This is a genomic window from Arthrobacter sp. P4_F10 (assembly GCF_056401435.1).
This window is the reverse complement of the sequence record NZ_JBFUJJ010000011.1, coordinates 1-109,383: the sequence shown is the minus strand read 5'-3', so window position 1 is coordinate 109,383 and position 109,383 is coordinate 1. Positions and strand designations below refer to the sequence as shown.

The following is a 109,383-nucleotide window of genomic DNA, read 5'->3' as shown; positions in this document are numbered from 1 at the left end:
GCCGTAACCCCAGTCTGGTGGCCGTACCTGGGATTGTCACGACCCTTGTCACTCAGCGGGTGTGGTCAGCGGGTGTGGTGCGTGGGCTGCAACTCGAAGACCGGCGTCGGCAGTTTTTCCATCCTTGCTTGGAGCTGCAGCGCCAGATAGTTGGAGTAGTGGCGGCTCTGGTGCAGGTTGCCGCCGTGGATCCAAAGGTTCTCCACGTTTGTGGGCTTCCACATGTTGCGCAGTTCCCCCTCCCACGGCCCCGGATCCTTGGGCGTGCCCGATCCGAACCCCCAGCACTTGCCAACGGCGTCGGCCACCTCGGGCGAGACCAAATCAGCCAACCAGCCGTTCATCGACCCATAGCCGGTGGCGTAAATGATGACGTCGGCATCCAGTTCCGTGCCGTTGGCCATCACGACGGAGTTGCCGGTGATCTTGCTGACCTCGCCATTGGCCAGCTTGACGCGGCCGTCGATGATCAGCTGGGAGGCACCGACGTCGATGTAGTAGCCGGAACCGCGCCTCAGGTACTTCAGGAACAGGCCGGAGCCGTCAACGCCGAAGTCCAGGTCAAAGCCGGCAGCCTCGAGCTGGGAGTAGAAATCCGCGTCCCGCCGGGCCATCTCCGCATAAACAGGGATCTGGGCCTCGGGCAGAATCCGGTACGGCAGCGAGGCGAACAGCAGATCGGCTTTCTCCGTGGTGACGCCGTTGGCCAGCGCTTTTTCGGAGTACAGATCGCCGAGGGCCAAGTCCATGAGGGATTCGCTGCGGGCAATATGGGTCGAGGACCGCTGGACCATGGTGACGTCAGCCCCGTGTTCCCAGAGGTCGGCACAGATATCGTGGGCGGAATTGTTGGAGCCGATGACCACGGCCTTCTTGCCGGTCCAGTCTCCGCCGCCCGGGTGCTTGGACGAGTGGTACTGCTCCCCCAGGAAGGACTCGGCGCCGTCGAACGTGGGGACGCTGGGGTACCCCGAAACGCCCAGGGCGAAGACGAGCTGCTTCGGGCGCAGGGTGACCGGTGCGCCGTCGCGCGTCACCTCCACCACCCACTCCGCCGAGGATTCATCGAAGCGGGCGTTGGTGCACTCGGTCTTGGACCAGTAGTTCAGCTCCATGATCCGCGTGTAGTTTTCCAGCCAGTCGCCGATCTTGTCCTTGGCAGCGAAAACCGGCCAGTCGTCCGGGAACTTCATGTAGGGCAGATGGTCGTACCAGACCGGATCGTGCAGGTGGAGGGACTTGTAGCGGTTGCGCCATGAGTCTCCCGGGCGCTCGTTCTTCTCGATGATGATGGTGGGCACGCCGAGCCTGCGCAGCCGCGCCCCCAGCCCGATCCCGCCCTGGCCGCCGCCGATGATGACCGTGTAGGGCTGGTCTTCGTACCCGAGGCGCGCCTCTTGCTCTTCCTTCAGTTCCAGCCAGGATTTGCGGCCCTTGGTGATTTCATGGGCGACGCCCTTCGACCGGTTGAGTCCCCTCTTTTCCTCGTATCCCTTGAGCTCCTGCATGGTGGTGAGCAGGGTCCAACATTTGCCGTTCCGGAGGCGCAGATGCGCGTAGCCGCGGGCCTGGGCGGTCTCGAAGTTCACCCAGGCCTCGGCGTTGGCGGCGTCCCCGGTGGCGTCTTCGGCGAGGGTCCAGTTGCGTGGCTGCACGTCATCCAGGGTCGCGTCGAGCATGCGCCGGATGTCTTCCTTGCCCTCAAGGGTCTTGAGGTTCCAGGTGAAGGAGACGAAGTCGCGCCAGTACGAGTCGTCGTCGAAAAGTTCAAGTGCGGCGTCCGTGTTGTGGCCGCGCAGTGCCTCATCGAACTGCGCCAACCACGCCCCGACGACGCCGTTTGGTGTCTCAGGCATGATTCCTCTTTCCGTTGCTGACAGTGGGCCGCTTCCGTTGCGTGACGCCTAGACCACGCAGTGACCCGCATCACAAGTAAAGTTGGCAGGGGGTTACAATCGGGTTACACGGAGCTCTCAAGCTGTCGGCCGGCGCGCACGGTGACCGACGGCGGCAGGGAACCAGCCGGGTGCGACGGTTCGAGGGCGAGTTGGGAGAATGAGGATGCGGCAGGGCAACGGCTCCATCACGCATCCCTCAGACCTCAGGTTTTCAGCGCCGGCGGAGTACGCCCGAATACTCCGCGCGGCGCACGAGACCACCATGTCCGGCACTCCGGATTCCCACCTGTCGCCGTCGCTCATCAAGTCCTGGCAGCGTTCCCTCGCGTTGGGCATCAATCCGGACCAGCACCGTCCGCTGCACCGGCACGAAGTCTCCGAGGCACGATCCCTCAGTGCCGGCCATCGGCTGGCTGCGGTCATGCCCGCCCTGTCACAGTTGCTGGCCGATGAGACCGTGACCGGGCGCCATTTGCTCATTGTGACTGACCACGAAGGTGAAGTGCTGTGGCGCGTTGGTAGCAAACAGGCGCTGCGGCTTGCGGACTCCCTGGAGTTCGTGGAGGGTGCCGACTGGTCCGAGTCAGGGGTGGGCACCAACGCCATTAGCGAAGCCTTGGTGACCGGCGCCCCGGCGCAGCTCTTCTCGGCCGAGCACCTCGTGCGGACCCACCATGACTGGGCCTGCACGGCCTCTCCGATTCGCGACCCTTTGACCGGCCAAATCGTTGGCGTCCTCGATGTCTCCGGCCCGTTCGAGTCGGTCACGCCGGACAGCCTGCGGCTGGTGCGTTGTGGAGTGCGGCTTGCGGAGGAGCTCCTGAAATCGGCTCCGGTTCCCGACGGCGGCGTCGGGCGTTCAGGGCAGCTGACACGACGTCATGAGGGGACAGTGCGCGACGGCGGCACCCGGGCACAGCTCATGCTGCGGCTTTTGGGGGACGAGCCGTCCGCGGCGGTCGATGGCGGCAGCAGTCGCCCGCTGACACTGCGCCGTGCCGAGATCCTGGCCCTGCTGGCCTCGCGCGACCAGGGCTGGAGTGCCGATGAACTGGCTTGCGAGATCCATGGCGACGCGGGCACCGGCGCGGCGATCCGGACCGAGATGCACCGGATACGCAGCATGCTGGGCGATGTCCTGGAGGCGAACCCCTACCGATTCTCGTCAACTGTCAACGTCGTGACGGACGCCTCGGTTGTGGCGGCCCATCTTCGGGACGGCCGGGTTGCCGAGGCATTCGCGGCCTACCCGGCAAGGCTTCTCACGCGTTCGGTCAATCTGGCGATCGGGTTCATGCGCGACGAGCTCAACACGGCCGTGGGAGCGTCCGTACGCTCCAGCGGTGATGCCAGGCTGATGCTGCAGTGGTGCACGAGCGACATGGGGTCCTTCGATACCGCAACTGCTGCTGCCGCGGTGGCACTGATCGGACCGGACGATCCCCGTTGCCAGCTCGTGAGCGCCCGGATGGCGCGGGTGGACCGCGAGCTGCGAGCCTAGCCCCGAACTGCGGATTAGCGATTAGGGCGGAGGCGGGGCGACGCCGGGGCAGCCCTGGCCCTGGGGGTTCTGCAGGCAGGTATCTGCATAATTCCTGGTGATCGACCGCCAGACACTGACGGTCTGCGGCGGCGAGCTGAAGGAGCCTTGGCCCGGGATGGGAAGGGGTGGGCCTCCATTGACGGAGTATGTGCCTTGGAAATGCGTTGTCAGAACCACCGGGAAGTCGCCGGTCTGGGCGTAGACGTGGCTCGTCAAGGTCCTCTCGCCCCAGCGGTCCTGCGGCAGCGGTCCACCGGCCGCCGTTTGCGGCCCAAGCGAAGTGCCGTCGCCATAGCTCCAGCTGTACTGCACGGGCCTGGCAACGATGGCGACATCTTGGCCCAACATGTCCACGCTGAAAGTCTGCTCGGCGGCTTCCGCATAGAAATTTGTCTCAGCGCCTCTGAGAGTGTGCGGACTCGGCTGCGTAACACTGCTTCCCGAGTTGATGGGAAGTTGCTGAAATTTGGTCTGAATCTGGGCGGCAATCTGGCCCAGCACGTCCACGGGTTTCTCAAGGTAGACGCAGCGGTCCGGACGAACCGCTGACCATATGGGCGGGTCAAAAACTCGCAGTGACGTGTACCAACGAACGGGCCGCCCGTCGCGCCCTTGATCACACCGAGCGGCTGCTGCCAGGCAGGGCACGTCGAAGTTGTTGTTGTTATTTATCAGGCAAAGATATTCGAATCTGTAGATGTTGGGGTCTTCCGCTATCCCGCCCGGCGCATCCACCCATACGCCGGTGTTCGCGTCGTAGCGCCACACGGACACGGTGACGCCGGTCTGGTTCCAGCCCCCTTTCACGGGAGATTCCGAAGAGTCGACTCTCGCGAATACCGGTGGCCCGGAAAGAAGAACGAGTATTGCAATGAATGAAGGAAGTCTGCTGACGATGGAACTCACCGACTCTTGGCCAAGTGCTCGACCGTAACGGCCCTCCAAGCTCCGCCTGTATACGATGCGACCATGATGTCGCCGTTCGCGGGGCCTCGCTCGGTCTTTTCGTCCAGTGTCTTGTCCGCTCGATAGTAGGACAGTGTGTCCTGATACACCTGAATCAGGACTTGGTACTCAGCTGGGCTTGACTCAATGAATTTGGTTTGCACACCCTCCACAACCATTTTTCCTCCGGCCAGCCACCTACCCTCGGAATTCCAACCTTGGACAACTTCTTTCACCCGTCCACAAGAGACGCATGTCGGACTCGACACCAATTCCAGCGGTTCGATATCTCCGGTCTCGTATGCGTAGGAGAGGGTCGTATACCAGTACCGGGCAAACGCCTCAAGTCCTTCCTTCGTCTCCGCCTTTGCAGCTTCCGGCAGCTCGGGAACCGGGACGTTCTGCGCTCTGCCGGTCGCGTCGGCCGGTTTGTAGCTGGCGGTGGGCGTCGGAGCTGCACTCGGAGTGGACGATGCTGACGGACTTTGCGAATTAGCAGGTGGAGACCCGGGCGGTGGCGTTCCGCCCCCGTTGCAAGCTGTGACCGACATCAGCGAGATCGACACCAAAGCGACCGCACAGGCTCGCCAGGGACCGGAAGACGAAGTGCGAGATGTCATGGTCAGCTACTCCCCCGATAGAAAATCAAGACGCGCGAGTCCAAACAATGCTTAAGAGTAACCGACGTCACATTTTAGACGTCAAAGTTATCCACAGCAGTGCCCAGTCTCGGAGGAAGCCCGATAGAGACCGGCAGTCTGCCCGCCATGAGTCCTTTAGCCCCTAGCCATCTCCCCATCGAGGCCAGAACAATAGGCCCATGATGTTTGAACACGCAGACGGCGATCCCATCCTCAAGCTGGACGACGAGCAATCCTGGAAGCTGATTGACAGTACAAAACACGGTAGGCTCGTGGTCACTGTCGCCGGAGAGCCCGACATCTTCCCGGTGAACTACGTGGCCAGCGGCCGGAAATTGTTCCTACGCACCGCCCCCGGCAACAAGCTCGCCGAGCTCACCATCAACTCCAAAGTGCTATTCGAAACTGATGGAATCCTGTCCGAGGAAGCGTGGTCAGTGGTCCTGCGCGGCACCGCGCGGGTACTCGATCAGTCGGCGGATATAGCTGACGCCGAGGCCCTCGGACTCAAACCGTGGGTTCCGACGTTGAAGGACTTCTACGTGGAAATTACGCCGACCTCGGTCAGCGGACGCCACTTCCAGTTCGGCGAACACCCGGAGCGGGAGATCTAACGCCCGACGGCGCCCGACGGCTGCCAACACTTGGCACCGGCCTAGACTTAAACAATGGCGGACAGGCTGACCCCGGAGCGGCGCAGCTGGAACATGTCCCGGATCCGGGGTAAGAACACGAAACCGGAAATGCTGGTCCGCAGGCTGCTGCACGCGAAGGGATACCGCTATCGCCTGCACGGCACCGCGGGTGGCGGCAAACTCCCGGGCAACCCCGATATTGTCTTCGCCGGCCGCCACAAGGTCATCTTCGTCAACGGCTGCTTCTGGCATTTCCACGACTGCCGGGTGGGACAGCACGCACCCCAAGCAAATGCCGAGTTCTGGGAAACCAAGCGCACACGGACCCGGAACCGCGACGCCGACCAGCGGATTCAGCTCGAACGCGACGGCTGGGATGTGCTCACGGTGTGGGAGTGCGAGCTGAAGGATCGATCGGCGTTGGAGCTCCGGCTGGACGCATTCCTTCGGGGCCTGCCAACGGACGAACCCACTGAGGACGCCCGATGACCAGCAGAAATCCCGCGTGTCGCAGTGCCCGCTTCCGATGCAGTCTGAACTGCCTCAGCTAATATTCGACTCCGGGGGCCTTAGGCATTATTCGGTCAGTACCACTGCGTACTGCAAACACGGGAGAGCGCACATGCCCCACTTGCTGATGTCCAGCGATGAGCCCGACATGGCTGCTACGCCAGCCGATTCCAGTCCCACGGTTCTTGAGTTCCCCCGCTTCGGCCACACCAGAAACCGGGCCGTTCGGGTCCGCCAGTTCCGCGGAGCGGACCCTGATTTGGAGCCGCTGCGCCGGCAGGCAACCTCGATCATTGACGAGGTCCTCGCGGACACCAACCCGGAAGATGCGCCCGTGCGGGAGAAACTTCGGTGGCATGTCGCGAACAACCCGGGCCAGCCGGAAAAGGCGCTCCTGGATCATCTGCGGACAGTGGCCGACCAGCAAGCATCCGCCTAGCTGGCTGAGCGGTTTAGCTGGCTGAACGATTTAGCTGGCTGACCTGTCGATACTGGCCTGCCGGAGCACTTCGCCCCAGGACTGCTGGGCAAGATCTGCCACGGAGGCCAGGATTTCCGACGGCGGCAGGGACAGATCCAGCGGGAACTCGACAATGTCGATGTCGGTATTGAGAATCCGGCGCAGCTTGATTTCCCCTGCACCCGGGTAAATAATCCACGCCGTCGGCACCCGCAAGGATGTGCAGTAGGCGAGCATCCGGTAGTGGTCGCCCGAGATGGACGCGCCGGTGTCAGCGGCGGCCTTGTACTTGGCGTCGTACACCATCACGGGCCGGCCGCCGAGGAAGTGGACGGCGTCCGGCTGGACCACAATCCGGTCCGAGTCGCGGACGGCCTCATTCAGCAGTGTGTTGTAGCGCAACCGCATTTCCCCTGGGTAGGCGGCCATGGCTTCGCGCAGCGCCGTCCCCACGAAGTCCTCGAACACCTTTGCCATGTCCACTACGAACGACGCCGACTGTTGCTTGCCGTCGCCGGCCTCCGCCGAGGCGTTCCGCAGGATCAGTTCGGCGAGCCGGAGGGCCGCGTGGTAGCGGGTGTTCATCCGGCTGGGCCGCCACTGTGGCAGCGGCGCGCCGGACTGCAGGCGCGTCACGGCGTCGAGCTTTCCCTTCAGCTGGCGCAACCGGCTAAGGACTTCGGGCCGAACGCGCGGCACTTGGGACATCCGTTCCAGCGCGGCGCGCAGAATCCGGTTCTCTGCGATGTCCTCGGTGAACTCGTCGTAGGAGACTTCCAGTGGGACCAGCATCCCCGGCCGGCGGGAAATCTGGTCCGACATCCGGATCCGGCCCTTAACGGTCCGGAGGGATTCTTCCACCATGAGGTACCCCTGCAGCACGCCGCGGCTCAGTGCCCGGTCCGCAAGCTGCGCCAGGGATTCGGCCAGGGCGCTCCAAAGGTCGGTATGCTCCACCGCGGCGACCGAATCGTCSCGGAACCCCTGGTCCCCCGCGTAGCCGAGGAGGAACAGCAGCCGGTTCAGCCCGAGCCGTCCCTTCGGCCGCACCTCCAGCTGCACGGTGGGGGTCCGCACCGAGCCCACGCTGCCCACGGGTTCGATCCGGTACAGTCCCATGCCCATCGGCGAGGCTTTCGCCAGGCCGCTGGCGTTGACGTAGGCCGCAGTATCCGGATCAAGCCGCTCCACGACGCCTGCGGAGAGCTCGTCGAGGACAATGTGCCGGCAGGGGTCCGCCGCGCCGCCACGCCCGGACAAACCGCGCCCGGACAAACCACGCCCGGACAAACCAGATCCGGATAGGCCACGCCCGGCCGAACCGCGGTCCGATGCATTGCGGTCCAGCGCGGCCCGGTCGGCGCCACGGTCCGACGATCTGCGCTCGAGCGCTACGGCATCCCCGGCCAGCCTAGGCATTCGCCAGGCGGCCCATGAGTTGTTCCAGCCCGAACCGTTCCTCGAGCTGGGCACGGTTGAGCTGGCCGTGATAGTGCTCCTCCAGCAGCGGCATGAGCTCGTACTTCCAGATTCTGCGGAGGCCCTTGGGCGTCTGCGCAGACTTCTTCATGAAGTAAGAGGGCCCGATCATGAGGTCGCGGTCCCATTCGTCGATCGCGTTGTTCAACGCGTCAAGCAGCAGGGCCGGCGTCGTGTCCAGGTCGCGGGCCTGGAGGAAACGTAGCAGGGAGCCCTTCACGGGTTCCGTCTTCGGGTGCAGCTCGATGAAGGAGAACCGCCGCCGGATGGCCGCGTCCATCATCGCGATGGAGCGGTCGGCCGTGTTCATGGTGCCGATGATGTAGAGGTTGTCCGGCAGGGTGAACGGTTCGTTGGGGCTGTACTGGAGGTAGATGCGGTCATCGCGGTATTCGAGCAGGAAGTACAGCTCGCCGAACACCTTGGCCAGGTTCGCCCGGTTCATCTCGTCGATGATCAGGAAGTACGGTTTGCTCTCGTTGCCGGGCTTGGCAGCTTCCTCGGCGAGCCGGCGCAGCGGACCTGCCACGAGCTTGAAGGACACCTGGCCCTCGTCCGTCTTGTCCGGCCGGAAGCCCTCGAAGAAGTCCTCATAGGCGTACGACGGGTGGAACTGGACCAGCTTGACCCGCTCGTCCGTGGTGTCGCCGGCGAGCTCGGCGGCGAGGTGCTTGGCAAGGTACGTCTTGCCCGTTCCCGGCGGACCGTAGAGCACCAGCTGCCGGTTCTCCTCGAGGAGCTCGGCGATTTCCTGCAGCGGGTCCAGGTCCATGTGCAAGGACGCGGCGAACTCCGGTGTCAGCGGCCGGAAACCGTCATAGGCAGGTTCGACGGCGGCATCCGGCTCGGCGCCGTCGCCGTCCTCGGCTTCCGCCTCTGCCGGCAGGAGCGTCTCGAGCGCCTGGATCACGCGGGTGATGTCCACGATGTTGCCGGATGTGGTCAGCTGGCGCTGCACGTGGCGGGGCAGTCCGGTGACGTCGTGTTCCTCATCGAACCAGCGAACCTTGCGGCGGAGCTGGCGGTTGTCCTTGCCATGCTCCGGTTCGCCCAGGACCACGCCGATCCGGACCTTGCCCGAGCTCTGGAAGAGCGCGAGGTCTCCCGGCTTCATCACGGTCAGGAAGGCGAAGACGGCGGTCTTGGTGTCCTCACGCTCCACGTAGCCGAGGTGCTTGTAGTCCTCGTCCACTGCGTTCTGGACCAGCCCGGCGGTAACGCCGGGGTCCAGCAGGCGGAGGTGTTCGACGTCGAGCGTCACCGCTTCCTCGTCCCGCCACTCCCCCAGCCGCTCGGCGTTGTCGTGGTGGGTGCGCAAAAGCCAGGCGCGGCGGCCGGGGTCGCCGACCTTCCGCCACTGGCTCACCAGCTGGCGGGAGTACCAGTCGATCCGCTGCCCGGCCTGCTGGTCCAGGTGCAGGCGGATCCTGTGGATGTCGGCGGAAATGTCCTCGTCGCTGTCCCCCTTGGCCCCGCCCACCAGGGAAGCGAAGGCGTCTCGGATCTCCTGCCGTTCAACATCGGCCACAACGGGTTCGAAGTAGCTCGGCCAGACCAGGAACTCAATGCTGCGGCGGATGGCCGGCTGGTCATCCGGGGTGCCGGCGACCAGCCGGTGGAAGGCCAGCGGATCCTTCACCGCAGCCTGGACGACGTGGGCCGGCCGCTGTGCGACGTGCTGCACGAAGCGGCAGAGCCATTTCAGGTGGTCCCAGATGGTCCAGTTGAATTCCGCGGTGCGGTCCCGGATCACGCCGTGGTCCGTCATTCCCGCGTAGAGCTCGTCCGGGAGTTCCAGAGCAGGCTCCAGCCAGGACGCCGCCTCGGCGACGCGCGCCCGCTTGACCTTCAGCGACTTGACCTCGTGGGCCAGCGGCAGCGACTGGAGGAAGAGCAGCTCCACGGCCAGTTGCTTCGCCCCGCGGGTGGCACCTTCCAGGTTCTGACGCAGGTTGGTCATCATCGGCGCTTTGGGGTCGGGAACGCCACGTTCGAGGCGTTCCAGCAACTCCGCGGCAGCCTGGACCGACCAGGTTTTGGTGCGGCCGTCCAGGGCGGACGCCTTGCCCAGCAACCCCGGGCCCAGCACAAACCACGCGGCGTCTTCTATCTCCTTGGAGATACCGAGGGCACGGTGCAGGGCAGGCTTCTTGGCTGGGGTCATACGTTCAATTTACAGGCTTAAACTGAACGCGCGCATTTAACGCCGCCCGAAAGCTACCGTCGAGTAAATCTCGCGCGGGCAGCCTGCGGGGCCGATTTCGTGTCGGGACGGCGCTTCACACCGACGGTGAAATACGTGGCCGGGCCGATGAAGTTCACGAAGGTGGCAACCCGCCACAGTGCCTTGCTGCCCCGGATCTCCCCGGCCGGCCGCCGCGAGAGATCCCGCTGGGCAGCGATGAGCAGCGTCAGCTGAACGGTGGCCGTGACAATGGTTCCGAACCGTGCCATCGGCGAGAGTTCGCTCCACTTCTTCTTGCGTGTGTGCCTCGTGTGCATGTTCCCGTGCACGTTCTTGCCCATGTTCACAGCGACCACTGCTCCTTAAGCGTCGGGAATGAAGCGTCGGGATTGTTCATTCTAGGAGCCCCACCGGCACCGGGGTAGAGGCTATGGGACCGGGTGGGCGCGGGTGTACGGGGCCAGCCTCTCCTTCTGTTCCGGCGTCAGCCGCAGCACCCGGCCGGTTGCCTCATTGACGAAGGCCAGATGGCTCGTGGCCCGGACGCAGTCCTCCCGCGTGACGGGATCCTGGACCAGATAGTGGATGTCGAAGCTGGCGCCCTTGACCGCCCCGATCCACAGCTGGACGACGGCGGGCACGTTGCGGTATTCCAGCGTCTTGACGTACCTGATCTTGTGCTCGACCACGAGCGCCAGCGTCCCTTCCGGGATTTCGTTGAAGAGCGACACCAGGGGTTCGGTTCCCGGTAGCCCTGGACCCTGGGGCGGGCCGAACGCCGCGATCCGCGCTTCCTCCAGGATCCGGACAATCTGGACGTTGTTGATGTGCCCATAGGCATCCATGTCGCTCCAGCGCATCGGCACCTCCACCTCGAGGCGCCGAGGCTCCATGCCTGCACTCTCCCCGGGGGTGCCCGCCCCCGCTGTGCCCTCCCCAGCTGTGCCTTCCCCAGCAGCGGGCCCGGCGGCGCTCAGCTGTGCACCGCCGTCGCGTCCTCCGCGGAATCCAGCAAGGCGTCGTCCGCGTCCTCGCCGGCGAACTGGGACATGTACAGCCGGTAGTACGCGGCCTGCATGGCCAGCAGCTGGGCGTGCCGGCCCTGTTCGACGATCTGCCCGTCCTCCATGACCAGGATAGTGTCCGCGTCCCGGATGGTGGAGAGCCGGTGGGCGATGACGAAGCTGGTGCGCTCGGTGCGCAACGCGGCCATGGCCTTCTGGACCAGGGCCTCGGTGCGGGTGTCCACGGAACTCGTGGCCTCGTCCAGGATCAGCAGCGACGGGTTCGCCACGAAGGCCCGGGCAATGGTGATCAGCTGCTTTTCGCCGGCACTGACGTTGTTGCCTTCTTCGTCAATGACCGTGTTGTAGCCGTCCGGCAGCGCGCGGACGAAGCGGTCCACGAACGTGGCCTTGGCCGCCGCCATGATCTGGTCCTCGGTGGCGTCCAGCTTGCCGTAGCGGATGTTCTCGTAGATGGTTCCGCCGAACAGCCAGGCGTCCTGCAGCACCATGCCCACCTTGGCGCGCAGCTCCGAACGGCTCAGCCGGGTGATGTCCACGCCGTCCAGGGTGATGCTGCCGGCGTTCAGTTCGTAGAAGCGCATCACGAGGTTGACCAGGGTGGTCTTGCCCGCCCCGGTCGGTCCCACGATGGCCACTGTGTGTCCGGGCTCGGCCGTGAAGGACAGGTCCTCGATCAGCGGCCTGTCCGGCGTGTAGCTGAAGGTGACGTGCTGGAACTCGACGTGTCCATCGGTCTTGGCCGGGAGGTGCTCGGTGGCGGTCTCGGCGTCCTGTTCGTCGGCGTCGAGGAATTCGAAGACCCGCTCGGCGGAGGCGACGCCGGACTGCAGCATGTTGGCCATGCCGGCCATCTGGCCCAGCGGCTGGGTGAACTCGCGCGAGTACTGGATGAACGCCGTGGCGTCGCCCAGGCTCATGGCGCCCGAGGCTACGCGCAGCCCGCCGACGACGGCGATCCCGACGTAGCTGAGGTAGGAGACAAACTGCATGACCGGCATGATCATGCCGGAGACGAACTGGGCACCGAAGCTGGCCTTGTAGAGTTCCTCGTTGCGCTCGTCGAAGCGGGCCAGCATGTCGGCGTCGCGGCCGAACACGCGGACGAGGTCGTGGCCGGAGAAGGATTCCTCGATCTGGCCGTTGAGCTCGCCGGTGTTCTTCCACTGGGCGGCGAAGAGCTTCTGGCTGCGGGCGCCGATGATGCCGGCGGCCACGCCGGAGAGCGGCAGGGCGACGAGTGCGATCAGGGCCAGCTGCCAGGACACGATGAACATCATGATCACGATCCCGATGACCGTGAGGGCCGAGTTCACGAGCTGCGCGAAGGCCTGCTGGAGCGCCTGCTGGATGTTGTCGACGTCGTTCGTAACGCGGGAGAGGATGTCGCCGCGCTGGCGGGTGTCGAAGTAGTTCAGCGGGAGCTTGTTCAGTTTCTTCTCGGTGTCATCGCGCAGGGTGCGGACCACGCGCATGACAAGCACGTTGAGGACATACCCCTGGAGCCACAGGAAGATGTTGGCGACGAAGTACATCACCAGCACCACGCTGATGAGGAACGCGAGCTTCTGGAAATCGATGCCCGCGCCCGGCACTACGTCCATCTTGGCCAGCATGTCGGCGAAGTTGTCCTGGCCCTGGGCGCGCAGTCCTTCGATGAACTGCTCCTTGGTGGCACCGGCCGGGAGCTGCTTGCCTACTACTCCGGCGAAGATCACGTCCATCGCCTGGCCCAGGATCCTCGGGGCAATGACGTTGAGGACGACGGCGACCGTCACCATGGCGAGCACAGCGATGATGCCGGTGCGCTCGGGCTTCAGCAGCCCCATGAGCCGCTTGGCCGAGGGCCAGAAGTGCTGGGCTTTCTTGGCCGGCACGGCGCCGAACATGCCGCCGTCGGCTTCGCCGGGCGTGTACTCCTCCTCGATGAAGTCGTCGTCCGTCACATCAACGGCGGCTGTTGTGGCCGCGGTCGTGTCGGCTGCGGTCGTGTCGGCTGCGGCCGAAGTGGTGGAGACTTTCTCGTTGGTGCTCATGCCACTGCCTCCGCGCTCAGCTGGGATTCGACGATTTCCTGGTAGGTGCTGGAGCTTTCCAACAGTTCCTCATGTGTTCCGCGGTCCACGATCCTGCCGTTGTCCAGCACGAGGATCTGGTCCACATCGGCGATGGTGGACACGCGCTGGCCGACGATGATCACCGTGGCATCGGCCGTCTTGGCCTTGAGCGCCCGGCGGAGCCTGGCATCGGTGGCGACGTCAAGGGCCGAGAACGAGTCGTCGAAGAGGAAGACCTTGGGCTCGGTGACGAGGGCGCGGGCGATGCACAGCCGCTGCCGCTGGCCGCCGGAGACGTTGGTGCCGCCCTGGGCGATCCGTGAAGCGAGGCCGCCCTTCTTTTCGCGCACGAAGTCCGCGGCCTGGGCGACGGCCAGGGCCTCCCACAGGTCCGTGTCCGTGGCCTCGGGCTTGCCGAAGCGCAGGTTGTGCTCAATGGTTCCGGAGAACAGGTACGGCCGTTGCGGCACCATGGCCACGCGCTGCGTGATCTCGGCCCGGTCCAACTGGGTGACGGGGACGCCGTCGAGCAGGACCTCGCCCGATTCGGCGTCGTAGAGCCGCGGCAGCAGGGCCAGCAGGCTCGACTTGCCGGCCCCGGTGGAGCCGATGATCGCCACCGTCTGTCCGGGCTCTGCCGTGAAGCTGATGTTGCTCAGCACCGGCGCCTCGGCACCCGGGTAGGCGAAGGTCACGTTGCGGAATTCAACGCGGCCGGCCCTCGCGGCCGGCGCCACCGGGGTGAGCGCTTCGTGGATGGTCGGTTCGACGTCGAGCACTTCACCGATCCGGTCGGCGCAGACCGAGGCGCGGGGAATCATCATGGCCATGAAGGTGCCCATCATGACGGCCATGAGGATCTGCAAGAGGTACTGGAGGAAGGCCGTCAGCGAGCCGACCTGCATTTCGCCGGCATCGACGCGCTGGCCACCGAACCACAGCACGGCGGCCGTGGAGACGTGCAGGATCATGCCGATGGCGGGGAACATCAGCACGAACAGCGAACCGATCTTCAGTGAGACGTCGGTGAGGTCCTTGTTGGCCGCGCCGAAGCGCTCGGCCTCGTGGGGTTCGCGCACGAAGGCCCGGACCACGCGGATGCCGATGATCTGCTCACGGAGGACACCGTTGAGCCGGTCGATCTTCTCCTGCATGGAACGGAAGAGCGGCATGAGCCGGACCACAAGGTAGCCCACCACAACTACGAGCAGGGGCACAGAAACCCAGACGAGCCAGGACAGGTTGAGGTCCTCGCGCAGGGCCATGAAGATTCCGCCGATGCACATGATGGGCGTGGCCACCATGAAGTTCAGCGCCATGAGCATGAGCATCTGGACCTGCTGCACATCGTTGGTGCCACGCGTGATCAGGGTGGGCGCGCCGAAGACGTTGACGTCCCGGGCCGAGAAGCTGCTGACCTTGCGGAAGACGCCGCGGCGCAGGTCACGGCCGAACGCCATCGCGGCCTTCGAACCGAAGTAGACGCCGGCGATCGCGGTGGCCACCTGGATCAGGGAGACGCCGAGCATGACGCCGCCGGTGCGCCAGATGTAGTCCGTGTCGCCGCGGGAAACGCCCTCGTCGATGATCTGGGCATTGAGGCTGGGGAGGTACAGCGCCGCGATGGTCGAAGCCAGTTGAAAGATGACCACAGCCGCGATGTATGGCAGATACGGCTTGGAATAGCGCCGCATGAGGGTGACGAGCATGCCCACGAGTCCTTTGGGAAGACCGGACGATACGAAGACCGGATAATGAAGTGAGTTGAAAAGCTGATTGAAGACTATCCGTTGGGGCCGACAGCCTTAGCCACCCAACCCTACGAAATCCCCCGCCCGCGTGGAACACGGAACGCTGAATATCATCCAAACGGAGTACTTTCACGCCTGCCTGCAGCCGGCCGCGGCCTTGCCGCGCTAACGGAGGCCGCGCAGAGACCCCGCGGCCGCCGTTGGGGCGGCCGCGGGGCCTCTGGGATCCGATCCGGCAGACGGACCTTGGGAGACGGGCCCCTGGGATCCGGCACCGGCGGTGCGCAGTCCGGCGGTGCCGGCGCGGGCACAGTCGGACCCTACTCGGTGCGGTGCCGGCCGTGGGTAGCGATGTAGTCGGCAGCCGCGCGCTGCATCTTGCGCTGTTTGGCAAGCTGCCGGCGCAGGACCGTGAGCTCTTCGGCAACCCGGGCCTGTTCCGCGGCGACCGCTCGCTGCTCTGCGGCGTGCTCGTGCACGGCGCGCAGCGCGTCCGCCAGTTGCAGTTGCTGCTCCGCCAGCAACTGCTGGGTCCGCAGCATCACGGGTACGACGTCGGCGGCCTCGGTCCGGTCGTCGGCCACCAAGGTACGGGCCCGCTGGCGGACACCCTCCCTCTCGGCTGCCCGCTCCGCACCGAAGTCCGCCGCTCCGGACCCCGCCGGACCGGAATCGCGGCCGGAGCCACCGCCGGTCCTGAAGCCAAGGTCGGCTTCCCGGCGGGCGGCATCAGGGAAGCGGGATTCGGCGCGCTCCCGGCTGAGCACCTCGATGAATTCCCGGTCCAGGTCCACGATGCCGGTGCCGTTGGCGGAGGAAGCTGTCTTGACGGCGTCGTTCGGGTTGTTCCCCCAAGCAGTTGCGGCGGTGGCGCCACCGGCGGCGGCCGCAGCAGCGCCGGTGGCGGCGTCCCCTGCGTGCTCTGCGGACTCCGGACGGATATCGACGGTGCGCCGCAGCGGGCGTTCCTTGATGAACAAGATGGCGACCAGCGCAACGAGGCCGATGATTGCAGAGATCAGGAAGACCTCGGCGATCGCGTCACCGTAGGCGGCCCGCATGATGTCGCGGATCGGTGCCGGCATGTCCTTGAGGTCCATGCTTGCACCCGTCGATCCGGCCGGAACCTGGATTCCGGCGGAGGCGAGTCCCTCCACGGCGAGCTCCTTGACCCGGTTGCCCAGCACGGCGCCGAGGACCGAGACGCCGATTGCTCCGCCGACGGACCGGAAGAAGGCGACCGAGGCGCTGGCCGTGCCGATGTCCTTGGCCTGGACCGTGTTCTGGACGGCGAGGACGAGGTTCTGCATCAGCAGGCCCAGACCCACGCCGAGGATGGCCGTATAGATTCCGGTCAGAAACAGGTCAGTGGTGTGATCCATGCTGCCGGCCAGGCCGAGGCCGCCGATCAGCAGGATGGCGCCGGCCACCAGGTAGCGCTTCCACTTGCCGGTGCGGCTGATGAGCATGCCCGAGGCGACCGAACCGATCAGGTTGCCCGCGATCATGGGCAATGTAAGGAGACCGGCTTCGGTGGGGGTGGCACCGCGTGCCACCTGGAAGTACTGGCCAAGGAACGTCGAGGAACCGAACATGCCCACGCCGACGGCCACCGAGGCGAGGATCGCGAGGGCGGTGGTCCGCTCCGAGATGATCTTGAGCGGGATGATGGGCTGGGCCACCCGGGATTCCACCAGCACCAGCAGGCCCAGGAGCAGGACGCCGCCGCCCACCATGGCCACGGACTGCCACGACCACCAGTCGTAGTAGTCAGGGTTGCCGGCGAAGGAAACCCAGATGAGCAGCAGGCTGACGCCGGAGGTCAACAGGATGGAGCCGAGCCAGTCGATCTTGGCGGGGCGCTTGACGTGCTGGATCTTCAGGGTGATCTGCAGCAGGATCAGCGCAACCACCGCGAGCGGGACGCAGACGAAGAACGTCCAGCGCCAGCCCAGCGGGCTGTCGACGATGAAGCCGCCGAGCAGCGGGCCGCCGGCCGTGCCCACGGCCATGACGCCGCCCATGTAGCCGGAGTACTTTCCGCGGTCGCGCGGCGGGATCATGGAGCCGATGATGGCCTGGGCCAGGGCGGTGAGGCCGCCCATGGCGATGCCCTGGATGACACGGGCGGTCAGCAGCAGCGGGATGGTCTCGGACAGGCCGGCCATGACGGAGCCGGCCACGAAGATCACGATGCTCAGCTGGACGAGGACCTTCTTGTTGAAGAGGTCCGCCAGCTTGCCCCAGATCGGAGTGGTGGCCGCGTTGGCCAGGAGCGCGGCTGTGATCACCCAGGCGAAGTCCGTCTGGGTGCCCTTGAGCTCGGACATGATGGTGGGCAGCGCGTTGGCAACGATCGTGCTGCTCAGGATGGCGGTGAAGAACGCCGCCAGCAGTCCGGTGAGCGCTTCCATGATCTGGCGGTGGGTCATCGCGGCAGGTTCTGCGGCGGGCTGGGATGCGCGGGGCGCCCTCTGCGGAAGGTCCGACGGGGCCGGGGACGGTCCCGTGGCGGCGGCGTGGCTAGCCATATATCTACTCCTCAACAATTTCGGTCGTATTCGTGGGTCCGGCCGTCGTTGCCCGGGCTGAGGTCCTCAGGGACTCAGCAAGTTTTTCGAGGGTGCGCGCCGTCAGTTCGACGTCGTCCTGGCTCCAGTCCTGCAGCAAGCCCTGGAGGGTGGCCGTCCGCTGGTCCTCGATGATGCGCAGTTTCTCCGCGCCGGTGGCGGAGAGGGCGATCAGTTGCGCGCGGCCGTCTTCGGGGTCCGGGCGGCGGACCACGTAACCGTGCTCTTCGAGATCGGCGATGTGCCGGCTAAGGACAGGTGCGCTGACGCCGAGCCGCTCCGCAAGATGCGTGGCCCGGGATTCGCCCTCCCCCACAAAGCGAAGAACGCCCTGAAGTGCCACTCCGGTGTCCTGGCCGCGCAGGCTGGCGGCGGCAACGCAGCGGACCGCGCGCTGGAGGTCGAAGATCTGGTAGACGAGTTTGGCTGCAGCGTTGGGTTCGACTGACATGTTGGACACCCCTCTTTTGTTTGCCCCAGGCAACTATATACTAAATTGGTTACTTCGGGAAACTAACTCTCTCGTGGGAGGTGCCGCACGGCCCCGAAAGGGCACTTAAAGTCAAAAACGGACCGGCCGGGCCTGCCCATCAAGGTGAGGGGCAGACCCGGCCGGTCCGCTGTTGCAGTGCGGTGCTGTGCTGTGTTGTTTAGGGTGGTGTCGCCCGGGCCGACTACGTGGCCAGGTGGGTGGGGCCGAACATCTTGAGCAGGGTTTCGACGACGACGACGTTGGGGCCGTCCGCGGCGAAGCCGGCCTTCAGGGCGTCCCCGACATCCTCGGGGGCCACCCGCACGGCCGGCACACCGAAGGCTTCGGCCAGCTTGACGAAGTCGGGCCGGGCGAGCTCGGTGGCCGTGGCCTTGCCGAACGCGCCCACCATGTATTCGCGCAGGATGCCGTAGCCGCCGTCGTCCACGATCAGCCAGGTGACCGGGACGTTGTGCTGCTTGGCAGTGGCGAGTTCGGAGATGGAGTACATGGCCGAGCCGTCGCCGGAGACGGCCAGCACTCTGGCGTGTCCGGCAGATGCGCCGCCGGGCGTGCCGGTGGTTTCGAGCCCGACGGCGCCGCCGATCGCCGCGGGGAAGCCGAAGCCCAGCCCGCCGGCGCCCTGCGCGGAGTGGAACTGGCCCTCACGGGCATCCCAGCAGCTCCAGCCCCAGTAGGCGGAGATGGTCATGTCCCAGAACGTCTGCATGCCCGCGGGAACGGCCTCGCGGATATCGGCCATGAACTTCAGTTCCTTGCCGAGGTCCTGGGACTCGAGCCGGGCCGTGACCTTCGCCAGGGTGTCCTTGACGAGCGTCTCGGGAGCTGTGCCGTGCCAGTCGGCGCGTTCGCCGTGCGGTTCGATCAGGGCGGCGTCGAGGGCGGCGAGGGCCTGGCCGGCGTCGGCACGGATACCCAGCCCGGGGCGGTTGGACTCCAGGACCCGGGGTTCGGCGTCGATCTGGATGATCCGGCCGCGCGGTTCAAAGGTGAAGTAGTTGGACGTGACCTCGCCCAGGGAGGAGCCGATGACGATCAGCACGTCGGCGTCCTCGAGCACCTCCGTCATGTACTGGTCCTCGATCCAGGACTGCAGCGAGAGCTCATGGTTCCAGGGGAACGCGCCGTTGCCCCCCGGCGTGCAGATCACCGGCGCGCGCAGCTTCTCAGCAATCGAAAGCAGCGACTGCTCGGCGCGGCCACGGCGGGTGCCGCCGCCGGCGATGATGGCGGGACGTTCCGCCGTCGAGAGCCATTTCACGGCTTCGCGGACCAGCTCCACCCGGGGCGGGTTGTCAGCCGCTTCGGCGAGGGCGTCCTCCACCGGAGGCACCATGATGGGGTCCAGCAGAACGTTCTGCGGGATTTCCAGCCAGACCGGGCCCTGCGGCGAGGAGATCGCCTCGGTCCAGGCATCCTGGATGGCGGAGGGAATGCCGGAGGCGTGCTGGATCAGGCGCTGGGACTTGGTGACGTTCGCGGCCGAGGCCTTCTGGTCATCGAGCTGGTGCAACATGCCTTTGCGGCGCGCGCCGAGGCCCTCGAGCGGGATCTGGCTCGCCACAACCACCATGGGCACGCCCGTGGCGTAGGCCTCCTGCAGCCCGGCCAGGGACGTCAGCGCGCCCGGGCCGGTGGACAGGAACAGCACGCCGACCTCGCCGGTGGCGCGGGAGTACCCGTCCGCGGCGAACGCCGAGTTGTTCTCGACCCGGGAGGAGACGAAGTGCAGGTTCCCGCGGCCCATCGCGTCGAACAGGCCCAGGGCGTGCTGGCCCGGGATACCGAAGACCGTCTTGGCGCCGAGCGCCTCAAGGGTCTCGACGACGAGGTCTCCGCCGTTGCGCACGCCGGTCATCGTGAAGCCACCGGGGAAGCCACAGGGGTGCCGAAGCCGGCGGGGCGGCGGGATTCCTGGCCGAGGGCCTGGGCCGAGTAGCCGTTCGGGGCGCCGAAGCGGTCCCCTTCAACGGCGCGGTCCGCCATCAGGGTCACGAGTTCGTAGGCGACATGGCTTGCCGCCACGCCGGTAATCTCGGCGTGGTCGTACGCCGGGGCAACCTCGACGACGTCGGCCCCGACGAGGTTCATGCCCCGGAAACCGCGGATGATTTCCAGCAGTTCGCGGCTGGTGATGCCGCCGGCTTCCGGCGTGCCGGTGCCCGGCGCGTGCGCGGGGTCAAGGACGTCGATGTCCACCGAAATGTAGAGAGGGCGGTTCCCGATCCGGTCCCGGACCTTGGCCACCGTCTCCAGGACACCCTGGTAGTAGACGTCGGCGGAGGTGACGATGCCGAAGCCGAAGCGGTGGTCGTCGTCGAGGTCCTTCTTGCCGTAGAGCGGACCGCGGGTGCCGATGTGGCTGATGGCCTCGGTGTCCAGGATGCCTTCCTCGACGGCGCGGCGGAAGGGTGTGCCGTGGGTGTACTCGGCGCCGAAGTAGGTGTCCCAGGTGTCCAGGTGCGCATCGAAGTGCAGCATGGCAATGGGCCCGCCGGCGCGCTCGGCGGCGGCGCGCAATAGCGGCAGGGCGATGGTGTGGTCGCCGCCGAGGGTCAGCAGCTTGCTGCCGGACGCCGTCAGGTCCAGGGCGTTCTGCTGGATGGTTTCGATGGCGTCGTTGATGTTGAACGGGTTGACGGCCATGTCGCCGGCGTCGGCCACCTGGATGTTCTCGAAGGGGCTGACGTCCCATGCCGGGTTGTACGGCCGCAGCAGGCGGCTGGCCTCGCGGATGTGGTTGGCCCCGAAGCGGGCGCCGGGGCGGTAGGAGACGCCGGAGTCGAACGGCACGCCGACCACCGTGACATCTGCCTTGGCCACTTGGTCCAGGCGCGGCAGGCGGGCATATGTGGCAGCCCCGGCGTAGCGTGGGACGCGGGATGAATCGATGGGGCCAAGGTTGCCATTGGCCTCGATGCGCAGCTCTTCCAAAAGAAGCCTCTCCTTCGAGGATTAACCGACGGTTGTGACAACCATCATACACTCGAAGTTTCGCATTGCGCATCATTTGTTTACCAAAGGCCTCATAGTGGCAGGCCTCCCACGATGGCCAGCCTCACGCGATGGCCGAGGCGCCCCGCTCCCCCGTCCGGACGCGAACGGCGTCGCGCACATCCATAATCCAGATCTTGCCGTCGCCGAAACGGCCGGTGCGGCCGCCCTCTTCGATGGCGGCCATGACGGCGCCGAGGGCGTCCTCGTTGACCAGGACTTCCAGCCGCACTTTGGGCAAGAGGTCCGAGCTGTACTCGGCACCCCGGTACACCTCGATGTGGCCCCGCTGCCGGCCATAACCGCTAGCTTGGCTCACGGTCAGGCCGTTGACTCCGGACCGCTCCAGGGCCGCGCTGACGGCGTCGACCCGCTCAGGCCGCACAATGGCCGTGACGAGCTTCATGACGACACCCTGCCGCGGGCGGCCTCACCTTCGGCGCGGGCGGCCCCACCCTCAGCCTCGCCGTGGGCATCGGCCTGGGCGTGGGCAGCATCAGCCCTGGCATGGGGGTCACCGGGGTGGAAGCTGCCGCCAACCATGAGGAGTTCGTACGCCGTTTCGGCGTGCTCCGTCACGTCGATGCCGGAGAGCTCGTCGGCCTCGGAAACGCGCATGCCGATGCTCTTGTGGATCGCGAAGCCAATCAGCGTGGTCATGGCGGCGCTCCATGCCGTGACAATGAGCGCGGTGAGGATCTGAGGCCAGAACTGCGCCAGGCCGCCGCCGTAGAAGAGGCCGCCGCCGGTCTTGGCGGACGGAAGTGCGAAGAATCCGAGAGCCAGGGTCCCCCAGAGGCCGCCAACGAAGTGCACGGCCACGACGTCCAGGGAGTCGTCGAGCCCGATCTTGAACTTCAGCCCGACGGCGAGCGCGCAGACGGCTCCGGCGATCGCGCCGATCAGGATGGCCCCGACAGGGTCGATGAACCCACAGGCCGGGGTGACTGCCACGAGTCCCGCGACGGCACCCGAGGCGGCTCCGAGCGAGGTGGCGTGCCCGTCGCGCAGCCGCTCCACGAGCAGCCAGCCCAGCAGGGCGGCGCTGGTGGCAAGCAGGGTGTTGGTCCAGGCCAGGGCGGCCGTGGCGTCGGCGGCGAGTTCCGAGCCGGCGTTGAAGCCGAACCAGCCGAACCAGAGCAGCCCTGCGCCGAGCATGACGAACGGCAGGTTGTGCGGGCGGATGTTGGGGTCTTTCATGAAACCGAGCCGCTTGCCCAGAACCACTGCCAGCATGAGTCCGGCTATGCCGGCGTTCATGTGGACCACTGTGCCGCCGGCGAAGTCGAGGGCCGAGATCTTGCTGCCAATGAGGCCGGTGGGCCCAAACAGTCCGCCGCCCCAGACCCAGTGCGCGATCGGCGCGTAGACGAGTGTGACCCAGAGGGCGGCAAAGAGCAGCCAGGGTCCAAACCTGACGCGCTCGGCCACCGCCCCGCTGATCAGCGCAACGGTGATGATGGCGAACGTGGCCTGGAAGCCGACGAAGATCATGTCCGGCAGGCCCGCCGCCTTGGTGCCGATGCTGGTGGTCAGCCCGTTCAGGCCGAAATTAGTGAAGGGATCCCCGACGAATCCGCCCAACGCATCCGGGCCGAACGCCAGTCCGTAGCCCCACAGGGCCCAGACGACGCCCACCACGCCCATGGCGCCGAAGCTCATCATCATGATGTTGAGGACGGACTTCATCCTGACGAGCCCGCCGTAGAAGAACGCAAGCCCGGGGGTCATCAGGAGGACGAGGGCGGACGCCGTGAGCATCCACGCGGTCGATCCGGGGTCAAGGACCTGCGGATCTGCTGCCATTCCTACTGCAAGCACAGAGAACTTCATAGCGGGAGCCTTCCTCGAGTGCCGGCGCTCCGAGGGCGCCGATTCGGCGAGACCATGTGACGTTCGGGACGGTTGTACGTCCCCCCGCAGATGACGCTACCCACGGCGTGTTTCTGGAAGGCTTTCCGATTCTTGCTGGCACGTTACGCGACGGCCCCCGGGCATTAATTTGCCGTTTCCGGCAGATTGCCGGAATGTGACGCAAGTCTCACCCAGGCCAAGCTCGCCGCCCAGGAACGGGGGGTCAGCTGTACTTGAGGCTGAGCAGCAGGCGCTTGAGCTGGCTGTACTGCTCCGTGGTCATCCAGACTTTGGCGGCGTCGACGGAGGCGAACGCAGGGCTGCCGAAGAGCACTTTGGCCTCGGCCCCGCCGTTGGCAAAGCTGACGTAGGCGGAGCCAGAGTCAGAGACCGGCGGCGTAAAGTCGCGCTGCTTGCGCACGCTCATGTGGAAGTCGGACTGATCGGCGAAGGAATCAAACGCGAAGCCGAAGGCCAGCTGTTCACCGTCCATATCTTTCAGCCCCGGCACCGGAGCGGCGTCCAGCACGGTGCGGGCAACCGGGCCCGAAGCGTTGCTGGCGCTGGTGCTGCTGACGATGGAAGCCAGTTCGTTGCCCGTGGCGTCGGCGATGACCGCTTGCACGCCCTGCAACTTGCCGGCGTTCTTGGCTGAGCCCACTGTCCGGATGGACCAGTCACTCGGATACGAAAAGGACAGATGCCCGTCCGGGAAAGTAAAGGTTTTCCCGCCGGCCACCGCGCTGGCCGTCGGCGTGGCCGGGACGGGAGTGCCGGAGGTGGGTCCGGGCGTGGCTGCAGCGGTGGAGGACGCGGCTGATGCCGCCGGGCCGGATTCCTGTTGCGCCGGGGCGGTCGTTGCGGCGCTGGCAGGGCCGGTTCCGGTCTCGCCGGCACGCTGGCCGGCCGCGGCGCACGAGCTGAGGCCAAGGGCGGCCGCGAGCACGGCGGCCAGCGACAGGGACAGAAAGATGTTCTTGCGGTTCATGGAATCCCCCAGTTGAAACTGACGCGAGCGGCATCCGCTCGTTCTGTACATTTCCGGATTGCGCGGAGTGGATACATTGGCGTGGTTACGTTTGCGGTGGTTGCTTTGCGGTGCTGCCCTCAGCGGCTGGCGGCAGGCACCAGCACCCACAGCACCTCGACGGCGTCGTCCGTGGGATTGACCCAGGTGTGGGGTTCCCGGCCGGGGAACGTCACGGTGTCCCCGGTGCTGAGCTCGAATTCCTCGTTGGTCAGGATCAGCCGGATGCTGCCCTTGACCACATGCAGGACGTCGACATCGCAGTCCACGGCGTAGAGTTCGGACTCGCCGCGCCCGCGCGGCTCGATCACCGCCTGGATGATCTGGACGCGGCGCTCGGAGCGCGCGGTCAGCAGCCGCTCGACGATCCCCTCGCCGCCGAGGGAGATCCGGGGGCCTTCGTTCTGCTTCGTGAGGTGCGTTTCGGGGGCGGCAAAGAGGTCGCCGATCGAGATGGACAGGACCTGGCACAGCGTCACCAGGGAGGCTACCGAGGGCGAGGTGAGGTCCCGCTCGACCCGGCTGAGGAATCCCTTGGTGAGCCCGGTGGCATCGGCGACCTGTTCAATGGTGAGCCGCTGGGACTGCCTGGCGGCGCGGATCCGTGAACCGATGGCAACAGGAACATTGCTCGGTTCAACTGGTAGAGCCTTCATCTAGGAACCTTTCACGGCCGGCCGCTTGGCCCCATCATTGGAGCAATCCTAGCGGGAGCAGGCCTTCGTGACGCGGATGCGGCGGCGGCACGTACTGCGCCTTGACTGTTACCGGGGTCACAACATACTCTTTTGGGCAACATGTGTTGCCTATTAGGCAATACCGGAGGTTCCGACGGACATCCTCCTCCAACCACTTCACGCAGCAGCAGCCTTGCCGAACACACTGTTGAGGCCCGGCAATGCCCGCATCCCGCTGCCAACCAGCTCCAAGGAGCCCCTAATGGACGCAAGTTTCGTCAACATCGCAATCGTGGTGGTGTACCTGGCCGCCATGCTGGCGTTCGGATGGTGGGGCAAGTCCCGCACCAAGAACAATAGCGACTTCCTCGTCGCCGGCCGGCGCCTCGGCCCGTTCCTCTACACCGGCACCATGGCCGCCGTCGTCCTGGGCGGCGCCTCCACCGTCGGCGGTGTGGGCCTTGGCTACAAGTTCGGCATCTCCGGCATGTGGCTCGTGGTCGCAATCGGCGCCGGCGTGCTGCTGCTGAGCCTGCTCTTCGCCCCCACCATCCAGAAGCTCAAGATCTACACGGTTTCGCAGATGCTGACCCTGCGTTATGGCAGCAAGTCCACGCAGACTTCCGGCATCGTCATGCTCGCCTACACGCTGATGCTGTGCGCCACCTCCACCAGCGCGTACGCCACCATCTTCGTGGTGCTCTTCGGCTGGGACCGCGCCCTCGCCATCGCCGTCGGTGGCTCGATCGTGCTGATCTACTCGACCATCGGCGGCATGTGGTCCATCACCTTGGCGGACCAGGTCCAGTTCGTCATCAAGACGGTCGGTATCTTCGTCCTGATGCTGCCCTTCACGCTCAACGCCGCCGGCGGACTCGACGGCATCCGTGCCCGTGTCGACGCCAGTTTCTTCCAGATTGACGGCATCGGCGTCCAGACGATCATCACCTATTTCGTCGTCTACACTCTGGGCCTGCTGATCGGCCAGGACATCTGGCAGCGCGTCTTCACCGCCAAGACCCCGACAGTTGCCCGCTGGGGCGGCGCCACGGCCGGCGTCTACTGCATTCTCTACGGTGCGGCCGGCGCCCTGATCGGCCTCGGCGCCCGCGTCGCGCTGCCGGACATCGACGTCGCCAACCTCGGCAAGGACGTTGTCTACGCCGAGGTCGCCACGCAGATCCTGCCGATCGGCATCGGCGGCCTGGTGCTCGCCGCGGCCGTCGCCGCCATGATGTCCACTGCCTCCGGCGCACTGATCGCTGCCGCCACCGTGGCCCGCGCCGATGTGCTGCCGTTCGTCGCCAGCTGGTTCGGCAAGAACATCAACACCGACGACACGGACAACCCGGAGCACGACGTCAAAGCCAACCGCATGTGGGTCCTGGGGCTCGGCATCGTGGCGATCATCATCGCCGTAATCACCAAGGATGTAGTCGCGGCGCTTACCATCGCCTACGACATCTTGGTCGGCGGCCTCCTTGTGGCCATTCTCGGCGGCCTGGTCTGGAAGCGCGGCACCGGTCACGCAGCAGCGGCTTCCATGGCCGTGGGTTCAGTCATTACCCTCGGCACCATGATCGTCCTGGAGATCAACGCCGAGGTTCCGCTGGACGGCATCTACGCCAACGAGCCGATCTACTTCGGCCTGGCGGCCTCCGCGATCGTCTACATCGCCGTGTCGCTGCTGACCAAGCCGACAGATCCCGCGGTCATGAAGAACTGGAAGCGGCGGGTTGCCGGCGAGGCATCCGAGGACGAATCGATTACCGTTCCGGCGCACTAGGTTCCGCTGGTTTACTTTCCGCGGGTCAATGACGGCGGTGCCTCCCCTCGCAGGGGGAGGCACCGCTGTCGGACTTTAAAGCCTTTGGCGAATCATTCATTCTCCTCCGGCTCAAGGAATTCTTCCCCTTCCAGGGGCACCACCGGCTTCTCGTCGCCCAGGAAGTCCTCCGCGTCCAGGGGAACGAGCCGATCGGCCTCTTCGAGAAGCTCCTCGTCCTCGGTCTCCGCGGCATCGCTGACGGGCGCGTCCTCGGCGTAGTCGTAGGCGGGATCGGACTCGAGTGACTCCCGGGCCGGCTGGATGGGATGTGATGCGGTGCTATCCATGGTGCAACCTCCGTGCGGCTTCGGTGGCGGCAGAGGCCCGGGGACCCCGCCCTGGGTTTCATTCGAACACCGCGGACACGGACGGTCAAGGGCCCACAATTGCTGCCGGAAAGCAGCCGCGGACGGCTCCGCCGCGGCAGGGCAGTTACGGCCTCCCTAAACTTTCCGCTGAGGATGGCCAGCCGGAAAAGCGCGGAATTACGCGGTACTCTGGAGTCGCAATGGGGCCGGACCACGCCCGACCAAACCCAGGAGTTTTTCGTGTCTCAGCACACCGAATCGGACTGCAACGATTCCTCGCAGCAACACCCGACACCAGCCTCTTCGGACCGCACGGATCCGCGTCCCGCCCCGCCACACGCCGCCACTGCCCCCGCCGCAACTCCCAGCACAGCACCAACCTCGGCTCCCAATTCAGAATCGAGTTCAGAACCGAGTTCAGAACCGAGCGCCGCGGACGTCAAGCGCTGGCGCCAGTATCTCGCCGATGAGCGTGCCGAGGCGGCCGTCTACCGGGACCTGGCGCAGAACCGCTCCGGCGAGGAGCGCGCCATCCTGCTGGCGCTGGCCGAGGCCGAGGGGCGCCATGAGGCACACTGGCTCCAACTGCTGGGCGAGCACGCCGGCAAGGACCGGCATGCCTCACTGCGGAGCCGCCTCCTGGGCTTCCTGGCCCGGCACTTCGGCTCGGTCTTCGTCCTGGCCCTGGCCCAGCGGGCGGAGAGCCGCTCCCCGTACGCCACTGAATCGTTCGCCACACCGGCCATGGTCGCCGACGAGCAGATCCATGAAGAAGTGGTCCGCGGACTGGCCACCCGGGGCCGCAACCGGCTGGCGGGAACGTTCCGGGCCGCCGTCTTCGGCGCCAACGACGGGCTGGTCAGCAACCTGTCCCTCGTCATGGGCATGGCTGCCTCGGGCGTGGGAAGCCAGGTGGTGCTGCTCAGCGGCGTCGCCGGGCTGCTGGCCGGTGCACTGTCCATGGGGGCCGGCGAGTTCATCTCCGTGCGGTCCCAGCGGGAGCTTCTCGCCGCGACCCGTCCCACCCAGATCACGTTGGCGGCGGCGCCGCTGCTGGACATCGAGCACAACGAACTCCTGCTCGTCTACCTGGCCCGCGGCATGTCCCGGGAGGCCGCAGAGCACCGCGTCGCGGAGCGGATGGGCCTGCTGGACTGCGACTGCGATCCGAGCCTGTCCCTGCGGCCGGAACTGCCCGAGAGCGGGGACCAGCACGAGGCAGTCGGCACCGCGTGGGGCGCGGCGGCGTCGAGCTTCTGCTTCTTCGCCTCCGGTGCGATCGTGCCCATCATTCCCTTCCTGCTCGGCATGACAGGACTCGCCGCACTGGTGGTTTCCGCGGGCCTCGTCGGCTTGGCACTGCTGCTCACTGGTGGTGTCGTGGGCCTGCTCTCGGGCACCTCGCCCGCCACCCGCGGCCTGCGGCAACTGGCCATCGGCATGGGCGCCGCCGGCGTGACGTACTTGCTGGGCATGGCCTTTGGCGCTGTGGTTGGCTAGTGGACGATCCTGTTTTTCGGGACCGCGGGCCACGGCACAGCCGGGGCACCACGGCGCTGCGGGTTGTCAGAAACCTTGCCGCCGCCGCAGTAATCGCCGGCGGGGCCTTCCTCACGGCCGGACTCGTCTACGGCGACCCCCGGTTCACGGGCCTCTTCGAGGTCAACCGCGGAGCGCACAACGCAGGCCGTGACCTGCCGGTGGCGCCGCGGTCCGGCCAGGAGTCCGGCCAGCCCGCCGTGCCGGCCGGAGGGGACCGGACGGACACTCCCCCGCCCGGGCTCGAGGAGCAGGACCAACCCCTCGGCACGCCCCGGAAACCGGAGGCGGCCAGCGCCTCCTATAAGTTCCTCGCGACGAACGACGACGGCGCCCCGGTGGGTTACTCGCCGTGCCGGCCGCTGCACTACGTCATCAACGCCGCCCTGGCCCCGCAGGGCGCCGAGCGGCTCGTGGAAGACTCCATCCGGACGATCTCGGAGGCTACCGGGATCACGTTCATCAATGACGGCCCCACGTTTGAGTCGCCCTCGCCAACCCGCGCGCCCTACCAGAAGGATCTCTACGGGGACCGGTGGGCGCCGCTGCTGATCGCCTGGACCACGCCGGAGCAGGCCCCGCAGCTCAAAGGTCCGGTGATCGGCACCGGCGGCAGCACCCACTTCAGTTTCGGCGACGGTCCCAAAAGCTTCGTCACCGGCAGCCTGGAACTGGATGCCCCGCAAATCGCGGAAGACCTGGACCGGTCCGAGGGTGCGGCCTATGCCACGGCCGTGATCCTGCACGAACTCGGCCATGTGATGGGCCTGGAGCATGTCGATGACCCGGCCCAGCTGATGTACCCGGAGATCGGAGCCCCGGACGGGCTAGCCGACGGCGACCTGAACGGGCTCTACGAGCTCGGCCACGCCCAGTGCCGCAAGGACCTCTGACACCGGTTGCGCTATCACTTTTGGTGGCCATTCCGGGGTTTTAAGGCCTGGAAGTGATAGCGCAACGGGGTGGGGGAAGGTCGGTCAGGAGACCTGGAGGCCGCCGTTGATGTCGTACGTGGCCGCGGTGATGTAACCGGCGTCCGGGCCGAGCAGGAAGGCGATGAGGGCCGCCACTTCCTCGCGGCTGCCGACCCGTCCCATCATGATGCCCTCGGACATCTGCGCCTTGCGGTCCTCGCTCAGCGTTCCGCCCATGATGTCGGTGTCGATGGGGCCGGGGGCGATGGCGTTGACGGTGACGCCGAATTCGCCCACTTCGCGGGCCAGGGCGCGGGTGAAACCGATGATCCCGGCCTTGGACGCGCTGTACGCGACCTTGGAGTAGGTGCCGCCGCCCCGCTGGGCAGAAATCGAGGAGATGCTCACGATCCGCCCGAGCTTGCGCTCGATCATGCCCTTGAGCACCCGCTGGGAGACGATGAAGGATCCGCGCATGTTGATGGCGAAGACCTTGTCCCATTCTTCGACAGTGGTTTCCATGAACGTCGTCGGGGAACTGATACCGGCCAGGTTGGCCAGGGCCACGATCGGGGGCAGCGAGCCCTCGATTTCCGTGATGGCCCGGTCTACCGACGCGGCGTCGGAGACGTCCGCGCCGACGCCGATGGCCTTGACGGCACGGTTGGAACCGATTTCGGCGGCAGCCGCGGCAGCATCCTCGGCGTTGATGTCCAGGATTGCGATGGACCAGCCCTCGCTGGCCAGGCGGTCGGCGGCGGCGCGGCCGATGCCGCGGGCTGACGCGGCGCCGGTCAGGACCACGGTGCGTTCAGTGGGGAAGGGGGTAATTGATGTCATGACGAAGGTTCCTTCAGGGAGTTCGGGATCAGGGTACTTTGGCCGTGTCGACGGCGGCGGCCGCTGCGACCGCGGGGTCCAGGGCGGCGTCGCCTTCGGGGCGCTTACGGGCGTAGAGGTAGGTGGCCACGGCGGTGAGGCACAGGCAGAGGGAGAGGAACAGCAGCCCGCTTTGGTTGCTGCCGGTAGCGTCCTTGAGGAGCCCGACGGCGTACGGGGAGACGAATCCGCCGAGGTTTCCGAGGGAGTTCACCAGGGCGAGGCCGGAAGCGGCGGCCGCACCGGTGAGCGCCGCGGAGGGCATCGAGAGGAACGGGGCAATGGCACCGTAGATCCCCATGGCCGAGAGCGTCAGGCCGACCATCGCGAGGAACGGGTTGACCGGCAGCAGGTAGCCGGCGGCGAGGAGTCCAACGCCCGCGAGCACCATGCTGACCGCTGAGTGCCAGGCACGCTTGCCGGTCCGGTCCGCGCGCTTGCTCCAGAAGTAGACGAATACTGCGGCCACGGCATAGGGGATGAAGACGATGAAGCCGACTTCAGCCGTGGAGAACTTGCCGAGGGCTGCGACGATGGTGGGCATCCACAGGCCCAGACCGTAGATCCCGCACACCAGGCCGAAGTACAGGGCGGAGTAGACCAGGGTGCGCTTGTCCTTGAGCCCGGCCATGAAGTTGTGCTTCCCGGACTGGGACTTGGCCGCCAGTTCGGCGTCCATGGTGGCGGTGAGCCAGTTGCGCTCGTCGACGTTGAGCCATTTGGCGTCCCGCGGGCGGTCCGTCATGAGGATGGGCGTCAGCAGCCCCAGGGCGATCGCCGGGATGCCTTCGATGATGTAGAGCCACTGCCAGCCCTGGAGGCCCATGATGCCGTCCATCTGCAGCAGGAGCCCGGAGACCGGGGCGCCCAGCGCATTGGATACGGGCTGGGCGAGGATGAAGATGCCCAGCACGGTGACGCGCTGCGCGGCGGGGAACCACAGCGTCAGGTAGAACAGGATCGCCGGGAAGAATCCGGCCTCGGCGGCACCGAGCAGGAACCGGATGATGTAGTAGGTGGTTTCACCGTTGACCAGGCACATCGCGGTGGCGAAGATGCCCCATGTGATCAGGATGCGGGCCAGCCACTTGCGAGCGCCGAACCGGTACATGCCGGCGTTGCTGGGAACCTCGAGGAGGGCGTAGCCGAGGAAGAAGATGCCGGCGCCAAGGCCGTAGGCAGCGGCGTTCAGGCCAATGTCCTCGCTCATGGTGAGCTTGGCGAATCCGACGTTGTTGCGGTCCAGGTAGGCAACGAAGTAGAGCAGGACAATCAGGGGCATGACGCGGCGGCGGACCTTACGGAGCGTGCGGTCGCCCAGTTCGCCGAGTCCGGAAGACTTGGGGGCTAATGAAGTCATCATCGACCTTCTTACGTGGTTTCCTGCCCTGCGGCTGTGCCGGGCCAGGAAATCGGTGGATTGGGGTAGGTCATCCTGCCCGCTTGGAAGCGCGTGCTGCAGGAATCTTGTTGAGTCAGATGTCAGACATCTGATTCAAGAACTAGGCACGATGCTAGAATGTGATTCGGGTTACGTCAAGAGCCCGGGGGCGGACGTCAGGACTTGGCGCCCCGCACGTAGCGTTCGTAGTCAGCATTTGTCTGGTCCATGTGCTCGTCCATCGCCTGCCGCGAGCGCTCGGCGTCGCCGCTGAGGATGCTGTCCATGACCCGTTGGTGGTAATCGATGGCGTGCTGCTGGATCACGCCGACGGCCGACGTTTCGCGTCGGGTGATGTACAGCAGCTGGCCCAGCTGGCCAAACAGGGCACGGACGAACGGGTTGCCGGAAGCCCTCAGGACGGCGTCGTGGAAGCCAATGTCCGCTTCGACGAAGCGGTCCAGGTCGCCGGACTCGTGGAAGCGCTTCATGTCCTCAATGCACTCGCGCATCCGCTCGGCGTGCTCCGGGGTGTAGCGTTTGGCGGCAAGCGCGGCTGCCCCGGTCTCCACCATGCGGCGCATCTCGATCAGTCCCACCGAGACCTGTTCGGCCGCGTTGCCGTGCGAGGCCGCCTTGAAGATCGCGTCCAGGCCGGTCCAGTTGTCCGTGGGGTTGACGAAGGTTCCCCTGCCGGCCTTCACGTAGAGGATGTTTTGTGCGCGGAGCGCCTTGAGGGCTTCGCGCACGGTCAGCCGGCTGACGCCGTAGGCCTTGGCGATGTCTGCTTCCGGCGGAATCGTGCTGTGGGGTTGGAGCTTTCCGTCAAGGATTTCGTTTAGCAGGCCGTCGACGAGATCGTCGACCAGTGTCCTGCGGCCCATCCCAGTTCCCACCTTCAGTCGCCTTTCGTGCTGCCATCCACATTACCCAAGTCCGGGTGCGCGGCCATGTATGCGTCGAGCAAGGCCAGTGTCTGTTCCAGGTTGGCCGGATGGCGGCGCAGGTAGCCGGCCAGCCGGAGCAGGCTCTTGCCGCGGACCGGCCGCGCGTCCCATTGTTCGGTGACCAAGGTGCCGGCGGTGCCGTCAGGGCCAGTGGATGGTTCGAGCAGGTAGCGCCACACGTGGCCGTAGAAGTGCCGCCACGCGATCCGGCGGCCTTCGTCGAACTCGCAGACCCTATTGAGGATCTTGTAGTTCACCCGCATGTTCATTTGCATGCCGAACCTGGCGCCGAGGTACAGCCGCCGGGGCCCGCGCGGCTGGGCGCCCTTGACGGTGCCCGAGCCGTCAATCACGCTGTGAAGGGCGGGCGTGGCGAGCACGTCGAAGATGGCACTGGGGGCAGCGGCGATGTACCGGCTGCGGGACACGAGATAGCGGGCGTTCATCTGGCAATCCTAGTCCGGGATCATGTTGCAGAATGAGGCATGCAGACTTCCCGCAACCTCCTTGGCGGCCGGCCGCGCATCGGCGTTCCCGTCCGCCTGACCAGCTCCTCCGATCCGGACCCGCGCGTGGCGAAAGCCAACGGATTGTTCGGATACATCGTGGAGTTGCTGCGTGAGGGCGGCGCCGAACCGGTGCCGCTCACCGCTGCCGGAATGCACGACGGCGGTCCCGCGGCAAAGCTGGCGTCTCTCGACGGCGTGGTGCTTCCCGGCGGCGGCGACCTCGCCCCCGGCCTCTACGGCGAGACACAATCCGATCTCTGCTACGACGTCAGCCATGCCCAGGACGAGCTGGACCTCGCGGTGGCGCGGCACGCGATCGATGCCGGGGTGCCGGTACTGGGCATCTGCCGTGGGCATCAGCTGCTCAACGTGCTCTACGGCGGGACCCTGGTCCAGGACATGGAGCCGGGAATGGTGGCGCACCTCGTTCCCGCACCGGCGCACGGGTCCGGTCCGTGGGCCTGGCACGAGGTGACGGTTGGGGCCGGTTCCAAGGTGGCCGCCCTGTACGGGAGCGGATCCGGTGCCGTAAGCGTGAAGATCGCCTCGGGTCACCATCAGGCTGTGGCCCGGGTGGCCGGTGGGTTGCAGGTGACGGCCGTGGCGGAGGACGGGACGGTCGAGGCGCTGGAGGATCCGGAGCGCTGGGTGGCCTCGGTCCAGTGGCACCCCGAAGCCTTGGAACTCCCCGCCGGGGAGCGGCTCGCGCCGTTCCGGGCCTTCGTGGAGGTGTGCCGGACCCGGCCCTGAGATCAGACCGGAAACCCCGGAGCCCTGGGCTCCGGGGTTTCCGTTTCACTGCATTCGATCCGGGCCGGTGGCCTCGCCCGAGGCCGCGCTCACCCGGCGACGCTCAGCAGACGACGCTCAGCAGGCGGTGCTCGCCCGGCGACGCTCACCCGGCCACGCTCACCTGGCGACGCTCAGGGCCACGCGGACCGGCACGCCGGTGGCCAGCGATTCCTGCGCGGCATCGGCCACCCGGGACGCCGCCACGGCGTCTTCGGGGGTGCAGGGGTTCTCCCGGCGGCCAAGGATCAGTTCCACGAAGGCAGCCATCTCGGAGCGGTAGGCCTGGTCGAACCGCTCGGCAAACGTCAGGTGCGGTTTCCCGGCGGGGAACGTGATCCCGGCTTCGGCGGAGGCCAGCGCCGCCTTGTTGTCCAGACCCACCATCAGCGAACTCCGGGAGCCCTGGATTTCCAGCCGGACGTCGTGGCCGGCCCCGTTGTAGCGGGTGGCGGAAACCGTTCCCACGGTGCCGTCGTCGAACGTCACCAGCGCCAGGGCCGTATCCACATCACCGGCCTCGCCAATGGCCGGATCCCCGTTGTTGGAGCCCTTGGCGTACACCTCGACGATTTCGCGGCCCGTGAGCCAGCGCAGGATGTCGAAATCGTGGACCGAGCAGTCCCGGAACAACCCGCCCGAGCCGGCCAGGAACTCGACCGGCGGCGGCGTCATGTCGCAGGTGACTGCGCGCAGGGAATGGATCCAGCCCAGCTCGCCGGCCTGGTAGGCGCGGCGGGCTTCCAGGTAGCCGGCGTCGAACCGGCGCTGATGCCCGATCTGGACCACGCCTTGCCGGTCCCGGATGTAGTCGAGCACCGGCAGGGCATCGGTCACGTTCAGGGCTACGGGCTTCTCGCAAAAGACCGGGATCCCGGCGTCCACACCCGCCTTGATGAGTTCGGGGTGGGTTCCCGTTCCGGTGGCGATGACCAGGCCGTCGAGCCCGGAGCCAAGCAACGCCTGCACCGACGGCAGGAATTCCGCGCCGAGACCGGAGGCCACCGTCCGGGCATGCTCGTCGGCGACGTCCGTGAGCCGGAGCCGGACGTTGATGCCCTGCGGATTCATGACCTCGTTGAGGGCGGCGATGTTGTTGGCATGCATGACGCCGATCCGCCCCACCCCGACGAGTCCGAGAACGACGTCCTTCATGCGGCTGCCTTGGCGGTCACGGTGAACGCTGAACGGAAGGCCTCCAGGGCCGCGTAACTGTCTCCACTGGCCCAGGCTTCCATGCCCACTGTCCCTTCGTAGCCTTCCTCCGCGAGCGCCCTGGCGACGGCCGCATAGTTGATTTCCCCGGTTCCGGGTTCACAGCGGCCGGGAACGTCCGCCACCTGGATTTCGCCGATGTACGGCAGGGCACTGCGGACGAGCTCGATCAGGTTCCCCTCCCCCATTTGGGCGTGGTACAGATCCAGCATGAGCCTGGCGTTCGGGTGCCCGGCGGCCTGCACGAGCGCCAGCGTGTCCTTGGCCCGGGCCAGCGGGATACCGGGGTGATCCAGGATCGTGTTGAGGTTCTCGAGGCAGAACGTCACCCCGTACTTCTCACCGAGCTGCCCGAGCCGTTCCAGGGTCCGGGCGCCGGTGGCCCACATGTGGCCGCTGGACCGGTAGACCGGCCTGGCGGCGTGGCCGTCGACGAGTTCCGCCGGGTGGACCACCAGCCGGCTGACGCCAAGCTCCAGGGCAGTAGGGATCAGGGACTCGGCGGTCCGCACGACGTCGTCCGCGGTGTCGGGATCCACGAGGCTGCCGGAGATGTATCCGGTCATGGACGAAAACACCGCCCCGGTGGCCTTGAGCGCGCCGATGTCTTTGGACCGCGAGTCCCAGAGCTCGACGTCGAAGCCGGCTTCGTGGAGCCGGCGCACCCGCTCCGTGAACGGCAGGTCCGTGAAGACCATCTCAGCGCAGACGGCGAGCCGCATCAGAGGACCGCCCTCTCGTTGACGGCCACCGGCGTGCCCTGCTTGACCGACTCGATGCAGGCCAGCGCCATGGCCAGTGCGCGCCGGGCGTCATTGGCTCCCGGCGTGAGCGTGAACGGCTTCGACGCCGGCGCTGTATCGTCACTGCGGCCGTCGCGCCGGGCGCGCACGGCGTCGGCGAAGTCCACGAGCTCGTCCGTGTAGGCCTGCCGGAAGAGCTCGACGTTCAGCCGTGGGGTGTCGGCGGACATCCCCTCGGCGGTGTACCGGCGGGCGGCGGTTTCGGTGGCGCGGCCGGCCTGGACCATGCCGCGCGAGCCGAAGACCTCCCCACGGATGTCGTAGCCGTACAGTGCGCTGAAGTTCGCCTCTGCGACGGCGATTGCGCCGTTGCTGTACCGGATGGTCACGACGGCGGTGTCCAGGAAGCCCTGGTCCCGCAGGCCCGGTTCCACGAGCGCGTCGGCGACGGCGTAGACCTCCACCGGTTCGGCGCCTTCGTTGAACCAGTTCAGGGTGTCGAAGTCGTGGATCAGGGTTTCGAGGAAGATGGTCCACGCCGGGATCCTTGCGGCGTGGCCAATGCTTCCGCTGCCCGGGTCCCGGGTCAGCGAACGCAGCAGTTGCGGCTCCCCCGCGATTCCGGCGGCGAGATCCTTCTTGGCTGCCTGGAAGTCCGCGGCGTACCGGCGGTTGAAGCCGATCTGGAAGTGCACCCCGGCGGCTTCGACGGCGGCCAGGGCCGCGTCGAGCTCCTCGAGCCCCAGGCCCGCGGGCTTCTCACAGAAGACGTGCTTTCCGGCGGCTGCGGCCTGGCTGATCAGGGCGGAGTGGAAGCGTGCGGGGCTGGCGATGACGACCGCGTCAATCTCCGGGTCGGCCAGGAGGTCGGCGGCGTCGGCGGTCACCTTCGTGGTGCCCAGCGCGCCGGCCAGCGCTTCGGCGGATTCAAGGTTCGGATCCGCGATGGCGGCAAGGACGGCACCGGGGACGCGGCGGGCGATGCTCTCGGCGTGGAAGGCGCCCATCCAGCCCGAGCCGATGAGCCCGATCCGCACGGGCAGGGCGACGTCGGACGGGTTGCGGTTGAGGTAAGCCAAAGGCTTGTCCTTTCAGGAATTGGGACGGCAGTTACTCGTAGGTCTTGCCGGTGGTCTGGGACACGTCGGCGACTTCGCTCTGGACTTCCTTGACCACGTCGCCGTGGCCTCCGAGTTGTTCAAGTTCGTGGGCGAGTTCGGCGAGTTCGGCGCCGCCGGCCATTTGGGCCGTGAGTTCGTCGAGGGTGATGTCCTTCTTGTCGTAGTAGCCGATCGATTTGCCGCGTTTGAGCAACAGGAAGCGGTCCCCGACCGGGAAGGCGTGGTGCGGGTTGTGGGTGATGAAGATGACGCCGAGGCCGCGGTCGCGGGCCTGCAGGATGTAGCGGAGCACCACGCCGGACTGCTTTACGCCCAGGGCCGCGGTGGGCTCATCCAGGATCAGGACCTTCGCGCCGAAGTACACGGCACGGGCGATCGCGACACACTGGCGTTCACCGCCGGAGAGCTGGCCGATGGGCTGCTCCACGTCGCGCAGGTCGATGCCCATCGCGGCGAGTTCCTTGAGCGTGATCTCCTTCATCTTTTCGACGTCCATGCTCTTGAACGGGCCGAATCCAGAGGTCAGTTCCGAGCCGAGGAAGAAGTTCCGCCAGATCGGCATCAGCGGCACCACCGCGAGGTCCTGGTAGACGGTGGCGATGCCCACATCGAGGGCGTCACGGGGCGAGCTGAACTTCCGCTCCTCCCCCATGACCTTCAGGATCCCGGCGTCGTGCTGGTGCAGGCCGGCGATGATCTTGATCAGCGTGGACTTGCCCGCGCCGTTATCGCCCAGCACGCAGGTGACGCGGCCGTTGTCCACTGCCATGGTGACATCGGACAGGGCGATGATGTTCCCGTAGTGCTTGGCGACCCCGTCGAGGGAGAGCAGGTGCACGGGGGTGTGGGTGAGTGGGTCTTTTTCGTTCTGGAGCAACGTTTGCTGGTCGATCTCTTTGGCATTCATTTTTCCGGGCCCCTTTACTTCAGTTCCGCGCGGCGCTTGACGATGAGGTTGACGATGGTGGCCAGCAGCAGCATCAGGCCCAGGAAGAACTTGAACCAGTCCGGGTTCCACTGGGCGTAGACGATGCCCTTGTTGGCCATGCCGAAGATGAACGCCCCGATCGCGCCGCCGATCGCCGAGCCGTAGCCGCCGGTGAGGAGGCAGCCGCCGATCACCGCGGCGATGATGTAGAGGAACTCGTTGCCCACGCCCTCACCGGACTGCACGGTGTCGAAGGCGAAGAGGTTGTGCATGCCCAGGACCCAGGCGCAGAAGCCCACGGCCATGAACAGGCCGATCTTGGTGGCCTTGACCGGCACACCCACGGCGCGGGCCGCGTTCGCGTCGCCGCCGACGGCGAAGATCCAGTTCCCGACCCGGGTCCGCATCAGCACCCAGGTGGCCACCGCGACCAGCGCAAACCAGTAGAACACGGTGATTTTGATGTCGACGCCGCCGATGTTCACCGAGGAGGCGAAGACCGCCCGGGCGGAGGCGAAGCCGTCCATGTTGGAGATCGAGGGTGAGGACACGGAGCCGCCGATCAGGCGCGTCAGGCCCAGGTTCAGGCCGGTCAGCATCAGGAACGTGGCCAGGGTGACGATGAAGGACGGCAGCTTGGTCTTGATCAGGATCCACCCGTTGATGAACCCGATGGACAAGGAGACCACCAGGGCCAGGGCGACGCCGACCCAGACGTTCGTGGTGAAGTACCAGCTAAACAGCGACGCCGTCAGCGCCGAGGTGATCACCGCGACACCGGTGGAGAGGTCGAACTCCCCGCCGATCATGAGCAAGGACACCCCCACCGCCATGATCCCGATCGTGGAACTGCCGTACAGGATGGTTGCCAGGGCACCGGGCTGGGTAAAGGTCGGGGACACCAACGCGAAGAAGATGAAGAGGACGATCGCGCCTACCAGGGCACCGACCTCGGGACGTCCGAGCAGTTTCTGGAACGGACTGCGCTTGGCGACGCGCTCATCGGGCGCCGGCGACTTTGTCTTTGTCTGGGTGATGGTCATGATGATTCTCCTTGCTGCCGGGCCGGCGCGAACCGGCCCGGCCAGCGGGCTGTTAGCGGACGCCCTGCTGGGCGAAGGTCAGGACATCGGCCGCATTTGATTTGTCGATGACCGCCGGGCCCGTCAGCACAGGCTGGCCGCCGCCGATCTTGAAGCCGCCGCGCTTGTTCTGCCAGATGGCGTCGACGGCTCCGTAGCCCTGCAGCCACGGCTGCTGGTCCACGGTGAACAGAACTGCACCATCCGCGATCTTCTGGGCGAGATCCGCGTTCAGGTCGAAACTTGCAACCTTGGCAGAGCTGCCGGCGTCGGTGACCGACTTGAGGAGAGTCAGCGTGATGGGGGCGCCGAGGCCGATGATGACGTCGGCGTCCTTGGAAGCCTGGAGCTTGGCCGTCGCGGTGGACTGAACGGAGGTCATATCCTTGCCATCGACGTAAAGGATCTCCGTTCCAGGCACCTTCGCCTTGACGCCCGCGCAGCGTGCTTCAAGTCCCACGTGGCCCTGTTCCTGAATCACGCAGACCGGGTGCTTGAAGTTCTCTGCCGCGAGCCGGGTGCCGACTGCCTCACCGGCGAGCTGCTCGTTGGAGCCGAAGTGGGTGAAGGCTCCGAGCGCCTGGGAGACCCCTTCGCCGGCGTTGAGGCTCACAATGGGGATGCCGGCGTCCGTGGCCTTCTTCAGGACGTCTTTGAGGGCTTCAGGCTTGGCGAGCGTGACCGCGATGCCGTCGACCTTCTGGTCGATAGCCTGCTGGATGAGTTGGGCCTGGCGCCCGGCTTCGGGATCCGACGTGTAGAGGAGCTCAACGTTGTCCTTCGCCGATGCTTCCTCGGCGCCCTTGCGAACAATGTCCCAGAAGGTGTCACCTGCTGCTGCATGGGTGATCAGGGCGATCTTGATCCGGTCTGTAGTGGCAACTTGGCCTCCGCCAGCCGCATTGCCTGAGTCTGCGGGCTTCCCGCCGGTGCTGGAACACGCGCTCAGGGCCAGCATGGGTACAACGGCCGCCACGAGGGTCGCCTTCCGCCACGAGAACTTGGTCACGATCAATCTCCTTTGATTCCGGGCCACGCCGGCCGCTTCATCGCGTCGGTCCATGAGCCATCTACAACCGATCATGGTGACTCCAATCACAGTTGTCAATAGTTTGTCCTGACATTAGGATGTTTTGACGTAACACAATGCCGAAGAGTCGACAAATTTTCGGACCTGACCATGCCGAACGCGTCCGCCCGGCCCCTACACCCCCGGCCCCTCAGGGTGGCCCTTGGCTGCCCGTGGCGGCCCTGCTACTATCAGAAAAAGGCAGTATGTCCTATCAAGCGAACATAGCCTGACATGCGCGGATAGGCCGGCACTTCGGCCGCCGCGGAGCACAAGGGAGCACGCCCAGTGACGAATCAACTTAATCTGCGGATCGACCGCTCTTCCCCAGTGCCGCTGTACCACCAAGTGGTGCAGGGCATCGAGGCCGCGATACACACGGGGCTGCTGGAACCCGGCAGCCGGCTGGAAAATGAGATCGACCTGGCCGCCCAGCTGAACCTTTCCCGGCCCACCATGCGCAAAGCCATGGATGAGCTGGTCCGCTCCGGCCTGCTGGTCCGCAAGCGCGGCGTCGGCACCCAGGTGGTCTCCAGCCAGGTCCGCCGCCCGCTGGAACTGTCCAGCCTCTACGACGACCTCAGCAACAACGGCAGCAAGCCCACCACCGACGTGCTCAGCTTCTCGCACGAGGAGGCGGACGCCGTGACCCGGACAGCACTGCACCTTCCGGCCGGCGCCAAGGTCTACCACTTCACCAGGCTCCGGAAAGTGGGCGGCAAGCCGCTGGCCCTGATGGAGAACTGGGTGCGGGACGACATCACGGCCATCGACGAGGCGAGCCTGGGTTCGCAGGGCCTCTACGCCATCCTGCGCAACGGCGGCGTGAACTTCCGCCTCGCCTCGCAGCGGATCGGCGCCATGATCGCCAACGACTACCAGGCGCCGCTGCTCGAGACCACGCCCGGCTCCGCCCTGGTCACCATGGAGCGGACCGCCGTGGACGACACCGGACGCAATGTGGAAACCGGCCACCACGTCTACCGGGCGGATTCCTACAGCTTCGAAATGACACTGGTTCAAAGATAAGAGTTCAGCGACGGGCGCCACCGGCTCCACCCCCGCACAACACACGCGCCTTCCTCCGGCGCGACAACGAAAGGGCAGCTTCCATGGCCAACTGGGTCTATCCGCTCGGCACCGCCGCCGAAGGCAAGTGGGACATTTCCATCGGGACGTCAGATTCGGGACTGGAGGTGGACGGCTGGGCGCACACCGGGCTGAAGGTCGCCACACTGGCGGCCGGCGGCGCCGTCGCGCTGGACGCCGCGGCGGAGGAACGCATCGTGATCCCGCTCAACGGCTCCTTTGTGGCGACCGTGGACGGGCAGGACTATCCCCTGGCCGGTCGGGACAGCGTCTTCAGCGGCCCCAGCGATGTGCTCTACACCGGAGCCGCCAAGGCAGTGACCATCACCTCGGCCGACGGCGGACGCGTGGCGGTAGCCACCGCCCCGGCCAAAGCCTCCTACCCGACCCGCCTCATCACCGCCGCCGAGACGCCGGTGGAACTGCGTGGAGCAGGCAACTGCTCCCGCCAGGTGCACAATTTTGGCACCCCCGCCGCGCTGGAGGCGGACCGTTTCATCGTCTGCGAGGTCCTCACCCCGGCCGGAAACTGGTCCTCCTATCCCCCGCACAAGCACGATGAGGAAAAGGACGGCGAGACCAGCCTCGAGGAGATCTACTACTTCGAAACCCGCGTGACGCCCGGAGCGCCGCAGCGGCCCGGCGCCGACGACGCGATCGGCTACCAGCGGGTCTACGCCTCCGACGACCGGCCCATCGACGTTGCGGCCGAGGTTCGGACCGGCGACGTCGTCCTGGTGCCCTACGGCTGGCACGGACCCGCCATGGCCGCCCCCGGCTACGACATGTATTACCTCAACGTCATGGCCGGCCCGGGCCCGGTCCGCGACTGGCTGATCAGCGATGACCCGCACCACAGCTGGATCCGCCAGACCTGGGAGGGCCAGGACCTGGACCCGCGGCTGCCGTTCGGCCGCCAGTCCGGCGGCTGGGCCGGCAGTTAGGCCGCTAGGCCGCACAGGCCCGGACGGTTAGCCGTTAAACGTGGCCGGGTGTGGTCCGGTGCGTCCGTTTCGCTCCAGGGAATTCACGGCTTCCAGTTCGCCCATGGCAAGATCAAAGCCGAAAACCTCCAGGTTCTCCCGGATCCTGGCCGGCGTCACTGACTTCGGGATGACGATCCTTCCCTGCTGCAGGTGCCAGCGCAGAATGATCTGCGCCGGGGTTCTGCCGTGCCGGGCGGCGATCTCCCGGAGGGCCGGATCTGCCAGCAGGGCACACTGGGCCAGCGGGCTCCAGGCCTCCGTCGCAATGCCCTGCGCCGCGTTGAACACCGTCACCGCGTGCTGCTGCAGGGCCGGGTGCAGCTCCACCTGGTTGACGGCCGGCACCGTTCCGCCGAGGTCGATGAGCCGCTGCAGGTGTCCCGGCTCGAAATTGGAGACGCCGATGGCCCTGACCCGGCCGTCGGCAAGGAGTTTCTCAAGTGCCAGCCAGGAGTCGGCGTACTGGTCCGATGCCGGCGCGGGCCAGTGGATCAGGTAAAGATCCAGGTAGTCGAGACCCAGTTTGTCCAGGCTGGCGTCAAAAGCAGCCAGGGCCGGCTCGTAGCCGAGGTCGTCGATCCAGAGCTTGGACGTGATGAACAGGTCCTCCCGGCCGATCCCGGATTCGGCGAGCGCGCGGCCAGTTCCGGTCTCGTTTCCGTAGATGGCGGCCGTGTCGATGCTCCGGTAGCCGGCCGCGAGCGCCGCTGCTACCGCCTCGGTGGTCTCGGCGTCGGGAATTTGAAAGACGCCGAAGCCCAGCTGTGGCATGCGTACCCCGTTGTTGAGGACGATATTGGGGATCGAGTTCATGGTGTCTCCTGTTGTTGTGGTCGGGCGGTCAGCGGGCAACGGCTGCAGCCTCGGTGGCCGGAAGGTCGGTGCTGGATTCCGCCGCTGCTGCGGCGGGAACGGTGGACTCGCCGGCCGCCGGCAGGTCGGCGTCGGGCTTCTTGGCGTGAGCCGCAGCGAACGCCATCACCGCCAGGCCCAGCAGGGTAATTCCGGCGCCGGCCCAGATGGGCGAGGTGTAGCCGAGGCCGGCGGTGATGGTGACGCCGCCCATCCAGGCGCCCAAGGCATTGCCGACGTTGAAGGCGCCGATGTTCGCGCCGGAGGCCAGGGTGGGAGCACTGCTGGCGTACTTCATGACGCGCATTTGCAGGCCCGGAACCGTGGCGAAGCCGAAGCCGCCCAGCAACACCATGGAGGCGATGGTCACCGGCTGGTTGCCGGCGGTCAGGGCGAAGACCACGAGCACCACCACCAGGACGGCGAGCACGACGAGCAGCGTGTGGTCCACATTCTTGTCGGCCGCCTTGCCGCCGACGGTGTTGCCGATGAAGAGCCCGACGCCGAAGAGGATCAGCAACCACGGGACCGTGGTGGCGGAGAAGCCGGTGACCTCGGTGAGGGTGAAGGCAATGTAGGTGAAGGCGCCGAACATGCCGCCGTAGCCGAGGATGGTGACGAGGATGGAGAGCCAGACCTGTCCGGACCGGAAGGCGCGGAGTTCCCCGCGAAGGCTGCCAGCGGCGTCGCCGGAGCCGGTCTTCGGCACCAGGGCCAGAATGCCGGCCAGGGCGAGGACGCCAATGACCGTGATCGCCCAGAACGTGGAGCGCCAGCCGGCGGCCTGTCCCAGCATGGTGCCGAACGGGACACCGAGCACATTCGCCGCCGTCAGGCCGGTGAACATGATCGCAATCGCCCCGGCCTTCTTGGTGGGCGCCACCATACTGGCGGCCACCACCGCGCCGATGCCGAAGAACGCGCCGTGCGAGAGCGCGGCGATGATGCGGCCGGCCATCATCATCGAATAGTCGGGCGCGAGCGCCGAGACGAGGTTGCCCGCGATGAAGAGCACCATCAGCACGGCCAGCACAGGCTTGCGTTCGAACCGCGTCACGGCCGCAGTGAGGCCAAGCGCCCCGACCACGACGGCGAGCGCGTAGCCGGAGATGAGCCAGCCGGCAGTGGCCTCGGTGACGCGGAAGTCTGCGGCCACTTGCGGCAGCAGGCCCATGATGACGAACTCGGTGAGTCCGATGCCGAACCCGCCGAGGGCGAGGGCTATCAGGCCAACAGGCATGGAGGTGCTCCTTACAAAGCTGTACGGGATGGGGTATGGCGCGTAAGCTAGTAGTTGCAGACGCGTTATTTATTGTTGCACAAGCAGATACAGCGCGCAAGCAACTATTATTTGATGTGCCCGGCAGCACCCCGCCGGGCACACGAGCTGAAGGGAAACACCTGATGGGCATCAAGGACGACGCCGTCGAGGTCCGGGCGCAAGGCTGGCGGACCCTGGCGGCCCTGCACGGGCTGATCGAGGCCGAGCTGGAGCGTTCCCTGCAGGCCGAGGCGCAGCTCTCCGTGGTGGAATACACCGTGCTGGACGCGCTGAGCCGGCAGGACGGCTGGCATATGCGGATGCAGCAGCTGGCCCGCGCCACCGCGTTGAGCGCGAGCGCCACCACGCGCCTGGTCAACAGGCTCGAAGACCGCGGGCTGCTGACCCGGATCCTATGCGCGGATGACCGCCGCGGGATCTACACCGAGCTCACTCCCAGCGGCATCACGTTGCTCGAGCAGAGCAGGCCGGTCCACGACGCCACGCTGGAGCGGGCACTGGCCGAGGCCCAGGAGGTGCCGGAACTGGCGCCGCTGGTCGACGCCCTCCCCCGCCTGCACGCCGCGCTCTAGCTCTGCACCCCCGCGCGGGAACGCAGACAGCACGCAGAAAGCCCCGCCCCGGAACGAACCCGGGCGGGGCTTGCTGCGTTGGAGCTAGGCGGTGGCGGGTTCCCTGGCGGCCGCCTGTTTGAAGAAGTGTTCCAGGTCTTCCAGGCTCTGGTCCTTGGTCTCCGGGACCACGCGCTTGACCCAGACGATGGCTGCCAGCTGGAGCCCGACGAAGATGAAGAACGTCGCGGAGACGCCAATCCAGGACACCATCTGCGGGAAGAAGAACCCGATCAGGAAGTTGATCATCCACAGTACGAAGACACAGATGCCCATGGCAATGCCGCGGACATGCAGCGGGAAGATTTCGGCCATGGTCAGCCACGTCACGGTGCCGATGCACGACTGCATCGAGGCGAGGAACGTCACCATGAACAGCAGCACCAGATAGCCGCGGAGGGTGCCTTCCGGGATGAGCATGGAGATGATGCCGATGGCCAGCAAGGATCCTGCCGTGCCGGTCAGGCCAGCGATCAGCATGGACTTCCGGGGCAAGCGCGACATGAGGGACATCCCGACGACGACGGCGGCCACCGAGGTCACGCCGTTGACGACGTTGGCAAGGCCGAGAAGGGTGCGGGAGGCGACGAGCAGTTCGGTGCTGGGCGAGAGCGAGCAGGCGATGGTGGCCACCGCAAAGATTATCGCGAGCCCCATGATGGTCCTGCGCCGGCCGAAGCGGTCCGACAGCCTGCCCGCCGAGATGGCGCCGAAGGCCGCGCCGAACAGCAGGGTGGAGGTCACCAGCCCCTCGGTCAGCGGGGTGAGGCCGAGGTCCCGCTGCATGAACGGCAGGGCACCGTTGATGACGCCGGTGTCGTAACCGAAGAGGAGGCCGCCAAACGTGGAAAAGAGCGCCACGCGTCGCATGTACCTCTTGGGATTCGAGGCGCCACCGGCAGTCCGGGCCGCCTTTGCCTGGCCCGCAGAATCAGATGCTGCCGCGGGCGGAACTGAGTTTGGCGCCGTTCTGTCGGACTCTGTGATGTCGTACGACGTTCTGTCGGGCGCCGTCATAGGCTGACCTTCTGGATCTGCTGCTTCATGGTCTCCAGCTGGTACCGGGAGACGTCAGCGGCGTTGTCGTCCTCGGCGAAAACGCTGGACACCATCACCGTGTCGTCACGGTCGAGGAAGCCGATCTCCTGCAGGCCGCCGAAGAACTCGTCCCAGTTGACGTCGCCGTCGCCGATTTTCAGGTGCTGGTGCACCCGGACGGGGTTGCCGGGCGGGTTGGTGATGTAGCGCAGTCCGTGCGAGGCGTGGTGGTCCATTGTGTCGGCGACGTGGACCAGGCGCAGCTTGTCGCCGGCGGCCCGCATGATCTCCAGCGGTGCGTTCTTCATGTGGAAGCTGTGCGAGGCCACGTAGACCAGGCCCACATTCTTCGAGTTCAGCCCGCGGATCACCCGGATCGCGGCCAGGCCCTCCTCGACGAAGTCGTCCGGGTGGGGATCGATCAGCAGGTCGATCCCCTCCCGTTCGATGATGGGGAGCAGCTCCTCCATGGAGCGGTAGAAGGCCCGCTCAGACTCTTCGGCCTTCTCCGGCCGGCCGCTGAACTCCGTGTTCATGGTGCTCACACCGAGGTCCACGGTGATCTGGATGGCGCGCTTCCAGTAGCGGACGGCGGCCTCGCGGGCGTCCTCGTCCGGCCCGGACCAGCGCAGCACGGGCAGCACCGACGCGATTTCGATTCCCGCGTCCTTGCAGGCCGCCTTCAGCTTGCCCACGAGCTCGTCGTCGGCCTTCGGGTGGTTGAAGAAGGGGATGAAATCGGCGTGCGGGGTCATCTGCATGTACTTGTAGCCGAGGTCGGCCACCACGCGCGGGAACTCGAGTAGTCCGTGGCTGTGGTGGAACGGGGTGGGGTCAAGGGCGATTTTCACGGTGAACACTCCATTGTGGATCTGGCGGACGCGCGGCCGGCCGGCGCCGTCTTAGCAGTAGAGGGCGCCGGCCGGCAGGGTTCCTAGCGGTAAAGGGCGGGCTTGGCGTTGAGCTTCACGGCGACCTTTTCGCCGTTCTTCTGCGCCTCGACGCCGGCCTCGCAGCAGGCGGCCGTGGCGTAGCCGTCCCAGGCGGTGGGGCCGCCGATCTCATCGCGCAGGGCCGCGTCCACCCAGGACTGGATTTCGACGTCGTACGCTGCACCGAAGCGTTCCTCGAAGCCGGGGGTGACCTCGCCGCCCCAGCGGCCGCTGCTGCGGGTGTACGGGCCCTTGTCCCCGCCGATGCTGACGATGCCGTCCTCGAAGGAAGCCTGGGTGGCCACCTCGTAGCCGAACTTCGCGTTGACGTAGATCTCGACGTCGGCCAGGACGCCGGACTCGGTCTCAATCAGTACGTGCTGCGGGTCGTGCTGCCCGGCCGGCGCGTTCCTCGTGGCCTTGCCGAGGCGGACCTGGACGGACGTGATTTCCTCGCCGGTGAAGTAGCGGATGGCGTCGAATTCGTGCACCACGGAGTCGTTGATCAGCATCTCGTTGGTGAAGCCCGCCGGGGTGGTGGGGTTCCGGTGCTGGTGGTGCAGCATGAGCAGCTCACCGAGTTCGGAGTCGCGGATGATCTTGCCAAGCGCGGCGTATTCGGCGTCGAAGCGGCGCATGAAGCCGACCTGGATGCGTTTGCGGCCCAGCTTCTGCTCGGCCTCGACAATCTTCCAAGAGGACCCGGCGTCCGGGGTGAGCGGCTTCTCGCAGAGGATCGGGATGTCCTTGGCGATCGCCTTGAGCAGGATGTCCTCGTGCAGGAAGCCGGGGGTGGCGATCAGCACGGCGTTGACGTCGCCGTTGTTGAGGGCTTCCTCGGCGTCGGCCAGGGCGACGGCGCCCGGGATGCCCTCGATGGCGGCCTGCGCCCGGGCGAGGTCGACGTCTACGACGGCGGCGACTTCCGCGCCGTGGATGCGGGTGTTGAGCCGCTGGATGTGGTCTGCGCCCATACGGCCGGCGCCGATGACGGCCACGCGGAGGATCTTTGTCATGGTGGGTTCCTTCGGGTTCTAGTTGACGGCGGTGCGGGAGCCGCAGGAGAGCAGGTAGTTGCGGGTGCGCTTGGCGATCGGCATCGGGACGTCGAAGGCCACGGGGTACATGTCCTGTTCCACAATGCCAAAGATCGGCCGGTTCAGGGCCTCCACGGCTTCGATGACGGCGCGCAGGTCCGGCAGGCCGTTCGGCGGTTCGGTCATGACGCCGGCCAGGTTGGCGGCGGCCCAAGTCATGTTTTCGGCGTTGACCTTTTTGAGGATGTCCGGGTTGATCTGCTTCAGGTGCAGGTAGCCGATCCGGTCCGGGTAGTTCTTGATCAGCTCAAGGCTGGAGGCTCCGCAGTATTCGGCGTGGCCGGTGTCCAGGCAGAGGTTGAGGTACTTGGCGTCCGTTGCGGCGAGCAGGGTTTCGATGTCCTCCTGCGCGCCGACGTGGGAGTCGGCATGCGAGTGGAACTGCTGCTTCAGGCCGAAATCCTCCAGCAGCGTCTTGCCGAGGCGGTTGTGGCCTGTGAAGAGGTCGCTCCACGCCTTTTCGGTGAGTTCGCCGCTCTCCACGGCTTCCCCGGTGACGTCGTCGCGCCACATGGCCGGGATGACCACGATGTGTTCCCCGCCCATCGCTGCCGTGAGTTCGGCGACCTTGCGGGCCGGTTCCCACGCGGTGTCCCACTGGTCCAGGCCGCGGTGGAAGGCCGTGAACACGGTGCCGGCCGAGATCTTCAGGTCACGCTGTTTGAGCTCTTCGGCGAGGCGGGCCGGATCGGTGGGGAGGTAGCCGTAAGGGCCCAGCTCGATCCACTTGTAGCCGGATTCGGCGACCTCGTCGAGGAAGCGTTCCCACGGGGTCTGCTTGGGGTCATCCGGGAACCAGACGCCCCAGGAGTCCGGCGCGGTGCCAATGATCAGCTTGTTGTCAGTCATTCCGATTCCTTCTCATCGATTGCTCCGCAAGTGCCCTTTTGGACGTTCAAAACGGCGGCTACGGAGCAGTCGATCGTGGTTGTTGGGTGGGCCCACGCCGCCAGGGTTCCCTGGCCGTGGGGCCCTACCGGCGAGGGCCCCTACCTGAGCTTGCGAAGGCTGGGAGCCGGTGGGGACTTGCGAGGCCAGGGTGGCGGTGGGGAGTCAGTTGGAGGGGAAGTTGTAGGAGGCGCCGGAGGCGTGGGTGGGTTCGGGCCACCGGGAGGTGACCACCTTGCCGCGGGTGTAGAAGGACACGCCCTCGGGGCCGTAGATGTGCTTGTCGCCGAAGAGCGAGGCCTTCCAGCCGCCGAAGGAGTGGTATGCCACGGGCACGGGCAGCGGGACGTTGATGCCGATCATGCCCACGGTGACGGAGCGCTGGAACTTCCGCGCCGCGGCGCCGGAGGAGGTGAAGATCGCGGTGCCGTTGCCGTAGGGGTTGGCGTTGATCAGGGCGATGCCGGCGTCGAGGTCCTCCACGCGGACCACCACGAGGACGGGTCCGAAGATTTCCTCGGTGTAGGCGGTCATTTCGGTCTTGACGTGGTCCAGGACGGTGGGGCCGACCCAGAAGCCGTCTTCGTGGCCGGGGACCACGAGGTCGCGGCCGTCCACCACCATGGCGGCGCCGGCCGTTTCGGCTTCGGTGACGATCTTCACGATCCGTTCCTTGGACGCCGGCGTGATGACCGGTCCCATGTCCGCGCCCGGCGCGGTGCCGTTGTTGACCTTGACGGCCAGGGCACGCTCTTCGACCTTCTTGACCAGCAGGTCGGCTGCTTCACCGACGGCGACGGCGACCGAGATGGCCATGCAGCGCTCGCCGGCGGAGCCGAAGGCCGCGGCGGCGAGGTGGTCGGCGGCGTTGTCGAGGTCGGCGTCGGGCAGGATGATCGCGTGGTTCTTGGCGCCGCCGAGGGCCTGGACGCGCTTGCCGTGGGCGGTGGCGGTCTCGTGGACGTACCGGGCGATCGGGGTGGAGCCGACGAAGGAGATGCCGTCCACGTCCGGGTGGGTCAGCAGGCCGTCGACCGTTTCCTTGTCGCCGTGCAGGACCTGGAAGACGCCGTCGGGCAGGCCCGCGTCCTTCCACAGCTTGGCGAGCAGCATGGAGGCGGAGGGGTCGCGCTCGGAGGGCTTGAGGATGAAGGCGTTGCCGGTGGCGATCGCCATCGGGGCCATCCACAGCGGCACCATGACGGGGAAGTTGAACGGGGTGATGCCGGCGACGACGCCGAGGGGCTCGCGGAAGGAGAAGACGTCGATGCCGGTGGAGACCTGGTCCGAGTAGTCGCCCTTGAGCAGCTGCGGGATGCCGCAGGCGAATTCGATGACCTCCAGGCCGCGGCCGATCTCGCCCTTGGCGTCGGAGAGGACCTTGCCGTGCTCGGCGGTGATCAGCTCGGCGAGCTCGTCCACGTGGGCTGCGACGAGTTCGCGGAACTTGAACAGCACGGCGGTGCGCTTGGCCAGAGAGATGTCGCCCCAGGAATCGGCAGCTTTGCGGGCCGCGGCGACGGTGGCGTCGAGATCTTCCCGGTTGGCCAGCCGCAGCTCGCCCGAGACGGCGCCGGTGGCGGGGTTGTAGACGGGCTGGGTGCGGGTGCCCACGCCTGCGGTTTCGGCGCCGTTGATGAAGTGGTGGATGGTTTTGGTGCTCTGGTCAGTGGTGCTCTGGTGCGTGGTGGTAGTCATGGGACTCTTCCTTGAGTGGTTGAAGTTCGAGGGGGATCAGCCGAGCAGCTTGCGCTGGCGGCCCTTGTGGTCGGTGTAGGTCTGGAAGGCCTGCTTCGTGGAGTCGAGCTCGGAGACCTGGGAGACCGGAACGTCCCACCACGATTCGGAGCTGGGCGCGTCCAGCAGCGGGTCGGATTCGACGTGGATGACGATCGGGCCGCCGCGTTCGGGGGCGGCCTTGGCGTCGCGGATGGCCTGTTCGAGCTCCGCGATGACCTTCTCCCCCGGTTCGATCCGGATCACCTTTACGCCGAGGCTTTCGGCGTTCAGGGCCAGGTCCACCGGGAGCCGGTCGCCGTCGTCGAAGCTGTGCTGCTCCTCGTCCAGGGCGCGGTACTGGGTGCCGAAGCGCTGGGAGCCGAGGGACTCGGAGAGCGAGCCGATCGAGGCGTAGCCGTGGTTCTGGATGAGGACCACGATCAGCTTGATCCGCTCGGCGACGGCGGTCACGAGTTCGGTGTGCATCATCAGGTAGGAACCGTCCCCCACCATGACGACGACGTCGCGCTGCGCCCCGCCTTTCGCGGCTTCGGCGAGGGTTGCGCGCTTGACGCCGAGGCCGCCCGGGATTTCGTAGCCCATGCAGGAGTAGGCATATTCGACGTGGTAGCCGAACGGGTCCCGGACGCGCCACATCTTGTGCAGGTCACCGGGGAGCGAGCCCGCGGCGCAGATGACGACGTCCTGGGCGTCCATGGCGCGGTTGGTGGCGCCGATGATCTCGTTCTGCGCCGGCAAAGGGGTGAAGCGGGTGTCGAACGCCTCGTCCACGGTGGCGTCCCAGCGCTTCTTCTCCGCCGCGATCTGCTGCTCGAGGTCCGCGCCGATCCGGTAGCCGCCGAKGGCCTGGTTCAGCTTCACGAGGGCCCTGCGGGCGTCCGCGACGATCGGGAGCGAGGTGCCGTGCTTGTAGGCGTCGATCGCGGCGACGTTGATGTTGATGAACTTAACGTCCGGGTTCTGGAACGCCGTCCGGGACGCGGTGGTGAAGTCCTCGTAGCGGGTGCCGACGCCGATGATGAGGTCCGCTTCGGCGGCGATGGCGTTCGCCGCCGTCGTGCCCGTGGAGCCGATCGCGCCGAGGGAGAACTTGTGGTCCCAGGGCAGGACGCCGACGCCGGCCTGGGTGTTGCCCACCGGGATGCCGGTCAGCTCGGCCAACCTGGCGAGTTCCTCGTTGGCGTAGGCGTAGAGCACCCCGCCGCCGGCGATGATCAGCGGGCGCTTGGCGGCACGGATGGCCTCGGCGGCGCGGCGGATGTCCTCGTCGTCGGCGTCCGGACGGCGGATCCGCCATTCGCGTTCGGCAAGGAACTCCTCGGGCACGTCGAAGGCTTCGGCCTGGACGTCCTGGGGCAGCGAGATCGTGACCGCGCCGGTCTCGGCCGGGTCGGTGAGGACGCGGAGGCCGTGGTGGAACGCGGAGAACAGCTGCTCGGGCCGGGAGACGCGGTCAAAGAACTTGGACAGCGGACGGAAGGCATCGTTGACGGTGATGTCGTAGGCGTAGGGCTGTTCGAGCTGCTGCAACACGGGGTCTGCGGCGCGGGTGGCGAACGTGTCACTCGGCAGCAGCAGGACGGGCAGCCGGTTGGTGGTGGCCAGCGCCGCGCCGGTGAGCAGGTTCGAGGAACCCGGGCCGATCGAGGTGCTGATCGCGAAGGTCTGGCGGCGCCGGGTGTGGCGGGCGAAGCCGACGGCCTGGTGGGACTGGGCCTGTTCGTTGCGGCCCTGGTAGTAAGGCATGATCGTCGGATCGAGCTGCTGGTACTGCTTGAGGGCCTGGCCGACGCCGGCAACGTTGCCGTGGCCAAAGATGCCGAACGTGCCCGGAATCAGGCGTTCCCGGAAGTCCTGGCCGCCGACCGAATCGACGGTGTACTGCTTGGACAGGTATTCGACGACGGCCTGGGCGACCGTCATCCTGCGTGTTCCTGGTGCAGTGCTGATTCCCATGGGAAGTTACTCCGATACTTCTTCGGTGCGGGTGGATTCGGTGTGGCCTGGCTTCGTGCGCGTGGATTCGGTGTGGTGCAGCAGCGAGGCAGCGGTTGCCACGGCTCCGGCGACGTCACCGTCCTGCGGGTAGAGCAGCGTCCGGCCCACGGTCAGGCCCTGGACGCCGGGCAAGGCGAGGGCGGCCTGCCAGCTGGAGAACACGTCGTCCTGGCTGCCCTCCGGGTCTCCGCCCAGGAGCACGGTGGGCATGGTGGTGGACGCCATGACGCGTTCCATCTCGGCCACCACGGGGAGCTTCATCCAGGTGTAGGCGCTGCTCGCGCCGAGGCCTTCGGCGATGGCGACTGACTTGATGACGGCGTTGGTGGAGAGGTCATTGCGGACCTTGCCGTTCTCGCGGACGGAGAGGAACGGCTCCACCATGGCGATCAGCTTGCGCTCTGCGAGGGAGTCGATCGCCCTCGCGGTCGCTTCGAGGGTGGCTACCGTGTCCGGATCGCCGAGGCAGATGCGGGTGAGCATCTTGCCGCCGTCGGCGCCCAGGGCCTGGAGCGCGGCCGCGGTGTGGCCGGTAAAGCGGTCATCGAATTCGTTCACCAGGCCTGAGAGGCCGCCGCGGTTCATCGAGCCGAAGAGCAGCTTGCCTTCGAGCGCGCCGAGCAGGAGCAGATCGTCCATGATGTCCGGCGAGGCCAGGACACCGTCCACGTCCGGGTTGGCCAGGGCAATCTGCAGGCGGTCCAGGAGTTGGCGGCGGTCGGCCATGGCCACGGGATCATTGCCGACCGCGAGGGCCCCGCGGGCGGGGTGGTCGGCCGCGACGATGAAGTTCTGCCGATGGGCCCTGACGCCGGGGTGGCGGCGGCGTGCCTTGGCGGCGCGCGCAATCGCTTCCGGGTCTTCGAGCCGGATGATGCTCAGGTGCTCGTAGCGGCGGGGATCATCGTTCACCGCGAGGGCGGCGGAGGCGGTGTGGACACTCACAGTATTGCTCCTTCGGTGGCGTAGGTGCCCGGCACGAGGCGGCCGCGTTCGGCGAGCAGGCCGGTGACTTCCTCGGGCGTCGGCATCGCGTCGGCGCAGGACAGGCGGGAGGCGACGAGGGCGCCGGCGGCGTTGGCGAAGTCGAGCACCTGGGCGAGCGGCCAGCCGGAGAGGAGCCCGTGGCAGAAGGCCCCGCCGAAGGAGTCCCCGGCTCCCAGGCCGTTGACGGTTTCCACCGGCACGGGGGCGGAAACCACGCGCTCGGTGCGGGTCTTGGCCATGACCCCTTCCGGGCCCAGCTTCACGACGGCGATTTCGACGCCGGCGGCGAGCAGGCGGTCCGCCTGTTCGTCCGGGGTGCCCTCGCCGACGGCGACGGCGCATTCCTTGTCGTTGCCGATCGCGACTGTGACGTGCGGCAGAATCTTGGCGACCTGCTCCCGGGCTTCTTCCTCGGAGGCCCAGAACATCGGGCGGTAATCGAGGTCCAGGATGGTGAACTGTCCGGGCTTCAAACCGGTGCGGGGCCGCGCCTCGTGGGCCGTGAGATGKGCGGTCCGGCTGGGCTCCTGGCAGAGGCCGGTGACAGTGGACCAGAAGATTCCGGTATCCCTGATGGCGTCCAGGTCCAGCTCCTCGGCCTTGATCTGCAGGTCCGGCGCCGTGGGAAAGCGTCCGTAGAAGTAGAGCGGGAAGTCTTCCGGCGGCTTGATTGCGCAGAACGTGACCGCGGTGGGCCATTCCTTGACCGCCGTGACGAAGGAGTCGTCCACGTTGAACTTGTGCAGTTCGCGGTGCAGGTATTTGCCGAAGGCGTCGTCGCCGGTGCGGGTGATGACGGCGGTGCGGCGGCCATGGCGGGCAGCGGCGACCGCCACGTTGGACGGGGATCCGCCAAGGTACTTTCCGAAGGACATGACATCCTCCAGATCCACCCCGATGTCGTTCGGGTAGATATCAACACTGATGCGCCCGATCGTGAGCAGTTCGTGGGTCACGGTGATCGTGGACCTTTCTGGTGTGAACTCGGTACCTTTGCGCAGCCGGAGCTTCGGTGATTAGGGGCCGGCGTGAGCCGGGCCACAACCACTACTTTGCCTTAGAATCCATGTACTGTCAAAGGTTTGTACTGACATATTTACAACATGACACAGAGGGCTGGAATTGCTCCGTCGCGCCGGTGTCATTGCGGCCGGGGAAGCGCCCTGCGGCTACCTGCCGGGGACTCCAAGTTCGCCGGTGACATACTGGGCCTGCCCGAAGCCGAACGACCAGTCGCCCGCGGTGTTCTCGACATATCCGATGAATACGTCCTCGCCGGCGACCCCCACAGCGGCCAGCCTGTCCGCAATGGCGGCATACAGGGACTGCTTGGTTGGCTGGCTGCGCCCGGCCTGGGTGAATATCTGGATCATCACCACATCCGGCGTCCGCTCGAAGCCGAGCCCGRCATCCTGGGCGACAATCTGCCCGGCGGGGTGTTCCGTCAGCACGTGGAAGTAGTCCCGCTCCGGAATGCCAAATTCGGCCACGATGGCGGCATGGATTCCCTGGCTGAGGCCGCGAAGCTGCTCCGCAGTGCGGCCCTGGTTGACGTCGATTCGCACGAGAGGCACTCGCATCTCCTTCGGTAGTTTGTCCTGACATACTAAGAAAGTAATTCGGAGCTGCGCAAGGATTCCGGAGCAGCACACAGCCACGCGGGTCACGCAGCGCCCGTTCCACCAGCCTGGACAGGAGCTAAGGATCCCCGCATTGGGGTATTGCGCAGAGGTGAAGCCGGGCGTAGCGTTAACAACCTAAAGGTTGATCAATGAATTCGTTGATTACCGCCCTACGTTGATTACCGCCCTATTCGGCAGACACCGAGGAGGTGGGGACACCAAGTGGATTCCAGCGACGACGGCGAGCTCGACGCGGCGTTCCTGGCCCTCGCCGATCCGGTCCGACGCCGCATCATTGCCCGGCTCAGCCGGGGTCCGGCCACCGTCAATGAACTGGCGGAGCCCTTCGCGATCACCAAGCAGGCGGTCTCGAAACACATCCAGGTCCTCGAGCAGGCGCAGCTTGTCACGCGCACCCGTGACGCCCAGCGCCGGCCTGTGCACCTGAACCCCGCACGGCTGGAAGCGCTCACCGCGTGGATCGATCAGTACCGGCTGGTCCGCGAGCGGCAGTTCCGCAGCCTTGACGCCGTGCTTGAAAATCGCGCCGCCCGAGGCGGCACACAGGCAAAGGATGCATCATGAGCAACGCACTGAAACTGACCATCCCCGAGGGGCTGCCCTTCATTGACTTCGAGCGCGAGTTCGACTTTCCCGTGGCCGAGGTCTTCCGGGCACACAAGGACCCCGAGCTCGTTGCCCAGTGGCTCGGGCCGCGGCAGATGACCATGAGCGTTAGCCATTACGACTTCAGGACAGGCGGCGGCTACCGCTACACCCACACCGCGCCGGACGGCAGCGCGTATGTTTTCAGCGGCGTCTTCCACACCGTCCGCGAGAACGACTTCGCCGTCCAGACCTTCGAGTTCGACGGCTACCCAGATGTGGTGAGCATTGAGTTCCTGACTTTCGAGGACCTCGGCGGTGGCCGTTCGCGGCTCAGCGCCCGCGCGGTCTACCCCAGCATGGAGGCGCGCGATGGCATGGCGCAGTCCGGGATGGAGGGCGGCATGTCCGAAGGCTACGAACGGCTTGAAGAACTCCTCACCGGGGCAAAGGTCTAGGACCGCAGGGGCTGGACCCAAAATCTCAAAAAGTTCGACGGCGGCAGGCGCCTTCGCCGGGAAGGTGGCCTGCCGCCGTCGTATTTAAAGCCGTAGTACTTAAAGAGGCAACGCGGGGTCACTTCGCTGCCCATCCCACCGAGTGGAATGAACCGCAAGTGACCCCGCGTTGCTGTGGTGCTGTGGTGCTTCGGACCTAGAGGGTCGCGAAGACTTCGCGCAGGAGCTTGGCGGTCTCGGACGGCGTCTTGCCGACCTTGACGCCGGCAGCCTCGAGGGCTTCCTTCTTGGCCTGGGCGGTGCCCGCGGAACCCGAGACGATGGCGCCTGCGTGGCCCATGGTCTTGCCTTCCGGAGCGGTGAAGCCGGCCACGTAGCCAACAACGGGCTTCGTGACGTGTGCCTTGATGTAGTCCGCGGCACGCTCTTCGGCGTCGCCACCGATTTCGCCGATCATGACGATCGCCTTGGTCTCCGGGTCGGCCTCGAACGCTTCGAGGGCGTCGATGTGGGTGGTGCCGATGACCGGGTCGCCGCCGATGCCGATGGCGGTGGAGAAGCCGAGGTCGCGCAGTTCGTACATCATCTGGTAGGTCAGGGTGCCCGACTTGGAGACGAGGCCGATGGGGCCCTTGCCCGTGATGTTCGCCGGGGTGATGCCGACGAGCGCCTCACCCGGGGTGATGATGCCGGGGCAGTTCGGTCCGATGATGCGGGTGACCTGCTTGCCGTTGGCATCGACCTTGGACTGGGCCAGTGCCCAGAACTCGGCGGAGTCCTGGACCGGCACGCCTTCGGTGATGACCACGACGAGGCCGATGCCGGCTTCGATGGCTTCAACCACGGCGTCCTTGGTGAATGCCGGCGGCACGAAGACGATGGAAACGTCAGCGCCGGTTTCCGCCATGGCTTCCTTAACGGTGCCGAAAACGGTGATCTCGGTGTCACCGTGCAGGACCGTGGTGCCGGCCTTACGGGCGTTGACGCCGCCAACAACGTTGGTGCCGGCCTTGAGCATCAGGGCGGTGTGCTTGGTGCCTTCGCCGCCAGTGATGCCCTGGACGATGACCTTGGAGTCCTTGTTCAGATAAATAGACATAGTCGAGTCCCTCTACTTCGCTGCGTTGGCGAGCTCGGCAGCCTTGTCGGCGCCCTCGTCCATGGTGGCGGCCAGAGTAACCAGCGGGTGGTTGGCTTCGGCCAGGATGCGGCGGCCTTCCTCAACGTTGTTGCCGTCAAGGCGGACTACCAGCGGCTTGTTCGCGGAGTGGCCCAGCTCGGCCAGTGCACCGACGATGCCCTTGGCGACGGCGTCACAGGCGGTGATGCCGCCGAAGACGTTGACGAAGACGGACTTGACCTGCGGGTCGCCCAGGATGACGTCGAGGCCTGCTGCCATGACCTCGGCAGAAGCTCCACCGCCGATGTCCAGGAAGTTGGCGGGCTTGACGTTGCCGTGGTTCTCGCCGGCGTAGGCAACGACGTCGAGGGTGGACATGACCAGGCCGGCACCGTTACCGATGATGCCGACTTCGCCGTCCAGCTTGACGTAGTTGAGGTCCTGAGCCTTGGCCTTGGCCTCGAGGGGGTCAGCAGCGTCCTTGTCTTCAAGGTGAGCGTGCTTGGGGTGGCGGAAGTCGGCGTTCTCGTCGAGGGAGACCTTGCCGTCGAGGGCAACGATGTCACCGGCACCGGTCAGGACCAGCGGGTTGACCTCCACGAGGGTGGCGTCTTCCTTCTTGAAAACGTCCCAGAGCTTCAGGATTACGCTGGCGACCTTGCCGCGCAGTTCCTCAGCGAAGCCTGCGGCGGCGACGATTTCGTCGGCCTTGGCCTGGTCGATGCCTACGGCCGGGTCGATCGAGATCTTGGCCAGGGCGTCGGGGCGCTCAACGGCGAGCTGCTCGATTTCCATGCCGCCTTCAACCGAGCACATGGCCAGGTAGTTGCGGTTGGCCCGGTCCAGAAGGACGGAGAAGTAGTATTCCTCAGCGATGTCTGCGCCCTGGGCGATCATCACGCGGTGAACGGTGTGGCCCTTGATGTCCATCCCGAGGATGTTGGTGGAGTGTTCAAACGCTTCGTCAGCGGTCTTCGCGACCTTGACGCCGCCGGCCTTGCCGCGGCCTCCGGCCTTGACCTGCGCCTTTACGACAGTTACGCCGCCGATTTTCTCGGCAGCTGCCTTTGCTTCTTCAGGGGTGTGCGCCACGATGCCAGCAAGCACGGGTACACCGTGCGCCTCGAACATATCGCGCGCCTGATATTCAAACAGGTCCACGGTTTAGTGTCCTTCTACGTCGAAGTAGTTTCTGTACAGCCGGACCCCACGTACTCGCGGTTACCGGGCTGCGGAATAAACGCACCCTGCGACAAGCTTGGAAACGAGCCACACGGCGCAATGCTCCTTTGGGAACTCTAGTCCTTCGATCGGACCAGCCCGTTCCAGAGTACCGGTTATGTGAGTAAGGACACTATTCTATGGAGCGTAGAAAAACCGCTAGATTACGGGGTTTTTGGGGTGTCCGACGGCGTGCCGAAGGCCTGCGCGGCCGTGGCAGATGCGCGTTCGTAACCTCGGCGGGAAGAGGGCGGCGGCGGCCAGAACCGGCTTCCGGGTGCCGGCGCGGACCGGCCTCCCCGGCTCCGCCGTGCGCGTTCAGCTAGGCGTCCAGCTGTGCGTCCAGCGCTGCCTTCAGCTAGGCGTCCAGCTTGGTCAGCGGTGCGTAGCGCAGCAGCAGCCGCTTCTCGCCGACGTCGAACTTCACCTTGGCGACCGTCTTGTCCCCGGCGCCCTCCACCGCCAGGACGGTGCCGTTGCCGAAACTGGTGTGGTTGACCTTGTCCCCCACGCTGACGGCGACGACTTCCTTCTGCGGCTGGACCCGGTTCTTGGCCACCGCGGCGGGAACATCGGCGTTGAAGCCCGCGGACGGGCTGGCACCGGCGCCGCGGGCGGTCCCGGCGCCCCAGAACGATCCGCCGTAGCGGCTGGAACCGATCCCGGCACCGCTACCCCATCCTCCGCTCTGGCGGCTGGCGCCTTCCCGCTTCCATTCGACGAGCTCGGCCGGGATCTCCTCGATGAACTGGCTCGCGGGGTTGTACTGGCTCTGGCCCCACATGCTGCGCACCTCGGAGCGGGTCAGGTACAGCCGTTTCCGGGCCCGGGTCAGGCCCACGTAGGCCAGCCGGCGTTCCTCGGCCAGTTCCTTGGGATCCGTGGCGGAGCGCTGGTGCGGGAACAGCCCGTGCTCCATGCCGGTCAGGAACACGACCGGGAATTCCAGGCCCTTGGCGGTGTGCAGGGTCATCAGGGTGACGACTCCGAGCCGCTTGGCTTCGGCGACGGCGGCGTCGATATCGGCCCCGGGGGCGTCCGGGATCTGGTCGGCGTCGGCCACGAGGGAGACCTGCTCCAGGAAGGCTCCGAGGGAGCCTTCGGGGTTGTCGCGTTCATATTCGCGGACGACGGCGACCAGCTCGGCGAGGTTTTCCACMCGTGATTCGTCCTGCGGGTCGGTGCTGGAGCGCAGCCCGGCGAGGTAGCCGGTCTGTTCCAGCACGGCTTCCAGCGCCGCGGCCGCGCCGGAGCCGGAGGCCACCTCGGCGAGGTCGTCGAGGAGCTTCACGAAGCCCAGCACGGCGTTGACCGAACGGGTCGCCATGCCCGGGGCCTCCTCGGCGCGCCGCGCGGCGGCCATGAAGGAGGTGCGCTCACGCTCGGCCAGGGCCGCCACGGCACCCTCGGCGCGGTCGCCGATCCCGCGCTTGGGTTCGTTGAGGATGCGGCGGAGGTTGACGTCGTCGTCCGGGTTGACCAGAACCCGCAGGTAGGCGAGGGCGTCCTTGATCTCCTTGCGCTCGTAGAAGCGGGTGCCGCCGACCACCTTGTAGGGCAGGCCCACCCTGACAAGGACGTCCTCGATCGAGCGGGACTGGGCGTTGGTGCGGTAGAAAATGGCGACGTCGCCGGGACGCAGGTTGCCCTCGTCCTGGAGCCGGTCGATTTCCTTCGCGATGAACTGGGCCTCGTCGTGTTCGTTCTCGCCGACATAGCCGACGATCTTTTCGCCGTCGCCCTCAGCCGTCCAGAGCCGTTTCTCCGGCCGGTTGGGGTTGCGGGAGATCACCGAGTTGGCGGCGCTGAGGATGGTCTGGGTGGAGCGGTAGTTCTGCTCGAGCTTGATGGTGCGGGCGTCCGGGTAGTCCTTCTCGAACTCCACGATGTTGCGGATGTCCGCGCCGCGGAAGGCGTAGATGGACTGGTCTGAATCGCCGACGACCGTAAGCTCGGCGGCGTCGGGGCCCTCGCCGACGATCTCGCGCACCAGGGCGTACTGGGCGTGGTTGGTGTCCTGGTATTCGTCCACGAGGACGTGCCGGAAGCGGCGACGGTAGGAGTCGGCGAGCGCCGGGAAGGCCCGGAACATGTAGACGGTCTCGGCAATCAGGTCATCGAAGTCCATCGCGTTGGCCTGGCGCAGGCGCTGGGTGTATCCCTTGAAGACCTCGGCGACGGCCTGCTCGAAGGGATCGTTGTAGTTGGCGCTGGAGGAGTAGCTGTCGGCGTCGATCAGCTCGTTCTTGAGCGCGGAAATCTTGTGCTGGATGGCCTTGGGCGCGAAGCGCTTGGGGTCAAGGTCCAGGTTCTTGGCGACCAGCGTGATCAGGCGCAGCGAGTCCGCGGAGTCGTAGATCGAGAAGTTGGAGTTGAGCCCGACGTTCTTGGCCTCGCGGCGCAGGATCCGGACACAGGAGGAGTGGAAGGTGGAGATCCACATGGTCTTGGCCCGGCCGCCGACCAGCGCCTCGATCCGTTCCCGCATTTCGGCCGCGGCCTTGTTGGTGAAGGTGATGGCCAGGATCTCGCCGTGGTGCGCCCGCCGGGTCGCGATCAGGTAGGCGATCCGGTTGCTGAGCACGCGGGTCTTGCCCGACCCGGCGCCGGCCACAATCAGCAGGGCGCTGCCGGCGTGCTTGACCGCTTCTTCCTGCTGGGGGTTCAGCCCCTCGAGGAGTTCGCCGGCGTTCGGGAGCCGCGGGGCGTCCCGGTCCCTCTCGTGGCCGCCCTCGGCGCTGTTTGGGCCCCAGCCGGGAGCGGAACCCACCGCTGCCGCGCCCGTTCCGAGGGACGATTTTGTGGCTGCCGCCGTCCTGGAGGCAGCTTGGAAGGGTCCGTCGGCGTAAGGGTCAAACAACATATCCATGGTGTTAACAAGTCTAGGCGGTGCCACTGACAGCGGCGTCCGCCCCTCGGGACATGCCCTCCCCTGCCCCCGCCCGGTGGACATAATCCCCTTATGCCCAGCCCTTACCGCGAAGAATGAGCATGCCTCTGCGCCCGTGCCCAGTGGACATTATCCCCCTATGCCCAGTCCTAACCGCGAAGAATGAGCATGCCCCACGGAGGCTGTCCTGAAGAATGGGCATGCCCCACGGATACACCACCGCGGAACGAGCATGCCCTCCGCCGCCCGTGCCCAGTGGACATAATCCCCCTATGCCCAGTCCTGGTCGCGAAGAATGAGCATGTCCCCCGGACCCGCACCGCGGCACGGGCATGTCCTCCGGCCAGGTCCTGCCGGCGGGAAGCCTAGCCGACGGCGCCGGAGCTGAGCGCGGCGCGCAGCTGCCGCACCGCCGTCGCACCTCCCGCGATGAACCAGTTCAGTCCGTTGACGCGCACGACGTCGGTCGCCCCGCCCGCCGCTTCTACGATGGCCTTCCCGGGCAGCCAGTCCCATTCAGGGCAACTGTGCTGGAACCAGCAGCCGAGCTGCCCGTCCGCCACCCGGCCGAGGTCGCAGGAGCCGGACCCGAACATCCGAAGTGCGGCCGCCGACGTCGCTGCTGCGTGCCAGGGCATGGCACACATTGGATCGGCAAGCCACGTCGGGTGGATGTACGTTGCCGCGCCGAGTTCAGACACCGGGGTGTCAGAACGCCCCGTGCCGCCGGACGCGCTGGGGAGGAATGTGACCAGTTTTTCGCCGTTGAGCGTGGCCGGCCGGGACGTCCCGCCCAGCCAGAGTTTGTCCTCCTCCGGCTGGAAGATGGCGCCGAGCCCTGCACCGGAGGAATCCTTCAGGGCAATGGCCGAGCACCAGTACGTGGATCCGTGCAGGAAGTTGAATGTCCCGTCGACGGGATCAATGACCCAGGTCCGGCCGCTGCTGCCCGTCACGGAGGCGCCCTCTTCGCCCAAAACAGAGTCGTTGGGCCGGCAGCGCCGAAGCTGTTCCAGCACGTAGGACTCGGCGGCGTGGTCGGCCGCGGTGACCACGTCCGAGACCGACGTCTTCTGCCTGCCCTCAAGCCCCGCCTGCCGCATCAACAGCGCCAGCGTGCCGGCCTCGCGGACCAGGGCCTCGGCCAGTTGGTAGTCGTCCAGTGACGGGTCGAGATCTGCGGTGCTGTGCCGGCCAAGCCGGTGTTTTCCTAGTTCGGTCACGCGTTCCAGACTAACGGCGCCCGCTGGCACTGAACAGCCGGCGCGGGATGCTGTGCAGGACGGGCGATAATGGAGCCATGGCCAAGACACCCGCGCAGCGGATCAAAAAGCACGGCGCTAACGCGGCGGTCCCCCAGCACCATCTCCCGCCGGTGATCAATCCGACCACCAACCGGACACCGCAGAAGGCACAGAGCAACAGCACTCTGATTGTGATCGCCGGCGTCGTGGCCAGCCTCTTCCTGTTCTGGTATCTGCACCTCCTCACCCTCAACCAGCTCACGCAATTGTCGGACGGCCTGGCAATGCCGGACTCGTTGATCGGCGGTTTTGACCAGGGGTTCGTGGAGCAATTGCGCGCGGCCATGGACGCCGACGCCGTGGGCCAGCTGAGCTACGTCCACAAAACGGCCGGGACGCTCTTCCCGCTGATCTTTGGCTTCACCTGGCTGCTGCTGATCGGAACCAACGTGGCCCGGAAATCCCTGCGCTGGGCGCTGTGGTCACTGCCGCTGCTCTTTGCGGCGGTCAGGCTGTGGGGCAACACCGTGATCGATGCAATGATGTCGGCCGGAAACCTCGACGGCGGTCAGGTGGCCCTGGCGTCCATGCTGACCGTCGCCGGCTGGGTACTCCTGGCGCTGAGCCTCGTCGCCGGCGGTGCGGCCGTATTCCTCGGCCGCAAGGCCTCCGCTGCTTCCCCTGCCGCGGGACATGCCCAGCCTTAGCCGCGGCGGCTGGAGTCTTCCCTTGCACCTGACCCAGGGCGCGGGACATGCCCAGCCTTAAGCCCGGCCGGTGGACACCTTGCCATTATGTCCAGTGCTCACGTCCAGCGGAGGGCATGTCCACCTCAGCGCAGGGTCAGGGCACGTCGTTCAGGAATTCAAGGGCCTGCTCCGCACGTTGCGGGGCTCCTGATTTCTCAAAGTGGTCGGCGGCTTCCATCAAGTACTTCCGGGCCTCGGCCCGGTTTCCCAAGGCGGCGTGGGACCGGCCCAGCAACAGAAATACCTCGCCCAGAATTTGCGGTGATGTTTTCTCGGGGACCGGGAAGATGCTCTCGAGGGTGTCGACCGCCGCTTTTTGGTCCCCGGCAAGGAAATTCCAGTGTCCGCGGTTTAGTTTGAGCAGTACGTGATCTTCCTCAGTGCCGCCAATGACGTCGGTGGCCAGCTCAGCGCGTTCGATGCAGCGCAGGGTGTCCGCGTCCGCAACATCGGCTGCGAGCCGCATGGCCGCGGACGCCTTGTTGAATTTTGCCCAGACAGTGAGGTTTCGGGCCGGTGAAAAGGTGGCAGCGGCGAGCTCGTGATAGTGGAGCCCCTCGGCGACTTTGCTGCAAAGGAATGCGACGTTTCCAATGACCCAGTACGCCTTACCTACGATTTGGTCATCAACTTCGCCCGAAATGATGTCGGCCATGACGAGGCTTTCCGCCCACGCTTCGTCAAGCCTCCCGCTGTCGGCGAGAGCCGCAATGAGGGCCTGCCGGGCCTTGACCGCGATTTCTACGTCGTCCTCGTCGTCCATGAGGTCCGCAGCGATCCTGGCCTCGTCGGCGGCCTCTTCGAGCAGACCCATGCCCCGGCGGGTCAGGGCCAGGAGGATATGTACCTGGGCCTGGAGCTGCAGGTTCCCGTCCCGGGGTTCAGCAATCAATGTGGCGGCAAGTTCCGCGCAAGCTTCAATTTCTCCGGCGGCAATGAGGCTCTCGGCCCGGAACAACGTCATGTGCCACCACGAAGACGAATCACCTTCGGCACTGGCAATGTCTGCCGCCGCCTGCGCGGCATTCGCGGCCTCGCGGAAGTCGTGGCTGGACCGGAACTCGCGCGCCTGCAGCTCTGCAGCGGCGTACGAGGGTGAAACGGAGCTTTGTTGCATGTCCCAATTATCCGTTGCCGCGGGAGCGGAAACGAACAAACCGCGCAAGCAAGACCTGCGCAGTATTGACTCAGGACTTCCGCAGCTTCGCGCGAATATCACGAATCCGCTCGCAGCGGAACGAATCGTTACCCAACGGCGTGTCGTTTGGCCCTATACTAAATCTGCACCACAAGTCACACGCGTCACATCAGCCTCTTACGTATCAGGAGTCCTTATGAAGAAGACCCTCGCAACACTCCTCGTCGCCGGTGCGCTGGCAGCCGCGGGCATGTCCGCCTCCGCAGCGATTTCTGCTGCAGCCGACACCTCCGGCCAGAGCTCCGTCGCCGCTATCGGTTGGTGGCCGGACTCCATCAAGAAGTAACGGAGACTGCTTTGACAGGCGGCGGGTGCTGGAAGTGATTCCGGCACCCGCCGCTGCTTAACTTCCGAAAATAACCATCAAGACCGGCGCTAAGAACCGAATTTACCCCGGTTGATCAGCGCCATAATCTCCTCCGCCGGTGCCGGCCGGCCGAAATAGTAGCCCTGGCCGCTGCCGCAGCCCATCTCCCGGAGCACATCGGCTTGCTCCGCCGTCTCGATGCCCTCGGCCAACGCTTTGAGGCCGCAGGCGTGAATGAGGTGCAGCACCGCGGCCACAAAGTCCCGCTGTTGCTCGTCGGCACCGAGGCCGCTGATCAGGCTTCGATCGATCTTGACCACGTTCACCGGCAGCTTGCGCAGGTAGCTAATGGAGGAATAGCCGGTCCCGAAGTCATCGATTTCAAGCTGCACGCCGAGGCGCCGCAGGCCGTTGAGCGAATACTGGTCGACGTCCCCGCCGTTGACGGCCATAGACTCCGTCAGCTCCACGATCAGGTTTGATGCGTCGACGCCGGTTTCCCTGAGGATGTCGCGCACGTGTTCGATCAGTTCGAGATTCTGAAGTTCGGTGGTGGAAATGTTGACGCGGACGTTGAACGCGCTGTCCACCTGCAGATCCTGCTGCCATTTGCGCAATTGACGCACGGAATTGCGCAGTACCCAGTGGCCCAGGTCCACAATCATGCCGGTTTCCTCGGCCAGGGGAATGAACTGGTCCGGCATGAGGAGACCACGCTCCGGGTGATTCCACCGGACCAGCGCCTCGACGCCCTCGATCCGGCCCGAGGCGAGGTCCACCACCGGCTGGTAGTGCAGGGTCAGCTGGTCCTGCCGGATCGCTTCGCGCATTTCCGTGACCATGACGCTCTGCAACCGGCGGGCGTACAGCAGGGCCGGTTCGAACACTTTGATGCTGCCGTGCGGCTGGGCCTTGGCCGCGTACATGGCGGTGTCGGCCTCCATGACCAGGTCGTCCACGGACTGGCCAGGTTCCGCGATCCGCAGGCCGATGCTCGTTCCGCACGTGATTTTCAGGTCCCCGACGGCGAGGCTCTCGCTGAGCGCCGTGAGGATCCTGTTCGCCACCCTGCGTGCCCTGACCAGATTTGACTTCGGCAGCATGACGGCGAATTCGTCGCCGCCGAGGCGCGCCACAGTATCCGTTTCGCGGACGGCGTCCTGGAGCCGGCGTGCGATGACCCGCAGCACGTCGTCGCCGGCGCTGTGCCCGAGCGTGTCGTTGATGCCTTTGAAGGAATCGAGATCGAGAATCAGCAGTGCCGGGGGCATCTCGCCGCGCGAGGACTCCGCCAGGGCATGGCTCAGGGCCGAGTTCAGTGCCGTCCGGTTGGCCAGTTGGGTCAGGGGGTCGGTGAGCGCCATGCGTTCGAGTTCCACCTGCGCCGCTCGCAGCATGGCCGTACGGCTTTCGACCCGCTCCTCCAGCTCCTGGTATATGGTCTGCAGGTCATCGGCCATCAGGTTGATTCCGGCAATGACGGCGGCGACGTCGTCGCGGGCTCCGGAATGCGGGATCCTGGTGCTCAGATCGCCTCCGGCGATCCGCACGATGCCTTCTACGAGGGCATGCAGCCTGGGGTCCGGCGCCTCATTCTTCACGGGTGTACTGCCTTAACCATTCGACGGCCGCGGATTCTGAGGTGAAGAACTGCGCGGGGATCGTCTCGCTTCTGGACCGCAGGAGATAGTGGGCAATAACCCGGTCCACGGGGCTCTCGCCCACCAGGGCGAACGCTGTCGCCGCTATGGAACCGCTGTAGACCTGCCGCGCCTCAATACTGACACCGACGACGCCGGTGATCACCAGGAGCACCGGCATCCGCCGTCCCGCGGCGAGCGTACGGACGGTGTCACCGGCGATGCGCGCCTCCGGACCCTCGATCTCCTCGTTGGCGGGCAGCAGGACCTCGATGATTCCGCCGTCGATCATCCGTACGCCAATGGCACGGGCCGCGGCGCCGTCAACACCACCGTCCACATCACGGTCCGCGAAGGCCCCGTCGATCGCCCGGGGCGCGGCCACAGCCGCCACTCCCAGGCCAGCGCCGGCTGCGGCACCGGCTGCCTTGTCCGGCAGCTGTCCGTCCGGCAGCTGTCCGTCCGGCAGCTGTCCGTCCGGCAGCCGCCCCTCGGGCCCGGCCAGGGCCTCGAGCGTCATCGCACCGCAATTCGACGGCGGCGGCCGGTGGAGCCCCGGAGGTCACGGTTCAGCCGTCGGTCGCCGTGGTAAGGAATCGTTTCCCCGTCGACTTCCTCGGTTGTCTTGGCAATCACGGGGTGCTCCTTCACTTTCTTGGGCCGGGAACTGACATACACGGAACGCCCCTCGGCCCCCCATTGCAGGCGCCGGACCGCAACCTTCTGTTCGGTTGTCACGCTCTCCGCATCCAAGCGCGGCAAGACAAGCTGCTCTGGCATTCGTCCCCATAAGACTGCAAAGTCGGCATACTGGCGTGCGCCGACGGCAAATCCCGCACGCCCGCACCGGAATGTTCCGGTGAGTGCCCTCATGATAATGCAAGCTCAGACGGTTGCCAGTCATCAGACACACAGAAAATGCCTCAGCGGGCCTGGGCCCGGGCCAGCTTGCGCACTGTGCGTTCGTGCTGGACCCGCTGGGCGATGACCAGTCCGGCCGCGGCGATGCCAAGCGTTATGGGGTAGCCCATGAGTCGCTCCAGGGCGCCGGGTTCAGGCACGTGCATGCCCGTCAGGCCGCCCGCAATGAGCGCCGCCAGGGACACGGCGCCGCAGGCAAGAATGAACCACCCGAGCGGCGTCTGCCGCAGCCAAAGCCAACCGAGGACCAGGAGCGCCAGGGCACCGGCCGCGAAGTACATCAGGGCGCCGGCCACGTGCCAGGCTGATCCCGTGTCTTCAGGCACCAGCCCCACGATGACCGTTCCGGCCCCGGCGGTGCCGGTCAGCAACCGTGCGGCGCCTGCTGCCACCGCTCCCGCGCCCCAGCCCGCCCGGCCGTGCGCCCGGGCAGCCATCCGGCCCGGCATCCGGCCGCGCCTGAGGGGCACGCCGGGCCGCGCGGCACAGCACAGAAGCGCAGAGCCGAGCAGGAGCGCACCGACCACCATGCCAAGGCCCTGGACCACAAAGGACGCGTTCATCAGCAGATGCGCCGGCGAGCAAACGTCCCGGCCGTCGAAATCCCCGCACTCCAAAGCACCGAGGTCGCTGATGTAGCCCGTGCGGCGGCTGTATTGTTCCGCTCCCGCCCAGGCGCCGATCACAGCCGCCTCCGCCACGAAATACTGCAGCACGCTCAGCTTCGCCAGGGCCCCGACGTAAAACCGGGTCGCGGCCACATCCGGGTAGTAGAGGGCTCCGGCGGAAAGCTCGGTGGTTCCTGCAGTCATGCCAAGAGCGTAGTACGCGCGCTCACCTTGTATGCTTATATCCGTGTCCGACCGGACCGGCCCCCTGGCCGCCCGCACGCGGATGCCCGCCCTCGTAGCTCAGTGGATAGAGCACGGCTCTCCTAAAGCCGGTGTCGTTGGTTCGATTCCAATCGAGGGCACTTGAACATTCCTGCCCCGGACGAAACCCCGGACACGGGTCCGGACTTTGACCTCCGCGCCTACCTGCGCGGCTCCTGGTCCGTCGACCGCACCCTGCTGGACCGCAGCACCGGGACCAGCGGAACCTTCACCGGCGTCGTACGCTTCACGGCCAACGACGACGGCGGCCTGTTGTGGCGTGAAGAAGGCACCGCACGCTGGACATCCGTGGGCGGCGCGCCGTTCACCGGGCCGGCGAGCCGGGAATATCTGTTGCAGCCGGCGGACACGCCCGATGTTTTGGACGTGTACTTCCCGGACGGCCGCCCGTTCCACCGCATGGGCTTTGCCGGGGAGGCCAACCAGGACGTGCACTGGTGCGACCCTGACACCTACCGCGTGACGTACAGGTTTCTCGGGCCGGACGAATGCGGCTACCGCTGGGACGTCACCGGGCCCGCCAAAGACCAGTTGCTGGAGTCCGTCCTGCACCGGCTGGAAGCAGAACCAGACGAAGCACCCGACGCAGCAGGCGACGCAGCACCTTACGCCGCTCCGGACGCAAGGCGGGCTGAGTGAACCCGCGCATTATCGTCTCAGCCGTCTGCGTCTTCGATCGCTCCGGACGCCTCCTGACCGTCCGGAAACGGGGCACCGACAAGTTCATGCATCCCGGCGGCAAACCCGAGCCCGGCGAAACGGCGGCCCAGGCAGCGGCGCGTGAGCTCCAGGAAGAGGTGGGGATCGTGCTGGCCCCGGACCGGCTGGACCTGCTGGGCTGCTGGCTGGCGGATGCCGCCAACGAGGCAGCCACCCAGATTGAGGCCACCGTCTTCACGGCTCCGGGGGTGTGGAGCGCCCGGCCGTCGGCGGAAATCGCCGAGATCCGCTGGCTGGACCTCGCCGCCGAGCTGCCGGGCGATCTCGCCCCGCTGCTGACGGACCATGTGCTGCCGGCCCTGTCCGCCAAACCGTCAGCGGGCTAGGACCCGTCCCGCACTGGCCCCAAACACCCGCCCCCAAACACGCTGCCAAACACCGCCCCAAACACCCCGGCTCATTACCCGGGCACAGCCTCCTGGGCCACCGCGCTGGCCTCGGAGAACTGCGTCCGGTACAGCTCCGCATAGCGGCCCTCGGCGGCGAGGAGCTCCTTGTGGGTACCGCGCTCCACGATCGAGCCGTCCTCCACCACGAGGATCGCGTCCGCTGCGCGGATCGTCGAGAGCCGGTGGGCGATCACGACGGCGGTGCGGCCTTCCAGCGCGGCGCCCAGTGCCTCCTGGACGGCGGCCTCGTTGGTGGAGTCCAGCGCGGCGGTGGCCTCGTCGAGGATGACCACCCGCGGCTGCGCGATGAGCAGCCGGGCGATCGTCAGGCGTTGCCGCTCGCCGCCGGAGAGCCGGTAGCCGCGCTCCCCCACCACGGTATCCAGGCCATCGGGCAGGGACATGATCATGTCTTCGAGCCGGGCACGCCGCAGCGCATCCCACATCTGCTCGTCGGTGGCCTCCGGGCGGGCCAGGCGCAGGTTGGAGGCGATGCTCTCGTGGAACAGGTGACCGTCCTGCGTCACCATGCCGAGGGTTGCCCGCATCGAGTCGAACGTGAGGTCGCGGACGTCCACGTCCGTGCCGGGCGCGGTGCCGCCGAAGCGGATGGCGCCCGAGTCGACGTCGTACAGGCGCGACAGGAGCTGCGCGATAGTGGACTTGCCCGCTCCCGAGGAGCCGACGAGCGCAACTGTCTGCCCTGGCTCCACCCGGAAGCTGATGCCGTGCAGCACTTCCTCGCCGCCGCGGGTGTCCAGGGTCCGCACGTCCTCCAGGGAGGCCAGCGAGACTTTCTCCGCCGAGGGGTAGGCGAACCGGACGTTGTCGAACTCCACCGAGAGCGGACCCGGCGGGGATGCCACCGCGTCCGGCTTCTGCTGGATGAGCGGCTTGAGGTCCAGGATCTCAAAGACGCGTTCGAAGCTGACCAGGGCGCTCATAATCTCCACCCGCGCGTTCGAAAGTGCCGTGAGCGGCGCGTACAGGCGGGTGAGCAGCAGCGCGAGCACCACGACGTCGCCCGCGGCCAGCTGCCCGGCGAGGGCGAGCCAGCCGCCCAGACCGTAGACCAGCGCAAGGGCCAGCGCCGAGACCAGCGTCAGCGCCGTGACGAAGGTGAACTGCAGCATGGCGGTGCGGACGCCGATGTCCCGGACCCGGCCGGCCCGGAGGGCGAACTCGCGGGACTCCTCGTCGGGGCGGCCGAAGAGCTTGACGAGAGTGGCGCCGGGTGCGGAGAAGCGCTCGGTCATCTGGGTGCCCATGGTGGCGTTGTGTTCGGCGGCTTCGCGCCGCAGATCGGCCAGTTTGGAGCCCATTCGGCGCGCGGGGATCAGGAAGATCGGCAACAGGATCATCGCGAGCACCGTCACAAGCCACGATTTGTTCAGCATCACCGCAAGGGTCAGCGCCAGGGCCACGACATTGCTGACCACGCCGGAGAGCGTGCCGGCGAAGGCCGACTGCGCGCCAATGACATCGTTGTTCAGCCGGCTGACCAGGGCCCCGGTCCGGGTCCTGGTGAAGAAGGCGATCGGCATCTTCTGGACGTGGTCGAAGACCTTCGTGCGCAGGTCCACGATGACGCCTTCACCGATGGTGGAGGACAGCCAGCGGGTCACAAGGCCCAGCCCGGCCTCGGCAACCGCGACGATGGCGATCAGGACGGCCAGCCAGAGAACCGTTCCGACATCCGCATGGGCGATGATCTCGTCGACCACCTGCCCGGCGAGGACCGGGGTGGCAACGGCCAGGACGGCCATCACAATGGACAGCAGCACGAAGGCGATCAGCCGGCTGCGGTGGGGGCGGGCAAAACTGAAGACACGCTTCAGCGTTTCCTTCGAGAACGGCTTGGACCCGCTGGAGGCGCGGGTGATGTTGTAGAGGGAGCTCCAGGCAACCCGGTCCATGCTCATTTGGTGTTGCCTTTCGGGGCATCGGCGTGCAGCTCGGTGACGACGCCGTTCTCGACGTTCCAGCGCGCGTCAAGGCGGACGTTTTCCAGCAGCCGGCGGTCGTGGGTGACCAGCAGCAGCGCGCCATCATAGCTGTCGAGGGCTTCCTCGAGCTGTTCAATGGCGGGAAGGTCGAGGTGGTTGGTGGGTTCGTCCAGCACCAGCAGGTTGACGCCGCGGGCCTGCAGCAGCGCCAGGGCGGCCCGGGTCCGTTCCCCCGGGGAGAGGGAGTCGACGGACCGGTTGGTGTGATCGGCTTTAAGGCCGAACTTGGCCAGCAGGGTGCGCACCTCCGCCGGGGTCTGATCGGTCAGTACGGCTTCGACGGCGTCTGCGAGCAACAGCTCGCCGGCCAGCAGGCCGCGCGCCTGGTCGATCTCGCCGACGGCCACGGACGCACCCATGGAGGCGTCACCGGAGTCGGGCTGCTGGACGCCAAGCAGGAGCCGGAGCAGGGTGGATTTGCCGGCGCCGTTGGGGCCGGTGATCCCGATCCGCTCCCCCGCGTTCAGCTGCAGGTTCACCGGGCCCAGGGTGAAGTCGCCCTGCTGCGCGACGGCGTCGCGCAGGGTGGCCACGACGGCGCTGGAGCGGGGGGCCGCCCCGATGCTGAACTGCAGCTGCCATTCCTTGCGCGGCTCTTCAACTTCTTCGAGCCGGGCGATGCGGGACTCCATCTGCCGGACCTTCTGGCCCTGTTTCTCGGAGGACTCGGTGCTGGCGGCACGCCGGATCTTGTCATTGTCCGGGTTTTTCTTCATGGCGTTCCGGACGCCCTGGGAGCTCCATTCGCGCTGTGTGCGCGCCCGGGAAACGAGGTCGGCCTTGGTGTTGGCGTACTCCTCGAAGCGTTCCCGGGCGTGCCGGCGGGCGACGGCGCGTTCCTCCAGGTAGGCCTCGTAGCCGCCGTCGTACACCGCCACGGAGTTCTGCGCGAGGTCCAGTTCCACGATGGTGGTGACGCAGCGCGCCAGGAACTCGCGGTCATGCGAGACCAGGACGGCGCCGCCGCGCAGGCCCTGCACGAAGGCCTCGAGCTTGGCCAGCCCGTTGAGGTCCAGGTCATTGGTGGGTTCGTCCAGGAGCACGATGTCGAACCGGCTCAGCAGCAGGGCGGCGAGCGCCACGCGGGCCGCCTGGCCGCCGGACAGGCCGGTCATTCCGGCGTCCGGCCCCACCTCGAGGCCAAGGTCCGCCAGGACGGGCGGGATGCGGTCCTCCAGGTCGGCGGCGCCGGAGGCCATCCACCGGTCGAAGGCCAGGGAGTAGGCGTCATCGGAGCCGGGAGCGCCGGAGCCCAGCGCCTCGGCGGTGGACTCCATCTCCATGGTCGCCTGCGCGCAGCCTGTGCGCCGGGCGATGTAGCCTGCAACCGTTTCGCCGGCAATTCGTTCGTGTTCCTGCGGCAGCCAGCCCACAAAGGCGTCGGCGGGGGCCAGGCTCACTGTGCCTTCCTGCGGATTGTCGACGCCGGCCAGCAGCCGCAGCAGGGTGGATTTGCCGGCACCGTTGGCGCCGACGACGCCAACGACGTCGCCGGGCGCTACGGTCAGGGACAGCTTCGAGAAGAGTGTGCGGTGATCGTGACCACCGGAAAGGTCCTTGGCAACAAGGGTTGCAGTCATTAGTTCATCCTCTCACTGCGGCCCAAACGGGCCGTCCCGACTGGGAGAAACCGCCCGTCGCGGCTGGCCGAAAACCAGCCGGGCATAGAAGAACCCGCCGGTCCGGACTTGGGGGGTGTACGGACCAGCGGGTTCGACCATTTAGCATAGTTGAATTAGGACCTCACGTAAAATCCCAGCCCACACCTCCACACCGCTTCCATCCCCCGCCCCAATCGCCGCTGCCCCACCGCATGACAGTAGCCATACTGCCCGTCGACTCCGCAGGAAGCCCTAGATGCCACTACCCGCAAAGGCGTTCCAACTCTGGCTTCACCGGGTTGCCCCGTCGGCGAGCACAGCCGATATCTGCAGGATCTCCGGGATCAAGCGCACCACCCTGGCCCAGCAGCTGGTGCGCGGGAAAGTGGCCGAAACCACCCTGGTCAGCATCAGCCGGGCCCTGGACTTGAGTCCGCTGACGGAACTGGCTTCCTTCGACCACTATGCGGAACTGGCCGCCCCGCCGCAGCCGCCGACCCCCGCCGAGCTTGTCAGCCAGGTTGCCACCATGGACCTGTTGCGCGCGGTCATTTCCCGTTCGTCCCCGGCCTACGGCGGCTACGGTGACCATGGCAGCTCCATGACTCCGCCGCTGAGCCCCGCCCCGCACGCCACTTCTGTCCGGAACTGGGTGGACGCGATTGACGACGGTGAGTTGCGCCACCGGGTTTCGGCTGCCACCGGCGTGGCACCCCAGAACTATTCGGCCCAGCTCACGGCCAACAGGCTGTCCCCCGAGCTGGCGGTCGCGACTGCCCGCGCGGCGGGCGTAGGATTCACGGGCGGGCTCGTCGCCACGGGCTTGATAACCGAGGATGAGGCCGGCTGGACGCCAGGGGCGAAGCAGGCCGCGCTCGATGCCCTCTCCGCCGGAGACCTTAGCGCCCTGGCCGGGGAGCGGCTTCAGGCGCTCGGAAAATCGCTGCGGCGCCATGAGCAGGAGCAGGCACAGACAGAAAAAATTTGGGAGAACCTCGGATGATCGCGATCCTGCAGTGGACCACGCTGGCGGTGTGCGGCGTCGTCACGCTCGCCCGCGTGCCCAGCGTCCTCCGCGGTGTGAACCGGTCCCTGTTCGCCATCTTTGCGCTGATGACCCTGGCGATCCTGCTCAGCATCGATGCCCCGTACCTGGCCGTGGACCAGATCCTGGGCGGCATGAACATCGCCAACGTGGTGCTGCGCTTCGTCATTTTCGCCGCCATCTTCTTTCTTGGAGTCCGGGTGGCCCGGGGCTTCAGCGCGGACGACGCCCTGCGGCTCATCACCGGTCCTGTTGGAATTGCGGTAGCCGCAGCCGCCTCGGCGGTGGTGGTGCTGGTCTTCCTCACAATGGACACCGCCGGCTCCTCGGCGGGGCTGGTCGCCCTGTCCGCCAAGGATGACCGTAATGCCGCCTTGGTGGAGTACTACGGGGCCGCCGGGCGCCTCTACCCGGCGTTCATCACCGTGGCCCTGTTTCCGGCCATGGTGCGGACCCTGCGCAGCGGCCTCCCCGTCCTGGTGCGGTCCAGCGCGGCGTTGCTCGCGCTGGGCACCGTGGCCATCTCCCTGAGCCTGCTCTCCCCGGTCATTCCTCCGTCCCTCGGATTCATGCGGTTCGTCTTCAACTACTCGGCCGTTCTGTGCCTGGTCCTGGGACTGTCCCTGATCTGGTTGGCCAAGACGCTTGCGAAGCGGGCGCCGAAGAAGCAAGCTGGCATGACCTGACCATCTCGGGGCTGAGCAGGCAAGTGACGTGGGAGAACCCGGAATGATTGCAACCCTCCAGTGGGGCACGCTGATCATCTGTTCCGTGGTGCTTCTCCTCCGCGTTCCGGATGCGATCCAGGGGCGGAACAGGACCGTTTTCTGGATCCTGGTTCTCGCGACCCTGTGCAGCCTGCTCTCGGTGCCCGGCCCCTACGAGGCGATCGACGCGGTGCTCGGCGGTTGGAACCTCACCCACCTGATCCTGCGCTGCCTCGTGTTCGCGGCGGTCCTGCTGGTCGGTCTGCGCGTCGCGACCGGGCTGGCCGACCCCCGCGGCTACCGCCTCATCGCGGGCCCGGCCGGGCGCTGGGCCCTGGCCATCAGCGCTGCCGCCGTGGCGGTGACCTTCTTTCTCATGGACACCCGCGGGTCCTCGGCCGGCATGCTGGACATCACGGACAACGGCGGACCCAATGCCGTCCTGGCGCCGTTCTACGCCGCGGCAGGACGTACCTATCCTGCCTTCGTCTCCCTCGCCCTGCTGCCGGCTTTGCTGGCCACCACCAGGAGCCAATTGCCGCGGCTGGTGCGTGCCGCGGCCCTCCTGACATGCCTCGGCGCCCTCGCCACCGCCTGCAGCGTCCCAGCCTCCTTCGCACCTGGCCCCTGGTTCCTTGCGCAGCAGACGGTCAACTATTTGGCCGTCCTGGGCTACGTCCTAGGCCTGGGACTGTTCTGGGCTTCCGGGCTCGCCGCCAAGGAATCGCGTAACGCTCGCGCAACATTCCGCAAGAACAAAGGGTAAGGCATTCACAAAATCATTAGACCGTGAAAGAATCATGAATGTGTGAAAGCGGCATTCGCTTCGTGTACGGAAGTCAGCCGTGCGAAGCAGAGGCAGCCGTCCAAGCGCCATTGGGGGGATGAGTGGTAGCGGTCCGCAAGGACCGCTCCCACTCAGCCTGTTTAAGGGGTTTTCCGGTGTTGTCCCTGCTGTTTTGTCCCTGCTGTTTTGTCCCTGATGGGGGCTGGGACCGACGGCCCTGCCTGTCAGCGCACAAACCTCAGCGTGACCAGCTGGAACGGCCGCAACGTGAGCTCCGCGGAATCGAGGCCTGCCCTCACGCCCGGGGCGTCGACGGGCCGTTCCAACAAATCCACGGCGTGCAGCCCGCGGACCGGGAAGTTGGCCTTCAGGAGGCCTGCGGACCGTTCCCCCAGCGATTCGTACAGCCGGACTATTACGTCGCCGGAGCCGTCTTCAGCGAGTTTGACCGCTTCAATGACGAGGGCCGGATTGAACACGGTGACCAGCGGCTCCACCCCGTGGGCCCCTTGCACCACGCGCGGGGCCAGATTGGTGCGGTAGCCCTCCTCGACCGCGTCCGCGATGGTGGCGCCCGGCCGGATCGTGACGTGCAGCTCGTGCCTGCCCTGGTCCGCGTACGGATCCGGAAACTTCGGCGCCCGCAGGAGCGAGACCCGCACCGTGGTGGTGGTGCCGCCGTCGGCGCCCCGGACGTTGCGGGTGACATCGTGGCCGTAACTGGAGGCGTTGGAGATGGCCACCCCGTAGCCCGGCTCGGCGACATGGATCCAGCGGTGGGCGCAGATTTCGAACTTCGCGGCCTCCCAGGACGTGTTGACGTGGGTGGGGCGGAACACGTGCCCAAACTGCGTCTCGGCCGCCGAGCGGTCTGCCCTGACGTCCAGGGCGAAGCCCAGCTTGAGCAGTTTTTCGCTCTCCTGCCAGTCCACGAGGGTGGTGATCGCGAGCGAGTCAGCGCCCGCGGCGAGCGCTATCCGCTGGGTCACGGGCGAGGAGCCGGCCATGCGCTCCACCACCACGACGACGCTCGGGCTTTCCCCTTGGGGGCCGGGCTCCAGACTCACCGAACGCGCCTCGACCAGTCGGACAACGTTCCTGCGGTAGAAGGCGTCGATGTCCCACGCGTCCCATTCATTCGGCGTGTCCCGGTGCAGCTCCAGGAGGTTGCCGAATTCTCCGGGAGCAATCGCGTCGCGTCCGGTGCCACGGTCTGTGAGCGAGGCCAGCAGTCCGTTGGCGTCCACGACGGCCCGGATGATGCCGTTGTCCAGGATGTAGCCGCCGTCTGCTTCGATGACCTCGACCGGCTGCCCGGGCCGGACCGGCTCGGCAGCGGCCAGGGCAGGCACGCCCTGGCGCTCCTGCGGGGCAGCGTTGAGGAGGAATTCCCGGCTGCCGGTGCCGAGGGCCGCGGCCGCGGCGTCCGTGATGATCGCCTCCAGCCCCCGTTCGACGGCGGCATAGTTCCGTTCGGCGTCCTGGTGGACCCACGCGATGGAGCTCCCCGGCAGGATGTCATGAAACTGCTGCAGCAACACCAGCCGCCAGAGGCGCTTGAGCTCCGCGGCAGGGTAGCTGTGCCCGGAACGCACGGCAGCGGTGGCACTCCAGAGTTCGGCCTCCCGGAGAAGGTGCTCGCTGCGCCGGTTTCCCAGCTTGGTCCTGGCCTGGCTGGTGTAGGTGCCGCGGTGCAGTTCCAGGTACATCTCCCCCACCCAGACCGGCAGGGGCTCATACTCGGCCTGGGCCTGGCCAAAGAAGCTGGCTGCCGAGCCGATCCGCACTTTCGGGGATCCTTCCAGGTCGGCCGTGCGCTGCGCCGAGGCCAGCATCTCGCGTGTTGGCCCGCCGCCGCCGTCGCCATATCCGAACGGAACCAGCGAGGAGCCTCCGCGTCCGTGGTCCCGGTAGTTCCGCTCTGCGTGCGCCAGGTCCCGGGCACTGAGATCGGAGTTGTAGCTGTCCACCGGCGGGAAATGGGTGAACACCCGGGTGCCGTCGATTCCCTCCCAGTTGAAGGTGTGGTGGGGCATCCTGTTGACCTGGTTCCACGAGATCTTCTGGGTGAGGAACCAGCGGCTGCCTGCGGCCTTGATGATCTGCGGCAGGGCCGCGGAATACCCGAACGTGTCCGGGAGCCACGCTTCCTCGCATTCCACGCCGAATTCGGCCAGGAAAAAGCTCTTGCCCTCGAGGAACTGCCGTGCCATGGCCTCGCCGCCGGGCATGTTGGAGTCCGATTCGACCCACATCCCGCCGACGGGAACGAACCGGCCGCCGCGGACTTTGTCCCGGATGCGCCCGAAGAGCTCCGGATAATACTCTTTCATCCACGCGAGCTGCTGGGCCGAGGAACACGAAAAGGTGAAATCGGGATACTCGTCCATCAGCGCGACGACGTTGGAGAACGTCCGGGCGCACTTGCGGATGGTTTCCCGTACCGGCCACAACCAGGCCGAATCGATATGGGCGTGGCCTGTGGCCACGAGCTGGTGCGCCGAGGCGTAGGCCGGCCGGGCCAGGACGTCGGCGAGGGCGGCCCGTCCGGCCTCCGCGGTACCGCCAACGTCGTCGGGGTCCATGATGTCCAGCATGCGTTCGAGCGCCCGCAGGATTTCGTGGCGGCGGGGCAGGTCCATGGGCAACTCGTGCATGAGCCCGGCAAGGGTGAGGATGTCCTGCTGCAGTTCCCATACCGTCTGGTTGCGTTCAGCGATGGCGATCATGCCGAGGCGGTACTTCGGTTCGCTGCCCGCCGTCGCCTTGTCGCCGTAGGGAGTGGCGGCGAATGTCCAGTTCTGGGACAAGTCGGGGTTGGCCGCGGCTTCGACGTAGAAGTCGACAGCCATGCCGGTGCCCAGGAGTTTGAGCGGAATGTGCTGGTTCCGAGGCGAAATCGCCTTGATAATGGTCCCGTCGGACCGCCAGGCAATGCCTTCGCACTGGAAGCCCGGGAGCTCGCCGCTGAATCCCAGGTCCACGAGGATTTCCACCGACGTGGCCGCCGCGGTTCCCCAGGTGTCCGGCACTTCACCCCGGAGCCGGAGCCACTTGGTGCTCCACGGGCGGCCCCAGGCCACGCCGTGTTCCTGCGGTGTGAACTCGTGCCGCAGGGCCTCCAGCACCGGCACGGGTTCGTCCGGCGCGTCCCAGCTGCTCAGTGTCAGCGGGACGCTGCGCGGGTAGACCGCGGGGGCGACGCGGTCACGCAGAAAGCGGTCCAGCCGGACTTCCGTAAGACGGCGGTCATCGTGCAATGTGTTCCTCTTCAGCGCTGGCGGTCCGATTGGCTCCAATCGATGGATAAAACTTACGCCGCGGGGAACCTGTTGGCCAAGTGTTGCCCCTAGCCGGCCGCGGGTGCCGGGACCGCGACGCGCTGCTGGCCCGCATACACGTTCAGGCTGGTCCGGCGGCTGAACCCGGCCAGGGTCATCCCGCTGGCCTCGGCCAGCTCGACGGCCAGGCTGGAGGGGGCACTGACAGCGGCAAGGACCGGGATCCCGGCGAGAGCTGCCTTTTGGACGAGCTCGAACGATGCCCTGCCGGACACCTGCAGCACGGTGCCCCGGAGCGGCAGCAGGCCTTCGCGAAGCGCCCAGCCCACCACCTTGTCCACCGCGTTGTGCCTTCCGACGTCTTCGCGGAGGCACAGCAACTCCGCCGAGCCGTCGTCGGCGATTCTGAAGAGTCCGGCGGCGTGCACGCCGCCGGTGGCGTCAAAGACCTCCTGGGCGGACCGGAGGGTGTCCGGGAGGCCCGCGAGCGTTTCCACGGGAACGGTCAGCGGATCCTGTGCCGGGCTGTAGTGCGAGGACTTGCGCACGGCATCGATCGAGTCCGTCCCGCAGATGCCGCAGGAGCTGGAGGTGAAGACGTTTCGTCCGGTCTCGGGCCGGACGACGTCGGGCCGGAGTTGAGCCTCCACGACGTTGAACGTTTGGATGCCGTCGGCGTCTTCGCCGGCGCAGAACCTGAGCGAGACCAGCTGTTCGGGAGCCCAGATGATCCCCTCTGAGACGAGGAACCCTGCGACGAGGTCGAAGTCATTGCCCGGCGTTCGCATGGTGACGGAAAAGGACATGTCTCCGAGCCGGATTTCCAGCGGTTCCTCGACGGCAAGGACGTCCTCCCGGTGCCGGACAGGGAATTCGAGGGCCTGAGGGGACCCATCCAGGACGATCTTGTGCACTTTGCGGCGTTGCGTGACACGGCCCATCCGGTGCTCCTAAGCAACATGTTGTGCGGTTGTCGTGATTCTTTGGCTGGTTCCATCATTGTAAGTGCCTGATCCTGAAGCCAGCGCAGGGGGCCAGGGCTCAGCCCAGGAGGGCACTCCAGTCCACCGGCCCGTCGCTGGCCGCGGCTTTCCTGGCGGTCCGCTTCGCGGCCGGCTTCTGCGCGGCGGAGGCTGCCGCCGGGTCCGGTAGCGGCGTCCCCCAAGGGAGTGCGAAGGCGGGGACCAGTTCCCCCAGCTGCACGCCATGGGGCGGGACCACCAGCACGCCGTCGGCGGCTGCCAGGCCCCGCATCATTCCCGGGCCGGTGTGCTGCGCCGGCGACGCCATGCCATAGAGCAGCCGGAAGGGCATGAGCCGCGTCCGGCCGGGATCGGCGTCAATCGTCGAGCCGCAGGGCACCTCGCCGAGCGGGGGAATTGGTCCGTGCCCCAGGGCCGCCAGGAGCGGGGCCCCGATCGTGGACAGTGCCATCATGGCCGCGAGCGGGTTCCCTGGCAGGCCGAGGATGTACCTGCCGTCCGGCAGCTCGGCCAGCACGGCGGGATGGCCCGGGCGCATGGCGACGCCGTCGATCAGCAGGCGGCCGCCGAGTTCGGTGACCGATCGGCGGAGGTGGTCCGTTCCGGAGCGACCCGTGCCGCCGGTGGTGATGACGACGTCGGCAGGCAGGTTTTCGGCGGCAGGATCGGTGTCCTCGAGCGCGGCGAGCCATTCGGCGTAGGTATCCCCGATTTTCACTTCTTCGGTGCAGATCCCGCCGAGCATTCCCACCACGGCTGCCAGTTGGGGTCCGAAGGTGTCCCGGACCTGCCCGGGTGCCGGCACCCCGGACGTCACCACCTCCGAGCCGGTGAAGACGAGCCGCACCAAGGCCTTGCCGAGCACCGGAAGGGTGTCGCTTCCGGCCAGCGCGGCGAGGGCCAGGTGGGCGGGGTTCAGGACGGTGCCGCCCTTGATCAGGACGTCTCCGGCGGCGGCTTCCTCCCCCGCTTTCCTGATGTGGTCCCCGTTCCGCGGGTCCCCCGGTTTCGCGTTGCCGCCCAGTTTCAGGACAGGCAGGCCGTCCTCGTCGGCGCCGATGATGCCGCTCTCGCTGCGCAGCACCGCCTTGGCCCCGGCCGGAATGAGGCCTCCGGTGGCAATCGGACTTGCCTGATGCGGTGCCAGCAGCTGGTTGGGTTCGGCCAGGATCCACGGACCGCTGCCGTTGACGGCCCAGCCGTCCATGGCAGAGGAAGCGTAATGGGGCATGTCCCGCAGGGCAACGACGTCCGCTGCGAGGGTCCGGCCCAGCGCCTGCCGGAGCGGGACGGGGGCAGCCGGGATGGGAACGGCGCAGTCGAACGCGAGTTGGCGGGCCTCCTGCCACGTGTGGGCCAGGTGCCGGTGCGGCTCCCCCGCCGTGTCCTGGCCGGCAGTGTCCTCGTCCGTTGAATCTTCGTCCGTTGAATCCGGGTCCGTCGGGTCCGGGCCCGCCGGGTCCTGGCCCGCCGGGATGGGAGGGTCTGCGGGGCCCTCCGTGAAGCCCTCTCTGAGGCCGTCTTTACCGCCGTCGCTGCCTGGGACAGTGGGTCCGCTGCCGTCCGGGGCCGCCGCCGTCATGCCCCGGGGGCTTCGGCGGCTGCGTAGTCCTTGGCGAGCCGGCGCGCCACGGCCATCGCGGACTCCATGGACACGGAGTCCGTGGCCTGCCCGGAGCCGGAGGCCAGACCCGCGGCAAAGCCGGCAATGAACGTCGTCAGCGGCGCCGCCGGGCGCACCACGGAGTGGGCAGCCACCCCGGCCAGGGCGAGGACCTCGTTCACGTCAATCTCAACGTCTTCCAGCTCCAGGGCCTGGAGCAGGGCACGGCACCAGTCTTCCAGCGTTTCATCCTGGCTTTTCACCGTTTGCCTCCATGGTCGAGTTCAGCTGCGGAGTTCCGGACCGGCGCCCGGACCGCGGTCTGGAAGCCTACCGGAAACGCCTAATGCGGACGCGTCATCCCAGGTGTCGACATCATCCGTGGAACCGGGGGGAACGCGAACTTCCCGCACGTCCAGCCTAGCAAGAAGGGCGAAGACCGACGCGTTTTCCAGGCTGCCCCTGGCCGCGGCGTCCGCAACACAACGTTGTAGCGCAGCTGTGCCATAAAACCCCGCGAGTGGTTGCTTCCGGCCTTCGGCCGAGACGGCCATGACGCCGTCGCCCCCGTCCCGTTCCGGCGCAACTGCAACAGACGCGGCCAGCGATTCGGCCAGGGCGCGGACTGCCTCGGCCGAGCGCGGCATGTCACAGGCAAGGACCAGGGTAAACGGCGCCGCCGCGGCTGCCCCGTGCCGGCCGGGGTGGTCCGCGTCCAGCGCGGCCAGTCCCGCGGCGATGGCTGCGGCCGGCCCCGCGAAAGGCGGGTCTTCCCTGCAGCTCAGCACGCCCCCGGGCAGGTCCCCGGGGTCAGGACCGACGACGACGGTGCGCCCTGCCCCGCCCGCGGCGCGCAGTGAGCGCTCAAGGAGGGTGGCGCCGTCGTAGATCAGCCCGGATTTGGGCACGCCGCCCAGGCGGGAGGACCGTCCCCCGGCGAGAATAATGGCATCGAACTCCACCGGTTCAGCCTAGCGCGGCGCCGGCTGCCGCCGAATCAGCCATGAACTGCCCGGCAGCAGTTCAGGCAGCAGTCCAGGCAGCAGTTCAGGCCGCTGACTCAGGCAACAGGAACGGGTCCCAAGCCGGCGTCGGCTTCTCGAGCTCCTTGATTTGCCAGATGGCGCCCTTTGGCGGGCCCGGAACAAAACCGATCTTCCAGCCCATCTCCGCCGGGGTGTGGTCGCTCTTGGCGTTGTTGCACCGCAGGCACGCCGCCACCAGGTTCTCCCAGGAATCGGCCCCGCCCCGGGATTTTGGCTGGACGTGGTCGATGGTGTGGGCAGCCTTGCCGCAGTAGGCGCAGCGGTGGGCATCGCGGCGGAGCACGCCGCGGCGGCTCACCGCTGTCATGGTGTTGTACCTCGGCCGGATGTAGCGGTTCAGCAGGATCACGGACGGGCGGCCCAGAATATCCTGGGGGCCGACAACGGGGTCGTCCCCTTCGGCCACCACGCTGGCCTTTCCGGTTAGGACAAGGACGAGCGCCCGGCGGAAGGTGATGACCGCCAGGGGTTCATATCCAGCATTCAGAACGAGAGTGCGCATCCGCATACCTCTTCACGGCCGCACCCGCCAGCGGCACGAGGGCCGGCTGCCCTCTGCATGGTCGGGCTATGGATCGACAACACAAGAGTAAACACTCAGGTGCCGGATCACCGAATATTTTTTCACGGGCGCAGTCTTCAGCGCGGAAAGTTCACGGCGCGGCAACGCAAAAGACCCCCGCCAAGAGGCGGGGGTCTTTCGAAGGTGCTGGGGGTCTTGCTTAGGCGCCGACGCGGATGAAGACCGGGCCGGAGCCGACGTTTACGCTGTACAGCGCGGTGGTTCCGCCGTTCCAGCCGCCGTGGACTGCCATGCCGTTGCCGACGTAGACCGCGATGTGAGCCATGCCCACGCCGCCGTTCTGGTAGTAGGCGAGGTCGCCCGGGCGTGCCTCGGCGGCGCTCACGGTGCGGCCCAGGGACAGGTAACCTGCCGGCCAGCCGTGGTAGTGGATGCCGGCCGCGGCCAGCGCGTTGGTGGCGAGGGCGGTGCAGTCCTGCGCCACGCCGATCTGTGCGTAGGCAGCGGCGGCGATGGTTGCGCCGGAGCCGCTTCCGATGCCGGCGGGAGCCTGGGCAGCGACGCCGCCGCTGACACCAAGCTCGGTGCCACCGGCGCGGGAGGCGTTGGAATCCTGGACCTGCACGACGGGAGCCGGCGACGTGGTCACAGCGGGCTTCTCGTAGGAGATCGCGATGGTGGAAGCGGCCGAGATTGTGGCCGGAGCGGCGGACTGGACTTCCAGGGCCGAAGCGGAGGTGGATTCGCGCTGAACATTGGTCTCAGCAGCGTTGGCTGCGATTCCACTGGTCAGAACCAGACCGGAAGCTGCGGCGATGACCGCGGCCTGACGGCCCACGCCGCCGGCGTTGTCGCCGACAGCCTTGGCAATAACAGCCAGCGAGTTGGTCTTGGTGACCTCGGCGCGGTGCCGTGCAACAGTTGCACGAGTAGTCATTAAGTTCTCTCTTTCGTGATCCTTGGACCGCGCGCTTTCGGGCACGGACTGAGGACGCTCCGGCATCTTGGGGGTACGCCGGATCGCCCCGAAATGGGTTACTTAGCGAAGGGTGTACTGCGAAGACGCGCCAAAAGCGGAAACTGCATGCTGTCCGGGCTCGGTAGAGAATGAGCCTGCGGAACGTGATCCAATCCGGGCGCCGGCAAGGGCGGCACGTGATGTGGATTCCAGCGGGCTCAAAAGAGCCTCGCCGGTGCGCATGCGCGCAGAATTGTGGCGTGAAGACACGAAAGTAGCCTCTCCCAATGCCTACGAGGTGAGCTGTCGGATTCGGATGGGAGTCACCCGGCCGCGCTGCTTCCTGGGAAGCTTTGCGACTTAACCCCAAGGCCTTCTTTCGAAGGCCAAAATTGGTTCCCCCGCCCCTGCCAGACGATGTAATGCGAACGGACCTTGAGCGGTGGCAGAGCTAGGCAATCCACTCAAGAGCGCCAACTTCGGAAAAGTTGGCGTGCTTCAAACCCTACAGGAGTCCGGACCCAATGTCACATTCAGATCACGGCGTGTCACAAGAATCTGAGAGTGGTCCATCGTCTTTGTTAGAGCCAGCCGAGGGGGTCAACGACGTCGCCGTTGACCATCACTTCAAAGTGGAGGTGGCAGCCCGTGGAGGCGCCGGTGGTTCCGCTCATGGCGACGACGTCACCGCGCGATACCTTCTGGCCGACCTCGACCGAGGCAGAGGACAGGTGGTTGTACGTGGTCTCCAGGCCGTTACCGTGGTCGATGACCACCCGGTTTCCACCGCCGAAGGGATGCCATCCATTGAAGGTCACGGTGCCGCTGGCGGCTGCATGGACCGCCGTGCCGCACTGGGCAGCGAAATCCTGGCCGCGGTGGAACTCCCCCGCGCCTCCGGTAATGGGGCTGACGCGGTAGCCGTAGGGCGAGGCCGTGACCAGCTGATCCAGCGGCCCGCCAAGTGTGCCCGCCGATGCGGCGCGGGTGATGCTGCCCACAGACTGGGCGCTCAGCAGCTGCTTGAGCTTCCCGTCCGGATCGCCCTTCGTGGTGACGGCAGTGCGGCTGAAGTCGACCTTTGCCGCGGCAGCGGCGGTGACATCCGGCTGAACGGCGGCCGAGAGAGCGCCGGATCCGCCGGGATTGGAGGCCATCACGGGGCTCGTGACGGGGACCGTCACGGTGAGAACCAGACCAGTTGCGGCCAGGGCGATCCCGGCTTTCTGCCCGACTCCGCTGGCCGAGGCAAACTCCGTTACCTGACGGAACGGACTGCGCCGGCGACGCCGTTCATCGCGGTGCGCGTCGCGCGGGCGTTCGGCCATATGCGCGACGACGGGACGCGGCTCCGGAGCGGGACCGGTCGCGCGGCGACGGCCCCTGGCGGTCTGGGTGGTCAAGAACGGTTCCTCTCTGGAGAGCCTGCGAAGTTAGCTGTCGGATTCGGGTCAGAGAGATCAAAGACCCGGTCCGCCGTTGCAAGCAGCCAGGCACAGGGGTATCCCCAGGGGATCCTTCGGTGGAAGCTGCTTGCCGCTGACGGACTTCACCCCAAGGCTGCTTAAGTAGCAGCCGAAAGTGGTTCCCCCGCCCCTGCCAGAAGGTGGTTCAGCGACTGATCCGCTGGCAGGGCTCGGCTTCGGATCAGGTAACGCTTTGGTATCGGTACTGGCCACTAACTATAGGGGATTAAGCCGCCCGGTGATAAATCCGTAATCGCAACTGTGCAGAACTCATGGGTCGTCCCACAACCGGCCCGTTGCGGCCGGTCAGGCGACCGTTACAAAGACGTGCGCGGCAACCTCGGGCGGCAGTTCCAGGGCTCCCTCGATATCGGGGACGCGGACCGAGATGTACTCCCCCACACGCTCCAGCGAGACCAGCGCGCCAGGCCGGATTCCGCCTTCGTCGAGCTGGGCCAGAAGCTCCGGCTCCACCTGGATCGGCTCCGCGAGCCGGTTGACCGTGATCCGCGAACCCGCACCGTAACCGGCCATGGCCTCCAGGAGGTTTACCGCCCTGTCCGCGGGGGCACCATTGGGCACCCCGCCAAGATCTGCCAGCCCCGGAATGGGGTTTCCGTAGGGCGAAACTGTCGGGTGGTTGAGCATCTCGAAGATTCGGCGCTCGACGCGTTCGCTCATGACATGCTCCCAGCGGCACGCTTCCTCATGGACGTAGGCCCAGTCGAGTCCGATCACGTCCGCGAGCAGTCGTTCGGCGAGGCGGTGCTTGCGCATGACACCGATGGCGCGTTTCCGCCCGGTTTCGGTCAGTTCAAGGTGCCGGTCACCGGAAACAACCACAAGCCCGTCACGCTCCATGCGGCCGATGGTCTGGGAAACGGTGGGGCCGGAGTGGCGGAGCCGTTCGGCGATGCGGGCACGGAGGGCAACGATGTTTTCTTCTTCAAGTTCCAGAATGGTCCGAAGATACATCTCCGTGGTATCGATCAGATCCGTCATTCAGCTCAGCTCCTCGAGCGCAGTCCTTGCGTCATTCCCACCGTACCGCGTGCGGGCTGCATGCAGGATGCGCCCTGGCGGGATCCGCCGTACGTTCGCATGCCAGCCTAGCCTATTTTGAATTACTCCGGATAATTTTCGTTCGGCCCGGGACTGCCCTCCCGGCGCCCGTAGGCCGGCAGCCCCCGGCGTCTCAATGACCTGACTGTGACAGGCCTTTTTCCGTATCGCCGGGACCCGTCAGGCAGAATGAAACAGGCAAAATAGAACAGGCAGAATGAAAAAGGGGTGTCCGTTGTAGCCATCCCTGCCAGGCCACCTCCCAGCCACGCTACGAACCCGCCGAAAATTGGAGCCACTGTGAGCGACACGAGCGTCACGATCCCCGCCAACCTCCTGCCCAAGGACGGACGGTTCGGCGCCGGCCCGTCCAAGGTCCGACCGGAACAGATGGACGCCCTCGCCGCGGCATCGGCGAAGCTGCTGGGGACCTCGCACCGCCAGGCACCGGTGAAAAACCTGGTCGGCTCGGTACGCAGCGGCCTCAGCGATTTCTTCCGCGCGCCCGAAGGCTATGAAGTCGTGCTCGGTGTGGGCGGATCCACCGCGTTCTGGGACATCGCCAGCTTCGGACTCGTAGAGAACAAGGCGCAGCACCTGTCCTTCGGCGAGTTCGGCTCGAAGTTTGCCTCGGCCACCAACAAGGCGCCGTTCCTCGCCGAGTCCTCCATTATCAAGGCCGAACCCGGCACCCGCCCCTCCGCCCGGGCGGAGGCCGGCGTCGACGTCTATGCGTGGCCGCAGAACGAAACCTCAACCGGCGTGGCTGCCCCCGTCCAGCGCGTGGCAGGCGCCGACGAGGGGTCGCTGGTGCTGGTGGACGCGACCTCGGCCGCGGGCGGGCTGGACGTGGACGTGGCGGAGTCCGACGTGTACTACTTCGCGCCGCAGAAGAACTTCGCGTCCGACGGCGGCCTGTGGCTGGGCCTGTTTTCCCCCGCGGCGCTGGAGCGGGCGGCACGGATCAAGGCCGGCAACCGCTGGATCCCCGATTTCCTGGACCTCCAGACGGCGATCGACAACTCCCGGCTCAACCAGACCTACAACACCCCGGCGCTGGCCACCCTGGTGACCCTGGATGCCCAGGTGCAGTGGCTGAACGCCAACGGCGGCCTGGACTTCGCAGCCGCCCGGACCGCGGATTCCGCCGGCCGCATCTACCGCTGGGCCGAGGCGTCCGGCTACGCCACGCCGTTCGTGGCCAAGGCCGAGGACCGTTCCAACGTGATCGCCACGATCGACTTCGACGAATTGATCGATGCCTCGGCCATCGCCAAGGTGCTCCGCGCGAACGGCGTCGTCGACACCGAGCCGTACCGCAAGCTGGGCCGCAACCAGCTGCGCATAGCCACCTTCGTGGCGATCGAGCCGGACGACGTCTCGGCACTGCTCGAGTGCATCGATTTCGTCGTGGCTGAACTGAAAAAGTAGCCTCAGCGCCCGGCGGCGCCGTCACGGCCCATGAGAACTCAGGCCGCGGCGGCGCCGTCATCGTTTCAGGCCGGTCCGCCCGGCTGCACATTCTGTTGTGAGCCGCGCCGCGCACCCGGCTGGGAACCAGGGCTGGCGCCGGCTGGACCGGTCCCGCTTTCGACGTGGAAGTACCGCAGCCCGCGCGCGCGACGGTTGAAGTGGAGCCGCAGGTGCTTCGCCCGGATGATCCACACCAGCCCGATCAGGGCCGCCAGCAGGCCGGCGCCCGCCGCAACCGCCATGGACCAGCGGGGGCCGGCGGTGTTTGCCACCCAGCCGACGAGCGGCGCCCCAATGGGAGTTCCGCCCATGAAAATTGCCATGTAGAGGGCCATCACCCGGCCCCGCATTACGGGGTCCGTGGTGGTCTGGACGTACCCGTTGGCGCTCGTCATCATGGTGATGGCGAACAGACCCACGGGCACCAGAGCAACGCCGTACCAGAAGTAGTTTGGGGCCATCGCGGCGATGCCGGAGGTTACGCCGAAGGCCGCTGCCGCCCCGAAAATGACCCGCAGCCGGGGCTTGCCGCGGCCGGCGGACAACAGCGCCCCGGCGACGGATCCGATGGCCATGATCGAATTCATCAGGCCGAAGGCCCCCGCGTCGAGGCCGAATTCCTTACCCACCATGGCCGCAATGAACAGGGCGAAGTTCAGCCCCAGGGTTCCCACGATGAAGATCGCTACGAGCACCACGACGAGGTCCGGACGGAACCTGACATAGCGCAGACCCTCCCGGATCCTGCCCTTGCCCGCCCGTGCCCGCGGCAGCCGCCGCAGCGACGCGGCCGGGATTTTCGCCAGGCTCACCAACATGGCCACAAAGGTGAGCGTGTTGATGAGGAAGACCCAGCCGGGCCCGACAACGGCAGTGAGCACGCCGGCGACTGCCGGGCCTATCATCCGGGCGACGTTGAAGGAAGCACTGTTGAGGGCCACGGCATTGGGGAGGTAGTCGTCCTGGACCAGTTCCGAGACGAAGGTCTGCCGCACGGGAGCGTCCAGGGCGGAGACCACCCCGAGCATTAGGGCGAAAGCGTAGACGTGCCAGAGCTGCGCCGCGCCCGAGACCACCAGGATGCCCAGTCCGGCGCTCAGCAGCGCCATTGCGGACTGGGTCAGCACCAGCAGCCGCTTACGGTTGAAGCGGTCGGCGAGAAGTCCGGCCACGGGCGCCAGGAAGAGCTGCGGGCCCAACTGCAGGGCCATCGTGATCCCCACCGCCCCGGCATCGTGCGCCGTCAGGTGGGCGAACACCAGCCAGTCCTGGGCGGTGCGCTGCATCCAGGTGCCAATGTTGGAGATGAGCGCACCGATGAACCAGATGCGGTAGTTCAGGATGTGCAGGGACTTGAACGTGGACATCAGCCCCAGCCCTCCCCAGACACGCTCCCGGACGTTTTCAACCGTTAGTCGGCCTCGCCCGCAGAGCGTTCCCGCTCGTCGTCGTCGGTCTCCGAGGCGCCGGGCTCGGCAGCATCCTGGTCGGCAGTACCCTGCTGGTCTGTATCGTGCGTATCCTGCTGGTCAGTATCCGACTGGTCAGTATCCGACTGGTCTGTATCCTGCTGGTCTGTATCCTGCTGGCCTGGGGCCGACGCCGGCGACGGCGTTGGGGAGCCGGACGCCTCGTCGGCGGCCTCGTCATCTTGTGCGTCTTCCGGGCGGACCCGCTCAGCCCACGGAATCCACGCCGGCGCCAGGACGGAGTCTTCGGAGGGCAGCAGGCCGAGTTCATCCACCGTGACCACCTTGGACCGCGAGTTGCGGGTCAGTACGGCGTACCACTGCCAGCCCAGGTACCCCGGCAGCCTGGATTCGAAGAGATGGGTCACCAGGCGGTCGCCTTCGCTGCGGGCACCGATGTGCTCGCCGATCTGCTCGGCGGGAGCAATGCCTTCCACCGCGGTACGGGCGACGTCGACGGCGGCGGCCAGGAAGGCGTCGGGCTTGCCGGTGCGCCAGAAGGGCACGCCGGCGCGCGGGCGCGTTCCCTGCTTTGAGCCTGCTGTCTTGGATCCGGCAGGCAGGGTGGATCCGGCATCCGGCGCCGGCAACCGATCAGGTTCCTGAGTCATCAAGAGCCTTATACGTCCAGCTCGTCGGCAACCTTACGGAGGGCCGCTGCGATCGCCTTGCCCTTGTTGCCTTCCGGGTACTTGCCCGCGGACAGGGTCCCGGACAGGTTGTCCAGCACGCTGACGAGGTCCTGCACCAGCGGGGCAAGGTCCCTGGCACTGGGCCGCTTTGCCTTGGCGATGGACGGTGTCTTGTCCAGCACGCGCAGGCCCAGGGCCTGGGCACCCTTGCGTCCGTCGGCTACACCAAATTCAACGCGCGTTCCGGCCTTGAGCTCCGTGACACCCTCGGGCAGCGCGGACTTGGGCAGGAAGACCTCCTGGCCGTCCTCGCCCGCGAGGAATCCGAAGCCTTTTTCCTTGTCATACCACTTGACCTTGCCGGTAGGCACGTAATCAACCTTCTTCGTTCTGCGGGGACACGGCCGGCGGTCACCGCATCCGCATGGATACGCGGGTTCAGGGTATGACTGCCCGGACCGTGTTGGTCTGTACCTCCAAGGTTATCCTGCCTGGTTCACTTTAACGGCGTGAGGCGCGGGCGATGCTGGACTGTTAGCGTTGCCCACATGACACTGACGCGTTACCGGCGGCCTCTGATGATCATCGCGGCCACCCTTGCTGTACTGTCCCTTGCCGCCGTCGGCGCTGTCATGGCCATGGCCTTCAACAATGTCGTGGCGCCCGCCTGGATTACCTCAACGGCCCTCTACGGGCTCCCGGTGGCATTCCTGCTCATGCTGGCGCTCGTTGTAGACGCGGTGGCCGCACGGCGCCGCCCGCGCGGGCCCGGCGAAAGGTAACGTTGGAGCGATGTCCCTCATCCGCGCGCTGAGCAAGGAACTTCAGGCACGAAGCGACGAGTCGCTGCGTGCCCTGTTCTCCGCGCGGCCGGACCTGATTTCTCCCGGCGTCCCGGACTTCCCCGCCCTCGCCGCCCGTGCCAGCGGACGCGTCAGCGTCCAGCGGGCGCTCGAGCGGCTTAACCGTCCACAGATGCAGGTCCTGGAAACCCTGCACCTGTGCACCAACGCCGATACCGGGCACAGCGCCTCGGCGGCGATGCTGAAGAAACTGATCAACGGCTCCTCGGCTGCCGCCATCGACCGGCTCCTCCATTCCCTGCAGGACCTGGCCCTCGTCCACCGCGCCGATCCCCCGCACGGTGCCGCCCCCGCCGCCGCCAAGCAGCGCCACTACCTCCCGGTGGGCAGCCTCAAGGATGTGATCGGCATCTACCCGGCGGGACTGGGGCGCAGCTACACCGAACTCGTGCGGCTCCAGCCGGCCTTTGCGCAGCGCGTGGTGCAGCTGGTGGGGGAACTGCACCGCGCCGGGGCGTCCATCTCCCCCGCCACGACGCCGATGGAAGCGGCCCTGTCGCTGCAGCACTGGACGGCAACACCGGAATCGCTCCAGCAAATCCTGACCACCGCACCGGATCGGACCGCCGCCCTGCTGGCCCGGTTCGGAAACTGGGCCATGGGCGCCGTTCCGCAGGCGCAGCGCCGGGCTTCCGTGCTCCACGAAAGCGCCGACGTCGGCCCCGTGGACTGGCTCCTGGCGCGGGGGCTGCTGGTGCCGCTGGACGCCGCCCACGTCGAACTGCCGCACAGCGTCGGAGTGTCGCTGCGCGGCGGGTTCGTCATCGAGAGCTTTTCCCTGATGCCGCCCGTCCCCCACCTTGGCCACACGAGCGCAGGGCTGCGCCGGAACGCCGCCTTGGGCGCTATTGCCGAGACGCTGCGGCTCGTGGGCGAAGTGCTCTACACCGTGCGCGAACAGCCCCTGGCGACGCTGCGCAGCGGAGGCGTCGGGGTCCGGGAGATGAAGCGGCTGGCGGATTCCCTGCGGATCGACGTGCACGAGGCCGGCGTACTCGCGGAGTTCTGCGGACTGGCCGGTCTGCTGCGGCTGGACGTCGACAGTTCGGCGTGGGTGCAGCCGCCGCAGCTGGAGTGGCTGGCGCTGCCGCGGCAGGAACAATGGCTATGGCTGGTCAATGCCTGGCTGGCCAGCGAGCGCGCGCCGTCCCTGGTGGGCCAGCCCGTGAATGCCGCCGGCCCGGCCGGCCATCGGGGCGCGGCCGGCACCACCATCAATGCGCTCTCTGCCGAGGCGCAGCGGCCCGACGCCCCGGTGGTCCGTAAACGGGTCCTGGAAATCCTGAATGAACTCACCCTCGAAGCCGCGGCGACCGACGGGCAGGCCCCCGTTCTCGATGCCGCCGCGGTGCTGGAGCGAGCCGAGTGGACCCAGCCCCGGATGGCCCGGCGCTTCAGCTCGCTGATCCGCGGCATCCTCACCGAGGCCGAGATGCTTGGCCTGATCGGCTCCGGGGCGCTCAGCCAGCTGGGCGCCGCGATCGCCGCCGAACAGCCGGATGATGCGTTGGGGATCCTGGGCGAACACCTGCCGGCAGCCCTGCAGCATGTGCTGCTGCAGGCGGACCTGACGGCGGTGGCTCCGGGTTACCTCGATCCCGAACTGAGCGAACGGCTCCTGACCATGGCCGCGGCCGAAGGGCAGGGCCCGGCAACCATCTACCGGTTCTCCGTCGCCTCCGTCCGCCGGGCGCTCGACGCCGGCCAGGACGCAGCGGCGATCCTGGACTTCCTGCGCCAGCATTCCGCCACCGCCATTCCGCAGCCGCTCCAGTACCTCATCGAAGACACCGCCGCGCGCCACTCCCGGCTCCGCGTGGGGACAGCAGCCAGCTTCATCCAGAGCGAGGACGACTCTGCCTTGCTGGAACTGCTCAACGCCCCGGCCGCCGCCAGCCTGGGGCTGGTGCGCATCGCGCCCACCGTGGTCGTCTCACACGCCGCACCCCGGGAAACCGCCCAGATTCTCAGAGCCCTGGGTCTCGCCCCCATCCTGGAGGAAGCAGCATCCGCCGTCGTCCGGCTGCGCCGCAGCACCCCGGGTCCCGGCAGCGGCCGGCCCGTCTACACCGCCCCGCGGACCGCTCCGCCGGAGGCCGACATCGACGCCCAACTGGCCGTGCTGCGCGGTGACGGGTCCCGGGCACCTGGCTCCGGCGCTCACTCGCCGGCGGCTGTCCCTGGCAGCGAGGAAGCGACCCAGCTGGGGCTGGAGACCCTCCTGAAAGCGATCCGCCTCCGGCAGCGTGTGGTCATGAACGTCGTGGACAGCATGGGGAATGCCAGCCGCGAGACGGTTGTTCCGGTAGCTGTGAATGGCGGGCGGGTGCGCGTGTTCGATCCGGTCAAGGAGATCGAGCGGGTCCTGTCCATCCACCGGATTATCGACGTAGAAGCTACAGAGGAATTGTTCCAGTGAATGACGGGCCCCTGATCGTCCAGAGCGACAAGACCATCCTGCTGGAGGTCGACCACGAACTCGCAACCGAGGCCAGGCACGCCATCGCGGCGTTCGCCGAGCTGGAACGGGCCCCGGAGCATGTGCACAGCTACCGGCTGACGCCGCTGGGTCTGTGGAATGCCCGGGCGGCCGGACTGGACGCCGAAAAAGTGCTGGACACCCTGCTCACGTACTCCCGGTTCCCCGTGCCGCACTCCCTGCTGATCGACGTCGAAGAGACCATGTCCCGGTACGGCCGGCTCCGGCTGGAAAAGGACCCGCAGCATGGCCTGGTCATGCGCACGTCCGACTACCCCGTGCTCGAGGAGGTCAGCCGTGCCAAGAAGATCGCCCCACTGCTCGGGCCGCGGATCGACGGCGAGACCGTGGTGGTGCATTCCTCCCAGCGCGGCCAGCTCAAGCAGCTGCTGCTCAAGATTGGCTGGCCGGCCGAGGACCTCGCCGGCTACGTGGACGGCACGCCGCACCCCATCATGCTCAACGAAACCGGCTGGAAGCTGCGGCCTTACCAGCAACTGGCGGCGGAGAACTTCTGGGCCGGCGGCAGCGGCGTCGTCGTCCTTCCCTGCGGCGCCGGCAAGACGCTGGTCGGGGCGGCCGCCATGGCCACAAGCTCCACCACCACGCTGATCCTGGTGACCAATACTGTCGCCGCGCGGCAGTGGAAGGACGAGCTCATCAAGCGCACGTCACTGACCGAGGAGGAGATCGGCGAGTACTCCGGCTCCGTCAAGGAAGTCCGTCCGGTCACGATCGCCACCTACCAGGTCCTGACCACGAAGCGCGGCGGCCTGTACCCGCACCTGGAGCTCGTGGACGGCAACGACTGGGGTCTGATCATCTACGACGAGGTCCACCTGCTGCCGGCACCGATCTTCCGGATGACGGCCGACCTGCAGGCCCGGCGCCGGCTGGGGCTCACGGCCACGTTGGTGCGGGAGGACGGGCGGGAGGGCGAGGTCTTCAGCCTGATCGGTCCGAAGCGCTACGACGCGCCGTGGAAGGACATCGAGACCCAGGGCTACATCGCCCCCGCCGATTGCGTGGAGGTCCGGGTGGACCTGCCGCGCGAGGAACGGGTGGCCTATGCCATGGCCGAGGACGCCGACAAGTACCGGCTGTGCGCCACGTCAGAGACGAAGACCCGGGTGGTGGAAGAACTTGTCGCCGAACACGCCGGCGAGCAGCTCCTGGTGATCGGGCAGTACATAGACCAGCTAGACGAGATCGGCGAACGCCTGGGCGCGCCGGTGATCAAGGGCGACACGTCGGTCAAGGAACGCCAGCGGCTCTTCGACGCCTTCCGCGCAGGCGAGGTGCAGACCCTGGTGGTGTCCAAGGTGGCCAACTTCTCCATCGACCTGCCCGAGGCGTCGGTCGCGATCCAGGTCTCCGGGTCGTTCGGTTCCCGCCAGGAGGAGGCCCAGCGCCTGGGCCGGCTGCTGCGCCCGAAAAAGGACGGCCGCTCCGCCAGGTTCTACTCGCTCGTGGCCCGGGACACCCTGGATCAGGACTTCGCCGCGAAGCGGCAGCGTTTCCTCGCCGAGCAGGGCTACGCCTACCGGATCATGGACGCCAAGGACGTCGGCACCGCCGGATAGGCGGGTGCCGTCCCTGGTGCGTGCCCCGGCGCGGCCGCCGGGGCACGGCCCATGCAACACACATCTGCCATTCAGAAAACTCCCAGAGTCTGGGAGCATCATGGGAACATGAAAAAGAACGGACCCGAAGCCAAGCTGCTCGTCGTCGATGACGAACCGAACATCCGCGAGCTGCTGTCGACGTCCCTGCGCTTCGCTGGTTTCGAGGTTGTCTCGGCCGGCAGCGGGCGTGAGGCACTGGCCGCCGCAGAGCTGCACGCCCCCGATCTGGCAGTGCTGGACGTCATGCTGCCGGACATGGACGGCTTCACCGTCACCCGCCGCCTGCGCGCCGCCGGCAAGCACTTCCCCGTCCTGTTCCTCACGGCCAAGGACGACACCGAGGACAAAGTCACCGGCCTGACCGTGGGCGGGGACGATTACGTCACCAAGCCCTTCAGCCTCGACGAGGTGGTGGCCCGCATCCGCGCGGTGCTCCGGCGCACACAGCCCCAGGTCGACGACGACGCCGTGATCCGGGTCGATGACCTCCAGCTCGACGACGACGCCCACGAGGTCCGCCGCGGTGGCACCGTGATCGAGCTGTCGCCCACCGAGTTCAAGCTCCTGCGCTACCTCATGCTCAACCCGAACCGGGTCCTGTCCAAGGCCCAGATCCTCGATCACGTGTGGGAGTACGACTTCAACGGCGATGCCTCGATCGTGGAGTCCTACATCTCCTACCTGCGCCGCAAGGTGGACATCGATCCCGATGCGCCGGCACTGATCCAGACCAAGCGCGGCGTCGGCTACGTTCTGCGGACTGCCGAGAAGCGCTGACCTTGTTGCACCGCTGGAAATCGGCCTCGCTGCGCTCGCAGCTCGTGGCCATCATGATGGCGCTCATGCTGGTGGCCCTCACGGCCACCGGTGCGGGCACGCTGACGCTGCTGCACAGCTTCCTGCAGGGACAGGTAGATGACAAGCTGCGGGCCGCCGTCGAATCCGTGCGGCTGGAGAAGTCCTTCACCCAGCTGCAGGAGACCAGCTCCACCGTTCCCACCGACTACTCGCTGATGCTCTTCAGCCCGGGCCTGCCACCCATTCCGTTCGGCGGCGACAAGGACTCCCACCCCGCCATCAGCACCTTTTCCACGGTCGAGGCCCGGGAACGCCAGCAGGTACCCTTCCAGGTCCCCGGCTCCGAGGGCGGCAACTGGAGGGTTGTGGCCCTGAGCGTCGTGGACAACAACCAGCGCAGCGCGGTCGTCGTCATCGGGTTGCCGCTGGACCCCGTCGATTCCGTGATGGAACATGCCGCCCTGGTGGTGGTGGGGGTGGGCCTGCTGACGCTCGTGCTGGCGTTCTTCATTGCCACCTGGACCGTCTCGCGGTCCTTCCGGCCGCTGGCCCGGGTGGAGAAGACGGCCGCCGCGATCGCCGCCGGAGACCTCTCCAGACGTGTGGAAATCGAAAACCCCAATACCGAAGTGGGGCGGCTCGGGAGCTCGCTCAATGCCATGCTCGCGCACATTGAGACAGCGTTCGCCGCCCGGATGGCGTCCGAGGCACGGATGCGTCGCTTCGCCGCCGACGCCTCGCACGAACTGCGGACCCCGCTGGTGACCATTCGAGGGTTCTCCGAGCTGTATCGGCACGGGGCGCTGTCCACCCCGGAAGACGTGGCCACGGCGATGGGGCGGATCGAAAGCGAAGCCAAGCGCATGGGAGCCATGGTGGAAGACCTGCTGCTGCTGGCCCGGATCGATGAGCAGCGCCCGCTGCAGCAGAAACCCTCGGATCTGCTGCTGCTGGCTAACGACGCGGTGGTGGACACCCAGGCGAGTGACCGCAGCCGCACCATCACCCTCTCCGGGCTCGACGGGGCGGCCCCGGCGCCCGCCCCGGTCCTGGGCGACGAAGCCAAGCTGCGCCAGGTGGTCAGCAACCTGGTCGGCAACGCCCTGCGCTACACGCCGGAAGGTACTCCGATCGAAATTGGCGTCGGGACCCGGAGCGCACCGGACGGAACACGGCAGTCCGTGATCGAGGTCCGGGACCACGGACCGGGCGTCCCGGATGAGGAAGCGGCCCGCATATTCGAACGCTTCTACCGGGCGGACACCTCCCGGACCAGGGAGACCGGTGGCAGCGGACTTGGCCTGGCGATTGTGGCCGCAATCGTCGGTTCGCATTCCGGGTCCGTGCGGGTCGGGGAGACTGACGGGGGCGGTGCCACGCTGGTGGTCAGCATCCCGTTCCTGGACGAAGACGCCAAGGAACTGTCCACAGCCGATTTGTCCACATAGGGCCCGACGGCGGTGTCCGGCCGGTGCGCTGCCCGCCTACGCTCGGGGTGTCCGGAAAATCCGGACGAGGCAGCCGCTCCCCCACAAGCCTTCACCGCAAATTCTCACCGCAAGTTCTCACCGCGGACCCCCGCGGCTGACGTTCACCGTGCTCCGCCGGGCCGCGGCTGCCTCCCCGAACATTCGAGAGGCATTCCCATGAGCATCATCTCCGTCGACACGGAACTCCTCCAGCTCAAGTCCGCCAACGTGCAGGCCACAGTGGAGCGGATCAGCGCGGACGTCCACGCCATGAAACGAGGGCTGGACGAACTCCAGGGCAGCTGGCGGGGCTCCGCGGCGACAAACTTCCAAACGCTGGTCACCGAGTGGACACTGACCCAGGGCAGGGTCGAGGCCTCCCTGGCGTCCATCAACCTTGCGCTGAATTCCGCCGCTGCCACCTACGCGCAGGCGGAGCTGGGCAATGCCCAGCGCTTCAAGTGAGCCTCACAGGGTGTCAGGCCTCGGGTGTGCCCTGATGGAAGCGCAGACGCCATTGCGCGCCTTCAAGGACCCACAGGGAGCTGCGCAGGGCTGATCCCTCACGGGTGTGGCTGCGGTAGGTCAAGAGCATGGTCTTCTCGCCCAGCCGGTCCGCGCCCAACAGTTCCAGGTCCACAGGTCCGCCCGGGTTGTCCTCCAGTGACATCATCATGGCGTCGCGGGTCCAGATCCGGCCGGAGCTGCCGATTTCGGTGAAGTCCGGATGGAGCAGGACGCCTGTGCGCCCCACGTCCGCCCGGGTTTCCGGGCGGAGCAGTTCCCGCTCAAGGGATTCGACGACGGCTTCGGGGCTGGTCTCCGCCAGGGCCGCCGGTTCTTCTTCGAGTTCGCTGAAGAGGTCCGGTTCGTCGTAGGCCCCCGGTGCGCCAAAGAGTTCCTGCTGGCCGGAAGGCGCCGGGGCTGCCGGTGCCCGGGTTGCGGCCTGCGATGGGGCGGGTTGTGCTGGGGCCGTCCGCGGGGCGGCCTGCGGCATCATGGAGTCCGCCTGGCCTGCCGACGGCGTCCCGCCCTCCGGCGTCCCGAACCCGGGGCCCTGCCGGACGGCCACGTCCTGCTGGTACGCCGTGGCCGCTGCCCGGGCGCGGACGTCTGCCGCTTCGTTGAGCTCGTGCCCGGCATGGCCCCGCACCCATTCGAAGGTGTACTTGCGGCCCACGAGCGCCTGGTCGATTTCCTTGAGGAGGTCCACGTTCAGCACCGGCTTGCCGTCGGCCTTGCGCCAGCCCTTGCGTTTCCAGCCCGGCATCCACTTGGTCACGGCGTTGATGACGTACTGGCTGTCGCAGAGGATCAGCAGGTCTTCCCCGGGTACGTGTGCCGTCGCCCGGAACAGGTCCAGCACCGCCATCAATTCGCCCTGGTTGTTCGTGCCGTGGGGCCAGCCACCGGCCCGCCAGCAGTCGTCATTCACGTACCAGGCCCATCCGGCCGGGCCGGGATTTCCTAAGGCCGAACCGTCGGCCGCTGCTGTAATCGTCACTGACCTATCCTGCCAGAGACTGCCGACACCCAGCGCAACGGCTGCGGGAGGGTGCTGGCCGGAGGCTGCGTTAAACCGGCAACGGCGGCCCCACCCGAAGGTGGGACCGCCGTCGTCGAACAGCCGGTGGAGGCTGGCGCGGGTGGTTAGAAACCGCCCATGCCGCCCATGCCGCCCATGTCGTCGCCGCCGCCCATCTGGGCGCCAGCCTTCTCGGGCTTGTCAGCTACAACGGCCTCGGTGGTGAGGAACAGGCCGGCAATGGAAGCCGCGTTCTGCAGGGCAGAGCGGGTTACCTTGACCGGGTCGTTGATGCCGGCGGCCAGCAGGTCGACGTACTCGCCGGTGGCTGCGTTGAGGCCGTGGCCTGCGGGCAGGCCGCGGACCTTGTCCACTACGACGCCGGGCTCGAGGCCGGCGTTGAAGGCGATCTGCTTCAGCGGGGCGTCGATGGCAACGCGGACGATGTTCGCGCCCGTTGCCTCGTCACCGGAGAGCTGCAGGTTCGCGAATGCCTTGGCGCCAGCCTGGATCAGGGCAACGCCACCGCCGGCGACGATGCCCTCTTCGACAGCAGCCTTGGCGTTGCGGACGGCGTCCTCAATGCGGTGCTTGCGTTCCTTGAGCTCGACCTCGGTTGCGGCGCCGGCCTTGATGACTGCAACGCCGCCGGCCAGCTTGGCCAGGCGCTCCTGCAGCTTCTCGCGGTCGTAGTCGGAATCCGAGTTCTCGATCTCGGCGCGGATCTGGGACACGCGGCCGGCGATCTGGTCGGCGTCGCCTGCACCTTCGACGATGGTGGTCTCGTCCTTGGTGACAACAACCTTGCGGGCCTTGCCAAGGAGTTCGAGTCCGGCGGTCTCAAGCTTGAGGCCGACTTCCTCGGAGATGACCTGGCCACCGGTGAGGATGGCGATGTCGGCCAGCTGCGCCTTGCGGCGGTCGCCGAAGCCCGGGGCCTTGACGGCAACGGACTTGAAGGTGCCGCGGATCTTGTTGACGATCAGGGTGGCCAGGGCCTCGCCCTCGATGTCTTCGGCAATGATCAGCAGCGGCTTGGAAGACTGCATGACCTTTTCCAGGACAGCAACCAGTTCCTTGACGTTGGAGATCTTGGAGTTGACGATCAGGATGTACGGATCCTCAAGGACCGTTTCCTGGCGCTCGGCGTCGGTGACGAAGTAAGCCGAGATGTAGCCCTTGTCGAAGCGCATGCCTTCGGTCAGCTCCAGCTCGAGGCCGAACGTGTTCGACTCCTCGACCGTGATGACGCCTTCCTTGCCGACCTTGTCGAGGGCTTCGGCGATCAGGGCGCCGATCTCGTTGTCGCCGGCGGAGATGGACGCGGTGGCGGCGATCTCTTCCTTGGTCTCGATTTCCTTGGCGGAGGCCAGGAGCTCGACGGTGACGGCGTCAACAGCCTTCTCGATGCCGCGCTTGAGGGACAGCGGGTCAGCGCCGGCCGCGACGTTGCGCAGGCCTTCCTTGACCAGGGCCTGTGCGAGCACAGTTGCCGTGGTGGTGCCGTCGCCTGCGACGTCATCCGTCTTCTTGGCAACTTCCTTGACCAGCTCGGCGCCGATCTTCTCGTAAGGATCGTCCAGCTCGATCTCCTTGGCGATGGAAACACCATCGTTGGTGATCGTGGGGGCGCCCCACTTCTTTTCGAGGACGACGTTGCGTCCCCGCGGGCCGAGGGTGACCTTGACGGCGTCGGCGAGGATGTTCAGGCCCCGCTCAAGACCGCGGCGTGCCTCTTCATCAAATGCAATGATCTTGGCCATAACGGCAGTAGTCCTTTCGGGACAGTCGTTAAGAATGAACCTTCGCTGTGGTGCCCGCGACGGACGATCCCTACCCCGCGGCCTCTGTATGCCGCTGGGTCCGGGATCTCACCCCAGCAAGGTGTTCCTTTAGCTCCTGGACCGGCTGCCCCACTTCGCGGCCGGGCGGACCGGGCGTCGTGTTAGCAGTCAGTGCGCTGGAGTGCTAAATCAATAATTAGCACTCCCCCGGGGAGAGTGCAAGCAGTGCCCGGCCCGAACCGCCCGCCACGCGGGCACAATACGCTAGGAGCGATCAGCCGCCACTGCTGCTGGCGGTCTCCATGCCACTCATTGTGGGCAGGTTGTCCTCGCCGTAGGTGTAGACCCTGTGGTTCGCTTCGGTGATGTCGCCGTGGGAATCAAAGTTGATCCGTCCGGACTGGCCGTCATAGTCCGGGCGCTTGCCTGCCCGGAGGACGTCGACGCAGCCCTTGTAGCTCGTGCACGGCTCGCTGGCGGGCTGGCCGCCACCCGCGGCATTACCGCCTGCTGCCGCAGCTCCGCCGGAGACAGCCACGAGGGACGCCGCGATGGAGGTTCCGGCGTCGTCTTCCGCCGCCGCGGCAGCGACGGCGGCGAGGATGACCGCGTCGTACGTCTCGGCGGCAAACACCATGTCCTTCAGTCCGGGGTCAACGGCAACAAGGTCCTTCTGGAAGGCGGCCGAGGGGAACACGCCGGGCAGGACCCCGCGCGCGCCGTCGAGTGCCCGCGCGCCCAGGCCGGAGCCATACCGGCTGACTGCCGCGTCGCTGAGGACAAGTTTCTTGCCGGCGAGGCCGGCATTGTTCAGTTCGGCGATGGCACCCTGCGCGCCGTCGCGCGAGACCAGGACGACGGCGTCGGGATTTGCGGCCTTCGCGGTGGCGGCGGCCTGCTGCGCCTGGCCGGCGGTGAACTCCGCGTCCGCCACGACTTCCAGTCCGGACTGTTTCGCCGCACCCGCGACGGCGGCGGCGACATCCTTGCCGTAGGCGCCGTCCTCGTGCACCACAGCCAGGGTCTTGGCGCCGCCGTCCTTGGCCAGCTTGGCGAGGACAGAGGCCTGGGCGACGTCGGCCGCCGAGGTGCGGAAATAGTAGCCGCCGCTCTTGTAGTTGCTGAGCGCGCTGGCAGAGTTGGCCGGTGAGATGACAGCCACCTTGGCGTTGGCCAGCACGTCGATCGCGGCCGGGGCACGGCTGGAATCGGTCGGACCGATAACGACGTCGGCCTTGGCGGCAACCAGCGCTTTCGCCTGGGCGGCGGTGTCAGTGCTGATGGTTTCCGGCAGCAGCTCCACCGGTTTGCCTTTGTGGCCGCCGGCGGCGTTGATCTCCTTGACGGCGAGTTTGGCCGCCGCGAGCTGTGGGGCGTTGAGGAAGTTCTGCCGCCCCGTGTTGTCCAGGATCAGGCCGATGCGCAGGGTGCCGTCACCGCTCGCGTCTGCGCTGGCCACGCGGGCGCTGCCTGCAGGACCCAGGCAGCCCGTCAGGGCCACGGCCGCGAGTGTGCCCGCCGCCAGGGCGCGGCCCAGCGGCAAAGCTCCTTCCGGACGCCCTGCCGCGTTCCGCGGGGCGTTCTTGACGGCAACCAGTGCCACTAGGCGGGCCGGACGCTTTCAGCCTGCGGGCCCTTTTCGCCCTCGCCGACTTCCAGCTCCACCCGCTGGCCCTCGTCCAGGGCGCGGTAGCCTTCCCCGACGATCGCGGACCAGTGCACGAAGACGTCGTTCTCGGAACCGTCCACGGTGATGAAGCCGTAGCCTTTTTCGGCGTTGAACCATTTGACGGTTCCCAGTGCCATGGTGTCCACACTTTCAGCTAGCTTGCGTGCGGCCCACCTCGATGTGCACCGCGGACTGCGAAGAGAAATCCGCAGATACTGTACCCACAGCGTCCCTCAGGAACGCCGACGGCGGGCAGGTCCTCCCCCGAATAGTTATTGAGGCGTAACCGGAATAGTTACTGGAAGCCGGGGCCGAGCACAACCACAAGGGGCAAGTTGAACTCGGCGGAGTCCACGAGGGTGTCGATGCCCAGGAGCGTTCCGAGTGCCTCCGCGTTGCCCTTCTGTTCCACGCCGCTGTAGAAGATCACCGACGTCTGCTGCGGGACGCCGCCCCAGTTGCCCGTCTGGCCCAGGATCCAGCCGTCGGAGCTGATGGTGCCGCCGACCCGGTTGGCGAGGCCAGCGGTGGTGGTCCCGTTGTAGACCGTCACCGGCGCCGTCTTGTCCACACCGGCGGCAGTGGCGCTGGGCGTCGCTGTGGGTGCTGCCGCGGGGGCTGTGGCGGCAGGTTCCGTGCTGGCCGGCGCCGGGCTCGTCGGCGCGGGGCTGGGGCTCGCGGGGCTCGTTGCGGACGCGCTGGCGGTTGCGTTGTCACCGACGGCCGCGGCCTGGCCAGCGGAGAATCCGAGCTTCGGCAGGATCAGGAACGCCACCAAGCCGATGGCCAGCGCTACGAAGCCGGCCGCCAAGATGGGGGTCAGGCTCCGGCTGCGCGATTCGGCGACGGCCCGGTGGACACCCTGCCGGGCAGAGGTCTCCGGGACCCGATCAAATTCATCCCGAGCGTATTTGGTCATGGTAAAACGACGTCCTTGCTGATTTCAGACGGGGTGCCCGAGGCCGGAAGCGGGCGCAACAGGACGTGCGCATCCGGCTGCGCGTGACGCGACTTTACGAATCTGTTCCCAGACGACGGGCAGTGCGGGCACGTTGGCGTGATGTACGTAGTCTACGCAATCTCTTGACCAGCATGGGATCGTGGGCCAGCGCATCCTCGGTATCAATCAGGGCATTGAGGATCTGGTAGTAATGCGTGGCGGAGAGATCGAACAGCTCGCGGATGGCCTGCTCCTTTGCCCCTGCGTACTTCCACCACTGCCGCTCCAGGGCCAGCATCTGTTGGTCGCGGGCGCTCAGCGGAGACTCCGCGGACACCTCGTCCAGGCTCGTGCCGGCAGCGGAGAATCCGGCAAAATCCCCCGCGAGCACGTGCTCTTGCGCTGCTTCGGCCACGACACACTCTCCCTGTTTGCTTCCGAAAAACCGGCTGGATCCGGTAAAAAGCCATTCCCATGCTACGGCCGAATGACAGGGTTGTCATTCGGCGGGGTGCCGGGGCGGACTTCGTCTGCGGAAGAATGGGGCTGTGGCTGATTCCGAGTTTGATTCCGACGCGCTGTTCGAGCTGGAACCCGCCGCCGACGGCCCCAGCTTCGCGGACCTGGCGCGCCGGCCGCTGAGCGAGCTGGTCGCTCCGGACTGGGCGGAAGCGCTGGCGCCGGTGGAGGCACAGTTGCGGGAGGCGCTCACCTTCCTCGCCGGCGAAGTGGCCGCCGGGCATGGCGTGCTGCCGTCGCCGCCAAATCTACTGCGGGCCTTCCGTCAGCCGCTGGCTGGTGTCCGGGTGCTGGTGGTCGGACAGGACCCCTACCCGACGCCGGGGCACGCCGTAGGGTTGTCCTTCGCCGTGGACGGCGCCACCCGGCCGATCCCCCGCAGCCTGGCGAACATCTACAAGGAACTTCAGGCCGATCTGGGCGTCCCGCCGCGCGTCCACGGGGACCTTGGCCGCTGGGCGGAGCAGGGCGTACTGCTGCTGAACAGGGTGCTCAGTGTCCGGGCAGGCGCGGCGGGCTCGCACCGGAACAAGGGCTGGGAGGCCGTCACGGCGGCCGCCATCCGGGCCGTCGCGGACCGCGCATCCGCCGCCGGCGCGGGCCGTGCTCCCCTGGTGGTGATCCTGTGGGGGAAGGATGCCGAGTCCGTGCGGCCACTACTGGGATCCGCTGCCGTGATCGCCAGCGCCCACCCCAGCCCGCTCTCAGCCTCGCGCGGTTTCTTCGGGTCCCGGCCCTTCAGCCGGGCCAACGCCCTGCTGCAGGAACAGGGCAACGGGACGGTTGACTGGGAACTGCCGCCGCTGCCGTAACAGGCTTCCGGCCGGGAGCTCCGGCCAGGGTTCTTGGTTAGGCTTACCTCATGACCTCCCTCCCCGCCGCCACTACCGCATCCCGGAACTCGCGTCCCCAGACCGATTTGACGGTCCTGCGCAGGGAACAACTCTCCCCGCACATGGTCCGGATCATCGCTGGCGGCCCTGGCTTCGCCGGGTACGTCAACAACGACTATGTGGACCGATACGTCAAGATCGTGTTTCCGCAACCCGAGATCGAGTACCCGGAGCCGCTGGACCTTTGGGCCATCAGGGAAGCCATGCCGCGCAGCCAATGGCCGCACACCCGGACCTACACGGTCCGGTGGGTGGACACGGCGGCGCAGGAACTCGCCATTGATTTTGTGATCCACGGCGACGAGGGCCTCGCTGGCCCCTGGGCGGCCTCGGCCCAGCCCGGCGATCGCCTGACGTTTACGGGCCCGGGCGGCGGTTACAACCCGGATCCGGCGGCGGACTGGTACCTGTTTGCCGGCGATGAATCCGCGCTGCCGGCCATCGGCGCCGCGATCGAATCCCTGCCGGAGGATGCCCGCGGCCTCGCCCTGCTCGAAGTGGACAGCGACGCCGACATCCAGGCCATCGCAGGGCCAGCCGGCGTCGAACTGCGCTGGCTGCTGCGCGGTGGCGTCCCCGCCGGAGAGAGCGAGCTGCTGGTCACTGCCGTGCGCGACGCCGAATGGCCCGGGGGCCGGGTGCAGGTCTTCGCCCACGGCGAGCGGGGCTACATGAAGGGCCTCCGGGACGTCCTCTACGTGCAGCGCGGACTGGAGCGGGCCCAGGTTTCCCTCTCGGGCTACTGGGCCAAGGGCCGTGTGGAGGACGACTTCCAGGCGGAGAAGAAGCTGCCCATCGGGAAGATTTAGCCGGGAAGATTTAGCAGGCAAGATTTAGCCGGCAAGGTCCAGCGGCAACATTTAGCGGCAAACAAAATGTCGCCGAATTTCCCCACGTTTGCCGCCACGACGCCGGGACACGCCAGCGTGGCGCGACGACCCGCCGTCGGAATCTGGCAAAGGCAGGGAAATCCGGCAGGGCGGGACACGGACGCCCCCGGTGCCGGAGGCAAAACCCGCCAGCCGCGTTCGCAGTCTGCTTAGCGGCGGCGGGCCCTGCGCCGCTCGTTGCTCGCCAGGCTCCGGGTCAGGGGCCGCGCCAGGGTGTCACCGAGCACGATGCCTGCAGCGACTCCGAGCACGATCGCCCCGGCGTTGAGCATCCCGCCGGCACCCATAAGAATCTCCGATTCCTCGATGGTCAATACATACATGGACCGGAATATAGTGAGCCCCGGGAGCAGGATCAGGGCGGCGGGGACGGCCACGACCAGCTGGGGAGCACCCATCCGGAGGGCCACCACACGGGCCAGGAGGCCGATCACCACAGCGGCGAGGGCCGGCGCGAAACGGGACCCGATGCCCAGGGCGTCGCCGCCGATCAGGACCAGATAGCCCACCACGCCCACGGCCGCCGTCGGCAGCAGCAGCTTCCAGCTGGTCTGTTCGGTGATGCCGATCATCAGCACCGCAATGGCGATCAAAATGACCACCACCCACAAGTCGTACGCGGGCGGGAATGTTTTGGTGACGTCTATTGGGTCCATGCCGGTCATGTCTCCCACGACAAACCCGACGGCAATGCCGGCCACCAGCGCCCCGAAGGTCAGCATGGTGGACAGGAACCGGCCGGCGGCCGTGACCGGGAAGCCGTTGATCGCATCCTGCACCGAGGACACTAGGCGTCCCGTCGGCAGGAGCAGCAGGATCCCGCCGACCACCACGATCTCGGGGGGAATCTGCACTCCCAACGGGGTGCCGAAGCGCCACAACAGCAGGGCGACGATGGTCACCAGGAACGAACACGAGGCGGTGATGAAGAAGTCCGGGGTGCGCCAGCGGCCCAGCTGTCGGGCCAGCAGGCTCACCAGCAGGTTGGAGAGGAACGCGACTATTGAGGCACCCAGCCCGCCGCCCAGGACGCCGACGAAGACGGCAGAGAACACGCCGAAGGCCACAGTGACCATCCACCGCGGGAAAGGCTTGGGGCTACGGGTAATGTCATCGAGCCGGCGCGCGGCTTCCTCGCGACCGACGCCGCCGGCCACGATGTCCGTCACCAGCTGGTGCACCTGCGAGAGGCCCGCATAGTTGTTGGTCCAGGACCGTACTACGCGCAGCAGCGAGATGGGCGTCTGGTCTCTCGGGGCATAGTTGATGGCCACCGACTGGTTGGTGATGTCCACCTCGATGTTCTTAAGCCCCAGCGCGGCGGTGATCGCGATGATGCTGGTCTCAACTTCGAGGGCACCTGCCCCGTACCGGAACATGGATTCGGCCAGTTTCAGGGCGAAGTCGATGGTCTTGCGGGCTGCGGCGTCCACCCCGCCGACCTGGATCATCGGGTTGGCGTAGGGGCTGCCGGCGAGCCGGTCCACGATGCTCATCGGCGCCGTCGGCGGGTTTTCGCCCTGGACCAGCCGGCGCAGCATCCTCTTGGCCGCGGCGTTCTGGCGCACCTGCGTTGCCGACATCGGCTGCGTCCGGGGCAGGCCGTCCGTGGGCGGCCTGCGGTGGCCGTCGTTTCCGTTGTTCATTCCGGCCTCCTCACTGTCCTAGGCTGTCCTTGCCTGTCCTTGATTGTCTTTGTCTCGGGTTAGTAGAACTGCTGGCCCGTGCGCCGGGTGTAGAGCTGGCGTGCCACGCGCTCCCCCGCCGTCAGCCAGGCCTTGTACTTCAGCGGGCTCAGGACCTGGTCATAACAGCCGACGAAGTCGGTCACGGTCTTGCTGAAGCTGGTCTTGAACAGGCCCAGCCCATGGAACGGGTTCGAGGTGTCCTTTAGCTTGTCGCTTGGCGGGGTGCCGCAGAAGTCGTATTCGGTGCAGCCGAGTTCCTTGACCTGGCTGATCGCAGTCCACTGCACAAGGTGCGAGTCCCCGTACTGGCCGCGCTTTTGCAGGGAGCCGCCGTCTTTGTACGTTCCCTTGCGGCCGTAGTTGATCACAAACGCGCCAACCGAGGGCACGTCGTTTTCGTACACGAAGAGCAGCCTGCCCTGGTCACGGGCCAGGAAGTTGCTCCAGAACTGGCGGTAGTACTCGTACTCGCGCACCCGGACCTGGGATTTGGCCTCCACCGTGTTGGTCATCAGGGCATACATGGCCCGGAAGTTCTCTTCCGTGGGCTCGACGTTGTGGACTTCCACGCCCTCGCGGATGGCGCGGCGCACGGCGTTACGGCCCCGGGAGTGGAGATTGCGCAGCAGCTGGTTTTCCTCGGGCGCAATATCGAGCAGCGCAGTGGAGTCGTTGGGTTGCAGGTTGTGAGTCTTGACCAGGCCTGCCCCCTCGAGGACCCGCGCGGCGTCGTCCGACAGGACAATATCCGGCTCGATCTTGATCGCGAAGACGCCCAGTTTGGCCCTTTTCACGAAGTCCGCGTTCGCCGCTGCGATCCCGGGGATGTCCTCGACGGACGCCACATCGGGTCCCTTGATCAAGTACCAGAGCTTGCCGAGAAGCGGAAACGACTTCTCCAGGATCAGGTTGTAGCTCGTGTAATCGGCCGACTCATAAACAAGGTGCAGGGGCCTCCAACCAAAGTGCTGCTTGACCTCGGCGAACGCTTCCGATTGAAGGAGGTTGCCGCCATTGGGGTTCGCGGTGACGTGGGCATCCCAGTTGTCAATCTCCTCGGCAGAGGCAAAGCGGGCAGTGAATTCACGCAAGGGTGCGGTATCCAATCATTGCGGTACGAGCTTCGGCGGCATGCGGACATGCAGCCCCAAGTCTATCGGCCCGGACCCTGCCGCCGGTCCGGGCAAGGCGGTTACGCTGGTCTCATGCAGGCTCAGCAACAACCGTTGGAAGGCCGTCCCGGGGCGCACGGCGCCCGCTCCCGAGGTGCCGGCAGAGGCGCCGGCAGCGGCTCCCAGGTGATCGCGCTGCTCCTGTTCCTCGGCGCGTCGGCCCTCGTTGCGGCCCTCGGTGGCCTGGCCACGGCCAAGCACGTTAACGGCTGGTATGCCTCAGCCGACACGGCGCCCTGGTCCCCGCCCAACTGGGTCTTCGGTCCGGTTTGGACGGTCCTGTACGCCGCCATGGCGGTCGCGGCGTGGCTGGTCTGGCGCAGCCACGCCGAGGGGTCCAAGGCGGCCCTGACGGCTTACGGCGTGCAACTGGTGCTGAACCTGCTCTGGACCCCGGTCTTCTTTGCCCTGTACCCGGTGCTCGGGACGCCGGCGCTGTGGATCGCGTTCGGGATCATCGTGGCATTGGCCGTAGCCGTTGCCGTTACGGTGGTGCTCTTCGGCCCGATCAGTCGGACGGCAGGACTGCTGATGCTTCCCTACCTGTCCTGGATCGTGTTCGCGTCCTCGCTGAACCTATGGGCCGCCCTGCATAACTAGCGCCAGTTCAACTAGCGCCTGCCAGCCGCAATCAGCTCCCTAGCACTCCACCACGTTGACGGCGAGGCCGCCCATGGCCGTTTCCTTGTATTTGGAGCTCATGTCCTTGCCGGTTTCCCGCATGGTCACGATGACCTCGTCGAGGGAGACCCGGTGCGTGCCGTCGCCCCAGAGCGCCATCTTGGCGGCGTTGATGGCCTTGGCGGCGGCGATCGCGTTGCGTTCGATGCACGGGACCTGGACCAGCCCGCCGATCGGGTCGCAGGTCAGGCCCAGGTTGTGCTCCATCGCGATTTCCGCGGCGTTCTCCACCTGCGCCGGCGTGCCGCCCATGACCTCGGCCAGGCCGGCGG

The 109,383-nt window shown here is 66.8% G+C and carries 100 protein-coding genes, 1 tRNA gene and 2 riboswitches; of the genes, 31 read left to right on the top strand and 70 right to left on the bottom strand.

All coding sequences use genetic code 11. The features are described from left to right. Positions 1–65: 65 nt before the first annotated feature. Positions 66–1,856, bottom strand: a complete 1,791-nt coding sequence (locus tag AC1DR1_RS13610) for an NAD(P)-binding domain-containing protein (protein ID WP_476992737.1) — start codon at positions 1,854–1,856, stop codon at positions 66–68. Positions 1,857–2,061: 205 nt separating this feature from the next. On the opposite strand from AC1DR1_RS13610, the gene AC1DR1_RS13605 reads away from it, so the two are divergent. Beyond that, the gene (locus tag AC1DR1_RS13605) at positions 2,062–3,399 is read left to right on the top strand and encodes a GAF domain-containing protein (RefSeq protein ID WP_476992736.1); all 1,338 of its coding nucleotides are present in this window, start codon (positions 2,062–2,064) and stop codon (positions 3,397–3,399) included. Between the two features lie 21 nt (positions 3,400–3,420). Here the strand turns inward: AC1DR1_RS13605 and AC1DR1_RS13600 are convergent, their stop codons facing one another. After that, positions 3,421–4,347, bottom strand: coding sequence for a hypothetical protein (locus tag AC1DR1_RS13600; protein ID WP_476992735.1), 927 nt, complete (start codon positions 4,345–4,347; stop codon positions 3,421–3,423). After that, positions 4,344–4,937, bottom strand: coding sequence for a DUF6318 family protein (locus tag AC1DR1_RS13595; protein ID WP_476992740.1), 594 nt, complete (start codon positions 4,935–4,937; stop codon positions 4,344–4,346). The genes AC1DR1_RS13600 and AC1DR1_RS13595 overlap by 4 nt, the downstream gene beginning before the upstream one ends. A gap of 269 nt (positions 4,938–5,206) precedes the next feature. Here AC1DR1_RS13595 and AC1DR1_RS13590 point away from each other — a divergent pair, with 269 nt between their 5' ends. The 3 genes from AC1DR1_RS13590 (at position 5,207) to AC1DR1_RS13580 (ending at position 6,611) form a co-directional block, all read left to right on the top strand. Beyond that, positions 5,207–5,641 (top strand): pyridoxamine 5'-phosphate oxidase family protein, encoded by a 435-nt coding sequence (locus AC1DR1_RS13590; RefSeq protein WP_229994555.1) that lies wholly within the window; start codon positions 5,207–5,209, stop codon positions 5,639–5,641. A 54-nt stretch (positions 5,642–5,695) separates the two neighbouring features. Beyond that, the gene (locus AC1DR1_RS13585; protein ID WP_229994556.1) at positions 5,696–6,151 is read left to right on the top strand and encodes a very short patch repair endonuclease; all 456 of its coding nucleotides are present in this window, start codon (positions 5,696–5,698) and stop codon (positions 6,149–6,151) included. 169 nt (positions 6,152–6,320) lie between these two features. Continuing rightward, on the top strand, positions 6,321–6,611 hold the full coding sequence (locus tag AC1DR1_RS13580; RefSeq protein ID WP_476966943.1) for a hypothetical protein: 291 nt from the start codon (positions 6,321–6,323) through the stop codon (positions 6,609–6,611). Positions 6,612–6,641: 30 nt separating this feature from the next. Here the strand turns inward: AC1DR1_RS13580 and AC1DR1_RS13575 are convergent, their stop codons facing one another. From AC1DR1_RS13575 to AC1DR1_RS13510, 14 genes are all read right to left on the bottom strand, one after another. After that, entirely contained in the window at positions 6,642–8,051 is a 1,410-nt protein-coding gene (locus AC1DR1_RS13575) for an McrC family protein (protein WP_476992734.1), read from the bottom strand. After that, positions 8,044–10,275, bottom strand: a complete 2,232-nt coding sequence (locus tag AC1DR1_RS13570; protein ID WP_229994559.1) for an McrB family protein — start codon at positions 10,273–10,275, stop codon at positions 8,044–8,046. The genes AC1DR1_RS13575 and AC1DR1_RS13570 overlap by 8 nt, the downstream gene beginning before the upstream one ends. 53 nt (positions 10,276–10,328) lie before the next feature. Beyond that, positions 10,329–10,652, bottom strand: a complete 324-nt coding sequence (locus tag AC1DR1_RS13565; protein ID WP_476992733.1) for a hypothetical protein — start codon at positions 10,650–10,652, stop codon at positions 10,329–10,331. A 72-nt stretch (positions 10,653–10,724) separates the two neighbouring features. Beyond that, positions 10,725–11,156, bottom strand: a complete 432-nt coding sequence (locus AC1DR1_RS13560; RefSeq protein WP_229994561.1) for an acyl-CoA thioesterase — start codon at positions 11,154–11,156, stop codon at positions 10,725–10,727. Positions 11,157–11,269: 113 nt separating this feature from the next. Continuing rightward, the gene (locus AC1DR1_RS13555) at positions 11,270–13,210 is read right to left on the bottom strand and encodes an ABC transporter ATP-binding protein (RefSeq protein ID WP_476992739.1); all 1,941 of its coding nucleotides are present in this window, start codon (positions 13,208–13,210) and stop codon (positions 11,270–11,272) included. A 143-nt stretch (positions 13,211–13,353) separates the two neighbouring features. After that, positions 13,354–15,087 carry an ABC transporter ATP-binding protein gene (locus tag AC1DR1_RS13550; protein ID WP_476992732.1) on the bottom strand — a complete coding sequence of 578 codons (1,734 nt, stop codon included), beginning with the start codon at positions 15,085–15,087 and terminating at the stop codon, positions 13,354–13,356. 362 nt (positions 15,088–15,449) lie between these two features. Further along, entirely contained in the window at positions 15,450–17,561 is a 2,112-nt protein-coding gene (locus AC1DR1_RS13545) for an MDR family MFS transporter (protein WP_476966950.1), read from the bottom strand. Positions 17,562–17,664: 103 nt separating this feature from the next. Then, positions 17,665–18,150: a MarR family winged helix-turn-helix transcriptional regulator gene (locus AC1DR1_RS13540; protein ID WP_476966940.1), complete on the bottom strand. Its 486-nt coding sequence runs from the start codon at positions 18,148–18,150 to the stop codon at positions 17,665–17,667. A gap of 223 nt (positions 18,151–18,373) precedes the next feature. Then, on the bottom strand, positions 18,374–20,050 hold the full coding sequence (locus AC1DR1_RS13535) for a thiamine pyrophosphate-binding protein (RefSeq protein WP_476966939.1): 1,677 nt from the start codon (positions 20,048–20,050) through the stop codon (positions 18,374–18,376). After that, complete coding sequence (gene speB / locus AC1DR1_RS13530; RefSeq protein ID WP_364747907.1) at positions 20,047–21,126, bottom strand: agmatinase; 1,080 nt, start codon at positions 21,124–21,126, stop codon at positions 20,047–20,049. Before speB ends, AC1DR1_RS13535 begins: the two co-directional genes overlap by 4 nt. A gap of 124 nt (positions 21,127–21,250) precedes the next feature. Next, a complete protein-coding gene (locus AC1DR1_RS13525; protein ID WP_476992731.1) occupies positions 21,251–21,592 on the bottom strand; it encodes a P-II family nitrogen regulator in 342 nt (113 codons plus the stop codon). Continuing rightward, entirely contained in the window at positions 21,589–23,019 is a 1,431-nt protein-coding gene (locus AC1DR1_RS13520) for an ammonium transporter (RefSeq protein WP_476992730.1), read from the bottom strand. Before AC1DR1_RS13520 ends, AC1DR1_RS13525 begins: the two co-directional genes overlap by 4 nt. 244 nt (positions 23,020–23,263) lie before the next feature. Continuing rightward, positions 23,264–24,028 carry a hypothetical protein gene (locus AC1DR1_RS13515; protein WP_229995647.1) on the bottom strand — a complete coding sequence of 255 codons (765 nt, stop codon included), beginning with the start codon at positions 24,026–24,028 and terminating at the stop codon, positions 23,264–23,266. Positions 24,029–24,147: 119 nt separating this feature from the next. Further along, positions 24,148–24,723 carry a helix-turn-helix domain-containing protein gene (locus AC1DR1_RS13510; protein WP_018775913.1) on the bottom strand — a complete coding sequence of 192 codons (576 nt, stop codon included), beginning with the start codon at positions 24,721–24,723 and terminating at the stop codon, positions 24,148–24,150. A 283-nt stretch (positions 24,724–25,006) separates the two neighbouring features. Between AC1DR1_RS13510 and AC1DR1_RS13505 the strand changes: the two genes are divergently transcribed. Next, a complete protein-coding gene (locus AC1DR1_RS13505) occupies positions 25,007–26,530 on the top strand; it encodes a sodium:solute symporter family protein (protein ID WP_229995646.1) in 1,524 nt (507 codons plus the stop codon). Between the two features lie 92 nt (positions 26,531–26,622). Here AC1DR1_RS13505 and AC1DR1_RS13500 read toward each other — a convergent pair whose 3' ends face one another. Then, positions 26,623–26,859, bottom strand: coding sequence for a hypothetical protein (locus AC1DR1_RS13500; protein ID WP_229995645.1), 237 nt, complete (start codon positions 26,857–26,859; stop codon positions 26,623–26,625). A 261-nt stretch (positions 26,860–27,120) separates the two neighbouring features. Between AC1DR1_RS13500 and AC1DR1_RS13495 the strand changes: the two genes are divergently transcribed. Next, positions 27,121–28,380 carry a VIT1/CCC1 transporter family protein gene (locus AC1DR1_RS13495; RefSeq protein ID WP_476992729.1) on the top strand — a complete coding sequence of 420 codons (1,260 nt, stop codon included), beginning with the start codon at positions 27,121–27,123 and terminating at the stop codon, positions 28,378–28,380. After that, on the top strand, positions 28,380–29,312 hold the full coding sequence (locus AC1DR1_RS13490) for a matrixin family metalloprotease (RefSeq protein WP_229995768.1): 933 nt from the start codon (positions 28,380–28,382) through the stop codon (positions 29,310–29,312). The genes AC1DR1_RS13495 and AC1DR1_RS13490 overlap by 1 nt, the downstream gene beginning before the upstream one ends. Before the next feature lie 84 nt (positions 29,313–29,396). On the opposite strand, the gene AC1DR1_RS13485 is transcribed toward AC1DR1_RS13490, so the two are convergent. The 4 genes from AC1DR1_RS13485 to AC1DR1_RS13470 all read right to left on the bottom strand — a co-directional run bounded on the left by AC1DR1_RS13485 (position 29,397) and on the right by AC1DR1_RS13470 (position 32,986). Next, positions 29,397–30,173, bottom strand: coding sequence for an SDR family NAD(P)-dependent oxidoreductase (locus AC1DR1_RS13485; protein ID WP_229995767.1), 777 nt, complete (start codon positions 30,171–30,173; stop codon positions 29,397–29,399). A gap of 28 nt (positions 30,174–30,201) precedes the next feature. Continuing rightward, positions 30,202–31,575, bottom strand: a complete 1,374-nt coding sequence (locus tag AC1DR1_RS13480; RefSeq protein ID WP_414645539.1) for an MFS transporter — start codon at positions 31,573–31,575, stop codon at positions 30,202–30,204. A gap of 194 nt (positions 31,576–31,769) precedes the next feature. Continuing rightward, a complete protein-coding gene (locus AC1DR1_RS13475) occupies positions 31,770–32,477 on the bottom strand; it encodes a FadR/GntR family transcriptional regulator (protein ID WP_229995765.1) in 708 nt (235 codons plus the stop codon). Positions 32,478–32,491: 14 nt separating this feature from the next. Next, positions 32,492–32,986, bottom strand: a complete 495-nt coding sequence (locus tag AC1DR1_RS13470) for an SRPBCC family protein (protein WP_229995764.1) — start codon at positions 32,984–32,986, stop codon at positions 32,492–32,494. Positions 32,987–33,025: 39 nt separating this feature from the next. Between AC1DR1_RS13470 and AC1DR1_RS13465 the strand changes: the two genes are divergently transcribed. Then, entirely contained in the window at positions 33,026–33,799 is a 774-nt protein-coding gene (locus AC1DR1_RS13465) for a gamma-glutamyl-gamma-aminobutyrate hydrolase family protein (RefSeq protein ID WP_229995763.1), read from the top strand. A gap of 159 nt (positions 33,800–33,958) precedes the next feature. On the opposite strand, the gene AC1DR1_RS13460 is transcribed toward AC1DR1_RS13465, so the two are convergent. Genes AC1DR1_RS13460 through AC1DR1_RS13435 form a run of 6 tightly spaced genes read right to left on the bottom strand, consistent with a single transcriptional unit; the run spans position 33,959 to position 39,936 of the window. Then, the gene (locus AC1DR1_RS13460) at positions 33,959–34,993 is read right to left on the bottom strand and encodes a Gfo/Idh/MocA family protein (RefSeq protein WP_229995762.1); all 1,035 of its coding nucleotides are present in this window, start codon (positions 34,991–34,993) and stop codon (positions 33,959–33,961) included. Next, a complete protein-coding gene (locus tag AC1DR1_RS13455; protein ID WP_229995761.1) occupies positions 34,990–35,775 on the bottom strand; it encodes a TIM barrel protein in 786 nt (261 codons plus the stop codon). Before AC1DR1_RS13455 ends, AC1DR1_RS13460 begins: the two co-directional genes overlap by 4 nt. Then, positions 35,775–36,875, bottom strand: coding sequence for a Gfo/Idh/MocA family oxidoreductase (locus AC1DR1_RS13450; protein ID WP_229995760.1), 1,101 nt, complete (start codon positions 36,873–36,875; stop codon positions 35,775–35,777). Before AC1DR1_RS13450 ends, AC1DR1_RS13455 begins: the two co-directional genes overlap by 1 nt. 31 nt (positions 36,876–36,906) lie before the next feature. Continuing rightward, the gene (locus tag AC1DR1_RS13445) at positions 36,907–37,824 is read right to left on the bottom strand and encodes an ATP-binding cassette domain-containing protein (protein ID WP_229995759.1); all 918 of its coding nucleotides are present in this window, start codon (positions 37,822–37,824) and stop codon (positions 36,907–36,909) included. A gap of 14 nt (positions 37,825–37,838) precedes the next feature. Further along, positions 37,839–38,888: an ABC transporter permease gene (locus AC1DR1_RS13440; protein WP_229995758.1), complete on the bottom strand. Its 1,050-nt coding sequence runs from the start codon at positions 38,886–38,888 to the stop codon at positions 37,839–37,841. Positions 38,889–38,940: 52 nt separating this feature from the next. Then, positions 38,941–39,936, bottom strand: a complete 996-nt coding sequence (locus AC1DR1_RS13435; protein ID WP_229995757.1) for a substrate-binding domain-containing protein — start codon at positions 39,934–39,936, stop codon at positions 38,941–38,943. A gap of 348 nt (positions 39,937–40,284) precedes the next feature. Here AC1DR1_RS13435 and AC1DR1_RS13430 point away from each other — a divergent pair, with 348 nt between their 5' ends. Continuing rightward, positions 40,285–41,025: a GntR family transcriptional regulator gene (locus AC1DR1_RS13430; protein ID WP_229995915.1), complete on the top strand. Its 741-nt coding sequence runs from the start codon at positions 40,285–40,287 to the stop codon at positions 41,023–41,025. An 83-nt stretch (positions 41,026–41,108) separates the two neighbouring features. Further along, entirely contained in the window at positions 41,109–42,029 is a 921-nt protein-coding gene (gene iolB / locus AC1DR1_RS13425) for a 5-deoxy-glucuronate isomerase (protein ID WP_229995914.1), read from the top strand. Between the two features lie 27 nt (positions 42,030–42,056). Here iolB and AC1DR1_RS13420 read toward each other — a convergent pair whose 3' ends face one another. Continuing rightward, on the bottom strand, positions 42,057–42,884 hold the full coding sequence (locus AC1DR1_RS13420; protein WP_229995913.1) for an aldo/keto reductase: 828 nt from the start codon (positions 42,882–42,884) through the stop codon (positions 42,057–42,059). Positions 42,885–42,912: 28 nt separating this feature from the next. Further along, positions 42,913–44,163, bottom strand: a complete 1,251-nt coding sequence (locus AC1DR1_RS13415) for an MFS transporter (RefSeq protein WP_229995912.1) — start codon at positions 44,161–44,163, stop codon at positions 42,913–42,915. A 164-nt stretch (positions 44,164–44,327) separates the two neighbouring features. Here AC1DR1_RS13415 and AC1DR1_RS13410 point away from each other — a divergent pair, with 164 nt between their 5' ends. Further along, positions 44,328–44,777 carry a MarR family winged helix-turn-helix transcriptional regulator gene (locus tag AC1DR1_RS13410; RefSeq protein ID WP_229995911.1) on the top strand — a complete coding sequence of 150 codons (450 nt, stop codon included), beginning with the start codon at positions 44,328–44,330 and terminating at the stop codon, positions 44,775–44,777. Between the two features lie 84 nt (positions 44,778–44,861). On the opposite strand, the gene AC1DR1_RS13405 is transcribed toward AC1DR1_RS13410, so the two are convergent. The 9 genes from AC1DR1_RS13405 to AC1DR1_RS13365 all read right to left on the bottom strand — a co-directional run bounded on the left by AC1DR1_RS13405 (position 44,862) and on the right by AC1DR1_RS13365 (position 55,070). Then, the gene (locus AC1DR1_RS13405) at positions 44,862–45,686 is read right to left on the bottom strand and encodes an MFS transporter (RefSeq protein ID WP_476992728.1); all 825 of its coding nucleotides are present in this window, start codon (positions 45,684–45,686) and stop codon (positions 44,862–44,864) included. A 143-nt stretch (positions 45,687–45,829) separates the two neighbouring features. Further along, a complete protein-coding gene (locus AC1DR1_RS13400) occupies positions 45,830–46,705 on the bottom strand; it encodes a sugar phosphate isomerase/epimerase family protein (protein WP_364747607.1) in 876 nt (291 codons plus the stop codon). 83 nt (positions 46,706–46,788) lie between these two features. Next, on the bottom strand, positions 46,789–47,802 hold the full coding sequence (locus tag AC1DR1_RS13395; RefSeq protein ID WP_476992727.1) for a Gfo/Idh/MocA family protein: 1,014 nt from the start codon (positions 47,800–47,802) through the stop codon (positions 46,789–46,791). Between the two features lie 18 nt (positions 47,803–47,820). Beyond that, complete coding sequence (locus tag AC1DR1_RS13390; RefSeq protein WP_229995908.1) at positions 47,821–48,732, bottom strand: sugar phosphate isomerase/epimerase family protein; 912 nt, start codon at positions 48,730–48,732, stop codon at positions 47,821–47,823. Between the two features lie 204 nt (positions 48,733–48,936). After that, positions 48,937–50,469, bottom strand: a complete 1,533-nt coding sequence (locus AC1DR1_RS13385) for a CoA-acylating methylmalonate-semialdehyde dehydrogenase (RefSeq protein WP_476992726.1) — start codon at positions 50,467–50,469, stop codon at positions 48,937–48,939. 36 nt (positions 50,470–50,505) lie between these two features. Further along, complete coding sequence (gene iolD / locus AC1DR1_RS13380) at positions 50,506–52,434, bottom strand: 3D-(3,5/4)-trihydroxycyclohexane-1,2-dione acylhydrolase (decyclizing) (protein ID WP_476992725.1); 1,929 nt, start codon at positions 52,432–52,434, stop codon at positions 50,506–50,508. A 39-nt stretch (positions 52,435–52,473) separates the two neighbouring features. Continuing rightward, positions 52,474–53,454 (bottom strand): Cgl0159 family (beta/alpha)8-fold protein, encoded by a 981-nt coding sequence (locus AC1DR1_RS13375; RefSeq protein WP_364747600.1) that lies wholly within the window; start codon positions 53,452–53,454, stop codon positions 52,474–52,476. Then, entirely contained in the window at positions 53,451–54,452 is a 1,002-nt protein-coding gene (gene iolC, locus AC1DR1_RS13370) for a 5-dehydro-2-deoxygluconokinase (RefSeq protein WP_229995784.1), read from the bottom strand. The genes AC1DR1_RS13375 and iolC overlap by 4 nt, the downstream gene beginning before the upstream one ends. 213 nt (positions 54,453–54,665) lie before the next feature. Beyond that, positions 54,666–55,070 (bottom strand): tautomerase family protein, encoded by a 405-nt coding sequence (locus AC1DR1_RS13365; RefSeq protein WP_476992724.1) that lies wholly within the window; start codon positions 55,068–55,070, stop codon positions 54,666–54,668. Between the two features lie 270 nt (positions 55,071–55,340). Between AC1DR1_RS13365 and AC1DR1_RS13360 the strand changes: the two genes are divergently transcribed. Together AC1DR1_RS13360 and AC1DR1_RS13355 are read left to right on the top strand one after the other, a co-directional pair. Then, complete coding sequence (locus AC1DR1_RS13360) at positions 55,341–55,703, top strand: ArsR/SmtB family transcription factor (protein ID WP_476966922.1); 363 nt, start codon at positions 55,341–55,343, stop codon at positions 55,701–55,703. Continuing rightward, complete coding sequence (locus tag AC1DR1_RS13355; protein WP_476966921.1) at positions 55,700–56,182, top strand: SRPBCC family protein; 483 nt, start codon at positions 55,700–55,702, stop codon at positions 56,180–56,182. Before AC1DR1_RS13360 ends, AC1DR1_RS13355 begins: the two co-directional genes overlap by 4 nt. A 196-nt stretch (positions 56,183–56,378) precedes the next feature. Here the strand turns inward: AC1DR1_RS13355 and sucD are convergent, their stop codons facing one another. From sucD to AC1DR1_RS13335, 4 genes are all read right to left on the bottom strand, one after another. Further along, a complete protein-coding gene (gene sucD / locus AC1DR1_RS13350) occupies positions 56,379–57,281 on the bottom strand; it encodes a succinate--CoA ligase subunit alpha (protein ID WP_018776033.1) in 903 nt (300 codons plus the stop codon). A gap of 12 nt (positions 57,282–57,293) precedes the next feature. After that, positions 57,294–58,463 carry an ADP-forming succinate--CoA ligase subunit beta gene (sucC, locus tag AC1DR1_RS13345; protein ID WP_476992723.1) on the bottom strand — a complete coding sequence of 390 codons (1,170 nt, stop codon included), beginning with the start codon at positions 58,461–58,463 and terminating at the stop codon, positions 57,294–57,296. Positions 58,464–58,881: 418 nt separating this feature from the next. After that, entirely contained in the window at positions 58,882–61,386 is a 2,505-nt protein-coding gene (gene pcrA, locus AC1DR1_RS13340; RefSeq protein ID WP_476992738.1) for a DNA helicase PcrA, read from the bottom strand. A gap of 392 nt (positions 61,387–61,778) precedes the next feature. Next, positions 61,779–62,636 (bottom strand): inositol monophosphatase family protein, encoded by an 858-nt coding sequence (locus AC1DR1_RS13335; protein ID WP_229993788.1) that lies wholly within the window; start codon positions 62,634–62,636, stop codon positions 61,779–61,781. 77 nt (positions 62,637–62,713) lie between these two features. On the opposite strand from AC1DR1_RS13335, the gene AC1DR1_RS13330 reads away from it, so the two are divergent. Next, complete coding sequence (locus AC1DR1_RS13330; RefSeq protein WP_476992722.1) at positions 62,714–63,364, top strand: hypothetical protein; 651 nt, start codon at positions 62,714–62,716, stop codon at positions 63,362–63,364. A gap of 136 nt (positions 63,365–63,500) precedes the next feature. Here AC1DR1_RS13330 and AC1DR1_RS13325 read toward each other — a convergent pair whose 3' ends face one another. Next, positions 63,501–64,523, bottom strand: a complete 1,023-nt coding sequence (locus AC1DR1_RS13325) for a tetratricopeptide repeat protein (protein ID WP_229993790.1) — start codon at positions 64,521–64,523, stop codon at positions 63,501–63,503. A gap of 217 nt (positions 64,524–64,740) precedes the next feature. Here AC1DR1_RS13325 and AC1DR1_RS13320 point away from each other — a divergent pair, with 217 nt between their 5' ends. Beyond that, positions 64,741–64,890, top strand: a complete 150-nt coding sequence (locus tag AC1DR1_RS13320; protein WP_229993791.1) for a hypothetical protein — start codon at positions 64,741–64,743, stop codon at positions 64,888–64,890. Between the two features lie 89 nt (positions 64,891–64,979). On the opposite strand, the gene AC1DR1_RS13315 is transcribed toward AC1DR1_RS13320, so the two are convergent. The 3 genes from AC1DR1_RS13315 to AC1DR1_RS13305 all read right to left on the bottom strand — a co-directional run bounded on the left by AC1DR1_RS13315 (position 64,980) and on the right by AC1DR1_RS13305 (position 68,284). After that, positions 64,980–66,512 (bottom strand): putative bifunctional diguanylate cyclase/phosphodiesterase, encoded by a 1,533-nt coding sequence (locus AC1DR1_RS13315; RefSeq protein ID WP_476966917.1) that lies wholly within the window; start codon positions 66,510–66,512, stop codon positions 64,980–64,982. Then, positions 66,502–67,071, bottom strand: a complete 570-nt coding sequence (locus AC1DR1_RS13310; protein ID WP_476992721.1) for a DUF7793 family protein — start codon at positions 67,069–67,071, stop codon at positions 66,502–66,504. Before AC1DR1_RS13310 ends, AC1DR1_RS13315 begins: the two co-directional genes overlap by 11 nt. A gap of 403 nt (positions 67,072–67,474) precedes the next feature. Continuing rightward, entirely contained in the window at positions 67,475–68,284 is an 810-nt protein-coding gene (locus AC1DR1_RS13305) for a DUF998 domain-containing protein (RefSeq protein ID WP_476992720.1), read from the bottom strand. An 88-nt stretch (positions 68,285–68,372) separates the two neighbouring features. Between AC1DR1_RS13305 and AC1DR1_RS13300 the strand changes: the two genes are divergently transcribed. From AC1DR1_RS13300 to AC1DR1_RS13290, 3 genes are all read left to right on the top strand, one after another. Continuing rightward, positions 68,373–68,445, top strand: a tRNA-Arg gene (locus tag AC1DR1_RS13300). A 1-nt stretch (position 68,446) separates the two neighbouring features. Then, a complete protein-coding gene (locus tag AC1DR1_RS13295; RefSeq protein WP_476992719.1) occupies positions 68,447–69,004 on the top strand; it encodes a DUF6314 family protein in 558 nt (185 codons plus the stop codon). Beyond that, complete coding sequence (locus AC1DR1_RS13290) at positions 69,001–69,411, top strand: NUDIX hydrolase (protein WP_229993796.1); 411 nt, start codon at positions 69,001–69,003, stop codon at positions 69,409–69,411. Before AC1DR1_RS13295 ends, AC1DR1_RS13290 begins: the two co-directional genes overlap by 4 nt. A gap of 74 nt (positions 69,412–69,485) precedes the next feature. On the opposite strand, the gene AC1DR1_RS13285 is transcribed toward AC1DR1_RS13290, so the two are convergent. Beyond that, positions 69,486–71,396, bottom strand: a complete 1,911-nt coding sequence (locus AC1DR1_RS13285) for an ABC transporter ATP-binding protein (RefSeq protein ID WP_476992718.1) — start codon at positions 71,394–71,396, stop codon at positions 69,486–69,488. Beyond that, complete coding sequence (locus tag AC1DR1_RS13280) at positions 71,393–73,060, bottom strand: ABC-F family ATP-binding cassette domain-containing protein (protein WP_476992717.1); 1,668 nt, start codon at positions 73,058–73,060, stop codon at positions 71,393–71,395. The genes AC1DR1_RS13285 and AC1DR1_RS13280 overlap by 4 nt, the downstream gene beginning before the upstream one ends. Positions 73,061–73,337: 277 nt before the next feature. On the opposite strand from AC1DR1_RS13280, the gene AC1DR1_RS13275 reads away from it, so the two are divergent. From AC1DR1_RS13275 to AC1DR1_RS13265, 3 genes are read left to right on the top strand one after another with little or no spacing between them, the layout of a single operon-like run. Further along, positions 73,338–74,084 carry a hypothetical protein gene (locus AC1DR1_RS13275; protein ID WP_476992716.1) on the top strand — a complete coding sequence of 249 codons (747 nt, stop codon included), beginning with the start codon at positions 73,338–73,340 and terminating at the stop codon, positions 74,082–74,084. After that, entirely contained in the window at positions 74,081–74,812 is a 732-nt protein-coding gene (locus tag AC1DR1_RS13270; RefSeq protein ID WP_229993800.1) for a hypothetical protein, read from the top strand. Before AC1DR1_RS13275 ends, AC1DR1_RS13270 begins: the two co-directional genes overlap by 4 nt. A 43-nt stretch (positions 74,813–74,855) precedes the next feature. Further along, positions 74,856–75,599 carry a hypothetical protein gene (locus AC1DR1_RS13265; RefSeq protein WP_364747575.1) on the top strand — a complete coding sequence of 248 codons (744 nt, stop codon included), beginning with the start codon at positions 74,856–74,858 and terminating at the stop codon, positions 75,597–75,599. A 245-nt stretch (positions 75,600–75,844) separates the two neighbouring features. Here AC1DR1_RS13265 and AC1DR1_RS13260 read toward each other — a convergent pair whose 3' ends face one another. The 9 genes from AC1DR1_RS13260 to AC1DR1_RS13220 form a co-directional block, all read right to left on the bottom strand. Next, complete coding sequence (locus AC1DR1_RS13260; RefSeq protein ID WP_476992715.1) at positions 75,845–78,880, bottom strand: alpha-mannosidase; 3,036 nt, start codon at positions 78,878–78,880, stop codon at positions 75,845–75,847. An 89-nt stretch (positions 78,881–78,969) separates the two neighbouring features. Further along, entirely contained in the window at positions 78,970–79,842 is an 873-nt protein-coding gene (gene fdhD / locus AC1DR1_RS13255; protein ID WP_229993803.1) for a formate dehydrogenase accessory sulfurtransferase FdhD, read from the bottom strand. A gap of 100 nt (positions 79,843–79,942) precedes the next feature. Beyond that, entirely contained in the window at positions 79,943–81,466 is a 1,524-nt protein-coding gene (locus tag AC1DR1_RS13250; protein ID WP_476992714.1) for a molybdopterin molybdotransferase MoeA, read from the bottom strand. Further along, positions 81,463–81,750, bottom strand: a complete 288-nt coding sequence (locus AC1DR1_RS13245) for a DUF6457 domain-containing protein (RefSeq protein ID WP_364747569.1) — start codon at positions 81,748–81,750, stop codon at positions 81,463–81,465. Before AC1DR1_RS13245 ends, AC1DR1_RS13250 begins: the two co-directional genes overlap by 4 nt. A gap of 21 nt (positions 81,751–81,771) precedes the next feature. Then, a complete protein-coding gene (mobA, locus tag AC1DR1_RS13240; protein ID WP_476966909.1) occupies positions 81,772–82,449 on the bottom strand; it encodes a molybdenum cofactor guanylyltransferase in 678 nt (225 codons plus the stop codon). A gap of 85 nt (positions 82,450–82,534) precedes the next feature. Next, positions 82,535–83,035, bottom strand: a complete 501-nt coding sequence (locus AC1DR1_RS13235; RefSeq protein ID WP_229993807.1) for an HNH endonuclease — start codon at positions 83,033–83,035, stop codon at positions 82,535–82,537. Positions 83,036–83,255: 220 nt separating this feature from the next. Next, positions 83,256–83,993, bottom strand: a complete 738-nt coding sequence (locus AC1DR1_RS13230; RefSeq protein ID WP_476992713.1) for an NlpC/P60 family protein — start codon at positions 83,991–83,993, stop codon at positions 83,256–83,258. 295 nt (positions 83,994–84,288) lie between these two features. Next, positions 84,289–84,458: riboswitch (cyclic di-AMP (ydaO/yuaA leader) on the bottom strand. A 137-nt stretch (positions 84,459–84,595) separates the two neighbouring features. Further along, positions 84,596–85,417 carry a M23 family metallopeptidase gene (locus AC1DR1_RS13225; RefSeq protein WP_229993809.1) on the bottom strand — a complete coding sequence of 274 codons (822 nt, stop codon included), beginning with the start codon at positions 85,415–85,417 and terminating at the stop codon, positions 84,596–84,598. 4 nt (positions 85,418–85,421) lie between these two features. Further along, positions 85,422–85,641: riboswitch (cyclic di-AMP (ydaO/yuaA leader) on the bottom strand. Positions 85,642–85,786: 145 nt separating this feature from the next. Continuing rightward, a complete protein-coding gene (locus AC1DR1_RS13220) occupies positions 85,787–86,482 on the bottom strand; it encodes an iron-dependent transcriptional repressor DtxR (protein WP_229993810.1) in 696 nt (231 codons plus the stop codon). Positions 86,483–86,842: 360 nt separating this feature from the next. Here AC1DR1_RS13220 and serC point away from each other — a divergent pair, with 360 nt between their 5' ends. After that, the gene (serC, locus tag AC1DR1_RS13215; RefSeq protein WP_476992712.1) at positions 86,843–87,973 is read left to right on the top strand and encodes a phosphoserine transaminase; all 1,131 of its coding nucleotides are present in this window, start codon (positions 86,843–86,845) and stop codon (positions 87,971–87,973) included. Between the two features lie 65 nt (positions 87,974–88,038). Here the strand turns inward: serC and AC1DR1_RS13210 are convergent, their stop codons facing one another. From AC1DR1_RS13210 to AC1DR1_RS13200, 3 genes are read right to left on the bottom strand one after another with little or no spacing between them, the layout of a single operon-like run. After that, positions 88,039–89,382 (bottom strand): MFS transporter, encoded by a 1,344-nt coding sequence (locus AC1DR1_RS13210; RefSeq protein WP_364747563.1) that lies wholly within the window; start codon positions 89,380–89,382, stop codon positions 88,039–88,041. 44 nt (positions 89,383–89,426) lie between these two features. Then, a complete protein-coding gene (locus AC1DR1_RS13205) occupies positions 89,427–90,095 on the bottom strand; it encodes a DUF3027 domain-containing protein (RefSeq protein WP_476992711.1) in 669 nt (222 codons plus the stop codon). A gap of 8 nt (positions 90,096–90,103) precedes the next feature. Then, the gene (locus AC1DR1_RS13200; protein ID WP_090582694.1) at positions 90,104–90,487 is read right to left on the bottom strand and encodes a cold-shock protein; all 384 of its coding nucleotides are present in this window, start codon (positions 90,485–90,487) and stop codon (positions 90,104–90,106) included. 177 nt (positions 90,488–90,664) lie between these two features. Here AC1DR1_RS13200 and AC1DR1_RS13195 point away from each other — a divergent pair, with 177 nt between their 5' ends. The 6 genes from AC1DR1_RS13195 to AC1DR1_RS13170 all read left to right on the top strand — a co-directional run bounded on the left by AC1DR1_RS13195 (position 90,665) and on the right by AC1DR1_RS13170 (position 97,815). After that, complete coding sequence (locus tag AC1DR1_RS13195) at positions 90,665–90,898, top strand: hypothetical protein (RefSeq protein ID WP_229993814.1); 234 nt, start codon at positions 90,665–90,667, stop codon at positions 90,896–90,898. Positions 90,899–90,908: 10 nt separating this feature from the next. After that, positions 90,909–93,398, top strand: coding sequence for a helicase-associated domain-containing protein (locus AC1DR1_RS13190; protein ID WP_364747559.1), 2,490 nt, complete (start codon positions 90,909–90,911; stop codon positions 93,396–93,398). Next, on the top strand, positions 93,395–95,041 hold the full coding sequence (locus AC1DR1_RS13185; RefSeq protein ID WP_229993816.1) for a DNA repair helicase XPB: 1,647 nt from the start codon (positions 93,395–93,397) through the stop codon (positions 95,039–95,041). The genes AC1DR1_RS13190 and AC1DR1_RS13185 overlap by 4 nt, the downstream gene beginning before the upstream one ends. Before the next feature lie 108 nt (positions 95,042–95,149). Then, positions 95,150–95,860 carry a response regulator transcription factor gene (locus tag AC1DR1_RS13180; protein WP_229993817.1) on the top strand — a complete coding sequence of 237 codons (711 nt, stop codon included), beginning with the start codon at positions 95,150–95,152 and terminating at the stop codon, positions 95,858–95,860. Between the two features lie 2 nt (positions 95,861–95,862). After that, complete coding sequence (locus tag AC1DR1_RS13175; protein ID WP_229993818.1) at positions 95,863–97,329, top strand: sensor histidine kinase; 1,467 nt, start codon at positions 95,863–95,865, stop codon at positions 97,327–97,329. A gap of 198 nt (positions 97,330–97,527) precedes the next feature. Next, the gene (locus AC1DR1_RS13170; RefSeq protein WP_229993819.1) at positions 97,528–97,815 is read left to right on the top strand and encodes a WXG100 family type VII secretion target; all 288 of its coding nucleotides are present in this window, start codon (positions 97,528–97,530) and stop codon (positions 97,813–97,815) included. A gap of 13 nt (positions 97,816–97,828) precedes the next feature. On the opposite strand, the gene AC1DR1_RS13165 is transcribed toward AC1DR1_RS13170, so the two are convergent. From AC1DR1_RS13165 to AC1DR1_RS13140, 6 genes are all read right to left on the bottom strand, one after another. Further along, a complete protein-coding gene (locus tag AC1DR1_RS13165) occupies positions 97,829–98,854 on the bottom strand; it encodes an RNase H family protein (protein ID WP_476966903.1) in 1,026 nt (341 codons plus the stop codon). A gap of 146 nt (positions 98,855–99,000) precedes the next feature. Then, positions 99,001–100,638 carry a chaperonin GroEL gene (gene groL, locus AC1DR1_RS13160; protein WP_229993821.1) on the bottom strand — a complete coding sequence of 546 codons (1,638 nt, stop codon included), beginning with the start codon at positions 100,636–100,638 and terminating at the stop codon, positions 99,001–99,003. Positions 100,639–100,933: 295 nt separating this feature from the next. Beyond that, positions 100,934–102,202 carry an ABC transporter substrate-binding protein gene (locus tag AC1DR1_RS13155; RefSeq protein WP_229993828.1) on the bottom strand — a complete coding sequence of 423 codons (1,269 nt, stop codon included), beginning with the start codon at positions 102,200–102,202 and terminating at the stop codon, positions 100,934–100,936. 59 nt (positions 102,203–102,261) lie between these two features. After that, positions 102,262–102,465, bottom strand: a complete 204-nt coding sequence (locus AC1DR1_RS13150) for a cold-shock protein (protein WP_026266832.1) — start codon at positions 102,463–102,465, stop codon at positions 102,262–102,264. A 158-nt stretch (positions 102,466–102,623) separates the two neighbouring features. Next, positions 102,624–103,247, bottom strand: a complete 624-nt coding sequence (locus AC1DR1_RS13145; RefSeq protein WP_229993822.1) for a LytR C-terminal domain-containing protein — start codon at positions 103,245–103,247, stop codon at positions 102,624–102,626. A gap of 94 nt (positions 103,248–103,341) precedes the next feature. Then, positions 103,342–103,683 (bottom strand): DUF3263 domain-containing protein, encoded by a 342-nt coding sequence (locus AC1DR1_RS13140; protein ID WP_414645538.1) that lies wholly within the window; start codon positions 103,681–103,683, stop codon positions 103,342–103,344. Positions 103,684–103,816: 133 nt separating this feature from the next. Here AC1DR1_RS13140 and AC1DR1_RS13135 point away from each other — a divergent pair, with 133 nt between their 5' ends. Continuing rightward, positions 103,817–104,599, top strand: a complete 783-nt coding sequence (locus AC1DR1_RS13135; RefSeq protein WP_229993823.1) for a uracil-DNA glycosylase — start codon at positions 103,817–103,819, stop codon at positions 104,597–104,599. 50 nt (positions 104,600–104,649) lie between these two features. Further along, the gene (locus AC1DR1_RS13130) at positions 104,650–105,489 is read left to right on the top strand and encodes a siderophore-interacting protein (protein WP_229993824.1); all 840 of its coding nucleotides are present in this window, start codon (positions 104,650–104,652) and stop codon (positions 105,487–105,489) included. A 230-nt stretch (positions 105,490–105,719) separates the two neighbouring features. On the opposite strand, the gene AC1DR1_RS13125 is transcribed toward AC1DR1_RS13130, so the two are convergent. Continuing rightward, entirely contained in the window at positions 105,720–107,216 is a 1,497-nt protein-coding gene (locus tag AC1DR1_RS13125; protein ID WP_229993825.1) for a threonine/serine exporter family protein, read from the bottom strand. A gap of 59 nt (positions 107,217–107,275) precedes the next feature. Beyond that, entirely contained in the window at positions 107,276–108,349 is a 1,074-nt protein-coding gene (locus AC1DR1_RS13120; protein ID WP_476992710.1) for a lipid II:glycine glycyltransferase FemX, read from the bottom strand. A 114-nt stretch (positions 108,350–108,463) separates the two neighbouring features. On the opposite strand from AC1DR1_RS13120, the gene AC1DR1_RS13115 reads away from it, so the two are divergent. Continuing rightward, the gene (locus AC1DR1_RS13115; protein WP_476992709.1) at positions 108,464–109,030 is read left to right on the top strand and encodes a TspO/MBR family protein; all 567 of its coding nucleotides are present in this window, start codon (positions 108,464–108,466) and stop codon (positions 109,028–109,030) included. A 39-nt stretch (positions 109,031–109,069) separates the two neighbouring features. On the opposite strand, the gene AC1DR1_RS13110 is transcribed toward AC1DR1_RS13115, so the two are convergent. Further along, on the bottom strand, positions 109,070–109,383 hold a 314-nt coding region (locus AC1DR1_RS13110; RefSeq protein WP_476992708.1), incomplete at its 5' end, for an L-serine ammonia-lyase, iron-sulfur-dependent, subunit alpha.

Bases quoted from the DNA above. Each gene is read 5' to 3' on its own strand.
- AC1DR1_RS13405 (WP_476992728.1), bottom strand. From the start codon at position 45,686: ATGCGACGCGTGGCGCTCTTTTCCACGTTTGGCGGCCTCCTCTTCGGT.
- AC1DR1_RS13460 (WP_229995762.1), bottom strand. From the start codon at position 34,993: ATGAAGGACGTCGTTCTCGGACTCGTCGGGGTGGGGCGGATCGGCGTC.
- AC1DR1_RS13440 (WP_229995758.1), bottom strand. From the start codon at position 38,888: ATGACCATCACCCAGACAAAGACAAAGTCGCCGGCGCCCGATGAGCGC.
- AC1DR1_RS13170 (WP_229993819.1), top strand. From the start codon at position 97,528: ATGAGCATCATCTCCGTCGACACGGAACTCCTCCAGCTCAAGTCCGCC.
- AC1DR1_RS13480 (WP_414645539.1), bottom strand. From the start codon at position 31,575: ATGATGACTTCATTAGCCCCCAAGTCTTCCGGACTCGGCGAACTGGGC.
- AC1DR1_RS13610 (WP_476992737.1), bottom strand. From the start codon at position 1,856: ATGCCTGAGACACCAAACGGCGTCGTCGGGGCGTGGTTGGCGCAGTTC.
- AC1DR1_RS13465 (WP_229995763.1), top strand. From the start codon at position 33,026: ATGCAGACTTCCCGCAACCTCCTTGGCGGCCGGCCGCGCATCGGCGTT.
- AC1DR1_RS13235 (WP_229993807.1), bottom strand. From the start codon at position 83,035: ATGCGCACTCTCGTTCTGAATGCTGGATATGAACCCCTGGCGGTCATC.
- AC1DR1_RS13605 (WP_476992736.1), top strand. From the start codon at position 2,062: ATGCGGCAGGGCAACGGCTCCATCACGCATCCCTCAGACCTCAGGTTT.
- AC1DR1_RS13500 (WP_229995645.1), bottom strand. From the start codon at position 26,859: ATGGATAGCACCGCATCACATCCCATCCAGCCGGCCCGGGAGTCACTC.
- groL (WP_229993821.1), bottom strand. From the start codon at position 100,638: ATGGCCAAGATCATTGCATTTGATGAAGAGGCACGCCGCGGTCTTGAG.
- AC1DR1_RS13195 (WP_229993814.1), top strand. From the start codon at position 90,665: ATGACACTGACGCGTTACCGGCGGCCTCTGATGATCATCGCGGCCACC.
- AC1DR1_RS13555 (WP_476992739.1), bottom strand. From the start codon at position 13,210: ATGTTCGGCGCCGTGCCGGCCAAGAAAGCCCAGCACTTCTGGCCCTCG.
- AC1DR1_RS13180 (WP_229993817.1), top strand. From the start codon at position 95,150: ATGAAAAAGAACGGACCCGAAGCCAAGCTGCTCGTCGTCGATGACGAA.
- AC1DR1_RS13585 (WP_229994556.1), top strand. From the start codon at position 5,696: ATGGCGGACAGGCTGACCCCGGAGCGGCGCAGCTGGAACATGTCCCGG.
- AC1DR1_RS13230 (WP_476992713.1), bottom strand. From the start codon at position 83,993: ATGACTACTCGTGCAACTGTTGCACGGCACCGCGCCGAGGTCACCAAG.
- AC1DR1_RS13470 (WP_229995764.1), bottom strand. From the start codon at position 32,986: ATGAACGCCCGCTATCTCGTGTCCCGCAGCCGGTACATCGCCGCTGCC.
- AC1DR1_RS13115 (WP_476992709.1), top strand. From the start codon at position 108,464: ATGCAGGCTCAGCAACAACCGTTGGAAGGCCGTCCCGGGGCGCACGGC.
- AC1DR1_RS13415 (WP_229995912.1), bottom strand. From the start codon at position 44,163: ATGCCTGTTGGCCTGATAGCCCTCGCCCTCGGCGGGTTCGGCATCGGA.
- AC1DR1_RS13325 (WP_229993790.1), bottom strand. From the start codon at position 64,523: ATGCAACAAAGCTCCGTTTCACCCTCGTACGCCGCTGCAGAGCTGCAG.
- AC1DR1_RS13305 (WP_476992720.1), bottom strand. From the start codon at position 68,284: ATGACTGCAGGAACCACCGAGCTTTCCGCCGGAGCCCTCTACTACCCG.
- AC1DR1_RS13310 (WP_476992721.1), bottom strand. From the start codon at position 67,071: ATGACGCTCGAGGCCCTGGCCGGGCCCGAGGGGCGGCTGCCGGACGGA.
- AC1DR1_RS13355 (WP_476966921.1), top strand. From the start codon at position 55,700: ATGAGCAACGCACTGAAACTGACCATCCCCGAGGGGCTGCCCTTCATT.
- AC1DR1_RS13205 (WP_476992711.1), bottom strand. From the start codon at position 90,095: ATGACTCAGGAACCTGATCGGTTGCCGGCGCCGGATGCCGGATCCACC.
- AC1DR1_RS13385 (WP_476992726.1), bottom strand. From the start codon at position 50,469: ATGACTACCACCACGCACCAGAGCACCACTGACCAGAGCACCAAAACC.
- AC1DR1_RS13525 (WP_476992731.1), bottom strand. From the start codon at position 21,592: ATGAAGCTCGTCACGGCCATTGTGCGGCCTGAGCGGGTCGACGCCGTC.
- AC1DR1_RS13130 (WP_229993824.1), top strand. From the start codon at position 104,650: ATGACCTCCCTCCCCGCCGCCACTACCGCATCCCGGAACTCGCGTCCC.
- AC1DR1_RS13550 (WP_476992732.1), bottom strand. From the start codon at position 15,087: ATGCTCGTCACCCTCATGCGGCGCTATTCCAAGCCGTATCTGCCATAC.
- AC1DR1_RS13510 (WP_018775913.1), bottom strand. From the start codon at position 24,723: ATGAAGGCTCTACCAGTTGAACCGAGCAATGTTCCTGTTGCCATCGGT.
- AC1DR1_RS13330 (WP_476992722.1), top strand. From the start codon at position 62,714: ATGGCCAAGACACCCGCGCAGCGGATCAAAAAGCACGGCGCTAACGCG.
- AC1DR1_RS13445 (WP_229995759.1), bottom strand. From the start codon at position 37,824: ATGAATGCCAAAGAGATCGACCAGCAAACGTTGCTCCAGAACGAAAAA.
- AC1DR1_RS13595 (WP_476992740.1), bottom strand. From the start codon at position 4,937: ATGTCGGTCACAGCTTGCAACGGGGGCGGAACGCCACCGCCCGGGTCT.
- AC1DR1_RS13475 (WP_229995765.1), bottom strand. From the start codon at position 32,477: ATGGGCCGCAGGACACTGGTCGACGATCTCGTCGACGGCCTGCTAAAC.
- AC1DR1_RS13220 (WP_229993810.1), bottom strand. From the start codon at position 86,482: ATGACGGATCTGATCGATACCACGGAGATGTATCTTCGGACCATTCTG.
- AC1DR1_RS13570 (WP_229994559.1), bottom strand. From the start codon at position 10,275: ATGACCCCAGCCAAGAAGCCTGCCCTGCACCGTGCCCTCGGTATCTCC.
- AC1DR1_RS13275 (WP_476992716.1), top strand. From the start codon at position 73,338: ATGCCACTACCCGCAAAGGCGTTCCAACTCTGGCTTCACCGGGTTGCC.
- AC1DR1_RS13320 (WP_229993791.1), top strand. From the start codon at position 64,741: ATGAAGAAGACCCTCGCAACACTCCTCGTCGCCGGTGCGCTGGCAGCC.
- AC1DR1_RS13535 (WP_476966939.1), bottom strand. From the start codon at position 20,050: ATGACCGGCGTGCGCAACGGCGGAGACCTCGTCGTCGAGACCCTTGAG.
- AC1DR1_RS13395 (WP_476992727.1), bottom strand. From the start codon at position 47,802: ATGACAAAGATCCTCCGCGTGGCCGTCATCGGCGCCGGCCGTATGGGC.
- AC1DR1_RS13520 (WP_476992730.1), bottom strand. From the start codon at position 23,019: ATGAAGTTCTCTGTGCTTGCAGTAGGAATGGCAGCAGATCCGCAGGTC.
- AC1DR1_RS13540 (WP_476966940.1), bottom strand. From the start codon at position 18,150: ATGTCAGTCGAACCCAACGCTGCAGCCAAACTCGTCTACCAGATCTTC.
- AC1DR1_RS13515 (WP_229995647.1), bottom strand. From the start codon at position 24,028: ATGAACCGCAAGAACATCTTTCTGTCCCTGTCGCTGGCCGCCGTGCTC.
- AC1DR1_RS13150 (WP_026266832.1), bottom strand. From the start codon at position 102,465: ATGGCACTGGGAACCGTCAAATGGTTCAACGCCGAAAAAGGCTACGGC.
- fdhD (WP_229993803.1), bottom strand. From the start codon at position 79,842: ATGGGCCGTGTCACGCAACGCCGCAAAGTGCACAAGATCGTCCTGGAT.
- AC1DR1_RS13410 (WP_229995911.1), top strand. From the start codon at position 44,328: ATGGGCATCAAGGACGACGCCGTCGAGGTCCGGGCGCAAGGCTGGCGG.
- sucD (WP_018776033.1), bottom strand. From the start codon at position 57,281: ATGTCTATTTATCTGAACAAGGACTCCAAGGTCATCGTCCAGGGCATC.
- AC1DR1_RS13285 (WP_476992718.1), bottom strand. From the start codon at position 71,396: ATGAGCATGGACCGGGTTGCCTGGAGCTCCCTCTACAACATCACCCGC.
- AC1DR1_RS13265 (WP_364747575.1), top strand. From the start codon at position 74,856: ATGATTGCAACCCTCCAGTGGGGCACGCTGATCATCTGTTCCGTGGTG.
- AC1DR1_RS13280 (WP_476992717.1), bottom strand. From the start codon at position 73,060: ATGACTGCAACCCTTGTTGCCAAGGACCTTTCCGGTGGTCACGATCAC.
- AC1DR1_RS13505 (WP_229995646.1), top strand. From the start codon at position 25,007: ATGGACGCAAGTTTCGTCAACATCGCAATCGTGGTGGTGTACCTGGCC.
- AC1DR1_RS13250 (WP_476992714.1), bottom strand. From the start codon at position 81,466: ATGACGGCGGCGGCCCCGGACGGCAGCGGACCCACTGTCCCAGGCAGC.
- AC1DR1_RS13580 (WP_476966943.1), top strand. From the start codon at position 6,321: ATGGCTGCTACGCCAGCCGATTCCAGTCCCACGGTTCTTGAGTTCCCC.
- AC1DR1_RS13390 (WP_229995908.1), bottom strand. From the start codon at position 48,732: ATGACTGACAACAAGCTGATCATTGGCACCGCGCCGGACTCCTGGGGC.
- AC1DR1_RS13455 (WP_229995761.1), bottom strand. From the start codon at position 35,775: ATGCGGCTCGCCGTCTGCGCTGAGATGGTCTTCACGGACCTGCCGTTC.
- AC1DR1_RS13590 (WP_229994555.1), top strand. From the start codon at position 5,207: ATGATGTTTGAACACGCAGACGGCGATCCCATCCTCAAGCTGGACGAC.
- AC1DR1_RS13485 (WP_229995767.1), bottom strand. From the start codon at position 30,173: ATGACATCAATTACCCCCTTCCCCACTGAACGCACCGTGGTCCTGACC.
- iolB (WP_229995914.1), top strand. From the start codon at position 41,109: ATGGCCAACTGGGTCTATCCGCTCGGCACCGCCGCCGAAGGCAAGTGG.
- AC1DR1_RS13210 (WP_364747563.1), bottom strand. From the start codon at position 89,382: ATGTCCACGTTCAAGTCCCTGCACATCCTGAACTACCGCATCTGGTTC.
- AC1DR1_RS13145 (WP_229993822.1), bottom strand. From the start codon at position 103,247: ATGACCAAATACGCTCGGGATGAATTTGATCGGGTCCCGGAGACCTCT.
- AC1DR1_RS13560 (WP_229994561.1), bottom strand. From the start codon at position 11,156: ATGCGCTGGAGCGACATGGATGCCTATGGGCACATCAACAACGTCCAG.
- AC1DR1_RS13545 (WP_476966950.1), bottom strand. From the start codon at position 17,561: ATGACCCACCGCCAGATCATGGAAGCGCTCACCGGACTGCTGGCGGCG.
- AC1DR1_RS13190 (WP_364747559.1), top strand. From the start codon at position 90,909: ATGTCCCTCATCCGCGCGCTGAGCAAGGAACTTCAGGCACGAAGCGAC.
- AC1DR1_RS13270 (WP_229993800.1), top strand. From the start codon at position 74,081: ATGATCGCGATCCTGCAGTGGACCACGCTGGCGGTGTGCGGCGTCGTC.
- AC1DR1_RS13125 (WP_229993825.1), bottom strand. From the start codon at position 107,216: ATGAACAACGGAAACGACGGCCACCGCAGGCCGCCCACGGACGGCCTG.
- AC1DR1_RS13420 (WP_229995913.1), bottom strand. From the start codon at position 42,884: ATGAACTCGATCCCCAATATCGTCCTCAACAACGGGGTACGCATGCCA.